At 36.8% G+C, this 115,343-nt stretch carries 116 protein-coding genes, 2 pseudogenes and 1 riboswitch (1 of these 119 running past the window's edge); of the genes and pseudogenes, 38 read left to right on the forward strand and 80 right to left on the reverse strand.

Annotated elements, in window-relative coordinates; all coding sequences use genetic code 11:
* Positions 1–95 precede the first annotated feature (95 nt).
* The 4 genes from N0O92_RS15150 to cls all read right to left on the reverse strand — a co-directional run bounded on the left by N0O92_RS15150 (position 96) and on the right by cls (position 4,465).
* Positions 96–587 carry a CBO0543 family protein gene (locus tag N0O92_RS15150; protein ID WP_315615618.1) on the reverse strand — a complete coding sequence of 164 codons (492 nt, stop codon included), beginning with the start codon at positions 585–587 and terminating at the stop codon, positions 96–98.
* 125 nt (positions 588–712) lie between these two features.
* Entirely contained in the window at positions 713–1,573 is an 861-nt protein-coding gene (gene ablB / locus N0O92_RS15155) for a putative beta-lysine N-acetyltransferase (RefSeq protein ID WP_315615504.1), read from the reverse strand.
* Between the two features lie 14 nt (positions 1,574–1,587).
* Entirely contained in the window at positions 1,588–2,976 is a 1,389-nt protein-coding gene (locus N0O92_RS15160) for a sigma-54 interaction domain-containing protein (RefSeq protein ID WP_396334528.1), read from the reverse strand.
* Between the two features lie 43 nt (positions 2,977–3,019).
* Positions 3,020–4,465: a cardiolipin synthase gene (gene cls / locus N0O92_RS15165; RefSeq protein WP_315615506.1), complete on the reverse strand. Its 1,446-nt coding sequence runs from the start codon at positions 4,463–4,465 to the stop codon at positions 3,020–3,022.
* A gap of 164 nt (positions 4,466–4,629) precedes the next feature.
* Between cls and N0O92_RS15170 the strand changes: the two genes are divergently transcribed.
* On the forward strand, positions 4,630–5,277 hold the full coding sequence (locus N0O92_RS15170; RefSeq protein WP_315615507.1) for a M50 family metallopeptidase: 648 nt from the start codon (positions 4,630–4,632) through the stop codon (positions 5,275–5,277).
* Between the two features lie 50 nt (positions 5,278–5,327).
* Here N0O92_RS15170 and N0O92_RS15175 read toward each other — a convergent pair whose 3' ends face one another.
* Positions 5,328–5,897, reverse strand: a complete 570-nt coding sequence (locus N0O92_RS15175; protein ID WP_315615508.1) for a nitroreductase family protein — start codon at positions 5,895–5,897, stop codon at positions 5,328–5,330.
* A gap of 174 nt (positions 5,898–6,071) precedes the next feature.
* Between N0O92_RS15175 and N0O92_RS15180 the strand changes: the two genes are divergently transcribed.
* The 3 genes from N0O92_RS15180 to N0O92_RS15190 are packed head-to-tail and all read left to right on the forward strand — an operon-like array spanning position 6,072 to position 8,485.
* On the forward strand, positions 6,072–7,451 hold the full coding sequence (locus N0O92_RS15180) for a hypothetical protein (protein ID WP_315615509.1): 1,380 nt from the start codon (positions 6,072–6,074) through the stop codon (positions 7,449–7,451).
* 22 nt (positions 7,452–7,473) lie between these two features.
* Positions 7,474–8,169 (forward strand): hypothetical protein, encoded by a 696-nt coding sequence (locus N0O92_RS15185; protein WP_315615510.1) that lies wholly within the window; start codon positions 7,474–7,476, stop codon positions 8,167–8,169.
* A gap of 13 nt (positions 8,170–8,182) precedes the next feature.
* On the forward strand, positions 8,183–8,485 hold the full coding sequence (locus N0O92_RS15190) for a hypothetical protein (protein ID WP_315615511.1): 303 nt from the start codon (positions 8,183–8,185) through the stop codon (positions 8,483–8,485).
* A 47-nt stretch (positions 8,486–8,532) separates the two neighbouring features.
* Here the strand turns inward: N0O92_RS15190 and N0O92_RS15195 are convergent, their stop codons facing one another.
* Positions 8,533–8,709 carry a hypothetical protein gene (locus tag N0O92_RS15195; RefSeq protein WP_315615512.1) on the reverse strand — a complete coding sequence of 59 codons (177 nt, stop codon included), beginning with the start codon at positions 8,707–8,709 and terminating at the stop codon, positions 8,533–8,535.
* 138 nt (positions 8,710–8,847) lie between these two features.
* Here N0O92_RS15195 and N0O92_RS15200 point away from each other — a divergent pair, with 138 nt between their 5' ends.
* Positions 8,848–9,486 carry a CBS domain-containing protein gene (locus N0O92_RS15200; protein ID WP_315615513.1) on the forward strand — a complete coding sequence of 213 codons (639 nt, stop codon included), beginning with the start codon at positions 8,848–8,850 and terminating at the stop codon, positions 9,484–9,486.
* A 107-nt stretch (positions 9,487–9,593) separates the two neighbouring features.
* Here the strand turns inward: N0O92_RS15200 and N0O92_RS15205 are convergent, their stop codons facing one another.
* Complete coding sequence (locus N0O92_RS15205) at positions 9,594–12,176, reverse strand: helicase-related protein (protein ID WP_315615514.1); 2,583 nt, start codon at positions 12,174–12,176, stop codon at positions 9,594–9,596.
* Positions 12,177–12,438: 262 nt separating this feature from the next.
* Positions 12,439–14,061 carry a Na/Pi cotransporter family protein gene (locus N0O92_RS15210; protein ID WP_315615515.1) on the reverse strand — a complete coding sequence of 541 codons (1,623 nt, stop codon included), beginning with the start codon at positions 14,059–14,061 and terminating at the stop codon, positions 12,439–12,441.
* Between the two features lie 260 nt (positions 14,062–14,321).
* Here N0O92_RS15210 and N0O92_RS15215 point away from each other — a divergent pair, with 260 nt between their 5' ends.
* Both N0O92_RS15215 and N0O92_RS15220 read left to right on the forward strand, forming a co-directional pair.
* Positions 14,322–14,639 carry a DUF3892 domain-containing protein gene (locus tag N0O92_RS15215; protein WP_315615516.1) on the forward strand — a complete coding sequence of 106 codons (318 nt, stop codon included), beginning with the start codon at positions 14,322–14,324 and terminating at the stop codon, positions 14,637–14,639.
* Positions 14,640–14,851: 212 nt separating this feature from the next.
* Positions 14,852–15,612 (forward strand): annotated as a pseudogene (locus tag N0O92_RS15220) (YqcI/YcgG family protein).
* Between the two features lie 110 nt (positions 15,613–15,722).
* Here the strand turns inward: N0O92_RS15220 and N0O92_RS15225 are convergent.
* From N0O92_RS15225 to N0O92_RS15255, 7 genes are all read right to left on the reverse strand, one after another.
* Complete coding sequence (locus N0O92_RS15225; RefSeq protein ID WP_315615517.1) at positions 15,723–16,379, reverse strand: hypothetical protein; 657 nt, start codon at positions 16,377–16,379, stop codon at positions 15,723–15,725.
* A gap of 133 nt (positions 16,380–16,512) precedes the next feature.
* Positions 16,513–17,445: an acetamidase/formamidase family protein gene (locus N0O92_RS15230; protein ID WP_315615518.1), complete on the reverse strand. Its 933-nt coding sequence runs from the start codon at positions 17,443–17,445 to the stop codon at positions 16,513–16,515.
* A 14-nt stretch (positions 17,446–17,459) separates the two neighbouring features.
* Positions 17,460–20,936 (reverse strand): BREX-1 system adenine-specific DNA-methyltransferase PglX, encoded by a 3,477-nt coding sequence (pglX, locus tag N0O92_RS15235; RefSeq protein ID WP_315615519.1) that lies wholly within the window; start codon positions 20,934–20,936, stop codon positions 17,460–17,462.
* Positions 20,937–21,143: 207 nt separating this feature from the next.
* Entirely contained in the window at positions 21,144–22,922 is a 1,779-nt protein-coding gene (locus N0O92_RS15240; protein ID WP_315615520.1) for a sensor histidine kinase, read from the reverse strand.
* 20 nt (positions 22,923–22,942) lie between these two features.
* Complete coding sequence (locus N0O92_RS15245; RefSeq protein ID WP_315615521.1) at positions 22,943–23,941, reverse strand: BMP family ABC transporter substrate-binding protein; 999 nt, start codon at positions 23,939–23,941, stop codon at positions 22,943–22,945.
* A gap of 209 nt (positions 23,942–24,150) precedes the next feature.
* A complete protein-coding gene (locus N0O92_RS15250) occupies positions 24,151–25,923 on the reverse strand; it encodes an SLC13 family permease (protein ID WP_315615522.1) in 1,773 nt (590 codons plus the stop codon).
* Positions 25,924–26,279: 356 nt separating this feature from the next.
* Entirely contained in the window at positions 26,280–26,660 is a 381-nt protein-coding gene (locus tag N0O92_RS15255) for a hypothetical protein (protein WP_315615523.1), read from the reverse strand.
* Between the two features lie 256 nt (positions 26,661–26,916).
* Between N0O92_RS15255 and N0O92_RS15260 the strand changes: the two genes are divergently transcribed.
* Both N0O92_RS15260 and N0O92_RS15265 read left to right on the forward strand, forming a co-directional pair.
* On the forward strand, positions 26,917–27,093 hold the full coding sequence (locus tag N0O92_RS15260) for a hypothetical protein (RefSeq protein WP_315615524.1): 177 nt from the start codon (positions 26,917–26,919) through the stop codon (positions 27,091–27,093).
* Between the two features lie 185 nt (positions 27,094–27,278).
* Complete coding sequence (locus tag N0O92_RS15265) at positions 27,279–27,476, forward strand: cold-shock protein (RefSeq protein ID WP_315615525.1); 198 nt, start codon at positions 27,279–27,281, stop codon at positions 27,474–27,476.
* A gap of 95 nt (positions 27,477–27,571) precedes the next feature.
* On the opposite strand, the gene N0O92_RS15270 is transcribed toward N0O92_RS15265, so the two are convergent.
* From N0O92_RS15270 to N0O92_RS15290, 5 genes are all read right to left on the reverse strand, one after another.
* Positions 27,572–27,868 (reverse strand): hypothetical protein, encoded by a 297-nt coding sequence (locus N0O92_RS15270; RefSeq protein ID WP_315615526.1) that lies wholly within the window; start codon positions 27,866–27,868, stop codon positions 27,572–27,574.
* A 101-nt stretch (positions 27,869–27,969) separates the two neighbouring features.
* On the reverse strand, positions 27,970–28,497 hold the full coding sequence (locus N0O92_RS15275) for a YceI family protein (protein WP_315615527.1): 528 nt from the start codon (positions 28,495–28,497) through the stop codon (positions 27,970–27,972).
* A 167-nt stretch (positions 28,498–28,664) separates the two neighbouring features.
* Entirely contained in the window at positions 28,665–30,224 is a 1,560-nt protein-coding gene (locus tag N0O92_RS15280; RefSeq protein ID WP_315615528.1) for a histidine kinase N-terminal 7TM domain-containing diguanylate cyclase, read from the reverse strand.
* Positions 30,225–30,400: 176 nt separating this feature from the next.
* Positions 30,401–30,679 carry a hypothetical protein gene (locus N0O92_RS15285; RefSeq protein ID WP_315615529.1) on the reverse strand — a complete coding sequence of 93 codons (279 nt, stop codon included), beginning with the start codon at positions 30,677–30,679 and terminating at the stop codon, positions 30,401–30,403.
* 245 nt (positions 30,680–30,924) lie between these two features.
* Positions 30,925–31,143: a YdbC family protein gene (locus N0O92_RS15290; protein WP_315615530.1), complete on the reverse strand. Its 219-nt coding sequence runs from the start codon at positions 31,141–31,143 to the stop codon at positions 30,925–30,927.
* A 199-nt stretch (positions 31,144–31,342) separates the two neighbouring features.
* Between N0O92_RS15290 and N0O92_RS15295 the strand changes: the two genes are divergently transcribed.
* Complete coding sequence (locus N0O92_RS15295; RefSeq protein WP_315615531.1) at positions 31,343–31,795, forward strand: GNAT family N-acetyltransferase; 453 nt, start codon at positions 31,343–31,345, stop codon at positions 31,793–31,795.
* Between the two features lie 75 nt (positions 31,796–31,870).
* On the opposite strand, the gene N0O92_RS15300 is transcribed toward N0O92_RS15295, so the two are convergent.
* The 5 genes from N0O92_RS15300 to N0O92_RS15320 all read right to left on the reverse strand — a co-directional run bounded on the left by N0O92_RS15300 (position 31,871) and on the right by N0O92_RS15320 (position 35,068).
* Positions 31,871–32,305 carry a hypothetical protein gene (locus tag N0O92_RS15300; protein WP_315615532.1) on the reverse strand — a complete coding sequence of 145 codons (435 nt, stop codon included), beginning with the start codon at positions 32,303–32,305 and terminating at the stop codon, positions 31,871–31,873.
* Positions 32,306–32,454: 149 nt separating this feature from the next.
* Positions 32,455–32,793 carry a nuclear transport factor 2 family protein gene (locus N0O92_RS15305; RefSeq protein WP_315615533.1) on the reverse strand — a complete coding sequence of 113 codons (339 nt, stop codon included), beginning with the start codon at positions 32,791–32,793 and terminating at the stop codon, positions 32,455–32,457.
* 369 nt (positions 32,794–33,162) lie between these two features.
* On the reverse strand, positions 33,163–33,303 hold the full coding sequence (locus N0O92_RS15310; RefSeq protein ID WP_315615534.1) for a YfhD family protein: 141 nt from the start codon (positions 33,301–33,303) through the stop codon (positions 33,163–33,165).
* A 274-nt stretch (positions 33,304–33,577) separates the two neighbouring features.
* Positions 33,578–34,615 (reverse strand): alpha/beta fold hydrolase, encoded by a 1,038-nt coding sequence (locus N0O92_RS15315; RefSeq protein ID WP_315615535.1) that lies wholly within the window; start codon positions 34,613–34,615, stop codon positions 33,578–33,580.
* 30 nt (positions 34,616–34,645) lie between these two features.
* Positions 34,646–35,068, reverse strand: a complete 423-nt coding sequence (locus tag N0O92_RS15320) for a hypothetical protein (RefSeq protein WP_315615536.1) — start codon at positions 35,066–35,068, stop codon at positions 34,646–34,648.
* Positions 35,069–35,264: 196 nt separating this feature from the next.
* Between N0O92_RS15320 and N0O92_RS15325 the strand changes: the two genes are divergently transcribed.
* Positions 35,265–36,617, forward strand: a complete 1,353-nt coding sequence (locus tag N0O92_RS15325; protein ID WP_315615537.1) for a cytochrome P450 — start codon at positions 35,265–35,267, stop codon at positions 36,615–36,617.
* A 66-nt stretch (positions 36,618–36,683) separates the two neighbouring features.
* Here the strand turns inward: N0O92_RS15325 and N0O92_RS15330 are convergent, their stop codons facing one another.
* The 9 genes from N0O92_RS15330 to N0O92_RS15370 form a co-directional block, all read right to left on the reverse strand.
* The gene (locus tag N0O92_RS15330) at positions 36,684–37,409 is read right to left on the reverse strand and encodes a hypothetical protein (protein ID WP_315615538.1); all 726 of its coding nucleotides are present in this window, start codon (positions 37,407–37,409) and stop codon (positions 36,684–36,686) included.
* Positions 37,406–38,158: a hypothetical protein gene (locus N0O92_RS15335; protein ID WP_315615539.1), complete on the reverse strand. Its 753-nt coding sequence runs from the start codon at positions 38,156–38,158 to the stop codon at positions 37,406–37,408. The genes N0O92_RS15330 and N0O92_RS15335 overlap by 4 nt, the downstream gene beginning before the upstream one ends.
* Positions 38,142–39,038, reverse strand: coding sequence for an ATP-binding cassette domain-containing protein (locus N0O92_RS15340; protein WP_315615540.1), 897 nt, complete (start codon positions 39,036–39,038; stop codon positions 38,142–38,144). The genes N0O92_RS15335 and N0O92_RS15340 overlap by 17 nt, the downstream gene beginning before the upstream one ends.
* Positions 39,035–39,418, reverse strand: coding sequence for a GntR family transcriptional regulator (locus N0O92_RS15345; RefSeq protein WP_315615541.1), 384 nt, complete (start codon positions 39,416–39,418; stop codon positions 39,035–39,037). The genes N0O92_RS15340 and N0O92_RS15345 overlap by 4 nt, the downstream gene beginning before the upstream one ends.
* Positions 39,419–40,038: 620 nt before the next feature.
* The gene (locus N0O92_RS15350; RefSeq protein WP_315615619.1) at positions 40,039–40,380 is read right to left on the reverse strand and encodes a hypothetical protein; all 342 of its coding nucleotides are present in this window, start codon (positions 40,378–40,380) and stop codon (positions 40,039–40,041) included.
* Between the two features lie 204 nt (positions 40,381–40,584).
* Positions 40,585–41,478, reverse strand: a complete 894-nt coding sequence (locus N0O92_RS15355; RefSeq protein ID WP_315615542.1) for a F510_1955 family glycosylhydrolase — start codon at positions 41,476–41,478, stop codon at positions 40,585–40,587.
* Positions 41,475–42,812: a sensor histidine kinase gene (locus N0O92_RS15360; protein ID WP_315615543.1), complete on the reverse strand. Its 1,338-nt coding sequence runs from the start codon at positions 42,810–42,812 to the stop codon at positions 41,475–41,477. Before N0O92_RS15360 ends, N0O92_RS15355 begins: the two co-directional genes overlap by 4 nt.
* Positions 42,813–42,871: 59 nt before the next feature.
* Positions 42,872–43,567 carry a response regulator transcription factor gene (locus N0O92_RS15365; RefSeq protein WP_315615544.1) on the reverse strand — a complete coding sequence of 232 codons (696 nt, stop codon included), beginning with the start codon at positions 43,565–43,567 and terminating at the stop codon, positions 42,872–42,874.
* Between the two features lie 60 nt (positions 43,568–43,627).
* Positions 43,628–44,923 (reverse strand): cell wall-binding repeat-containing protein, encoded by a 1,296-nt coding sequence (locus N0O92_RS15370; RefSeq protein ID WP_315615545.1) that lies wholly within the window; start codon positions 44,921–44,923, stop codon positions 43,628–43,630.
* 235 nt (positions 44,924–45,158) lie between these two features.
* On the opposite strand from N0O92_RS15370, the gene N0O92_RS15375 reads away from it, so the two are divergent.
* Together N0O92_RS15375 and N0O92_RS15380 are read left to right on the forward strand one after the other, a co-directional pair.
* Positions 45,159–46,418, forward strand: coding sequence for a hemolysin family protein (locus tag N0O92_RS15375; protein ID WP_315615546.1), 1,260 nt, complete (start codon positions 45,159–45,161; stop codon positions 46,416–46,418).
* Positions 46,419–46,803: 385 nt separating this feature from the next.
* On the forward strand, positions 46,804–47,250 hold the full coding sequence (locus tag N0O92_RS15380) for an Rrf2 family transcriptional regulator (protein ID WP_315615547.1): 447 nt from the start codon (positions 46,804–46,806) through the stop codon (positions 47,248–47,250).
* A 75-nt stretch (positions 47,251–47,325) separates the two neighbouring features.
* On the opposite strand, the gene N0O92_RS15385 is transcribed toward N0O92_RS15380, so the two are convergent.
* The 3 genes from N0O92_RS15385 to N0O92_RS15395 form a co-directional block, all read right to left on the reverse strand.
* The gene (locus N0O92_RS15385; protein WP_315615548.1) at positions 47,326–47,931 is read right to left on the reverse strand and encodes a pyridoxamine 5'-phosphate oxidase family protein; all 606 of its coding nucleotides are present in this window, start codon (positions 47,929–47,931) and stop codon (positions 47,326–47,328) included.
* A gap of 235 nt (positions 47,932–48,166) precedes the next feature.
* The gene (locus tag N0O92_RS15390) at positions 48,167–48,397 is read right to left on the reverse strand and encodes a DUF1450 domain-containing protein (protein WP_315615549.1); all 231 of its coding nucleotides are present in this window, start codon (positions 48,395–48,397) and stop codon (positions 48,167–48,169) included.
* 127 nt (positions 48,398–48,524) lie between these two features.
* Positions 48,525–49,256 carry an ATP-dependent DNA ligase gene (locus tag N0O92_RS15395; RefSeq protein WP_315615550.1) on the reverse strand — a complete coding sequence of 244 codons (732 nt, stop codon included), beginning with the start codon at positions 49,254–49,256 and terminating at the stop codon, positions 48,525–48,527.
* Positions 49,257–49,400: 144 nt separating this feature from the next.
* Between N0O92_RS15395 and N0O92_RS15400 the strand changes: the two genes are divergently transcribed.
* Entirely contained in the window at positions 49,401–49,664 is a 264-nt protein-coding gene (locus N0O92_RS15400; protein WP_315615551.1) for a DUF6154 family protein, read from the forward strand.
* Positions 49,665–49,804: 140 nt separating this feature from the next.
* Here the strand turns inward: N0O92_RS15400 and N0O92_RS15405 are convergent, their stop codons facing one another.
* Positions 49,805–50,701 carry an EamA family transporter gene (locus tag N0O92_RS15405; RefSeq protein ID WP_315615552.1) on the reverse strand — a complete coding sequence of 299 codons (897 nt, stop codon included), beginning with the start codon at positions 50,699–50,701 and terminating at the stop codon, positions 49,805–49,807.
* A gap of 80 nt (positions 50,702–50,781) precedes the next feature.
* Positions 50,782–51,498 carry a helix-turn-helix transcriptional regulator gene (locus tag N0O92_RS15410; protein WP_315615553.1) on the reverse strand — a complete coding sequence of 239 codons (717 nt, stop codon included), beginning with the start codon at positions 51,496–51,498 and terminating at the stop codon, positions 50,782–50,784.
* Between the two features lie 213 nt (positions 51,499–51,711).
* Between N0O92_RS15410 and N0O92_RS15415 the strand changes: the two genes are divergently transcribed.
* Together N0O92_RS15415 and N0O92_RS15420 are read left to right on the forward strand one after the other, a co-directional pair.
* A complete protein-coding gene (locus N0O92_RS15415; RefSeq protein ID WP_315615554.1) occupies positions 51,712–52,995 on the forward strand; it encodes a glycoside hydrolase domain-containing protein in 1,284 nt (427 codons plus the stop codon).
* 434 nt (positions 52,996–53,429) lie between these two features.
* Entirely contained in the window at positions 53,430–53,564 is a 135-nt protein-coding gene (locus tag N0O92_RS15420) for a YrzI family small protein (RefSeq protein WP_315615555.1), read from the forward strand.
* Positions 53,565–53,621: 57 nt separating this feature from the next.
* On the opposite strand, the gene N0O92_RS15425 is transcribed toward N0O92_RS15420, so the two are convergent.
* The gene (locus N0O92_RS15425) at positions 53,622–54,224 is read right to left on the reverse strand and encodes a restriction endonuclease (protein ID WP_315615556.1); all 603 of its coding nucleotides are present in this window, start codon (positions 54,222–54,224) and stop codon (positions 53,622–53,624) included.
* 179 nt (positions 54,225–54,403) lie between these two features.
* Between N0O92_RS15425 and asnB the strand changes: the two genes are divergently transcribed.
* Positions 54,404–56,293 (forward strand): asparagine synthase (glutamine-hydrolyzing), encoded by a 1,890-nt coding sequence (asnB, locus tag N0O92_RS15430; protein ID WP_315615557.1) that lies wholly within the window; start codon positions 54,404–54,406, stop codon positions 56,291–56,293.
* Positions 56,294–56,318: 25 nt separating this feature from the next.
* Here asnB and N0O92_RS15435 read toward each other — a convergent pair whose 3' ends face one another.
* From N0O92_RS15435 to N0O92_RS15455, 5 genes are all read right to left on the reverse strand, one after another.
* A complete protein-coding gene (locus tag N0O92_RS15435) occupies positions 56,319–57,413 on the reverse strand; it encodes a PRK06851 family protein (protein WP_315615558.1) in 1,095 nt (364 codons plus the stop codon).
* An 82-nt stretch (positions 57,414–57,495) separates the two neighbouring features.
* Positions 57,496–58,446, reverse strand: a complete 951-nt coding sequence (locus tag N0O92_RS15440; RefSeq protein ID WP_315615559.1) for a glycerophosphodiester phosphodiesterase family protein — start codon at positions 58,444–58,446, stop codon at positions 57,496–57,498.
* Between the two features lie 131 nt (positions 58,447–58,577).
* A complete protein-coding gene (locus N0O92_RS15445; RefSeq protein ID WP_315615560.1) occupies positions 58,578–59,648 on the reverse strand; it encodes a polysaccharide deacetylase family protein in 1,071 nt (356 codons plus the stop codon).
* Positions 59,649–59,771: 123 nt separating this feature from the next.
* A complete protein-coding gene (locus tag N0O92_RS15450; protein ID WP_315615561.1) occupies positions 59,772–60,380 on the reverse strand; it encodes a polysaccharide deacetylase family protein in 609 nt (202 codons plus the stop codon).
* A gap of 37 nt (positions 60,381–60,417) precedes the next feature.
* Entirely contained in the window at positions 60,418–60,678 is a 261-nt protein-coding gene (locus tag N0O92_RS15455) for a metal-sensitive transcriptional regulator (RefSeq protein WP_315615562.1), read from the reverse strand.
* A gap of 182 nt (positions 60,679–60,860) precedes the next feature.
* Here N0O92_RS15455 and N0O92_RS15460 point away from each other — a divergent pair, with 182 nt between their 5' ends.
* The 3 genes from N0O92_RS15460 to N0O92_RS15470 all read left to right on the forward strand — a co-directional run bounded on the left by N0O92_RS15460 (position 60,861) and on the right by N0O92_RS15470 (position 62,721).
* Positions 60,861–62,096: a DNA polymerase IV gene (locus N0O92_RS15460; protein ID WP_315615563.1), complete on the forward strand. Its 1,236-nt coding sequence runs from the start codon at positions 60,861–60,863 to the stop codon at positions 62,094–62,096.
* A complete protein-coding gene (locus tag N0O92_RS15465; RefSeq protein WP_315615564.1) occupies positions 62,093–62,431 on the forward strand; it encodes a YolD-like family protein in 339 nt (112 codons plus the stop codon). The genes N0O92_RS15460 and N0O92_RS15465 overlap by 4 nt, the downstream gene beginning before the upstream one ends.
* An 86-nt stretch (positions 62,432–62,517) precedes the next feature.
* Entirely contained in the window at positions 62,518–62,721 is a 204-nt protein-coding gene (locus N0O92_RS15470) for an alpha/beta-type small acid-soluble spore protein (RefSeq protein WP_315615565.1), read from the forward strand.
* A gap of 130 nt (positions 62,722–62,851) precedes the next feature.
* Here the strand turns inward: N0O92_RS15470 and N0O92_RS15475 are convergent, their stop codons facing one another.
* The 3 genes from N0O92_RS15475 to N0O92_RS15485 all read right to left on the reverse strand — a co-directional run bounded on the left by N0O92_RS15475 (position 62,852) and on the right by N0O92_RS15485 (position 66,024).
* Positions 62,852–64,531, reverse strand: a complete 1,680-nt coding sequence (locus N0O92_RS15475) for a GGDEF domain-containing protein (protein WP_315615566.1) — start codon at positions 64,529–64,531, stop codon at positions 62,852–62,854.
* A gap of 66 nt (positions 64,532–64,597) precedes the next feature.
* Positions 64,598–65,104: a cupin domain-containing protein gene (locus tag N0O92_RS15480; RefSeq protein ID WP_315615567.1), complete on the reverse strand. Its 507-nt coding sequence runs from the start codon at positions 65,102–65,104 to the stop codon at positions 64,598–64,600.
* A 131-nt stretch (positions 65,105–65,235) separates the two neighbouring features.
* Positions 65,236–66,024 carry an ABC transporter ATP-binding protein gene (locus tag N0O92_RS15485; protein WP_315615568.1) on the reverse strand — a complete coding sequence of 263 codons (789 nt, stop codon included), beginning with the start codon at positions 66,022–66,024 and terminating at the stop codon, positions 65,236–65,238.
* Between the two features lie 162 nt (positions 66,025–66,186).
* Between N0O92_RS15485 and N0O92_RS15490 the strand changes: the two genes are divergently transcribed.
* Entirely contained in the window at positions 66,187–66,756 is a 570-nt protein-coding gene (locus tag N0O92_RS15490) for an LOG family protein (RefSeq protein ID WP_315615569.1), read from the forward strand.
* 115 nt (positions 66,757–66,871) lie between these two features.
* On the opposite strand, the gene N0O92_RS15495 is transcribed toward N0O92_RS15490, so the two are convergent.
* The 7 genes from N0O92_RS15495 to N0O92_RS15520 all read right to left on the reverse strand — a co-directional run bounded on the left by N0O92_RS15495 (position 66,872) and on the right by N0O92_RS15520 (position 74,688).
* Positions 66,872–68,998: a peptidoglycan D,D-transpeptidase FtsI family protein gene (locus N0O92_RS15495; RefSeq protein WP_315615570.1), complete on the reverse strand. Its 2,127-nt coding sequence runs from the start codon at positions 68,996–68,998 to the stop codon at positions 66,872–66,874.
* A 176-nt stretch (positions 68,999–69,174) separates the two neighbouring features.
* Positions 69,175–70,020, reverse strand: a complete 846-nt coding sequence (locus N0O92_RS15500) for a hypothetical protein (RefSeq protein WP_315615571.1) — start codon at positions 70,018–70,020, stop codon at positions 69,175–69,177.
* 93 nt (positions 70,021–70,113) lie between these two features.
* A complete protein-coding gene (locus N0O92_RS23845) occupies positions 70,114–70,704 on the reverse strand; it encodes a CBO0543 family protein (protein WP_396334531.1) in 591 nt (196 codons plus the stop codon).
* A 160-nt stretch (positions 70,705–70,864) separates the two neighbouring features.
* On the reverse strand, positions 70,865–71,257 hold the full coding sequence (locus N0O92_RS15505) for a thiol-disulfide oxidoreductase DCC family protein (protein ID WP_315615572.1): 393 nt from the start codon (positions 71,255–71,257) through the stop codon (positions 70,865–70,867).
* Positions 71,258–71,320: 63 nt separating this feature from the next.
* Positions 71,321–72,319 (reverse strand): biotin synthase BioB, encoded by a 999-nt coding sequence (bioB, locus tag N0O92_RS15510; RefSeq protein WP_315615573.1) that lies wholly within the window; start codon positions 72,317–72,319, stop codon positions 71,321–71,323.
* Positions 72,320–72,485: 166 nt separating this feature from the next.
* Positions 72,486–73,775, reverse strand: a complete 1,290-nt coding sequence (locus N0O92_RS15515; protein WP_315615574.1) for a glycosyl hydrolase family 18 protein — start codon at positions 73,773–73,775, stop codon at positions 72,486–72,488.
* A 130-nt stretch (positions 73,776–73,905) separates the two neighbouring features.
* On the reverse strand, positions 73,906–74,688 hold the full coding sequence (locus N0O92_RS15520; protein ID WP_315615575.1) for a Cof-type HAD-IIB family hydrolase: 783 nt from the start codon (positions 74,686–74,688) through the stop codon (positions 73,906–73,908).
* A 199-nt stretch (positions 74,689–74,887) separates the two neighbouring features.
* Between N0O92_RS15520 and N0O92_RS15525 the strand changes: the two genes are divergently transcribed.
* Positions 74,888–75,847, forward strand: coding sequence for a LacI family DNA-binding transcriptional regulator (locus N0O92_RS15525; protein WP_315615576.1), 960 nt, complete (start codon positions 74,888–74,890; stop codon positions 75,845–75,847).
* A 141-nt stretch (positions 75,848–75,988) separates the two neighbouring features.
* Here N0O92_RS15525 and N0O92_RS15530 read toward each other — a convergent pair whose 3' ends face one another.
* Positions 75,989–76,618 (reverse strand): MOSC domain-containing protein, encoded by a 630-nt coding sequence (locus tag N0O92_RS15530; protein WP_315615577.1) that lies wholly within the window; start codon positions 76,616–76,618, stop codon positions 75,989–75,991.
* A gap of 144 nt (positions 76,619–76,762) precedes the next feature.
* Between N0O92_RS15530 and N0O92_RS15535 the strand changes: the two genes are divergently transcribed.
* A complete protein-coding gene (locus N0O92_RS15535; protein ID WP_315615578.1) occupies positions 76,763–76,933 on the forward strand; it encodes a hypothetical protein in 171 nt (56 codons plus the stop codon).
* A gap of 357 nt (positions 76,934–77,290) precedes the next feature.
* The gene (locus N0O92_RS15540; RefSeq protein WP_315615579.1) at positions 77,291–78,109 is read left to right on the forward strand and encodes a Cof-type HAD-IIB family hydrolase; all 819 of its coding nucleotides are present in this window, start codon (positions 77,291–77,293) and stop codon (positions 78,107–78,109) included.
* Between the two features lie 55 nt (positions 78,110–78,164).
* Here N0O92_RS15540 and N0O92_RS15545 read toward each other — a convergent pair whose 3' ends face one another.
* Both N0O92_RS15545 and N0O92_RS15550 read right to left on the reverse strand, forming a co-directional pair.
* Entirely contained in the window at positions 78,165–78,920 is a 756-nt protein-coding gene (locus N0O92_RS15545) for an exodeoxyribonuclease III (RefSeq protein ID WP_315615620.1), read from the reverse strand.
* Positions 78,921–79,164: 244 nt separating this feature from the next.
* Positions 79,165–79,536 (reverse strand): hypothetical protein, encoded by a 372-nt coding sequence (locus N0O92_RS15550; protein WP_315615580.1) that lies wholly within the window; start codon positions 79,534–79,536, stop codon positions 79,165–79,167.
* A gap of 157 nt (positions 79,537–79,693) precedes the next feature.
* On the opposite strand from N0O92_RS15550, the gene N0O92_RS15555 reads away from it, so the two are divergent.
* From N0O92_RS15555 to N0O92_RS15565, 3 genes are all read left to right on the forward strand, one after another.
* A complete protein-coding gene (locus tag N0O92_RS15555; RefSeq protein WP_315615581.1) occupies positions 79,694–80,563 on the forward strand; it encodes a dimethylarginine dimethylaminohydrolase family protein in 870 nt (289 codons plus the stop codon).
* A gap of 65 nt (positions 80,564–80,628) precedes the next feature.
* A complete protein-coding gene (locus N0O92_RS15560; RefSeq protein ID WP_315615582.1) occupies positions 80,629–81,555 on the forward strand; it encodes an MBL fold metallo-hydrolase in 927 nt (308 codons plus the stop codon).
* A 224-nt stretch (positions 81,556–81,779) separates the two neighbouring features.
* A complete protein-coding gene (locus N0O92_RS15565) occupies positions 81,780–81,965 on the forward strand; it encodes a hypothetical protein (protein WP_315615583.1) in 186 nt (61 codons plus the stop codon).
* A 16-nt stretch (positions 81,966–81,981) separates the two neighbouring features.
* On the opposite strand, the gene N0O92_RS15570 is transcribed toward N0O92_RS15565, so the two are convergent.
* Positions 81,982–82,857: a metal-dependent hydrolase gene (locus N0O92_RS15570; protein ID WP_315615584.1), complete on the reverse strand. Its 876-nt coding sequence runs from the start codon at positions 82,855–82,857 to the stop codon at positions 81,982–81,984.
* 162 nt (positions 82,858–83,019) lie between these two features.
* Here N0O92_RS15570 and N0O92_RS15575 point away from each other — a divergent pair, with 162 nt between their 5' ends.
* Positions 83,020–84,387 (forward strand): amino acid permease, encoded by a 1,368-nt coding sequence (locus N0O92_RS15575; RefSeq protein ID WP_315615585.1) that lies wholly within the window; start codon positions 83,020–83,022, stop codon positions 84,385–84,387.
* On the opposite strand, the gene N0O92_RS15580 is transcribed toward N0O92_RS15575, so the two are convergent.
* Together N0O92_RS15580 and N0O92_RS15585 are read right to left on the reverse strand one after the other, a co-directional pair.
* On the reverse strand, positions 84,371–85,000 hold the full coding sequence (locus N0O92_RS15580) for a LysE family transporter (RefSeq protein WP_315615586.1): 630 nt from the start codon (positions 84,998–85,000) through the stop codon (positions 84,371–84,373). The two genes, N0O92_RS15575 and N0O92_RS15580, sit on opposite strands and share 17 nt — an antisense overlap.
* Positions 85,001–85,161: 161 nt before the next feature.
* A complete protein-coding gene (locus N0O92_RS15585; RefSeq protein ID WP_315615587.1) occupies positions 85,162–85,278 on the reverse strand; it encodes a YjcZ family sporulation protein in 117 nt (38 codons plus the stop codon).
* Positions 85,279–85,490: 212 nt separating this feature from the next.
* Between N0O92_RS15585 and N0O92_RS15590 the strand changes: the two genes are divergently transcribed.
* Positions 85,491–86,132, forward strand: coding sequence for a YitT family protein (locus tag N0O92_RS15590; RefSeq protein WP_315615588.1), 642 nt, complete (start codon positions 85,491–85,493; stop codon positions 86,130–86,132).
* Positions 86,133–86,226: 94 nt separating this feature from the next.
* A complete protein-coding gene (locus N0O92_RS15595; RefSeq protein WP_315615589.1) occupies positions 86,227–87,195 on the forward strand; it encodes a tripartite tricarboxylate transporter substrate binding protein in 969 nt (322 codons plus the stop codon).
* Positions 87,196–87,261: 66 nt separating this feature from the next.
* Here the strand turns inward: N0O92_RS15595 and N0O92_RS15600 are convergent, their stop codons facing one another.
* From N0O92_RS15600 to N0O92_RS15625, 6 genes are all read right to left on the reverse strand, one after another.
* Positions 87,262–89,223 (reverse strand): tripartite tricarboxylate transporter permease, encoded by a 1,962-nt coding sequence (locus N0O92_RS15600; protein ID WP_315615590.1) that lies wholly within the window; start codon positions 89,221–89,223, stop codon positions 87,262–87,264.
* A gap of 70 nt (positions 89,224–89,293) precedes the next feature.
* Positions 89,294–89,587 carry a hypothetical protein gene (locus tag N0O92_RS15605; RefSeq protein WP_315615591.1) on the reverse strand — a complete coding sequence of 98 codons (294 nt, stop codon included), beginning with the start codon at positions 89,585–89,587 and terminating at the stop codon, positions 89,294–89,296.
* A gap of 18 nt (positions 89,588–89,605) precedes the next feature.
* A complete protein-coding gene (locus N0O92_RS15610; RefSeq protein WP_396334533.1) occupies positions 89,606–90,805 on the reverse strand; it encodes an MFS transporter in 1,200 nt (399 codons plus the stop codon).
* Between the two features lie 260 nt (positions 90,806–91,065).
* Positions 91,066–92,853, reverse strand: a complete 1,788-nt coding sequence (pepF, locus tag N0O92_RS15615; RefSeq protein ID WP_315615593.1) for an oligoendopeptidase F — start codon at positions 92,851–92,853, stop codon at positions 91,066–91,068.
* Between the two features lie 231 nt (positions 92,854–93,084).
* Positions 93,085–93,966, reverse strand: coding sequence for a hypothetical protein (locus tag N0O92_RS15620; protein ID WP_315615594.1), 882 nt, complete (start codon positions 93,964–93,966; stop codon positions 93,085–93,087).
* On the reverse strand, positions 93,963–94,493 hold the full coding sequence (locus N0O92_RS15625; RefSeq protein ID WP_315615595.1) for an RNA polymerase sigma factor: 531 nt from the start codon (positions 94,491–94,493) through the stop codon (positions 93,963–93,965). The genes N0O92_RS15620 and N0O92_RS15625 overlap by 4 nt, the downstream gene beginning before the upstream one ends.
* A 488-nt stretch (positions 94,494–94,981) precedes the next feature.
* Between N0O92_RS15625 and adhP the strand changes: the two genes are divergently transcribed.
* The 3 genes from adhP to N0O92_RS15640 all read left to right on the forward strand — a co-directional run bounded on the left by adhP (position 94,982) and on the right by N0O92_RS15640 (position 98,230).
* Positions 94,982–95,992, forward strand: a complete 1,011-nt coding sequence (gene adhP, locus N0O92_RS15630; protein WP_315615596.1) for an alcohol dehydrogenase AdhP — start codon at positions 94,982–94,984, stop codon at positions 95,990–95,992.
* A gap of 94 nt (positions 95,993–96,086) precedes the next feature.
* A complete protein-coding gene (adh, locus tag N0O92_RS15635) occupies positions 96,087–97,604 on the forward strand; it encodes an aldehyde dehydrogenase (RefSeq protein ID WP_315615597.1) in 1,518 nt (505 codons plus the stop codon).
* A 260-nt stretch (positions 97,605–97,864) separates the two neighbouring features.
* Positions 97,865–98,230: a DUF779 domain-containing protein gene (locus N0O92_RS15640; RefSeq protein ID WP_315615598.1), complete on the forward strand. Its 366-nt coding sequence runs from the start codon at positions 97,865–97,867 to the stop codon at positions 98,228–98,230.
* Positions 98,231–98,300: 70 nt separating this feature from the next.
* Here the strand turns inward: N0O92_RS15640 and N0O92_RS15645 are convergent, their stop codons facing one another.
* From N0O92_RS15645 to thiC, 5 genes are all read right to left on the reverse strand, one after another.
* Positions 98,301–99,740: a sigma-54-dependent transcriptional regulator gene (locus tag N0O92_RS15645; RefSeq protein WP_315615621.1), complete on the reverse strand. Its 1,440-nt coding sequence runs from the start codon at positions 99,738–99,740 to the stop codon at positions 98,301–98,303.
* A gap of 8 nt (positions 99,741–99,748) precedes the next feature.
* A complete protein-coding gene (locus N0O92_RS15650; protein WP_315615599.1) occupies positions 99,749–101,401 on the reverse strand; it encodes a GAF domain-containing sensor histidine kinase in 1,653 nt (550 codons plus the stop codon).
* 8 nt (positions 101,402–101,409) lie between these two features.
* The gene (locus tag N0O92_RS15655; RefSeq protein WP_315615600.1) at positions 101,410–102,555 is read right to left on the reverse strand and encodes an iron-containing alcohol dehydrogenase; all 1,146 of its coding nucleotides are present in this window, start codon (positions 102,553–102,555) and stop codon (positions 101,410–101,412) included.
* A 170-nt stretch (positions 102,556–102,725) separates the two neighbouring features.
* A complete protein-coding gene (locus tag N0O92_RS15660; protein ID WP_315615601.1) occupies positions 102,726–102,893 on the reverse strand; it encodes a serine protease in 168 nt (55 codons plus the stop codon).
* A 21-nt stretch (positions 102,894–102,914) separates the two neighbouring features.
* Complete coding sequence (gene thiC / locus N0O92_RS15665; RefSeq protein WP_315615602.1) at positions 102,915–104,699, reverse strand: phosphomethylpyrimidine synthase ThiC; 1,785 nt, start codon at positions 104,697–104,699, stop codon at positions 102,915–102,917.
* Positions 104,700–104,833: 134 nt separating this feature from the next.
* Positions 104,834–104,948: riboswitch (TPP riboswitch) on the reverse strand.
* Between the two features lie 163 nt (positions 104,949–105,111).
* On the opposite strand from thiC, the gene N0O92_RS15670 reads away from it, so the two are divergent.
* Positions 105,112–106,080, forward strand: coding sequence for a 2-hydroxyacid dehydrogenase (locus tag N0O92_RS15670; RefSeq protein WP_315615603.1), 969 nt, complete (start codon positions 105,112–105,114; stop codon positions 106,078–106,080).
* Here the strand turns inward: N0O92_RS15670 and N0O92_RS23900 are convergent.
* From N0O92_RS23900 to N0O92_RS15690, 4 genes and pseudogenes are all read right to left on the reverse strand, one after another.
* A pseudogene (locus tag N0O92_RS23900) lies at positions 106,077–106,455 on the reverse strand (transposase); the annotation flags it as partial. The gene N0O92_RS15670 and the pseudogene N0O92_RS23900 overlap by 4 nt on opposite strands.
* Before the next feature lie 603 nt (positions 106,456–107,058).
* On the reverse strand, positions 107,059–107,373 hold the full coding sequence (locus N0O92_RS15680; protein WP_315615604.1) for a hypothetical protein: 315 nt from the start codon (positions 107,371–107,373) through the stop codon (positions 107,059–107,061).
* A gap of 125 nt (positions 107,374–107,498) precedes the next feature.
* Complete coding sequence (gene ssuE / locus N0O92_RS15685; protein WP_315615605.1) at positions 107,499–108,041, reverse strand: NADPH-dependent FMN reductase; 543 nt, start codon at positions 108,039–108,041, stop codon at positions 107,499–107,501.
* Positions 108,042–108,147: 106 nt separating this feature from the next.
* Entirely contained in the window at positions 108,148–109,206 is a 1,059-nt protein-coding gene (locus tag N0O92_RS15690; protein WP_315615606.1) for a DUF3900 domain-containing protein, read from the reverse strand.
* A gap of 146 nt (positions 109,207–109,352) precedes the next feature.
* Here N0O92_RS15690 and N0O92_RS15695 point away from each other — a divergent pair, with 146 nt between their 5' ends.
* Positions 109,353–110,780: a hypothetical protein gene (locus tag N0O92_RS15695; RefSeq protein ID WP_315615607.1), complete on the forward strand. Its 1,428-nt coding sequence runs from the start codon at positions 109,353–109,355 to the stop codon at positions 110,778–110,780.
* A gap of 58 nt (positions 110,781–110,838) precedes the next feature.
* Here the strand turns inward: N0O92_RS15695 and N0O92_RS15700 are convergent, their stop codons facing one another.
* Both N0O92_RS15700 and N0O92_RS15705 read right to left on the reverse strand, forming a co-directional pair.
* Positions 110,839–111,501, reverse strand: a complete 663-nt coding sequence (locus N0O92_RS15700; RefSeq protein WP_315615608.1) for a potassium channel family protein — start codon at positions 111,499–111,501, stop codon at positions 110,839–110,841.
* A gap of 116 nt (positions 111,502–111,617) precedes the next feature.
* Positions 111,618–112,844 (reverse strand): alanyl-tRNA editing protein, encoded by a 1,227-nt coding sequence (locus N0O92_RS15705; RefSeq protein ID WP_315615622.1) that lies wholly within the window; start codon positions 112,842–112,844, stop codon positions 111,618–111,620.
* A gap of 116 nt (positions 112,845–112,960) precedes the next feature.
* Here N0O92_RS15705 and N0O92_RS15710 point away from each other — a divergent pair, with 116 nt between their 5' ends.
* Positions 112,961–113,392 carry a CBS domain-containing protein gene (locus tag N0O92_RS15710; protein WP_315615609.1) on the forward strand — a complete coding sequence of 144 codons (432 nt, stop codon included), beginning with the start codon at positions 112,961–112,963 and terminating at the stop codon, positions 113,390–113,392.
* A 125-nt stretch (positions 113,393–113,517) separates the two neighbouring features.
* Here the strand turns inward: N0O92_RS15710 and N0O92_RS15715 are convergent, their stop codons facing one another.
* Both N0O92_RS15715 and N0O92_RS15720 read right to left on the reverse strand, forming a co-directional pair.
* Entirely contained in the window at positions 113,518–113,718 is a 201-nt protein-coding gene (locus N0O92_RS15715) for an alpha/beta-type small acid-soluble spore protein (RefSeq protein ID WP_315615610.1), read from the reverse strand.
* A 166-nt stretch (positions 113,719–113,884) separates the two neighbouring features.
* Entirely contained in the window at positions 113,885–114,025 is a 141-nt protein-coding gene (locus N0O92_RS15720; protein WP_315615611.1) for a hypothetical protein, read from the reverse strand.
* Between the two features lie 157 nt (positions 114,026–114,182).
* Here N0O92_RS15720 and N0O92_RS15725 point away from each other — a divergent pair, with 157 nt between their 5' ends.
* Entirely contained in the window at positions 114,183–114,587 is a 405-nt protein-coding gene (locus N0O92_RS15725; protein ID WP_315615612.1) for a DUF4395 domain-containing protein, read from the forward strand.
* A 113-nt stretch (positions 114,588–114,700) separates the two neighbouring features.
* A protein-coding gene (locus tag N0O92_RS15730; protein ID WP_315615613.1) for an MFS transporter crosses the window boundary here: on the forward strand, positions 114,701–115,343 show its 5' portion. It continues 593 nt past the right edge of the window; the window shows 643 of its 1,236 coding nt (coding positions 1–643); the start codon lies at positions 114,701–114,703; the stop codon falls past the right edge of the window.

Consider the following 115,343-nt stretch of genomic DNA (forward strand, 5'->3'; position numbering starts at 1 on the left):
CCTGAAGGTGTGCTCAATAATTATACAGAAGGTATAGCGGTAAACAGCTTGTCATTTGCTGGTACATTTCTTGTCACTAGGTGGTAAATAGAATGTCATTGGTGGTACATTTCACTGGCCGTAATCACAGACACATACAATCCTAACCATTTCATAAAGGGTTCCCCAACAAATGAATTGAACAACGAAAATACCAGGGCTTTTAACCAGGGGTTCAGCTCTGGTTTAAATTGTATGAACAACATAATAAGTACAGGAAAAATACTAACGTCCCAAGGAAGAAACGATGGTAATGTTGGGATAACATCGGTTGTATAAAACCACCTCCCCGATACTACGCCGAGAAAATCTAATGATGATGCAAATAGCATCATGAGCAAACCAGCCATCAATAATCTCCCTTGACTCTGTTTATTTCTTACAAGAAACCATATAATCCAAGGGGAAATAGTAAGCAAAACAACAATCCAATAATCCCAATGACCGTAAATATTTTCAAACCAGTACTTCACATATTCACTATTTGTATTAGTAATGGCTTCATAATAACGAGCCACCTCTTCCGTTCTTTCTTGTTTATTAATCATAATCAATGAATAACCTCTATTCATTTTGTCCGTTTTGATTATTTTTAACATGAGCGTTTGAATTATTCGAATTTTGCTAAACAGCAAAAAAAATCCCCGCCGCCATAATGGAGACGAGACAACTGTTAATTATTAAAATCACTTAAATCTTTAACCCAAACATTCATATCCTCTAATTTATCATAAATATAGCAATTTTTTCTTAGTCTTCCTGTGTAATCAAATCCAAGTTGATAAAAAACAGCGTTCATTCCAAATGATAAGGAGCGGGCGATGGAGAAAGCACAAAAGATCTGTTCTTTTTTTAATTCTTCTTCTAGCTTTTGTAATATTTTTTTCATAAGTCCATATTTTCGGTGTTCAGGTACTGTTGCACAGTCCGTTAATTCTGCATTATGATAAGTACGGTTAACGTCCGCCGATGCAGCACTAACAATCTCTCCTTTGCATTCTACAATATAAAATATGGAGCCTGTTTGGATGACTTTTTGAACATAGTGAGCTTCGTTCATAGGGGTTGGGTAAATATCAAAAACCTTGTTGTATAACTCAGCCAACTTCGTACTGTCTTTTTCTATCGCTCTTCTAAACGTATATTCTTCAGGCAGTTCTTTTGCTTTTACATCCCTGCCTTTTTGATAAACATCTAATAAGATATCATCTTCCTTCACCCAATGCTCACTTGTTCGACGGTCATTTGTCTTATACTTCGCCATCGCGTATTGATCAGATCCATTGCTATATCCTTTAAAAACAGCTTCAAGTTCAAATCCAAACGAAAGCAACTGCGTCCACTGTTCAGGCTTTGCATGAAAGATGATTTTTGTGAACTGATGGTCGTCTACTAGTTGATCCAAGACAATCATTATTTGTTTGATATTTCCTCTATAATTTTCGACGCGTACCCGTTGATTAAAATAATCTAAGAAGACATCTGCAACATAGCTTGGTGTCTGGAACCTTTTTTGTTCAGATTGCACACGCATTCTCCTTTCTTGTTTCAGAGACCATGCTTTTTCATTTTGTATTGTAATGTTTGCCTCGGAATACCTAGTTGACTCGCCGCATGTAAAACGTTCTGATTGCATTCGTTTAATGCACGTATAATCATCTCTTTCTCGGTTTGTTCTAATGTCATACGTAAAGATAAAGGGGGTATTTCTTTCGCCATTGATCCCCTTTTTCCTTGTAAATATACCGGTAAATGTTCTTCATGAATTGTGTCACCATCAACGACATTCATCGCATACTCAATGGCATGCTCTAATTCACGTACATTTCCAGGCCAGTCATGGTTATTTAATATCTGAAGCACTTCTTCATCTATAGAGACAACCAATTTATGAAAAGAATAATTAAATTTCTTGACAAAATGTCGTGCTAGCAACACGATGTCATCCTTTCGCTTACGAAGAGGGGGAATCTCAAGAAAAAAAACATTTAAACGATAATATAGGTCAGATCGCAACTGTTTTTTCTCAATACAAGTTAATGGATGCTCATTCATAGCTACGACCATCCTTACATCTACTAAGAAAGACTCCATTCCACCTACGCGACGAATAACTCCGTCTTCTATAATACGTAGAAGTTTTGTTTGAAAATCCAAAGACATTGTGTTGATTTCATCTAAAAAAAGGGTTCCTTTATGAGAAAGTTCAAAAAGACCCATTCGATCCACTGCACCTGTATAACTTCCCTTTTTCGTGCCAAATAACGTGCTTTCTAATAAAGATGCAGGTAAAGACGCACAGTTTTGAGCGATAAAAGAACTGTCTTTTCTACTAGAAGCATTATGAATCGCTTGCACTAACAACTCTTTACCCGTTCCCGTTTCTCCGTAAATTAACACAGGGGATGATGTTTTTGCTGCTTTTCTAGCTAGTTCCTTTATCCTCAACATCTCTGTATTGGTTGTAATAATATGATTGAAATCATATTTGGCCCCTGTAAAAGGAAGAGGCTTGGAAAGATCAGTGTTCACTTTTTCTTGAAGAGCAAGCAACGCCTGAGAGAGATTTTTGACAGTCGTTATATCTTTGGCAATTTCCACTGCACCAATGATCGTTTTGCCCGCTCTTATGGGTAGAGTTGTATTAACTGTATCAATCAATTGTCCTTTTCGATTTTTATATGTTTGTGTTTGTTGGTAGATAGGCTTGCCATGTTCAAGTACTTTCAACAACGTACTAGATTGTTTATTTAACGATGGAAACACATCAAGAACATGCTTTCCAAGTACATCGGCAATCTTCGTCCCATCATTGTTAGCTGCAACTTCATTATAATAAATTGTCATTCCTTCAGAGTTGACAACATGGATGGCTTCATCAATACTCCCTAATATCGCCTCAAGCATTTGTTTTGTTTCAAATGGTTTTAAAAACAAAAAAACCACCCCTAACTTCAAGGATGCGCCTACTTTCATCTCCTTAAAGGATTGGAGATAAAAGTCTAGAAACGGACTCCTTGAATCGAATCTTGATTGATCGTTGTTCATATTGTTCTAAAGTTAATTCTCTAGAATGGTCCATATCATGTTGAAAGATTTCCGATAGCTTTTTCACTTCTTTTTCTGAATACAAAAAGGCGTTCACCTCAAAATTCAATCGGAAACTTCTGACGTCTATATTTGCTGTACCGATAGAAGCAATTGCATCATCAGAGATAATTGTTTTACAATGCAGAAATCCATTCTCATAAATATAAATTTTTGCTCCTAACTTTAGAAGCTCACCTATATTAGAAAATGTAGCCCAATAAACAAACGGGTGATCGGGTTTATTCGGAATCATGATTCGAACGTCCAACCCAGAAAAACAGGCTATTTTCAAAGCGTCAAGAAGACTTTCATCTGGGATAAAATAAGGTGATTGGATATACACATAATTTTTTGCAGATAAAATCATCTTAATATAAGCTTTTTTTATTTGTTCCAGTTGAGAATCAGGTCCACTTGATACAATTTGAATGCCACATTGCCCGTAAGGATGATGAAAAGGAAGGCGAAAGTCTTTTATTAATAACTCCTTTCTTGCAGCTTGATTCCAATCTTGTATGAAACGAGTTTGAATGTTATTAACAGCTTCTCCCATAATACGTAAGTGCGTATCTCGCCAATAACCAAATTTTTCATTTAAGCCTAAATATTCATCCCCAACATTAAAACCACCAATGTATCCAATTTTCCCATCAATCACCACGAGCTTACGGTGATTTCTAAAATTGATGGTTAAATTAATAAAAGGTATTTTAGAAGGAAAAAATGCTTCAACCTCTCCACCAGATGCTTTGATTTTTTGAACAAATGCTTTGCTTAGGCTTCGAGAACCTAAATCATCATATAGTAGTCTTACTTCAACCCCTTCATCTGCCTTTTTTGCTAAAGCATCAGCTAGCTTATTCCCAAGGTCATCATCACGAATAATGTAATATAAAATATGTATATGTTTCTTTGCTTGGTCAATATCCGTTAATAATGACTGAAACTTTTCTTCTCCATCTATGTACACATCTAATTTATTATTTTGAGTTAGCAGTGAAGCATTATTGGTTAAATTCATAATAATAAAATCTTTATATTTTATGATGGCCTTGTCTTCAGCTTCTAATCGGCCTTCACGAAATGAAGTCAATTGAGAAGCAACTAAACGTTTTAATAAATGATAACTTTTTTCATCCCATCTGAATAATTTCGATTTACTAAGGTTTCGACCAAAAATAATATATAGAAAGAAGCCTGCTAGTGGCAGCAAGGTTAATACTAGTACCCACATCCAAATCGAACTTACATTTCTCCGTTCTAAAAAAATAATCATAATCGCCAAAACTGTATTTAAGAGGAAAATGATCGGGACGATTACTGACATATAATTCATTAAACTGCCTCCAAGTATTTAATGTACCAAACATAGTATAAGGATAACATGTTTCCTATTTTTGTCTAATGCTAGTAAGTTGCGTCTGATCCATAACCTTAAAAGAGATTACTTTTATATCCTGTTCAATTAGGGTAGGATGAAGAAAATAGGAGGATATTATTATGAACCAAATATTTGTTTATATACTTGTTGCTGTAATCATTTCGTTCATTCCTATCATCCGATCATTGTTTGGTACAATCCATACGCTCATTCACGAAAGTGGTCATGCAATTGCAACCTTACTAACAAGTGGTAAGGTTTATTCGATTTCCTTGTTTTCAACAACAGACGGCGTTGCCTATACAGCATCCACATCACGGTTTCGCTCCATTATTGTCGCATATGCAGGTTATACATTTGCTTCTTTTATGGCATTAATTAGCTTTTATCTTATTACATCTGGTAATGTCATGCTTTTATTTTATGTATTTCTCAGCTTTGCCATTATTAATTTATGTTTATGGGTTCGGAACTTCTTTGGGATTTTATGGCTTCTCTTTTATGTAATAGGATGTTCGTTTATGATTTATTTTCAATTAGATTCTATAAAAGAAATGGTCGTTCATTTACTAGCTAGTATTATCTTAGTACAGTCTGTGTTAGCTTCCATTGCGATTTTTCTTTTAAGCATTACTCATTCAAAAAGCGCTGGAGATGCTACAAATCTTCAAAAGCTCACTTATATCCCTGCCTTTATTTGGGGGTTGCTCTTTTTATCACAATCGATTTTTAGTTCATATTATATTTTTCGTTATTTTCTTACCTAACGCCTTCAATATTAATAAGAATGAGAGAAGAAAGGGTCTTCTCTCATTGATCATTGAAGCCATGTTGTCACTTCTTGATAAGAACTCTTTATCACTTGAGGTGTTTCCATATTAGGATAGCCTAAGTAAATAAAGGCAACTACCTCACCTCTTTCTGATAAACCCAAAAAATCTCGCACTTGATCTGCATAACATAACGCTCCTGTCCTCCAAATAGCACCTAAACCTAAGCTGTGTGCCGTTAGAAGCATATTTTGAACAGCACTATGGACAGCAGCATACTCTTCTTTTAATAAGACATTCTTTTTTGTACTTGGTTCTACCCCGACTGCAATAATAACAGGTGCCCGTAATGGATTGCTTTTGCTTCTCTCTAATTTCTTTTTACTATCATCTGATGTTGGATCTTCTAGAGTAGTTTTTGTTACTTCAGCAAACACATCCCCTAAGCGATTTCTAGCCTTTTCTTGTAATACAAAAAACCTCCATGGTTCTGTTCGATAATGATTCGGGGCAAATGTTCCGGCATGAAGAATTTCTTTGATCCACTCAGTAGGAATAGGATCGTCTTTTACTAAACCAATCGTTCTTCTAGTTAAAATGGCTTGCTTAATATCCAAATAAAACAACCCCTCTCACATAATGACAAGAAAACAAAATCTTATTCATTCATATAATGAAAACTTTGTAATTAGTACGATTTCGTCTTTAATCCTACAACCTTTTCCTTTACCAAGCTCCTCTTTCATTTTAGAATAGAATGGGATGTTTAAATGATTTACTAGGAAAAGGAGATGAGTATTACGCAACATCATCTAACACGAGTCTTAGGAGTTATCTGTTATGTAACATCAACTCTTTACCTCATTGAAGCTTTTTTCCCGAGTAACATACTTAAAATTACATATAGCATTCTCTGCGCTCTCTTACTTTTTAGTTCCATTTTTTATTTAACGACAATAAATCGGTTGATTGTAACTCTCCTTCTTACTGTTGGTACGATTGGTTTCATTTTGGAAAGTGGTGGATTTTATGTTGCGACCCTAGCGTTTGGTGAAAATGTAAATTTGCTTTCCTTATTTTTGTTAATTCCAATAATCGGTACATTCATGTCAACAGCTGGTTATTTGTCAGCTTTAAAAGATCAAGTTCAATCAAGACAAAAAAAGGCCGGTCAGCACCCTTATCGTCTAAGTTTCATATTAACAGCAACGATGAGTACTTTACTCAACTTTGGTTCTATGGCCATAGTTAAACGAATCGCTGATGAGAGCTTTACTAGTTATCGAAATCAGGCATTGACTTTAACGATTATGAGAGCATTTGCTACTTCTATGCTTTGGTCACCTTATTTTGTAAATGTAGGACTGGTCCTCGTATTGTTTGATGTAGCATGGTTTAGTATTGGTGGGTATGGTTTACTCCTTGCCACGATTTATATAGCAATATGCATCATAATGTTTAAACAAATTCATTTTGCCGATGACCCTGTTATCGAAACGAAGACAGCTGATCAGATCCCAACGAATTCATCGTCGATTAAAGCCTTTCTAGCTTTTTGCTTTGTCCTTATTTCGTTCTCATTTTTATTAGACTATCTTTTACCTGTAAAGATGTTAACGGTTGTTACGATGTTAGCTGTTGTTCTTCCTCTTTTCTGGGCGATTTTCACCAAAATATTGCGTCCATTTATTCATGATGTTGTTGAACAAGTGGAGTCTTCTTTCATTCGTCTCAAAAATGAACTGGCTATTTTTATTAGTGCTGGTTATTTAGGAATGGCTATGGCTCTTACAGATGTAGGTAGTTACTTATCAGCCATGTTATTTCAAGTCTCATTTGGCTCTGTTTTTATCATTAGTTTGCTTCTTGTCATATTAGCAACACTGCTTGCCCAAATAGGCATTCATCCTGTCATTATCGTAATTGGAATAGGGAGTGCCTTATCTCCTGATCAGTTTGGTGTTAGCCCTGAATACCTAGCATTGCTTATATTGATTGCTTGGACGGTTTCAACTCAAATTTCACCATTTTCTGGCCAAGTCCTTATGGCAGCAAAACTTATGAACCAACCCGCACGTGTGATCATAAAACAAAACGTATGGTTTATTTCTATTATTGGGGTAACGTTAACAACATGCATTTATCTTTTGCATTTATTAAATTGGTTATAGTCACTAGAGGAAGGATTGAATTATGGAAAGTAAGATTCACAAGCATCTTAAGACGCAATCACTATACTGGTTAAAAGAAAAAATGACAGATTTATGTGCAAACGAAGTAAAATTATTTGTACATAGGAAACGGTTTAAAGCAGATGCTTTAGGAATTAACTTAAAAAGAAAAGAAGCACGAATTATTGAGGTAAAAGCGACACGTTCTGATTTTTTACGAGATGACGTGTTACACTCTGATTATGGATATCATCAAATTGCTGATTATGCTTACTTATTAACACCTGTCGATTTGTTAACAATAGAAGAGATCCCTAAAGGATATGGATTATTAGAAATGGATGAGTACGATAACATTACAGTCAAGAAAAAGCCCGTGAGAAATCCGAAACCCTTGCTAACCCTTGAAACATTAATTAAACGAACAGGAAGAGCTGCAACAAATGCTGTGCTATTTCAAGAGTTATCGAAGGAAACGAAAGACAAAACACAAGGAGCATTTTCTAAAGGAGCATCGGTTCAATTAATTAGTGCTACTTGCCCAGTATGTAAAAAGAGGAAAAAGTATTTAATTCAAGTAGATCAAGAATTGGTCCCTTGCCAAGGTCGTGGTTGCAAAACAGAAATTCCACTTGCTAAAGCAAGAACCCACATTATCACTTCTTATAATAAGCAATTTTTAAAACAATTAAACACATTGATGAAGGACATGGAATAACGGAGGAATTAAAATGAACCAAAAAGAACTAGAAGAAAAAATTATTACTAATTACCAGCAAGATGAACATATGATGATTCTTGTATTTGCCCAGTGGTGCGTCAATAACGATTTAAATCCAGAAGAGCTGTATAAAAAAGCGTACCCAAATCAATTATCAAATCCCGCATTACAACATGCAATTGATCTAACCGTACCAAAACACGAGTCAGAACACATTGCGGATACAACTCTACTCGGCGTATTATCCCTTTATGGCAATGAAGATCTTGCTTTTATCGTATCTGAAGAAATTGCTAAACGAAAAAACAAATAGTCGAAAGAGCAGAACGATTTTCGTTTTGCTCTTTCGACTATCCTTTATTACGTGTCCGTCCCTAGTTTTCTTAAATAGAAAAGTAAGGCTACGAACAATCCATTTGCAATTGCTGTAAAGATCAGTATCTCCATAATATATTCTCTCCCTGTAAATAAACTCCCAATTAACAGGCCATTTACAAAGAAAAATCCTATTAGTATTAACACATTTTCCTTACTCATTTCTTTCACTCCTATCGATTAAATCCATTATAAAGGGTGCCTCCTAAATGCCCTTTTTAAGAAAAGAATTCTAAATTACTCAATTCTTATTATAATAAAAAAGAAGCAAAACAATTTTATATGAATGGGGTGGTTCGCTTGTTTATTCGAAATTGTTTAACGCCTTTAAAAGAACTTGTCTTACTTAAGCCTAAAATGACAATCCGTGAAGCGTTGGATGTTTTTGGGCAATCTCATTACAGCCTGCCTGTTATATCAGAGGATGGTTCTTCTTTTCTAGGAATTTTAAGTAAGCGTTCTATCCTAGAATATTATGAATCAAAACCCGCTCAAACTTCGTTAGAAGAACTACATAAGGATCCCATTGATCACTGCATAGAGAAAACAACTTCAAATGAGTTTGTTGATTTAAGGAAAGGTCATTTTGAAGATTGTTTGCCTATTATTGTAAGGTACCCATTTGTTCCCGTTCTTGACGGTGATCAATTTGTTGGCATTATAAAGCGCTCAATCGTTGAACAGACACTTGAATCCTGTTTTGGTACGAACGTTAAAGGAATTCGTATCCTTTTAGGTGTGCATAATCAAGTTGGTACATTACTTGGTGTATCCAAAATTATAACCAAGTACAACGTTAATATTATTTCTGATATTGGATTTGAAGCTGATTCAAATTACCTTAGAAGACTCCTTATCAAAATTGAAGAAACACCGAATCTCGCAAAAATCCTTCACGATTTGAACAAACATGGCTACCGTGTTTTAGAAGTTGAATAACTTGTTCTAAGACAAGGCCTGCCCCTCTTATCGAGGCCACTGAAAAAGGTGCGATTTTTGTCTTTTATAGTGGCCTCCTCTTATCCTTAGGGTCCAACCTGCTTACATCACCTATAATACTTTCGGTTGCGATATCCACCTCGTTCTCTTTGCTTATATCTTGTTTTATGACACTCATCACACATCGTAAATTCATGTTCCCATGACATGTTTTTCCCACAGTATTTGCATGTTTTGGCGAGAGTTCTAACATCATTTTTCAATACTTCATGAACTCCGTCACTAATTTCTTCTCGGATTCGCTCCCAATAAATTGCTTCTGTTCTTCGTTCCAGTCTGTACAAAAACAGGAGGTGTAAACCAATGGATTTATAGGAAAGTTCAAGTTCTTCAAGTGACCCTTTTACAATTTGGGGTTCTGGTAAATCATTGCCTCTAACAATGGCAATCATTTTTTCTTGCCATTGTTCGGTTAAACCTGGTTCCTTTGAAGAAAACGGCAAATGCAAAAATCCATAAAGATCCATCATGGAAAGACGAGCTTCAATTTCCGTGTTTCGAATGGTCTCATATAACTCGCGTTCTTCTGATAGACTTGCTTTTTTGGTCCCCTTTGGACTTTCAAATTTATCCCAAAGTTCAAAAAAGGTACCCAAGTCACGATAATATTTTTGAAATCGTTCAAAAACAGCATTCGTCGGTGCAATAGCGAACGTTTGAATTGACTCATCCTCTTGCTGTAATAAATGTTTCATTAATTTAATTTCACTTGTAAAAGCTACTTTTCCAATATCGTAAATGCCTTTTCGACCTGCTCGACCAGCAATTTGTTTAATTTCTTGTGAAGTGAGTCTTCTCCTTCTCGTTCCATCAAATTTTTCATTTTCTAAAAATGCAATTCTTCGTATTGGCAAATTTAAGCCCATGCCAATAGCATCAGTTGAAACAATAACAGTTGTTTCACCATCTATAAAGCGTTGCATTTGTTTTTTACGAGTTTCAGGAGGCATACTTCCATAAATCATACTTACAGAGTGGCCATTTTTTTGTAGCTGCGAAGCTGTTTCGAGCACTCGCCTTCTTGAAAAGCATACTAAGGCATCACCTTTTTTCGTATGACTTATTTTAAATTCTTTCCGTTCAACCTTTAAAGGAATATCACGTGTATAATCATGGATTTCTATATCTTCAGAGTCACCTAAGAGTTGCAAAACCATGGTTTCTGCATTTCGACTGCCGATAATATGAACTTCATTTGCATGTGCTTTTGTAACAGCCTTATACCATGAAAAGCCTCGATCTTTATCTGCAATCATTTGTGCTTCATCGATGACAACAACATCATAAAATTCCTTTTCGTGAAACATTTCAACAGTACAGGAATTATGGTGAGCTCCTTCTACTATTTTTTCTTCTTCCCCTGTTTTTAATATGCATGGAACACCCTCAGCATTTAACTTGTCGTATACTTCTAGAGCCAGTAAACGAAGTGGCGCAAGATACAATCCACTTTTTGCAGCTTTCATTCTTTCTAACGCATGATGGGTTTTCCCTGTATTTGTTTCTCCGATATGCAAAACATAGCGAATGTTTCTACCAGCTGATGGCCTATATTCACGTCCAAAAATATCATCTAGAATTCGAGCTTCTTCTTCCCGCTTTCTTTTTGCTTCAGCCTCTTCTTCGGCCTTTTTTCGTTCCCGTTCAATTAAATCTTGCTGATACTTTTTTCGATGCACATCTAAATCAAATGGAATGTCAGCAAGATGTAAGAGGTCTTCTAATAATTCTAATTGAATATTTGAAAAGAACCTCTTCTCCCAGTAAGAAAGATACGGTTTAACAATTAGACGAATGGCCACTTCTGATAAAGGCTGATTGTAGGCCTCTTCATATTGCCTATACAATTGTTCTGAAAGCCTCTCTAGTACAAGCCTACTTACATACAACCTTAATTTTTCATTAATAAACCGTTGATAGGCAAAAAGATACCTTTCATATTCCCAATAGTACGCCTTTTGGACAGCACCAGTTAATTCATCAAAGAACTTAGAGACAGTAAAATAATCGCTTGGGGAAAAGGACCCTATCTCTTCTAGTTCTTCTTCAATTTTAAATGTTTCTATTTTACGGTATTTTGGCTTCGTTTTAAAATCGGAAGCAAGTTGTTGGCTTACACGATGTCGAATATACAAGTATAGTTCTTCTTGGTCTTTTTCTAAAACTTGCTGCAAAACAGACTCAATGGTCCCACTAATTTCCTTTTGTTTCTGTACTATTTGTTCCTCCTCTTTTCGCTTAATCAAATTGACCTTTGCCTGCTCATAAAGTTCTTGCCACTCTTTTTCATGTCCTGTAAAAGTGGTTGTAATCCACTCTACTACAGCAAAAGGACGATAATCCCTCATTTCATTTCGGAATAGTCGATTTATTATTTTCCTGTCCACACCATCAACTTCATAATTTCTCTCTGAAAGAAAGGACTTTTTTTCCCTTTTTGAAACATCATTGGTTATTTTATTCAACCAAACATTCACCCAAATTTGTTCTACATAATTTTGACGTTCCTCAAGGTACTTCTCAAAAGAGGGCATGGTTTCTTTCTCTTCTAAATAACGCTGAATATCCTCCATTACTTTCTTTTTTGTATGCTCAACGGCTAGTGGATACACGGCAGTAAGTTTATTCATACTGTTACTCCTTTAACAGGTGTGACATGACATATCTTCAAATTTTTTTGTGAATGTATTCTCTTTCTTATATTATGCCGTAAACTCCATTGTAATCAAATCATAACCTTTGCAGTTTTTAGTAGCATTGGCAATTTTTATTGAGCTATCTTTTTTCTAGTACTTTTTTTAGTATTAAAAGAAAAACGACTGGTTTTATATGAGGAACTGAGAAGGTCGTTTTTGGCCTTCTCTCTCTCATAACCAGTCGTTTTCCATTTTATTAATCTTCTCCAATTACAACTTCTGCAATATTAACGGCATGATCCCCAACACGTTCTAAATTACTAACGATATCAACGTAAATAATTCCCGCCGAACCCGTGCATCGATTTTCATTTAAGCGAGTAATATGTTTCTTCCTCAAATCACGTTCCATTTTATCAATCTTATCTTCCTTTTCTAAGACAGACCTGGCCTCGTCAATGTCATGTAATTCTAAAGCTTTAATTGACTGTCTTAGTGTAGATAGTGTCAAATCGAACATTTCATCTAAATCAGCAATCGCTGACTCAGAGAACCTTACTTTGTTTGTAATTTGATTGTCTACTAATTCCATAATGTTTTCCATATGATCCCCAATACGCTCTATATCACGTACAGTATTTAAGAGTGTTTGATGAAGTTTTGAATCGTCAACTGTAAAGGAATGAGATGCCAATTGAACTAAATAATCGGTAATTTTACGGTCTAAATTGTTAATTGCATCTTCAAATTGTGGAACTAATTCACCATGCTTCTTTTCATGTGTCTTCATATATTTTCCAACTTCTTCAAGACCCTTTTCAGAAAGCTCTGCCATTCTCAATACTTCTTTTTGTGCTTGTCCTAATGCAATAGAAGGAGATTCACGAATAAATCGCTCGTCTAAATGTTGAGCCTTATATTCAATAGCTGAATCTTGACCTGGAATGATCTTTGTAACAATTAATGCAAGTATTGCAATAAAAGGTAATTGAATTAAAGTGTTTGAGACATTGAAAATTCCGTGCGCAAATGCAATGGTCATCTCAGGATTCAGAAGAAGCATTTCTTGAATGTAAGAGATTAAAACTACAAATGGTCTAAACAATATTAACACGATCGCTGTACCAATTAAGTTAAAGATAACATGAGTTAATGCTGCTCTTTTTGCAGCAATGGAAGCACCTAAAGATGCTAAGACAGCTGTAATCGTAGTACCAATATTGTCACCAAATAATACTGGTAATGCTGCATTTAAGTCCATCAATCCTTGTGAGAATAATGTTTGTAATAAACCAATTGATGCAGAAGAACTTTGTACGATTACAGTAAAGATCGTACCAATTAATACCCCTAATAGTGGATTGTCACTCATGCTAACCGTTAAATCAGCAAAAGCTTGAACCTCACGTAGTGGTTTCATGGCATCTCCCATGAAATTTAACCCTAGAAAAAGCGCACCGAAGCCAAACACTACTTGTCCGTAGTTGTTTACTTTTTGATTTTTAAAGAAGAAAATTAAAAATGTCCCTACAGCAATAATAGGCAAGGCGTAGGTTGAAATTTTAATACCGATAATAAATGCTGTTACTGTCGTTCCAATATTTGCCCCCATTATTACACCAATGGCTTGTTTTAATGTCATAAATCCAGCATTTACAAGTCCGATGGTAAGAACCGTGGTTCCCGTACTCGTTTGAAGCAAAATGGTTACGACTAAACCTGCAAGTACCCCCATAATTGGGTTGGTTGTAAATTTATCTAGTAAATCTCTTAATCGATCTCCTGCTACTTTTTGAAGGCCATCTCCCATATACTTGATACCGAATAAGAAGATTCCTAATCCTCCTAAAAACATAAACAGAATTGTTTGTAAATCCATTTTATCAGCCCTTCTCTATATCGTGTCGACAAAGTTCTACAACCATTGCCCCCTTTCACATATTAAGAAATTGTAACGATAATGTAAATAACGTTACTGTAAAGATATTGTAAAGAAATTGTAAAGCCCAATAATTCCCATTTTTCACTCCTTCTGAAACCTTTTATGGGTTCTCTTCTTCTATTTTTAGACATTCGCTTATTTTGTATTCAAAAACAAAAAAAACATACACTAAACAAAAGATGAAGGAGTGGGAACCTATGACATCTAACGATCGTTTTGAGCAAATATATGAACAATACCGCAATAATGGTGAAGTCGAAGCAAAAGACCAAGAATTTGTCTCAATTGATCAAAGTAAAGAGAGTATTATTGCTGTACGAAAGAATGATGACGGAGATTTAATTGCATTTAAAACAAATGCTGGACGAGAGCTTGATTATATAACCGCTTTACAAGAAGCGAAGGATGGAAAATTAGCACATGTGGATGTTTTTCATAAGTACGGCCGTGATATATTAAGAAGCGAACCGGATGGAATTAAAGAAAATAATCTTGATCAAATGCCATCTTTTTAATGTAAGTATAGAGGCTGGGGCATGATTAGAGTGTTTAAATGAGAATACGAACGATGCACAACTTTAGCGAAGTGTAGTTCCGAAGCAATTGCTATGCTTTAACTAACGTAACAATCGGATTTCTTATTCATAAAAACGCTTCTGTCCCAGCCTCTTTTAGAAACACCAATCATCCACTTCCTAAATATAGTAAGTGTTAGGAGGGGTGGAGTATGATCTTACATTCAAATAATGACGAACAATCAACATCGTTTTTACCTTGGCAAGAAGATGCCTTACATCAATTTAAAAAGAAAATGACCAACAAAAAGCATCCATTTCCTTGTATTCCCGCAATACAAGGCTTTTTATCTAATCATTTACGCTTTGCATTTATTGGAGATCCGAGAGAAGATGCAACTGCCTTAGAATTAGCAAACGTTTTAACCTATTATACGAACCATTCAAAATCATTTGGTCAAAATACCTCTCTTATTATCTTCTTTTACACTCCCGAAAACATGAAAACTCTTGATATTTACTCTCTTGAACATTTATTTTGGAAGCTACTCAATGAACTTCATCAATTAGATCCCAAAAAATGGCCTGTTTCCATTTCTAATGACCTGGAGGATCGAAGCTGGGAATTTTGCTTTCATGAGGAACGCTACTTTATGTACTGTGCAACTCCTGCTCACCATTTGAGAAAGAGTAGATCATTTCCTTACTTTATGCTAGCTATCACGCCAAGGTGGGTCCTTGATCAATTTCAGCGTTCACCACCTACGCAAAGAAAATGAAGGCGGAAATTCGTAAGAGACTTGAACATTATGATCAAATTTCTCCTCATCCTGAATTAAAAGAATATGGTTCTGTAAATAACCAAGAGTGGAAACAGTATTTTTTACGTGATGATCAAACAGTCAGGTCAAAATGTCCATTTTTGCAAGCAATACGAGATAGCAAAACGCAAAATAAAAATAACTTCATTTGATTCATAAACGTTGCATTCCTTTTTCTCTACTACCCGCTTTTCATCAATCCAAAAAGAACTCCCATATAGAAGTACTAAAAAGTAACTTCCATAATAGGAGTTCTCTCAACTTACTCGATATCTAGACTCTGTATTGAATCCATGTGACTAGCGATCATCGCTATGATTGTACTTGCTTCATCCTTACTGAAAATGAAATTAAACTCATCTTTGATTAATTCATCATCGGATGTTTTGACTCGGTTCGTTCGCTGAAGAATTCCGTCTCCAGTCTCCGGAATCACACCAAACTTGTAAGTAATCTCAACATCTTCATCTTCATCAATGTAAGCTGTTACTTCTGGAGTTTCCCAGTCCACATCTAGCGTTTCATATTCATATTCTTCTTCATCACTATCAAGATAAACTTCATCTTCATCTTCATAATCATATTCATAAGCTTCTTCATAGTCTTCATCATTCATAAAATCATGGAAGCTTTCATGAACCGCATCAATAATATCTTCAATATCTTCAAGTATCGTTCTTGAACTTAGATCTAGATCTAAATCATACGATTCAATATAAAATTCATTGTTAAAGGGGTCAAAAAAGAGTGTACAAAAATATTCACGATCCAGATCTTCTGTCTCAACAAAAAATTCAATGCGTGGATGCTTGGCTCCTTTGTCAATTGACATATGACCAACTTGATCATATTTCTCACAAATGGATTCAAGATCGTCTTGTAACTCTGCAGATACTCTATCAAACCAATCTAATGTCATGAACGATCACCTCTTTGAATGGATTATCATGTAAATGTTTCACTCATTCTAGTTTGATCAAAAGCGACCTGTTTCAATCCATACTTCAACAATTTTTCCTAACAAATAATAACCTAATATCTACAGTCGGAAGTCACCTTAAGGCCCCATGAGGCAAAATGGCATGTACCCCTTTAACTTGGTTTACGATTTGTGTAATTCGTAAATCAACTACAACACTTGCCAATGCTGTTGCTTCTGATTTACTTACAGCGTATCGATGTTGAATGACGGATATCATGCCATTTAAAGCAGCAATTGTTGCCTTATTTAAATCTTCATCGAAACCAAAGGTTATCCAAGCGGAAGAAGTGTTGGCATAAGGCATAGCTAATTGCATATCCTCCCTAATAGTAAGAGTAACGTCAACAAGGTCCATAGGACATTCAATAGCCTGACCAGACACCTCTCCGTCTCCTTGTGCAGCATGTCCATCACCTATCGAAAACAAAGCCCCTCGAACAGAAATCGGTAAATACAATGTGCTTCCTTTGGTTAGCTCTTTACAATCAATATTCCCACCACAATAACGAGGGGGAATGGTCGAGTGAATACCTGATTCTTTTGGAGCAGTTGCCAGTACCCCCATAAAAGGGCGAATAGGTACAGAAAACTCTCGGTGCCCTCTTTTTGCTGTTGCTATTTGTTTGTCATTATCAATTGTCCAATCAAATCGTATCTGCTCTGAATTTGATAATTGCAATTGATCATTGTGCCAGTTTGATTTTCCAGCTGCACAATTCCAGCCATACCAACTTGGAACAATATCATTAATTTTCACTTCAAGTACATGACCCGGTTTTGCGTGTTCAATCGAAACAGGACCTACAATTGGATGTCCCCACATCTCCTCTCGTTCTCTAGACGAATATTCCTTTCTATTGCCATTTTTATCGTTATATCCCCATCCAATATCAACTGTTGAGTATTGGATTGAATCACCTGATTGAACCGTTAAAATGGGTTGATAATCTTTACTAAATGATCCGTGTAAAGTTTCGTCATTTGCTTTTATGACATGTCTCATATAGTTGTCCCTTCCTATATATTAGCTAATATATGTGAAAAATTATCGTAATTTTTGCCTATCCCTTCATCTAAATCTAAATTGTGAACATTGGTTTTTTCCAATACTTCTTGGAACGTTTTGACTTCTTTCACACGTGCCTCAAGTTGTTTCTTTCTTCTCAGATACGCTTCAATCTGTCGTTTAGAGCTGCTGTTGTCACACATAGTATCAAGCTGTAGCAATTCACTTACGTACTGATGCATACCTGCTACGACCGTTGATTTAATATGGTCCATCGTATTCATTTGCATTCTGTGCATATAAACTAGCCCACGAAATCCTTTTTCAATTCCTGATTCGATTAACCAATAAATAGGTCGCTTTTGATAAAGTTTTACATGATCTTTGTAAAATTCATCAGAGAAATATCGCTTCAAACGTTCCGTAACAGACTCTTCCCTCTTCATTTTTAACGATTGAGCTAACCATAACAAATTATCCTCAACAGTCGTTTCATCAAAACAAATTTTCAAAAATTCACGTAAACGAAAAAGAAGGTCGTCACTTTCCAACTGAACTACACCTAAACGTGTAGGTGAAAATGTTACATAGTTTGAAGCGTCCCAATCATCCCCAGCAAACACGATTCCATCCATATCTAGACTATATCGCCCTAATAAACAGCCTATAAAATAAGAAAGAAATAATTTCGTTTCGCGCATTCTATCTGGAATCGTTATCGTAATATCTTTTTCTTGCACGTCTGCTGTTAATTCTTCTTGCAAACCATAGAGATTAATAAAAATACGATTGAGTTCTTCTTCATTTGTTTTTACTGTTTGATGAACAAACTCTTTCTTTTCTTTCCATTTTTCGTAAATCGCAGACAAGTGTTTCTCACCTAAAAAAGTACGAAATGGATGTCGTAGAAAGTTCCATGACGTTTCTTCCGAATCCCAATCATGTTTAGCTAAATCCACATTCATTCGAGCTAACTTGTTGATTTGATCATTTTGACTAGCACGAATAACGGGAAGCTTCGCAATAACTCCGGAACTATAATTAATTGTTGGATTTAACGTTTGCAAAAGAGTACTTGCCACTTTCGAATTCAAAAAACTAGCAAAAAAATAATAATCCTCTTGCTCACAAAAAAAGGCGTGTGAACCAACATCAAAAATCATTCCCTCAGGATAACATCGAACACCGAATTTACTTGAACTTATTAAAGACCAAGTAATTCCCTCACGAAAGTAATATGGAACATTTTTGGGCTTGGAATTACTTTTCAAACATTTACCAATTGATAGCTTATGAAGTTTGTCATCTCGTATCTCTTTACCATCATGCTGCCAATTTACAACCTTGTAATTATTTCCATACCATTTCCGCAGAGGACCGCCCTTATTTAAAGGAAACCATTTTTTCTCACTTGCTTCAGCAGATGCTCGACTATGTGAAAATCCAATATCAGAAAATCGTACCTCATACCAATATCTATGAAACCGCTCATTATCAGCCGTAGCAAGACCTTGTCTTGGTTCGGCAATCTCTTTTAATGGGGTTCCTTTAATAAACACATTTGACATAGTTTCTGTTAGCCAATACACTACCGGTGATTCTGGAATAATGGAAAACCGTTCTTTCTTACAAGAATACTTATTTTCACCTGCTAGAAAAGCCTCTTTTTTTAATTTTGATTGTTTATAATCGACTAATCGATAATAAATAGACATATAATCTTTTTTGTGTAATCGACTACAAACAAACGCCGTACTTTGCACGATTTCCCCACTTATGTCTTCAAAAGCATGAGCACCTAAGTGAAGCATCGACAAAATGGTGCTCTCACGAAAAAGTTGTAACCGCAATTTTTCATAACTTGATAAAAACATCCACGATTGCTGATTGATTAATGAAAAGAATCCATCTTCTTTCGTAAAATGAAATGCTCTCTCCATAAAAACGGCGGACAAATCATATTTGCTATAAGGAAAACTTGTTTTTATATAATCACTTGTTGCTTGGTTTAATCCTCTTATTCCTATGTAAGGTGGATTCGTAACGGTTACATCGTATGTATTAGCTAACAATTCTCCCTGTTGTAACAATTGAAGAACTTCTTCTAATTGCTGAAATACTTGATAATTTTCAAGTGTAATTTCAAGATGCTGAGATTTGTGAATTCGATCAATGTATTTTTGCAAGTTAATAGGATCTGGCTGTAAAATGGATCCAAATTGTTTCGCATCTACAAAAGATGATAAAAATTGATTTAACTCAGAAGCTTCATATTCATCGTGAGCAAGCAATCTAACAATTCCTTCAATGTCTACCTCATTTGACTCCTGAATGGATATAACGTTGATTTTCAAAGGTTCCTGTAATAAAAATCGTGATTTTTGACTTGCTTTCATAAGCAAAGCAAACGTTGCTAACTGTGCAGCACGGTCATCAATATCGATACCATATAAATTCTTTTCTAAAATAAGTTGAGGAATCCGCTCTTGTTCATAACCAGCTTCCATATACATGTCATAAAAAAGATCAAATGCATAAACAAGTATATGACCTGAACCGACACAAGGATCAAGAAAAGTAATCTCTTCTACATTTACTCCCTCTCTTTGCACGCTATGCTTCTCGTTAGTTTCACTTGAATCGATAAAGTAGTGCATAGTTTGTTTAAGTGATGTTGAAGGGTTACCTTCTATCCAAAGCTTTCCTAATGAATTCTCAGTCATGTATTTTACGATCCATTTGGGTGTAAAAAGTTGTGTTGCAGCAGGTATTTCGTTTTTATCCATTTTTTGGTTTTTCTTTAAGTTAGCAAACACCTGATCTTTTGGTTCACTATTATAAAACTGATACATCCAACCAATTACTTCTACCTCACTGAAACTTTCTGTTAAGCTTTTCTTTCGTAGAAATTGATAGACAGTTGACTGTGGGTTTAACAATAGGTCTGGCATCAATAATTGTGTATAGTCTTCAATTCTAGCGAAAGATGCAGGCAATATTGTGTGCAGTAATTGACATTGTGCGAGGAAAAGCTCCCTATTAACAAGTTGATCTTCTCCCTTACGATAATTCAATAAGATTGATTCCTCATCTATTTCGACATTCATTGCAGCAAGTGAAGAGACAAATGAAGTTAACTTCGATTCTGACAAACCAGACATTGTTTGATTTCGGTCTGGAATGTAATGATTTACTTCCATATAGCGAATGGCTACCATTCGGTTAAACCACGTATAAGCTACTTCCTCTATTAGTTGATCAAAGCCATTATGATCAAATTTTTCCTGAAGAGAGAAAAAAGCGGATTCCATGTTCTTTGGATAAACCAATCCATTCATTATAAATTGGCCATTTTTCTTTTCAATTTGCAGACGACTATTCTTTTCTATGCCAAATAATTCAGCTCGTAACGACACATCGTAAATGAGCTCACGCCTAGTTTGAATCGCAAACGTTTTTAATTCTGATCGATTTCCATTATTGTTCATTTATGTTCTCCTTAAAACCGCGAAACTTTTGGTCTGAAAAACGTTGATAATTGCTTCTTCTTCATTTTCGCCATATTTTCCTGCAAAGGATTTACGCATTATTTTCTCCTACTAAAAAGTAATCTTAATAATCCACTATACTCTTTTATTTTTCCTGTTCAACTATCTCTTTCATAACGAAAAGGATAGTGCTTTGAGCACTATCCTTTAGTTTAATGGCAAAGTAATCTTAAAAATCGTTCCACTCTCCGTTGATGATAGCAACTTAATCTTCCCATGGTGATTTTCTATGATTTTTTGTACAATCGTCAAACCTAATCCAGTTCCTTCTTCTTTCGATGTTAAAAAAGGATCAAAAATACTTTCCTGCAAATTTTCTGGTATTCCAGAACCATTATCTTCTACAAAAATATGATACTCATCTTTTGTAAGACGAGAATAGATTGATACTGTCCCTTTATAGGACATAGCTTCAATACTATTTCTAATCAAATTATGAAAAACTTGTTTCATTTGTTTTGCGTCAAGTAATAACGAATTCGCGTGTAATTCAATCGAAAAATCAACCTCTTCACTCGTGACTGATCGTTCAATTAAAGGAAGAATTTCGTTTATTACATCTTCCAACCGTATAGAATTTAATAATGGAGCACTTGGTTTTGTTAGTAGCAACATTTCCTCTACGATTGAATTTATTCGATCAAGTTCCTTTAATAGTAGGGGGACCTGATACTTTTGAATCTCTAATTCAGATAATGATTGATTCATTATAGAAAGAAAACCATCAATGACTGCTAATGGGTTGCGAATTTCATGAGCAGCTCCTGCAGCCAATTCGCCAATTAAAGCTAATTTCTCAGATTGATGCATTCTTTTTTCTAATTTCTCTGTTTCAGTTATATCAACAAAATAAAATATTCTACCGATCATAACCTCATGTTGGTCTTTTAACTCCGATTGAGAAACCAACAATGCATGTTCCCCCTTAGAGGAGTGAAAAGTAACTTTTATGTTCTGAATAATCTCTTTTGAATGTAACACATTCCAAAACATGGAGTTTTTTGGGGCGTGTATTGGTGTTTCATCTTTAAGTAGGAAGTTTGCCGCATGATTATATGACATCTCATTTGATTGTTCATCAATCGTAATAATCCCCACAGGTAATGAATTTAAGATTTGCTCTCTATATATTTTATCCATGAGAATGGTGTGAAAAGAATCTTTTAACCTCGTCGACATCTTGTTAATAGAAGACGTTAATTGTTGAAGTTCCACTTGATCATTGGATTGAACGGTTAAGCCATATTGACCACTAGCAATCCTGTCCACTTTTTGAACCATTTGCTCTAACGGTTTTGTCACATTGCCACTAATTCTATACGCTGCTACAAACGAAATAACAATGGATCCAACTGTTAAAAAGAGCAACAGATAAAGAGACTTATGAATGATTGATGAAAAGTTTTCAGATTGGTCTGTTAGCGACTCTAGAGCGGTTTCTTTAGCTTCTTTTAAAGCATAATTAATGTCAGCATGATGTGGAAAGTATTGACTTTCAATAAAATTGACTACAGCCTCTTTGTCACCGAACGTAAGTAACCCTTGAATCTCATTCTCGATTTTAAAATCAAGTAAATCAATTTCCGATTTTAATGGTTCAAGAGCAGCTGGAATTGCGTCATAGTTTACTAATAATGTGTCTACATACTCCCTTGAGATTGAGTTATACGATTCAACTAACTCACAGCATAAATCGTTTACTACAAACTGTTTTACTGTGTAATGCTTCGTATGTAATTCATCTTCCCAGTGAGATATCCAAACTAACTCTGGAATATGATGTTTATTAATCTCATTCAGTCCTTTGTTAATTTGCTCTATGGATTGAATAAGAACAAATGAAAAACTACTTAAAAGAAGCGTTGTTAATAGGAGGACTGTTAAAATTTTGCTTCGAAAACTTATATGTTTTAAATACTGTCTCATTAGTCCTCCTATTTATGTTTTTAATAAAACTGATTTTGAAGAATCTTTTCCTTCTCTGTTTGAATATATTGTTTTTCTTTCTCTGTAAACATTGGTCCAAATGGAGCTAGTTTATAGACCTTATCTTTTTCTGTTAACATTACTGTCCCAGATGGCATTCCGTCTGATGAAAAGTAATCTTTCATCATCGAGACATACGCTTGAGACACATCGTTCATTACACTCGTTAATATTAAATCTTCAGCAATATAGGACTGGTCATCCAAATAGCCTATTACATAAATATCGTGATTTTTTGCATACTCAATTACATCACGATTATACGCATTTCCTCTTGAATAAATCACATCTACTCCCTCTTCAATTAGTTCTTTTACTAATTGAACAGCTCGCTTTCCATCCTCTCGACTATTGACCACTTTATAATAAAATGAAGAATCTGGTAAATATTCCTTTAAAGCATTTTCAAATTGTGGTTTTCTGTCTCTTGCTTCAAACGCATCGATTAGCCCCACTTTGTTCGAAGTCGTTTTCAAAGCTGCTGCTATTCCAGCTATATATTCGATTTCTCCTTGATTAAATGTATAGACTGTTTGATTGTTATGTTCGGTCGTTCCGTGTAACGTAACGAACTGAATATCAGCATATCGCGGGGCGAATGCTGTGAAAATATCTGAAAATTCTCTTCCGTGACCTATAATAACTTTTGCTTCATTTTCTATTGATTCAATAACAGATTGAGTAATAGAATCATCCGTTTCTAGTTCGCTGTATAGAGTTACCTCTACTGGGAACAATTCCTCAATTTTTAGTTGGCCCTTGTAAGCCAAACTCCCCCAACTTTGATCAATAACTTGATCTGAAGTTAGAATGGTTACTTTTACTGTATCATCATTTGCAGTCGCCTGTTCTGATTGAAAAAGTAAACCACTAATTCTAAAAATAAATAATAAGATAAATAGAATTGCAACAACCATCGTTATTATAAACAGCATTGTAGGTTGTTTGGTTTGCTGCATAAAAAACTCCCCTTTTTGCTTAGATCAAATTAATTTTACTGAAAAAAAGAAACACGGTCTACCTTTTTCTTCTCTTTTCGACAAATATCGCAAAACAATGAATATATCAAACCGTTTTTTTGTTTACATAATATCGTTATCGAAAACTTAAAAAAGAAGAGGATCCCACAGCAGAAACTTCGGCCCCCGTTGTGTGTCCTCTTCTTTGTTTACAACCATACTATATAAACAATACTTACCGTAACAATTAGATACAGGATGTTAAGGGGAATTCCTACTTTTAAATAATCAGAGAACCGATATCCTCCTGGTCCATAAACAATTAAGTTCGTTTGATAACCAATTGGTGTAGCAAAACTGGCCGAAGCTGCAATAGCAATTGTTACAAAAAATGCCATTGGGTCCACGCTCAGTTGATTAGCAATATGAAGAGATATAGGAAACATTAGAACTGCAGCTGCGTTATTCGTAATAATTTCAGTAAAGAAACTAGTTAAAAAATAGACAACGAATACTGCTCCAATGATTCCAAATCCTTTTGTTATCTCAACAAAATGATTGGCAATAAATGCAGCTGCTCCTGACGTCTCAAGTGCCAATCCTATACCAATGGCACAAGCTATAACAATCAAGACATCAAATTGTATAAACTTTCTCGCCCCTTCAAACGATACGGTTTTGGTCAAAAACAGTGTTAATACAGCTAGAACAGCCGCTTTAAACATCGGTAAAATTTCAAATGCTGCTAGTGAAATCATCAAAATTAACGTAATAATAGCAACATAAGACTTCTTTGAATCAATGATTTCTGGCTCCTCAATTGGAGAAAGTAAGTAAAAGTCGCTAGAACTAGAATATCGATTAAGGAAATCTCTGTTCGCTAATAAAAGTAACGTATCTCCAGGTTTTAATTTAATTTCCCCGACTTTGTTGTTGATTCGTTCGTCATTTCGATGAACAGCCACAACCCCTGCATCATATTTACTACGAAATTTTGATTCTTTCACTGTTTTTTGGATTAAGGAAGATTGATGAGAAACAACTGCCTCTACCAATGACGCACTCCCATTTTGAAGATCCTCTAAACGAAGGTTAATGCCTGTTTCCACCTTTAACCCACGTATATTTTGCAATTCAACAATAGTTGAAAATAGTCCAGTAAAGATTAAACGATCGCCTTCTCTAATCTTCTTATAGGAAGGGACAGGTGCAGTGCGACTTCCATTACTAATCACCTCAATTAAATATAGACCTTTTAAATTTCGTAAACCTGCTTCTTCGATCGTTTTACCAATTAACGGAGATTGAGGTTCTACTGTAGCCTCTGACAAATACTCCTTTGAACTTTCTTCAAATGTTTCTTCAGAAGTTTTCCTATCTGGCAAAAGTTTATATCCAATCGTTACCATGTATATAATTCCAATAATACTAGCTGGTATACTTACAATCGCTAATTGGAACATCGAAAAGCCACTCATTCCTTTTTCTAACATAAATCCGTGAATGACTAAATTGGTTGAAGTCCCAATCAAAGTCCAAGTACCTCCAAATATAGTTGCGTAAGATAGTGGCAATAAAAATTTTGAAGGTGATATATTTCGATCCTTACACCATTTACGTACAACTGGCGTAAACATCACTACCATTGGTGTATTATTTAGAAAAGCTGATAATCCGGAAACCGGCAGCATCATTTGTATCAAAGAACGTTTTGGACCCTTACCTGAACCAAGAGCTTTTTGAACTAAGTGGTTTAGGATTCCACTCTGCTTAATCGCACCAGCTACAATAAATAATAATGCGACAGTTAGCATTCCTTCGTTCGAGAATCCTTTCAAAGCATCTGCTGGAGACAATACCCCTGATAATAACAAGGTTGCAAGCGCACAAAACAAAATAAAATCTGGTCGTGCTACTTCCTTCATTAGACAGATAAGCATCGCTAGTACTACCGCAATTACAAATATAATCTCAAAGTTCATCTTACCCATCTCCTATCCTTCATCAGCAAATAAATCCCATAAGTTTAGTATGTTTTATATAAAAAAAGAAGGCTCATACTAAAATAAGTATAAGCCTTCGGTCATCCAATCAGCTTTAACGATTTATTTTCTTTATGTTTACCATGTTTTATTCTTATCATTATATTATTCTGTCAATTCATATCTGTCAAGTCGGTTTTATAATTATTTTCTTAAAAATAAAAAAGAGATTGTCTCTTTAATCAAGATTTTACTCTTTAGCACACATCAATCGCTACTACGTGCTAAACCATGAGCTTATACTTCAGAAAGCTTTGCTCATTTTGGAGTCAGATCATGATTAGAGACAACCTCTTCTATTTAATGGTCGACTTAAACAACTGTAAAACCTTATTAAAAACTTTTTTTTCTTTTGGCTGTAACTTTTCATCCTTACTAAAAGAATGTTCAGTAGCCTTTTCTTTTGAATCTAAAGATACAATTTGTAAATAAAATGGATTCGTATGTTTGTCTCCCCGTAAGTAACCTCTCAAAAAATTCATTTTCTTATAGGAACCAGTAACCTTCCCATTATAATCCCATTCTATTTCATTGTTATATTGTGTATCCATTCTTTTCTTAAGTGCTAAAGCTTCAACAATAGCTTCTTGAGGTGTATTAAAAAAAGAATCCGTTCTTTTTACCCCTGTTTTCTTAATTCCGTCGCCAGCTTTTGCTTGATAAATTGTTATAGTCATATTGGTCATCCTTTCGTGATTGGTCTCACCTTCTGTTAGTGAGTTTCAACATTAGAAGACCAAAGAATTTATTCTTATTACTAAGTATAACCTATTTATCCATTTATTACTACAGATAGCTAAGTTTATGTTTTTTTTGAGAAATATTGAAAACTTCAACATAAGATTAAGAAGTATGAGATAATATATAAATTAAGTAGCTCGTCATAACCACTGAATAGGAAAAACTGATTACTAATATGAAAGTTGGGTATTAATGAAAAGCAAAAATAAATTTCAAACAAACGAAAAAGTAATTTTGAAATCAACTGGAGAAATTATTACGATTAATAAATTTTCTTACGTTCCGAATATGAAACGCTATTCCTATACTTGTTTAGAACATCCAAGTACTTTTTTCTTTGAAGAAGAAATGCGTTCCATTCAATCGTAAACGACTTTTGATCAAGACAGAAGAGTATTGCATACAAATACAATCAATGATACAATTAGATTAATTATTTTTGTTCGGATAAACTAATAAGATTAAGACTTTCTTCATAGTGGTTTTCTCTTGATGGATTATGTATGAGCAAGGATAGTAATATTTAGTGGATAATCCACAATGGAGGCAATATTATGACACAAGGTACAGTAAAATGGTTTAATGCAGAAAAAGGTTTCGGATTCATCGAAGTTGAAGGTAGTGACGATGTTTTCGTACACTTCTCAGCTATCCAAGGTGAAGGTTTCAAATCTTTAGAAGAAGGTCAAACTGTATCATTCGAAATCGAACAAGGCGCTCGTGGACCACAAGCTGCTAACGTTCAAAAGTAATAAAAAAAGACTCCTACACAGGGGTCTTTTTTTTTATTCTATAGAAGTAGCTTTCTCATCATGTCGAACATGCCATTTATATTTCCCTGCTCAGGTTAAGTAATTAGGGCGTAAAGAAAACTAATTACTAGAAGGAGCAACGAACTAAGCAATAAAGGGTTAAATGTAAGTAATTTGCTTCCTTCTTTTGGAACATGACTTCCTAACGTCTTCATTGCCAAATGCGCTTCCGTTGAAAGTCCGCTTGTAGAAATCAATAAAGCAATGGCTCCTATAATAAAAGCTACATTTACAATCCTATATCCGAGATACCAGCCAATTAAGCTACTGATGAGTAATAACGATAAAAAGAAAATGCTTGTATAAATCATGTATTGTCTAATGTTACGCAACTCCTTTCAACCTTATTATTTTAGTCATGTCTGTTACAAATGTAAAGCTTTAAATAAAGACAAAAAGTACAGCTCCAAATCGCTGTACTTTTTCATTTCTATTATTCGATTACGAACTCGAAGTTCCCTTGTAACTTAACGTCTTTGCCCACTAAGACGCCTCCAGTTTCTAACGCAGCGTTCCATGTTAAGCCATATGCTTCTCTATTAATTTTCCCTTCCACATCGAAGCCTGTAACCATACTTCCATCCATTGGATTTTTCGATGTTCCGTTGAATTCAACTTGGAATTTTTCTGTTTTTTCCACATCTTTTATCTTTACTAATGCCGTCATCTCATATTCATCATCTGAAAGTTTCTTAATTGATTGACTTTGAATCGTTATTGTTGGAAATTTTTCTGCATCAAAGAAATCGGCTGAACGTAAATGACCATCACGATCCTCATTGTTTGTATTAATAGATGATGGATCGACCGTTACTTTTACTTGCAGACCTTCTAAGTTGTTTATATCCCCCTCGACTTCCACATCAAAGCTTTGGAACTCCCCTTTTGCTTTCGAAACCATCATATGTTTTACTGAGAATGCAACCCCACTGTGTACTTTGTCTAATTTAAAAGTTGTCATCATAATCCTCCGTTGTTTGTATTTAAAGTCATAACTAGCTTTTATTCATTTACTTACTTTATGTAATTAACTTTATAATAGTGAATTTGTTTCGTCAAGCAATATTTTCTAAGCCCCTTTTTTGTTTACTTTCTAGAATAATAAAAAACCACAATCATTTGTGGTTTTCAAACAGCTATGATAGATTGATAGAACTCAACGCAGTTTCTACCATTCTTTTTGGACTGATACAACGCTTCATCAGCTTCTAGTAGAAGTTCGTTGATCATCTTTGTCCCCTCTATTTTCGTTTTCTTTTTGGAAGAAACTCCAAAACTAGAGGTTACATTAATTTTATTTTCATTCGCAAAAATAAAGCTTTCTTCAATTTTCAAGCGAATAGCTTGAGCAATTACCATGGCCTCTTTCTCTGATGTTTTTGGCAAACACACTACAAATTCCTCTCCCCCGTATCGGCCAAATATATCTGTAGGACGAATGAACTCTTTGGTAATATTAACAACAAAGGTTAACACAGTATCACCCGCAGCATGCCCGTATGTATCATTTACCTTTTTAAAATGATCTATGTCAAACATGATTAAGGATATGACCTCTTCTTCACTAAGCAAACTTACAGATGTTTCACTCGCTTGCAAAAAGAATCTTCTATTAAACACTTGAGTTAAGCCATCAATGTTCGCTAACTTCTGAAGTTCCTCTTGCATTTGAACACGCTCCGTTACATCAACTAAGGTCATGATCGTTCCTATGTAATCACCCTTTTTACTTTGCACAGGTGAAAAACGAATATGAAAATGTTTCACTTTTCCATGTATAAGAAGGTTATAATCACTTTCTTGCTTCTGACGTATAATATCCGTAAGGTGATCATTGTTTACTAAATCAAAGATAGACTTCCCAACTGCGCGCGAACGTACTTCTGGAATTACAGACAAAACAGCATTATTATAGTCAACAATCACATGATTAAGATTAAGAACAATGACACCTTCTGTTAAACTTTCAAAAACACTATCTCTTGCAATAGGAGCAACATTGAACATTTGAAAGGAGACAAGAGCAGCTGCATGAAACAATAACGAGATACTCATAGAAAGTGGTCCAAGATCTAATCCATAAGGACTTAATCCAGTCAAATAGAAGACACTTCCAATAACCGGAATGATCAAACCTGTAATCATCATTAGCAACTGTAAGCGAAAACGACTCGTCACTTTTCTTAATTGCATTAAAAGAATCCCAACACTTAGGATAATACATACATAAAGAAAAATAGAATGAATATGAAAAAAAGGACCTCCTTCAAGCACAATTACAGGAAACGGACCATCTTTACTCAGCTCCATTGCTGTATAGTAAAGCGAATGAAAATCATTTGTATAATGTGTTGTAAGAGTCAATATTGGAATTCCGTAAAGTAAACCGTACATCCATCGTTTCATCTTATAACCCACATATTCCATACACATGCATAAAATAAAGACAGGCAAAAAAGGCAAAGCGATGTACTCTATACGTAACCAAAATTTCACTTGTTCTATTGTCGTACTTGTCATTTCGAGTGTGTAGGAGAAAGTAAAGATCGCAATCATAAATGTAGCTAATATAAAATAAAATCCACCTGGGGCATACTTGATTTTAACAATGGCATACACGCATAAAAATAGACTTAATATTCCTCCGCATATTCCTACTATCATATAAATCATTAATTCTTGCGCCATCTCATCTTCTCCATATAGTAAAAAAGCATTAGTTTTCATTTATTATATAGTGGAAATCGTCTGAAAACTAGCGTTATTTTTAGCAATCTCAAAGATAAAATGGTATAAAAAAGTGGGTATAGTGTAATTTTGTACATAAAAACCCCGTAGAGGAAATACGGGGTACAGACGGCTAATTAGGATGCATGACATGTTTCTTTAAAGATGTGTTTGCATTCTTTTCTAATTTTATTTAAAGTTTCTTCAATAGCCCCTGGCTTCTCAATCAAATATGAGTAAAGTGGCACTAATGAACTATTATTATTTTGCTCAAACATTACTTTTAAAAATTCTTCCGTTAAGATTGATTCCGTTTCATCAGAACAAATTTCAACCTGTTCCCAAACAACGTAGTAATCCTGCTTCACTTCATCTCTCAATAACTCTTTCATGTTCACTAATTCTTTTGTCATCATAATTATCATCTCTTCCGATTTAGCATATTGTTGCATGATTGCCGATCATTATTATACAAGTGATATCAACAAAAATTCAATTAGATTTTTCTGGATACACTTATTATAGTTTTATAGAGCATTTTAAACTGTGCTTTTTCTCACTTTTAAAAATTTATTTACGTTTCTTTCTCTATTTAGGCAAAATAATATGAAAAAAGTGCCTCAAAAGGGAGACACTTTTCAACATCACAATATACATATAGTTATCTGCGTTTGCTTACCGCTTCAACAAGGATCGTAATCTCTTCCTCTGATAATGTTACTCCCTTTCCCATTTTCGAATGATCCGGGGCCCAATCTCGGATATCATATTTAGGGGCACGTCCGTTCCAACTAATAAGATTCAATTCCTTGTTCCAGCCTTTTGACCCTTCTGACAATACAGCAACTGTTTCTATAATCTCAAATTTGAGCTCTGACACAGTAACAACCTCCAAAAAATAAATTCCTTTTTACCCTAGCTTATTTTCTCCATAATTACAATTGTAAATGAATTCAACTTTAGTTTAAAAATAAAACTGGACATATTTGGTTTTGTGAATAAAATAGAGTTTGTAATGAAGCACCGCTTTTAGAGTTGGAGTATTGCTTAGACAAATTGAACCAAAAAGGAGAACGAGAATGCTATTACAAACAGATAGACTACTGTTAATTCCTTGTACGAGCGAGTCTATTGCGCTAGCTCAAGACCAGTCATATGAAATAGGTCCTCATACTCAAGCGTATGTAGAAGAGCTTAAGGAAGATTCAAGCTTATTAGGCTGGGGTGTTTGGTTTGTCATTCATAAAGATTCAAATACCATTGTTGGTGATATAGGATTCAAAGGAAAGGCAGATAAGGAACAATCTGTTGAAGTGGGGTATGGCATTATGCCGACTGCCCAAAATCAAGGATACGCAACCGAAGCAGTAAACGAACTCCTCAAATGGGCATTTACGTGGGAACAAGTTAAAAAAGTTGTAGCTGAGTGCCTTGTCGATAATGGGCCTTCGATTAAAGTTCTAGAAAAACTGAATATGTCGAGAGTAAAGACAGTAGATAATATGATTAAGTGGGAATTAAATAAAAACTAATCATCTGGTCATAGCATATAAGAAGTGCTTCAATTACAGTCAATTGAAACACTTCTTTGTAACAAATAAAAGAATCTATTTGTTTTCGTGCATCCATTTTCTATCACTCACTTTGTACAAACTCTTCGATAAGGTATATCCACACAAAATGAAGATTAGGATAGACATTGTATAACTATCAATCCTATCAAGGTTAGTAAACATACTTAATTGCTTATAAAATGTTTCTACAAGTAATAATAAGAGAACAGGAAAGAGACCTACCCAAATAAATTTAGAATAATGTAAATGCCACTTTCCATAAATTCTGTGTTGGAGAATTAAATATTTCGTTCCAAGTAAGAAACCGAATAAAAACAAAACCTTCACTGGTATGAAAATCGATAAAACATGCTTGACTGGTGAAGTTGGAAAGCTTTCTGACTGTTGCCACGAGTTCGCTACTTCAAATAAATAACCTGATAATAGTAGAATCATACACCATACGATCAATTTAAAGATATGCCTCATCCGTTCTCCCCCTAAAGTTGAAATGAGTCATTCAATGTAACGCAGTTAGATAATCTAACATTCTTTCTAGTCAGTAATGGATATATGTAAAGTTGTCCTACTTATTATGTATGTCGCAGTTAAAGAATTCATGTAAAGAAATCACGCTTCTATCGCAAAAATCGAACATGTTGAATGATACCGTTTACTACTCGATAAACAGCAACAACATGATTTACTTCTTCCCTTCCTCTAGAACCAGTTACTTTTTCTTCATCTAAAACATATTGACCGACAACTGTTCGAGACACTAACTGACAATGTAAATTGGGGCTTGTTTGAAATAGATCTGTATATCTTTTACGCATTTCTTCTGCATTTTTCATAAGGATCTGTCCGGCCCCATCTTCAACAATACAATTCTCTGCGTAGCAATTCATAAAAGACTCAATGTCTCTATTGTTGTAAGCAACTAATTGCTTTTGGGCTGGTATGGTTACATCTATCATTTGGTACCCTCCGTTTTTTAGACATAAGGAAAACTTCCCATCAATTTTTACAAACAATGAGAAGTGATCTTATGTTTTATAAAATTAACTATTTTTCAACTTTCATCTTGAGTAGATGCAGCAAAGAAGGTTCTTGCTGATATTGTTTCTTTCATTAAATTAAGTACTTGTTGAGCTGTTTCATCAAACTTCTTCATAGTGCGTCCCATAAGATAAAAAACCTCATTCTGAAAATAGTCACTTTCAACTATAATGGATCTGTGATCAAAAATATATAGGATAGAGTCAATATCTTATATACCTTTCAAAAAAACAAAAAAATGAGGCTTCTGAATAAAGCAAAGTCTTTATCAGTAGCCTCATGTCTTATTATTTCTTAGTATTGCCTTTTTGCTGTGCTCGCTTATCAGCTTGCTCCATTCTCTCCATCGCTTCTTTATCCTCAGCGTCAGCTAATTCTTCTGAATACTCTACTTCATCAAATTGTCCTTGTGGATTTTTTTTACTCATAACCAGATCCCCCTAGATTATTTTTTCAGGATAAAAGTGACAGCTTTTATCTAATATTAGTATTTACGATCATGTTTCTGACATGTCTGGTACTTTCTGGTTTTTTTAGAACTCGGATACGAAGCATGGAACAAAAATTAATAAGCATGATTGAAGAGCAGGAACTCTTCTGCTTTATTATTTCTTATGAATTTCGTAAGTTTAAAGGAGGATACTTATTATAAGGAATGAAAAAAGACGTACTAAGGCATGCTCCCACTAATAGTACGTCTGATTACTTTTCAACTAATTCTGACCTTGCTGCTAACCATGTTTGTAGAAATTTTGGTATTTTTCCCGTCATAGCTAGTGTCACATGCCCACCTTTTTCGCGTTTATACGTTTTATCTAGACTCCCTAATTGCTCAAGTAAAGGCAATGTTAAGATTTCTGGTACGAGTTGATCTCCCTCTGTTGAGATAACTAATGCATTCGCTTCAATATTCGATAACAACACTGGTTCACCTTTAATCACCAACTTATTATTTATGAGTTTATTATCTCGAACAACCTCATTTATTAATTGTTTTAATGTGACTCCAGCGAAAGGGACATGACTTTTTACCCAGCGATGAAACAACCTCCACTTTTTTACCGCTTCTCGGTCATTTGCATGATGAAGCAGCGACAAATAGGAGCTGAACGTTACTGGTGATATTGCTAAGCGTAACACTAACTCCACCATTCTTGCTGGAACAACTGTATGCTGGTCAAATAAGTCTTCTATGTTTATCTCTTTATTCTTCAAGGAGGCAAACCATTTTTTCATAATCGGAGTTTCACTAAAATTAATCGGAGGTGCAAAAAGAATCAGGTTTTTCACAGGTTCTTGCGCTATTGCTGCATAGATTACAGCCAATGTTCCACCAAGACAATATCCAACCAAGCTAATATCTTTACTGTCTGCATGAATTAAAGCTCTTTTGACTCCTTTTTGGATGATACTAATATAATCATCAAGCGAGACATCACCATCTTCATACCCTAATTTTCCAAAATCAAGTAAATATACGTCGTAGCCTTCTTTTACATATGATTCAATCATGCTTATTCCCGGTGACAAATCAAGAATATAAGATTCATTAATAAGGGAATAAATTAAAAATAGAGGTGTATTATACTTTTTATGTGGAGATGGGTAGTACCATAAAGTAGCTTTATTTATTTTCCAAACCTCTTTTTTCGGTGTTTGCCCTCTTTTCGGCTGAGGGTCGGTCAAAAGAGATTGAATTCCACTCCATCTGTTCTCTTTCTTTTTTTGTTTTCTTTTCAATTTTTACACCTCCTCCTTTCTCATAATTCCTTATTTTTTAAAATTTTGTTGATTAATCGAATTGATTAAGTTCTTTAATAACCTTTCTCTTATCTCTTCCTTCGTCAATCGTTTCTTACAACTTTTTTTCTTTTCAACATACGGTAATGGTGTGATTCGTTCCTCTAGACTATCAAGTTTTTCCTCAATCTGTTTCGCTAATTTCCCTACATTTGCTACGTCATCTTTTGTAGGGATATTTAAATAAACCGTTAAGAGATTCATATACTCTCGTAAATCTTTTACCCATTTCCCATGAATTTTCGCCCCACATTTTAACAGATTTATCATTTTACCGTCCTCTAACAAATGATGAATTGCCTTATTTACTTTCCTTTCTGATTTATATCCTAGTAGTTTTGCTAGTTCATAATAATCAATCTTTATCTCTTTTCTTTTTTTCTTTTTACCCATTTCAACTCTCCTTTGTTCTACGTCTTTCGTATTCATAGCTATTATTTTTATATTCATGATCTCTACATGTGGTTTGCAGCTTCGTCTATTTTTCCAGCTATCTCGGTGCCCTTTTCTAATTCCGCTAGCGTACAAGCCAAAATATGGAGCAGGCATACACTAAAACGTAGCTCAGTTTTTTAGGAGGTAAAGACTAGTGACTGAACAAAGTAGAAACAGAATAAAAGTCCCGAGTGGAAAATGGTTAACCGGCCATCTAACAGATTTCCAAAAAGATCCACTGACCTTTCTTACCATGCTCTCTCGTGAATATAAGGATATGGCACAAATACGTTTTGGCCCATTTACGCGAGTATATGTGGTGTCAAACCCTAACTTAATTAAAAAAATACTCGTTACCAAACAGACCAATTTTAGAAAATCGCAAGACTTACAAATTTTAAAAGATGTTGTTGGAGAAGGATTACTTACCAGTGAGAAAGACGTCCATCTAAGGCAGAGACGTCTGATTCAACCTTCTTTTCGACATTCACACATCAATCGTTATGCTAATGATATGATTAAAACAACAAGTGATTATATTGAAAAGTGGGAAGATAAGAAAGAGTATAATATGTCCGATGAGATGATGAATATTACTCTCGGAATTATTAGCAAAACGATGTTTAGTATGGATTTTGATGAAGGTGTCTCTAAAATTGGCGAACCAATGGAAACCTATATGAGGTTAGCGATAAAGAGGATGAGATCGATTTCTCCACTTCCTTTATGGGTTCCAACAAAGGCAAATAAGAAGTATAAACAATCAATTCATTCTCTTAATGAAGTAATTGCCTCCATTATCAATAATAGAAGGCAGGACGATCGTACGTACGAAGATCTTCTCGGTGTATTACTACAAGCTCGTGATGAACGTGATGGGCTAGGAATGACAGACGACCAATTAAAAGATGAGCTAATGACCATTTTTTTAGCAGGACATGAAACAACGGCTAATGCACTAACTTGGACCATGTATTTGTTAGCAGAAAACCCTGGTATTGCAGAGAAATTGAGTGACGAAATCGATAGAGTAATTGGGAACAATCCAGTTGAACCCAAACATTTTAAAGATTTGTCTTATACACAAAATATCATTTCAGAATCCCTTCGCCTCTATCCACCTGCCTACCTTATCGGTCGCCAAGTGATAAAAGATGTAAGAATAGGAACGTATTCTTTAAAAAAAGGTGACATGGTTATTATGAGTCAATACGCTATGCATCGAAACGATCAATATTTTGATGAACCAGATACCTTTAAACCAGAACGCTTCGAGAACAATTTCGTCAAGACCATTCCCACATACGCTTATTTTCCTTTTGGCGGAGGCCCTCGAGTTTGTATTGGTAACCATTTTGCCATGATGGAATCTGTCCTCGTCTTAGCGTGTATTGCGCAACGCTTCCGTTGGAAGCTCGCGCCCAATCATCATCGAGTGAAGCCTCAACCTCTTATTACATTAAGACCGAAACATGGATTACGTATGGTTCTAGAAGAGAGAAACTAATATTACAAACTAGAAGGCGCAAATTTTTTAGGATTTGCGCCTTCTCTTTCACTCTAATAGTTCGATTTAGTTCCCACTGCCTACAAACTGAATATATAGATCAGATCGATCAACTAGCTTTAAATCGTTTGGAATTCGTAAAAATAAAATAGACGGTCCTACTTGTACTGACGTATATTCATGGTTCATTAACCCTGTATCTTTACCAACAAACTGAGTTATTGTAAAATCTTTTGCAAACTTTGTGACATGTACATTCACGTCTTCTCCTTGTTGAAGGAATAACGTATTACCTTCTTGTTTAATTACTGTTGGATTAATTAGATGTGTAATATCAAAACCTTCAACCATAGGCCTTGTTGTATAATAAGCAATTTCTACTTCTCCATCACTTTCTTCTTTTCTCTGGGCAAAGACAGACACCCCTAAATAATCCGTATTTCTTGTTTCTAGATAAAGGGCATCATCTTCCACACTAAATGTCCATTTTTCAGCTACATGAGCAGAATCAAACGTATCCAGGCTTCCTTGATGAGCGGCATCATAGAAATCCTGATGCTTCTTATCAAGTTCTTCTTGACTAATGATGTAATTATTAGACGTAGATTCTACTGGAATAAAAAAAGAAAAGACAAGTACTACAAGTAAAAATACACTATATCCAATTAACAAACTTCTTGTTTTTGCTCCTGAAATAGGGAATTTTCTTTTTGTTCTTGATTGTTTCATTGAAAATATTACTATCAAACCTATGACGATAATAATTGGAAGAAAAGTAGCTAATAACATCATTGTTTTACCTCCAATTTGTTTGATAAAAAGAGTGAACTGCCAAATAGTAAACTACTAAGGCACACAACTTTTATGATAAATAGTAAAAAGGACGACTCTGTAAAAATAAACGTTCCCATAGTAATGAGTAGATTGCTTTGCCCCGCTCTAGCTTCAACAAAGAGTGTACCAAAGAAAATGACAGGAAGAAGAATCCCAAACAATTTACTTAACTGAATAAGTGTACCAACAAAATAACCTAGCGCACTAAAAAGAAAAATGTATAAAGTCGTCGCAGCGAAACCTAGCAATAATTCCGTTGGTGAATAAAATATCCCAGTTTCTAAAAGAACTTCATGATCTAATAGAAAATAGGCAATGACTTTTAGAAGTGGACTTGTAAACATAGCGAAGAGCGCTGCAATCAAACTAGCGGTTGCAAGAAAAACCATATTTGATAGATTGCTAGCTATTCGATTACTAACAAACGTAAAATCATCATAACGAAACGTTTTCGTTGTAAGAAAAATAGAGTGAATAAATGCCCACAACATCGTGAACGCAATGACTAACGTAGACGAGTAATAATAAACATTGATTGAAAAACCGTTTCCTCCCGTCCCCATTTGTCCGACTCCATTTAACGAAAAAAGAACAGCAATAAGTTGTAAAAAAACGAGCGAATTCAATAGACCTATATTGGCTTTTAATTTATATTTATATAATTTTTTGGTTGCAGTTGCCAGCGTTACATTATTTAAAGACATCATCAATCCCTCCCTTAGATGTATTTGTCAAATAAACACATAGGTCGTTTGATGCTACTTGTGAAATCGTTATTCCTGTAGCGGTTAGTTTCGCTAATTCTTCTTTAGTAAATGTATTTTCCACAACAACGTAGTTATCGTTTATCCCTACACGACTCTCATAATATACTTCTTTATTAGAAATCCATTTTTGAATTTCGTCTTTTTTTCCTGTTAAGCCAACAGCTAGCTCTTTCAATTCCATTAAGGACATGTGCAAATAAACTTGACCATCTTTTAATAACAGGATATCTTCTAGCAATTCTTCAATTTCATTTAAGTGGTGACTCGACAAAAGAATGGTACGTGGATGTGCTAAATAATCCTTCAGTAACGCACGGTAAAAATCACTTCTTACAGCCGCGTCCATTCCCGTTGTTGGTTCGTCAAATATGGTTAACGCACATCGTGATGCTAATCCTATTATCATATTAAACGTGCTTTTCTTGCCTTTTGATAATTGATCATGTGTTTGTTTCGGATGAAATGAGAAATACGAAAAAAGTCGTTCTGCGAGTTCGCAGTCCCAGTTTTCATAAAACATCTCTGCGTTATTTAAAATTTCAGCTAGATTTAAAGAAGATGGCAAATTCATTTGATCATCTACAAAAATGGTATTTGCTGAAACCATTAAACTATTAAATGGGTGCTCTGAAAACACTTTTACATCTCCAGAGCTCTCTTGTATATAGCCAGCTAAAATTTTTAACGTCGTCGTTTTTCCTGCTCCATTTCTACCAATGATTCCAGTAATTTTATTTTTTTCAATCGAAAAAGTGAGGTTTTCTAAGGCAGTTTCTCTTCCGTACCTTTTTGTTACATTAATACAGTCAATAACACTCACGATCCATCCTCCTTTATTTCGTTATATACGTTATGAATCATTTCTACTAACACGGTTTCACTCACCTGCAAGTATTTGGCTTCCATGACTACGTTGACGACTAATTGTTTTAAAGTTTCATTTTTCCTACGATTTACTATCCTCTCTCTTGCGTCGCTAGCAACAAATAAACCGAGACCTCTTTTTTTATATAAAATCATTTCATTTGCTAAAACATTTAACCCTTTAGCTGCCGTTGCAGGATTAATATTAAACATTTCTGCCAATTGATATTGCGAATACACTTTTTGATCAGGTTCAAAATTCCCGCGTAATATCTCTGTTTCTATCCAATCAGATATTTGCACATAAATAGGCTTAGATCCGTCATGATGAATCATTCTGCTACAACACCCCCTACTAATATAGTGCATTACTGATGTAATGTAGTATATTCTCATATAATAAAAAATTCAACTACTTTTTTCAAATTTATCCATATTTCCTTTCACAATTTGAATTGTTTTCTTATGCTGATAATAAGGACTACTTCACTCTGAGAGTATAGAAGGATTTTAGGGGGAATTGGGCTAATAGAAAGAAAAACTAACGTCTTCATGGTCACAACCTTGAAAGTACAGCCTAATCTTTCGTTATGATGGATTTGCTGTGTTTCATAACAGCTTTTTGATAAATAGTAATGGAGAGTTCAAAAAAGAGTGGGGAATTTCACTGGAAAAAATCGCCTATCAATATAATATAAATCCCTTAATCGTATATGAATTGCTCAGAACAGAAAACTGGGATAACATTTTTCCGAACTTGTTGGTTGAAAGACCCACTTTGGCACACCGATATTAGAGAGTAAAGGAAGATCTCTTATAGACTTTCTAATTCCATACTTGTATGTTTCATGTTTTAGTGTACAGAAGCTAAGCTGGCTTATAACAATCTACCTCTCCCTTTTTAATAAGTACAAATGACAACATTCTATTAATGATGCAAAAGAAAAAAACTTTTACTACCGAACATATTCAGCTTCATATGAGTTTTCACCTGCATGAACAGATAGAAGTGTATTGGCATATCCAACGAGACGATTGACTAATTCATCAGATATAGCATATACAAGTGGATCTAACTCTCCTTTAAAGAGCTTTGGGTCATCAAAGATAATCGTTGTATGAATGTAAATGTCGTGATTACCTTGTAGATCATAATGAATAATCACCTTTCCTGCTGCTCCTCCTGTTTTAGGATCTTTGTAGTTGCTAAGAAACACAAACCATTCTTCTGCTGTTGCGGACCTGAAATTCTTTGTAAAAGACAAGGCCTTTAATTCAGAGTTTATCTTTTCCTCCATCTCTGGACTCGTTAAATTCACAATTTTCCTTGGCACGTTTATCACCACTTTTTATGTTTATCTATAGCTATTTTCCCCAGAATCTAATTAAAAACACTATCGTCTATTCATATAGCTTGGTCCCAGTCTAACCATTTTTACAATTCGCTTACCTGTTTTACATATAATAGAGGACTAGCAACTGCTAGCCCTCTTCATTTTATATTAATGATGAATAACTCCTTCAGTTGCGAGCCTTTCCCAACTCTCCCCAAAATCTTCTGTCTGATAGATGCTCTGCCCAGCAGTTCCAACAATTAGTTTCCTTTCATCTTTTGGATGAACAGCTATATAGGTAACGACATCTTCATGTAACTTCAGGTGAAGTGGTTTCCAAGAGTGGCCGAAGTCTTCACTTACGTGTAACCCTTCTTTTTCCCCTAAAAGGTACGCGAATAGCTTCTCTGATTCATTTACTGTTTGGAAAGATGTTACCATAAGCCGATTGTCGTATTCTGTCCAAGTTTCTCCTCCATTCTCCGAAGTATATATACCAACCTCCGTACTAGCTAAAAGATATTCAGGATTTTGTGGATGTGACGCAAGCGCATATATGTCTCCTGCCGTAACGGGTAAACCATCTATTTCAACTTGTTCCCAATCGTAACCACCATTTTTCGTTTTATAAAGCATTGAGTTGTAAGAATCAATGCCATACATCATGTTCTCATTCCCCAAGTTGACGTGCAGAACATGAAAATCTACATCCCCATGTAAAGCAATTGGTTCCCATGATTGACCTTTATTCTCACTAATCATTACACCAAGTGGATTTTCTAGTTTTGAACGAATACTCGGATGGCCACTTGAGATCATTGTTCCATCCTCCAACATCGTAAATCCCATAAAATCGTGATGTTCTGCTTCTTCCCCTACTTGATTCCAACCTGATTCATCAACCTGTATCAACCCGTGGTGGGTAGCCAAATAAAAACCGCTCCCTTCTTGATCATATTCCAAGCCGTGAACATGCATGAATGTCTCTACTTCCTCGGCATATCCACAAGCTGATAAAGTTGCAATAAAGATAACTATTAGCCCTAATCCTAACCTTTTCATAAATTTTCCTTTACTCCTCCCTCGTCCATCGGCAAATAAATTGTAAATACTGTCCCTTCATTTCTTACACTAGAGACATGTATGTTGCCACCATGTAAGACAACAAGTTGTTTGGTGATCGCTAATCCTAAACCACTTCCTCCATGCTTTGTAGAGCGCGATTGGTCTACCCGATAAAATCTTTCCCAAATATGTTTCAGATCTTTTTCAGGAATTCCCTCCCCATTATCTTGTACGGTAATTGAAATTCTTGCATCTTTTCTCTCGATTATAAGTTTAATTTCCCCACCAGTACGAGTGTGACGGATTGCATTACTGAGTAGATTTAAGATCACTTGTTCCATTCTTATCGGATCGACATTAGCGATAATTTCACTAGGGTCATAAGAGAAATGAAGATTTATCTCTTTTTGAGAAGCTGCAACCTTAGCTTTTTGGACCGTTCTCATTCCCAACTCAACTAGATCTTCTTTTTCCTTCACAATAGCAAACTTTCCTTCATCTAATCTCACTAATTGAAAAATGTCATTCACTAAACGCTCCATCCGAACAGCCTCTTGGTGAATTACGGTCGATTGTTCTTGCACGTCGCTCTCCGTACTTTTCTCTTTTAGAATGGCTGCATAGGCCTTAATATAGGTTAACGGAGTGCGTAGATCATGAGAAACATTGGATAAAAATTGTTGCCGTGTATCACGGTATTTTTTTAATTGTTCTGCCATAGACGATATATCCTTTTTTAAATCTGCTATTTCATCTTTTCCATTTGCCGTCAAAACTATATCGAAATTCCCCTTTGCAATGGCTCTAGTTGAATGTCGAACTTCAACTAGGGGAGCCGTCCACCTTTTGGATAGATAAATGGTGATACTCCCAGATAATAGAAGCGAAAATAATGTCATGATGAGGGAAATAAGTAATAAATTCAATTTGGATTGCTCAAATTCACCCGTATCTTGATCAATGAATAAATAGCCAAGAACGGCTTGGTTTTGCATAATTGGAACCGCCGACCATACATGTGGAATGTGATTGGCCATTATCTCAACAAACTCGGTCTTACTTGTCATGCCTAGATGACTTATCCACTCCCGGTAAAAAATAAGACGTTCAGAGTCAATGGGATATGAATGATCTATCACACCAAATTGAGAGTCGAAAATAATGAAGGAACTTTCCTGTCCCCTTCTTTCCATTAATACGACATGATGAAGGGTATGCTCCGAAAAATCATCCTCAAGTACTTCCTTGTGTGCTTGTAATCGATACTCTATATCTTGCTGTAACTGATTTTTATAAAATTGTTTCGATACTTGATAAAACGAGATACTCATTGCGACAATTCCTATAAATGTTGAAACAAAGATAATTAGAATTAGTTTTGTTGAGAGTTTCATTTTACGTATTCAGGTTGCGATAACTTGTAACCAACTCCCCATACAGTCTCGATGATCCTCCTGTTTTGTCCGGCGCTATTTAGTTTCTCTCGAATATTTTTTATGTGTGTATCGATGTTTCGGTCATATCTTTCACCAAGGTCATCCCATTCTAACTCAAGCAATTGTTCTCTTGTAAAGACTTGTCCAGGATGAAAGAACAACCTTAGAAAGATTTGATATTCCTTTCTTGTAAAAGGGATTGTTTTCCCTTCACACATAAACTCTTTTTCATTTTCATGTAATGTAATGCCATAAAGCTGTGTCACTTTTTCACTTTTGTTCGCTTTTTCAAACCTTCTTAATACGGATTTGACCCGCGCTTTTAATTCACTTGGCTCAAATGGCTTCGTAATGTAATCATCGGCGCCTAAATTTAATCCTTTTACAATCTCATCCGTTTCTCCTAATGCCGTTAACAAAATAACTGGTACTGTTACTTTTGTTTGTTGCATCTTTGTTAACACCTCATACCCTGTCATTTCCGGCATCATGATATCTAATAAAAGTCCATCATAATGTTTTTCAGTTAACAACTGAATAGCCTCTTCACCTGAAGAGGCTGTATCAATCATATAATTTTCACCGCTCAAACAAACAGCAATTAACTTCTGCATCTGTATTTCATCGTCTACTAGTAAGAGCTTCGTCATTTGGATCTCCTTCTTAAAAATAGGAAGGTATTTAATCAATTTATACCTTCCTCATTTTCATTAATGATGTGCGTGATCATTTCCATGCGCTGAGACTATTTCTAATATCTCATCTATCATACCTTGTGTTTGAAACGAAATCAGATCAAATGATCCCATTACATATCCATGATTGTAAGGTCCCTCCGTTGGGTCTTCTTCAAATTTTGGCTTTGCTGTTGCTAAATATTGATATAAAGAATCGGTCATGTTGCCATGATCCAACCAGAGCATCGGGGCATGTTTTCCCAAATGGGCAAATGGTGCTGCAGCAATTGCTAATTCAGGCACAGCAGTTGAAGCAAATACGAAACCATGTCCAGCCTCCGTTATTCCCCAGCCAAAGTTATTATCATCTTTAAACGATGAAAAAGCAATGGATTGCTCAACTGGGTTATCCCCCGAAATTCGTGTAACTGTTCCAAATTCACGTAGTTGATCTTCGGTGTCTTTCGATATAATTTCCTCTGGGCCTACAAGGTAGATCACTGCGTTCCCATTGCGTTTTTCTAGCGCTCGAATCGTTTCCTCAGGTATACCATCTTCTTCTACATAGAGAAGAGATTCGTTCATATGTGCAATCCAATTCCCAACAGGTACCGTGTATCCAATTGCTTTCTCATCCGACGAACCGATTATTACTGTTGTTTGAACATGATCAATCGTATCGAAAAAAGTTTGTTCGATCTTCTCGGCAAAATCGGCCGGGTTATCTCCGTTAATTTGTTCAACCGTATAATCAGCTAGTTTGTTCAATTCTTCATTCGTAAACTCGCCTATTACTAACACCTGAGTTCCTTTATCATTTCCTTTCGGTTGAAGACGATTAATTTCTGTTAATACGTTATCTGAAATCACTTCATCGACAAAAAGCAATGGACCATCATTAGGGTGATGAACTAAGGTCAAAGCCGCTAATGAATATTGCCAATTTCCCATCGGAGCTAAAATAACCGTACCTGGTTGGTTTTGTTCATGTGTGGCAGGCCAAACTGTTTGTGATACATGAATGGATGCCAAGACAGGGTCTTCTTCATTGATCCTTGTCACATTTTTTGTATTTTCTATTAATAATCCATTCAAGACTTGCTCGTTGAAAGAAGTAGGTGTTGTGGCAGGCTCCCCTTCTGCTGATTCATGAGCCTCATCTGAATGATCGTTTTCGTGTTCATTGTGTTCATTATGCTCATCTTGTACACTTTCAGATTCCTGTTGATGTTCATGATGTTCAGTCGTTTCATCATTCGCACAGCCAACCATAAAAATGGATACTCCTAGTAAGATCGTTAGTAGTGCACTTTTGTTACTCTTTTTCATAATAAAACCCTCTTTCTCATGTACTCTTTTAGACGTTGTTGATCATACCGAAAATTTATGTAGAAAAAATGAAGATTGTAGGTGTTCGAAAAATGTTCAATAAATATCTTTTCACTATCATTCCAGCGTCTTCATATCTTTATTACTAATTAACCTTAAATTGGGCATGCTTTTATAAAGACTGGACTGTTATCAAATAAAAAACCTTCTTTATTGTGTTGGGAGGCGTGACAAATTGTCTGAAATACCCATTAGCCTTATCTTTCTTTTATTCTTTTTGTTATTTTTATCAGCATTTTTCTCGTCAGCAGAAACAGCTTTTTCAAGTGTAAATAAAATTCGTTTAAAAAACTATGCAGATGAAGGGCTTAAAGGAGCCAAAAGTGCTTTAGTCATCTCAAACAAATTTGATGAAACATTAACGACCATTCTAGTCGGGAATAACTTAGTAAACATCGCCGCGGCTACCTTATCTTCTCAGTTAGCGATTTTTTTGTTTGGTCCTAACTTAGGAGTCTTTATTAGTACAGTTGTTTTAACGATACTTGTGCTAATCTTCGGGGAAATTCTACCAAAATCTTTTGCAAAAGAATACGCGGAAATCTACACATTAAAAATTGCTGGTATTTTAGCCATTTTAATTGCTCTTTTTAAACCAATCACGTGGGCTTTTAATCATATTAGAAAAGGAGTCTCAAGATTTTTACGTAAAAAAGAGAATCACCCTTCCATGACAGAGGATGAAATCAAAGTCATGATTGATATTAGCGAAGAAGAAGGGGTTATTGAAACTCACGAAAAAGAGCTTGTTCACCGGTCGCTCGAATTTAATGACATCATCGTTGCTGAAATTCTAAAACCACGAACAGACATTGTCGCCATCAATATGAAGAGCTCGATTGATGACATTAAAAAAGTCTTTTTTCGGGAGCATTATTCACGTATTCCTGTTTATGAAGAGAGTATTGATAATATTGTTGGGATCCTCTCTGAAAAAGACTTCTTGAAGTTTTTAATTGTCCAAAAAGAATCCACGATTAAGGAGCTCTTACGAACGCCATTATTTGTGGTCGAATCAATGAAGTTGTCGACTTTACTGCCAGAGTTACAAAAACAAAAAACTCATATGGCAATTGTTATTGATGAATATGGTGGAACCGCAGGACTTGTCACTCTAGAAGACATACTCGAAGAAATTGTCGGTGAAATTTGGGACGAACATGATGAAAAAGTGAAGTTGTTTAATCAAATTGATTCAACCACTTATATTATTTCCGCTGATTATTCACTTGATGATTTCGCAAGGTTAACGAATGTTGAATTGCCCAATTCTTTGTACCATACATTAGGTGGGTGGTTAACAGAAAAATTTCAACGAATTCCCCGTAGAGGTGAACAATTCACATATGAACATGTAATTCTTGAGGTAGAGTCAACAGAAGAAAAAAGGCTACGTGAAATTAAAGTTTCCATTCTAGAGTTAACTCCTAAGTAGAGTTAATCACTTTTGGCTATTCAATTATGCTGAGCGTTACTCTTTGTAGGAGGATCAAGCAAATTGATACACTTTCTGATCCTCCTTCTTTTACACTTCCCCTTCCCAAGCTCTAGCACTTTTATCTAGATCCATTCACAGGTGATTTGCCATTCATTTCCCTTATTACTATATCGATGTTATTTTATCTTACACAGTTTTTGCGTTTTCCGATGACTATTTTTTACATAATTACAGACAAACTTCTCCATTTCATGTACGATAGTGTTATTAGGTAAGCGAAATTCTTTTTTTAAGGTTTCTCCGAATTTTCACTGTCGCAATACGTGTTATAACATTTTATTAATATAGATTTCTTTACTTGATGATGATTGGAGTGAGTTGAATGCATTTAACTAGTTATACAGATTATTCTCTTCGAACCCTTTTATATTTAGGTACAAAGCCAGATTCAGAACTTGCTAAGATTAAGGATATTGCTACTATATATAATATTTCTACAAACCATATGAGCAAAGTCGTTTATGAACTAGGACAATTAGGTCTAATAAAAACGATTCGAGGTAAAAATGGCGGAATAAAACTTGCTCTACATCCTAAGGATATCAATATTGGTGCTGTTGTTAGAAAAACGGAGAACTTGCATATTGTCGAATGCTTTGATCGTAAAAACAATACTTGTATTATTAGTTCTGCTTGCCGTCTTAAATTTGCCTTAAACGAAGCACTTCAAGCATATTTAAGTGTACTTGATAGATATACATTGGCTGATGTAATGTCTAATCATGGAGAATTGCTTGAAATCTTCACATTTCATGAACAAAATGCATAAATTAAGAAAAGAAAAGGCTGAAGCGAAAGCTGACTATTTTCACCTAGTCAGTTTTTGCTTCAGCCTTTTTCAAATTTATTTCAAATTCACTTCTTTTTTTGTTTGTTTGACGTTAAAGAAGTCACCACCTTTCTCATTTTTTTCGCTTATTACATTCTTTACTTTTTTCAATGTAGGAACATGTTTTGAGCAATGAATAAAAGCTTCTTCTACTTCAATCACGACCCATCTTTCTACTTTTGACCCTTCCCTTATTTTGATTTCCTGTTTCATTTCTTTCGTTAGTTTCAATGTATCTAATTCTTTATTTTCACATATAAAGGCCGTTCCATTTACATGTAACCCAATGCGACTTTCAGAAAAATCAATAAACATTAATCCAATATGAGGGTTTTCCATTATATTTCCCATGCTTGCCATTACGCCATTTCCTCGAAATTCTGGGTACATGATCATTTTCTCACTTAGAATTCTAACAAACCCTTGTTCCCCTGCCCGAAAGGAAGAGTCACAGTTCCCTTTGCTATCAGAAGTAGAAATAAACATCATTTCTTGAGTTTGGATGAACTTCTGCATCGTTTCATTTAGATGTGTTAATACCTGGTTTTTATAAAATGCGGCTGCACGTTTTTCTGTATTGTATTTTTCTTGCAATATCTCTTCTCCACTTTGTTTACCCATTTGTTCAACCCCTTTTTCACTACTGAAATAGGTGAAATGTACTCACATATATTCTACCTGAATATTCGCACATAAAAAGGGATGATGTTAGATTACCTAACATCGGTTTTCTTTGTATAGCAAAAAAGACTGTCTTCAGTCAAAGTTTCTCCCCAAAAAAACAGTGGAGGCACACCTATACTTCCCCCTCTTTTAAGGGAATGAAACCTCGTGAGACAGTCTTTTTACACATCTATTATACGGATTGTTTAAGAATACGTTTATTCAATTTTTTATAAAGTTCTTTTCCTGTTTCACTTTCAAGTACCTTTCCATCCACAACGGAAAATGGACAGCTTTTGCATGTTTTACATTTTCCAAGGCACCCTTTTCGCTTTATTATAAGGTTTGGATATTTCTCTTTAAGCGTTTTGTATGCTTTTTTAGTTTTAAATTCATTTTCTTTGCAAAAGTATACTTTATGCATGTCCTTACCCCTGTCCAATAATGATAATCATTTTCATTATCATATCATAGGTTCCTACAGATGTATAGTTCAAACAATCAGATTATTTAATATAAAAAAATTGACTTCATGTTATTCGAAGTCAATTTTAACCCAAGTTGTGTTTCATAAACTGTCGGTACTTTTCATATAGTTTTTCTCTATTTTTTTTGGTTTTAAATTCCATCAGTCGTAACGGATATCCTCTCTCTTTATAAAAGAGAAATCCAGAATCTTTGCCAATGATTTCCGATCTTTTTCCTTTGCCATACTTATAGTTAATAATCTTCAACCAGTCATTTGTTCGTTTGCCAATGTGATATTTCGAATGTGGTTTTTTGACTATAATTCCTTCTAGATCGTATTCTTTTACTACTTCAAAATATGTTTGAGAATTTCCTTCAACCCACTGAGATGTGACTAGGGCAATCGTATCAGTCGGAACCACTTGATTTAATAACTGTTTCCGTTTGAGTAAAGGAAGTTGTGTTATATTTTTTCCTTTGTAAAATAAAATATCAAATGCGACAAATTGAACGGGTATCGTTGTATTGTGTTCTTTTGATCTAAACCTTTCCATTAAACGAGTAAAATCAGGTTTGCTATCTACATCTACAGAAATCAGCTCTCCATCAAGTACGAGTCCTTTTGGAAGTGTGAGATCTGTAATTTCTGGAAACATATGTGTCACATCAAGATGATGCCTAGTATACAACTTTGGTTCTCCGTGCAGATTGCTATATAGCAAGCGTATTCCATCTAATTTAAGTTCGGTTATGACATTAGCATAATCTTCTGGTGGAGAAGCAGATTCTTGTAACAGCATTGGGGAAATAAACATTTGACCACCTCACTTCTTATCATACATGGGGGGTTTCTTGATTTCATTAGTGATCAACTGGAAATGTTTAAAAATCCAAGAATAATTACTAAACCTTCAACTCACTCTAATACTAACTTTTCTGCTTAACGGGAGTGACGTATATTGAAATTTGTCGATGAATTGTACGAGCTATATAAAAATCATTTAACAGGCGATGAGGAAGATGCCCTGATCATTATTAACGGGATTTTGCATGATTTTGATGATCGAGATATAAAAAAATTAGTTGATGACATGCCTGATCAAGAACGCTTTGAAATGCTTGCTTTGTATTTATATGAAAAATTCAGGATCAAAGTAGCAGAAGAAGGAATTGGTCAAACCAAAAATCGAGATGATCAAGGAGGTGTTAAATTTTACCATTAAATCTTGTTGAATGTTCTACTTTTTTTTTAGGGGAATCTCACCATCCCCCTTCTTGTAGCACAAAAAAATGCCTCTACTAGTTAGGAGGGCACATCAGTCTGTTTTCCTATTTCAGTGCCCTCATTAGTTAGACGCATCTTTTAAGAGACATGTTTATTCCATTCTGGTTGCTTATTTTTTTTCGGCGTATAAGATAGAATTCCTAATCCAACAAACAATAACATCACACCGATCCATGACAATAATGGCAAATGTTCTCCTACTAGAAAGACCCCAAGCATTGCCGCAGTTAGCGGTTCCGCGAGTGATAAAGTGACGGCAGAAGAAGCTGGAATGCCAGAAAGCCCCTTTACAAAGAGGAGATAAGCGACGGCTGTAGCAATTAGTCCTAAATGTAGGGCAACTCCTATCCCATTTGATTGAAAAAGCCATGATAAATCATACACAAAAAGAATCGGAGTTAGCATGATAGCACTAAGTGTAAATACGACAGCTACTACCGCTTCAGAAGCTTGACGCTCGAGTAACTGCTTGCTAACAAGAGTATAAATAGCGAATGATAACCCTGCCCCTAGAGCCATGATAATTCCGACTAGACTAATACTCACTTCCCCTTGATTAGCATGAGTAAAAAGGAGCAAACTTCCGGTAATGGCGACTGCTGTTGCGGTCCACCACTTCATTTCAGGCCTCTTTCGTTTCATAATCCACTCTAATATCCCAGCTAGTATTGGTGCACTACCGATCGCAACAACCGTTCCAACCGCTACTCCGGTTACAGAAACAGCCTGAAAAAATAATGGTTGATACGCTGCCATACTTAAAGCCGCACCAATTGTCGCTGCTATTGGCCAATTTTGAAGCTTCAATTTCCCTTGAATCGTTACAAATAATAAGAGTGCCATTCCGCCAACAGCTAAGCGGACCGCTCCTATAACGACAGGGTTGGCTTGTTCAGGTGCAAAAGTTTGAGCCGTACCCGTTGTTCCCCATAGCATGGCTGCAAGTAAGACAAAAAATATGGAAAGATTCTTCAACTTCCGTTTCCCCCTTAAGAAAATACCTACTCTTATATTGTAGCTCTTCATAAAAGGTCTACATTACATTTTCTACTGTTCTATTTATCTTTTTTATAGGTTTTTCGATACATTTGCGGAGAAACTCCCTCCACTCGTATAAACGATCTCGTAAAAGACGAAGGATAGTCGAAACCGACTTCGCTACTTATTGTGGTGATAGGGATGCTTGTTTGTACTAATAACCTCTTTGCTTCCATTAACCTAACTTTTTGTATATAAGCACCTGGGCTCATCCCCGTCACTTTTTTAAACCAATTCGTGTAGTAAGTAGGATGATAGTGTTCTAATTCAGATAACTCCTCAATCGTTATTTTTTCCGCAAAGTGGTCATGTATATGTTGAATGGATCTCTCTGTTTGTTTCTGAAGCTTTTCACTTATATATCGACCTAAATAAGTTAATGCAGAAGAAGAAGTCCCTCTCTTCACAAGATCATCGAGCAACAAATAACGTATGGAACGCCACTGTTCATCTAACTTCATGTATTGTCCATACGGTTGACTTTGCTCTCCTACCAATAAGTGCGCAGGAAGATCGACGATTAAAAACTCATTGCTATCCATTGCACGAAATGTATGTTCACACCCTGGTGGTAAATAAAAGAAAAATTTATCAGTCAGCTGGAAATCTTGCTCTTGCATCTTGATTTCCATTGCCCCTTGAAGAGGAAATAATAACTGGCCATATGGATGATCATGTGTATCAAATTGTTTCGAATACGTTCTTTTTTCACATATCACTCTTTCTAGCTGCAATCATAACTCCCCCTACTCCGGTTTCATGTGGTTTCCGTTCTTTTTCATCCTTTCATTATACTCTTCTTTTCTTACAACCGGAAGACTGAAACAGCGTCTTTCAAATGGCCAATTTCGAACTGTCCCCCTTCTCTACTAAACGCCCATTTCCTGCACCGATGTCTGTCCTAGCACGTAACATAATTTTGAGATTAAACAGAAGGTGGTGACAATGTGAATAGGAGAAAAAACGTTTCATTTATCGTTCTCGGAGTTGTATCTCTTTTGTTTTTGTTCTCTCTTACTTTTTTAAGTGATGCAAATACGTCTGAACCAGTAACAGCTTCGACAGCCGAATTACTAGAAGAACAAGAAGAAGAAGCCAACAATGAACAGTCACAGTCTTCCTCGTCGAATACAAATGGATCTGGGGATAGTCAAATTTCAAATGAAGTCAATAATACGGTCGATGCGAATGATGGCGATGTGACAAACACCGTTGAGAACGAAGTCAACTCTACCCAATCTCAAGTAGATAACCAGATTACGAATGAAATCAACTCCGATCACACTTCAATAAACAATACAATTGACAATCATATTTCTGCAGATGGTGGAAATGTAGATAATGCAATAGACAATTCCGTTGATAGCAGTGAACACTCAGATATTCAAAATAGCATCAATAATGATATTCACGTTACGGTTGATGTGAACGTAACCAATCAAATTAACAATCAGGTTACCGGTGAACAGCGAGCTGATAGCAATGGAAACGGAGAAAATGGCGGAAATAACGAAAATGGCGAGGATCAAAACGGAGACGACTCCTCTAATGGAGAAAACGGAAACGGAAATGGCGAAGAAACTCCGGAAACTGTATGGGGAGTTGATTCAGCAAGTATTACAACTGAAGAAATGCTAGCTTGCGTCCGAAATAATTTTGGTGACCCAGAAATATGGGGACGTTATTTAGGTACGAATGAGGGTGCTTCATATGGGTTAACAGCTGAAGAAGTTGAATTGCTTCATGCCGAGGATATTCAAATCCTTGTCATTTACAATCACTTTAACGACGGAACTGGATACGAACACGGTCAAGACCATGCACAAGCTGCCATTGAAATGGCTCGGGATTTCGGCATTCCAGAAGGAGTAGCTTTATTTGCTAATGTTGAACCAATATATCCTATTGACTCTGATTTTATTCTAGGTTGGCATGATGCAGTAACAGAGTCAGAGTACAATTCAGGTATTTACGGGGTTTTTGATCCAAGTCAAGAAGTTTATATAGCTTTTGAGGCCGCAGCCGATGCCAACCCAAACATTCTCGATGAGATGCATGTTTGGACCGCAGCTCCTAATGAGGGCATTACGACTGAAGATAATGCACCTGTCTATAACCCAAGTTACCCTGATGGTGCTTTAATTGGCGGATGGCAATATGGACTTGATGCAGAAACATGTAATATTGATACAAACATTTTTGATGGCAACGTACTGGACGTTTTATGGTAATGAATTAGTTTCGGAGGTATGCTAAAAAGGCAAAATGTCCTTTTTGAGCATACCTTCTCTTCTTATTTAAAATAATTATAAATAGATATTGATTTTTATATAGAAAGTGTTATTATAACTATACGAAGAACGTTTGTTTCATACGTTTCAAACCTATAAGAATGAAGGTGAATGGAATGTCAGCTAAGAAAAAGATTTGTTCGCATTGCCAATCAGAAATTAAACAACTAAAACATAGCATCTTATGTCAGTGTGGCATTAAATTTAAAACCATTAAATCAACATACGCCGTCTAACAATTTACACATTTATAAAGTTGAAGATGCGCTTCTCCGTCTTAAGTCGTATAGAAGTTCAGTTTGTGGTTCGAAGACAAATTCTCCCTTGCGTTATATCCTTTGTTTATAAGAGGAAAACGTAAAGGAGGAAGCAAAATGTCCTTTCATTTTTTGTTATTTACAATCACGATTAAGAAAAGAATATACACTGAAGATCAGCTTCAAAAATTGCTTCATAATAAAAAAGCACAAGAGCGGCTAAACTACTACAAATCCAAATACTGGATTTAAAACCTTATAGAGTCTGAGCATTAAGACCGCTGCCTCAGACTCCAAACTCTTTGTTATTTACGTGTCTGTTGGATTTAATTGTTTGATATAGGCCGTATCACTTTCCATCGTCTCAAGCCATAATGTAACGAACTCTACACCGTTTATTAATTCAATGTTCAAACCATCTGCATATTTTTTTGCCTTTTCTGTAAAATCAGCAGTCGTAATAACATATCCTCCAACAGCTCCCCATTTTTGCATATTTGAATGTACTAGTGCAATCGCTTCAAATCCAACGTCCGTTTTCTCGCACTTTACCTGACCTAAATAAAGCCCCTCTTCCCGCCGATCCTCAAAATCGACACCATAATCTCCGCTTGCTTTACTGACAAACATCTCGCCTCCATATTTGGCTTCGATGATATCTGCGACAAAATGTTCAAAGGAAACAGGGTCCTCTTTTAAAAAAGTAGAGCTGTATGTATCATTTTGATCTTCCTTCCTGAAGCGCAAATACAATCCCATCGCAAGCGTCTTCCTCAATTCTAAATCGTGTTCAATTTGATCAACGAGCAGATCAGCAAAATCATTATGCTTACTTTTTAAACGAATCCAATTCATAACCGCTATAAGAGTCATCATTATTGCTCCAATGATGATAATCATTTGTGTGTTCACATGTACCACCTCCAATTAGTAAGTTTGTACAAGAAAAGCTTAATTCAAACGATAAATTACTTGAAGATCTTTCTAGCAAGTTACCCCTTTTAGGCGAGACTAAAAATAGTTCTGGTATTTTTTGAAAAATGAAGTATATTTTATTTAGCTATTATTTTCTTATTATTGGAGGGGTATGAATGTGTGGGTTCATAGGTGAATGTAGAAAGAAGAATATACCCGCAATTGATTCACATACATGGTCAAAAGCAATCGAAGCGATTCATCATCGTGGTCCAGATTCAACTGGTCATTTTCTAGATGAATACGTACAATTTGGCTTTAAACGCTTAAGTATTATTGACCTTGAACATGGTACTCAGCCTATGTCATTGCAAAACAGGTACCATATTGTATTTAATGGTGAAATTTATAATTATATTGAATTACGAGAGGGTCTCAAAGCGGAAGGGTTTGTGTTTCAGACTGATTCTGACACAGAAGTATTGCTTGCGTTGTATATCTCAAAAGGAAAAGAATGTGTAAAGGAGCTTCGTGGCATGTTCGCCTTTGCCATTTGGGACAGGGTTGAACTTACTCTTTTTGCTGCTAGAGACCCTTTTGGGATTAAGCCTTTTTACTATACTGAAACTGAAGATCGGCTTTTTTTCGCATCTGAACAAAAATCGATTCATTCCTATATCTCGTTAGAAGAACTATCAAAAGAAGCGTTGCAACATTATTTAACTTATCAATATGTCCCTGAACCGTTGTGTTTATCAAACAAAATAACAAAACTTCTTCCTGGGCACTGCTTTACAGTAACACCTGGACAAGAGCTTTCGGTTGAATGCTATTACAAGAAATCATTTAGTCCAGCTAAAAGTAAGATGAGTCATTATGCAAACAAAACAAAAAAAGTCCTCCTTGATTCTGTAGAAAAGCATATGAGAAGTGACGTTCCTGTTGGAGCCTTCTTGTCATCAGGAATTGATTCAACTAGCATTGTAGCACTTGCTAAACAACACAATACGAATTTAAAAACATTTACGGTCGGCTTTGAACAACAAGGGTTTAGTGAGATTGACATTGCCAAAGATACTGCTGAAAAATTACAAGTCGAAAACATTCATAAGCTGATTACACCAGAAGAGTTTATCCAAGAACTTCCTGCTATTATTTGGCATATGGATGATCCTGTTGCTGATCCGGCTGCGGTTCCGCTTTATTTTGTAGCCAAGGAAGCTAGCAAACATGTAAAAGTTGTTCTTTCTGGTGAAGGAGCTGATGAACTTTTCGGTGGATATAATATTTATCGAGAGCCTTTAGCACTTAACTGGTTCAACTATATGCCTGGCTCTATGAAGTCCCTTCTTCATAAAGTCGCTCTTGGCTTACCTGAGGGCATTAAAGGAAAAAGCTATTTCATTCGAGGCACTACCCCATTATCTGAACGTTATATTGGGAATGCGAATATTTTAAGTGAACTGGAAAAACAACATTTGCTGACAATGTATGATGCGAATAACCCTTTTATCAAGGTGACAAGAAATCTATTTGATGAGGCTTCGTTGTTTGATGACTCATTAAAAATGCAGTACATTGACCTTCATACGTGGCTTCCTGGTGATATTCTTGTGAAGGCAGATCGTATGACCATGGCGCATTCCATTGAATTACGAGTTCCCTTTTTGGATAAAGAAGTTTTTGCTGTTGCAAGCGAGATTCCTACTTATGCTAAAATCTCTCATGGTACGACAAAATACGTATTAAGAGAAGCAATGAAAGAGTTTATTCCTGAATCTGTTTTACATCGTAAAAAACTTGGGTTTCCTGTCCCTATCCGTCACTGGTTAAAAGACGAGCTTTATGACTTTGCTCGAAATTTGCTAGTAACTAGTCCAACGGATTATTTATTTAAGAAGGAAGAAACTATTAAATTATTAGACGAACATGTACAGGGGAAAAAGGATAATAGCCGTAAGCTTTGGGTCATTTTATGCTTTATGATATGGCACTCTCTCTATATTGAAAACAATCCTTGGAATCATAGTTTACTTGAGCACCCAAAAGTTCCTGTCACTATGTAAAGAAGAAGAGGCTAGCCTCTTCTTCTCATTTCCCAACTAACTGCTCGATCTCTTCGATTAATTCCTTTTTCATTTCTTCCACCTTTGTAAAATCCATTGCTTTAATATAGTAATCTTCTAATTCATCACGAAGTGCTTTCGCTTTTTCTAAATAGGAGATTCCTTCTTTCATTTTATCTTTATAAGGCTTCGTCGCTTCCTCAATTTCAGTTGCAAACTTCTCATCCGTCCCAGTCGCAATACATCTCGTATACATGTCAACAATTTCATCTGACGCTCGGTCCGGAAAGTATTCGTGTGGAGCTGTGCTATCGAATATGGCAAAGTCCTTTTCTCTTACAATGACCATATCCACACTATGAGGATCGAATCCGCAATGATAGACTTCCACATCAAAGCCTCTTTCTTCACCGGCCGCAGCTATTTTTTTAAGCATCGTTGATTTTCCAGATCCAGCTCTTCCTTTAATAAAATACCGTTTGCCAATGTCTGCGGTTAAGTTTTGGATAAAATCAACAGCCCCATTCGGAGTCGCAGCTCCTAAAAAACGGTGTTTTACTTTTGCTTGTTTTTCACTAGACTCTTCTCCATATAAATTCTCAATTAATTCATTTGTTAGCTCGTTTGCTTCGTTAAAATCCATGTTTGAAATATAGATGTCCTCAAGATCATCATGAGCTTTTAATGATTGCGCAAATGTGTCATAAGCTGTTTGAAAAGCAGTTGAAATCTGTTGATTCAATGTCAGGATTTCACTTTTATGTTTTTGTAATTTTTCTGAATCCCAGGCGACTCCTAAGTTAACATACTCTTCAATAACTCCTGGTGCTTTCGGTTCGATTACATGAGGAGCCGTACCATCAACAATTCCAACTCGGTATTTAGGAAGGATCACTCCGTCAATGGATTCGTTATCGGAGGAGCAATGTAAGTATTCAATATCAATTCCCTTGCTTACCATTTTTTGTCCGACTGCTTTCATTAAGGACGATTTCCCAGTTCCAGGTCCCCCTTTTAAAATAAAAAGACGATCTAAACCTTCTAGTGCAGAGTCGTATAAACTATAAAATCCCTTCGCTGTGTTCCCACCTGCATAATAGTTTTGAATGGTTCCTCTCATCGAATCACCCTTTCCTCTTTTACCACAACATATGTAAGTATTGTTACAAGGGTGATTGCCTAATCGCATGAATTTTTAACAATTATTCCCTTTCGGTTGTATGATTACTTAACACCATCTCTTCCATTATTTGTAGTAACAAATCAGGGCGATCCGTTATAATCCCATTTGCTCCTTGCTCTAGCAGATATCGCATGGTTTCTGGATCATTAATCGTCCAATAATGAACCCCTAGGCCTCGTTTGTTTGCTGCGCGAATTAACCTGGCGCTTGTAAGATCTAACACACTCTGTTCTGTCGGAATTTGAATAGCATCCACTTGTGGCCTGTACAGTCCATTTAAATACAATGTATTGAATGCAACAAACTTGATTACCTCCTGCTTTCCTGCTCCGGTCGCAACTGTTCCATTAGTGGCTTCTTGAAATTTGTCTATAATTGTTTGGTCAAAAGACCCGATAAGGACACGATCTTCGAGCCCATATGCTTGAATAAACGTCCAAAGCTTATCAATGATGATAGGAATGTCCTCAGCTGCGTTCGTGTCTTTTATTTCAATTATCATTCTCATATCAGAAAAGGTTTCAAAGATTTCTTCAACGGTAGGGATTTTTACTCCTTGCCCGCGAAAGCGATATTTCCCTTCTAAGTCTTGAAAGTAATAACCTGCATCAAGCTCTTTAATTTTTTCTAAGGATAACTCATCCACCCTGCCTATCCCATCTGTCGTACGATCAACAGTAGGGTCATGGATGGCGACTAAATGTTCATCTTGAGTTATATGAATGTCAAACTCTAGTACATCGACTCCTAATTCTCTTGCATGTTCAAAGGCTAGTAGTGTGTTTGACGGGGCTAAGTGTTCTCCACCTTGATGGGCGATTACCATCGGCCGATCATTTTCAAAAAAAGGCTTTTTTTCTCGTTCTTGAATAGGTAGAAAGTTTATAACGACCCATGCGATTACAAAAGTAATAAGAATCATTCCTAGTCGCTTCTTTTTATTTGTTTTTTTTCCAACGTTTCTTTTCAAATGCTCTCCTCCTATCATTCTTTTTCTTATTTTTATTTCGAGTATCCACGGAATTATTCCTTTTTTCACACTATGCAGAAGAACAAAAAAGCAGAGATGACTGATCATCTCTGCTTTTTTGAAAATTATTTTCATTCATGTTCTAATAAAGTTTGTACAGTGACAAATTGATATCCTTGTGCTCTCAATTCATCAATAATCTGTGGAAGCGCCTCCACCGTTCCATCTAACAGACGAGCCTCGGACTGGAAATTATGTTGAAGAATAATTCCTCCTGGCGAAATATCCCGCCGGACAATGCTTAGTATTTCTTCTGCAGATTGACCACTCCAATCAATGGTATCTACCGACCACATGACTGTTCTTAGTCCCATTTCACTTAGCACTATTCGATCCGATTTTGTCAACGCACCATATGGAGGTCGAAATAAGTCCGGCATTCGACCGACGGTTCTGATCATTTCTTTTTGAGTTGATCGGACCTCTTCCACTAACGTTTCGGACATTACCGTTGGCAAAGCTGGATGATTATAGGTGTGATTGGCTATTCCATGCCCTTCTTTTACAATGCGTTTCATCATCTCAGGAAATTGCTCTATTTGTTTGCCCATGACAAAAAAAGTAGCCGGGGCGTTTTTTTGTTTAAGAATGTCCAGTATTTTCGCTGTATAGTATTCATCTGGTCCATCATCAAATGTTAAAGCGACTTGTTTTTTTGATTCATCCCCTTTAGAAACTGGATTTGGAGCAGGCGGAATATTTGTTTTAATAAAGGTTTTCTCTCTTTTGCTATCATAAACAACATCCATTCCGAATTTCTTTACGACATCTATGAGTGGAACAAACGTTTCCCCATTAAACTCAAGTGTTTTCGTCGAAAGACTTTTACGTCTCCACATTCCTGTTGCACGACCATAATCCTCTAAGTAATCCTTGCCTACCGGGAGAGCAAATTGGATGTCCTTATGAGTAAAAACTACGGATTGGTAAGTTTCATTCCAATTCATCTTTACTCCCGTATGTTTTAAAAATAGAGCAGGGACAAGCAAATGGCCATCCCTCATTATGTATTTTGTTATAAAAGGTTCATTGTCGATATAAATAGGTACTTCTAGCAGTTTTGATTCCTGTGCCCATACCGGTGAAGAACATGTGACAGCTAACAAACAAAAAAAGATAAGTATGGAATTTCGATTCAACATAACCATTCCTCCTAACTTCATTGTTTCTTAGCTTCTCCCATCCGTATAGGTTTATGACAAAGAAAGAGGAATCCACCCTGGCATAATCGCCTTTCTTTGGATCCCTCTTTCTTAAAGTAATAGTTAGAGCGTAGAGAAATGATACCCGCTTGCTTTTAACTTTTGAATCAAGATTGGTAAAACAATTAAGGTTTGCTCTAGCTCATGAAGAAGAAGTATGGAACCTTCTTGCACATGATTCATGATATTTTCTACAATTTGATCAGGATGTTGTTTGAGTTCCCAGTCAAACGAGGCAATATCCCACATAACGGTTTCTAACTGTAATTGTTTCGTAATCGCCAATGTTTCCTCATTATATTGCCCAAATGGAGGTCTAAAATATTGGACTGCTTTTCCTGTAACCTGTTCAATCGTTTCTTTGCTCGTTTGAATTTCATGCAGCTGATCGTCAAATCGCAACAGGCTAAGGTTAGGGTGCCGATGAGTGTGGGCGCCAATCTGATGTCCGTTTGCAACGACTCGGTTCCATGGTCTTTTATGATGTAACAATCGAGTTTGCCAAAAGAACATCGCCTCTACATTCTCTTCTTCTAGGACGTCTAGAAACTCATTCAAATATTTACTTGGTCCATCATCAAACGTCAAAATAATCCCTGTTTCGTTTCGATTTCTTACATTGGTTAAAATATTTTCTTCTTCTAAGTTGTACACAACTTCAGTCGTTACCACTCATGGACTTTTTTGCATCTTCACACTTCCTTTTCATCTATCTACTTTTTACTAACAAATTAACAGCTTCTTGAATCATCTCTTCCGTATCTTCACCTTTGTTAATTTGTTCCCTCACACATTGCTCCAAATTTGTGCTCACAACAAGACCAATCGTTCGATCTAGTGCATTTCTTGCAGCTGACATTTGAGCAACTAGCTCCTTACAATCTTTCTCCTCTTCCATCATGCGTAGCAACGCCTTCACTTGGCCTTCTACACGTTTTACTCTATTTTTCATTTGATCATTATATTTCATTTCCATTCCCCTTCCTATAGACGAAACCGAACCTATTATACGCCCATCATATCCTACGTCTTTCTCACTTTCAACAATTCCCTCTTTTCATTATACACTTGGCACAAAATGTATGTTGAATATCGAACATACTTTCGCATATAATAAATATACAAACACTTGTTCTTACGTCCGGAGCGTGAATGTTGATGAAAACGATTTTTCTAGTTGATATGCAATCTTTCTATGCATCTATTGAAAAAGCAAGGTACCCTCACTTAGAGCATAAGCCACTCGTTGTTTCTGGAGATCCTAAACGGCGCTCAGGAGTCATTTTAGCAGCCTGTCCTCTTGCAAAGAAAAGTGGCATCAAAAATGGAGAGCGCTTATGGGAAGCTGAGCAAAAGTGCCTTAATTTAATTGTTGTACCTCCAAAGATGCAAGACTATATCACAATTTCAGTTGAGATTACAAATATATTAGAACAATATACCGATTTGGTCGAACCCTTTTCCATTGATGAGCAATTCATGGATGTAACAGGTAGCCAGACATTATTTGGGCCACCACTAGAAATGGCTCAAGAAATCCAACGACAAATCTGGGAAAAAACAAAAGTTCGAGCACGAATTGGGATTGGTGAAAATAAAGTACTGGCAAAAATGGCTTGTGATCATTTTTCTAAAAAAAACGATTCTGGAATCTTTTGGCTTAAAAAGGAAGAATTAGATCAAACATTGTGGCAGCTTCCAGTTGAGAAGATGTTTGGTGTGGGTGGAAAAATGGCTAGTCACTTACGAAATATGGGAATCCGAACGATTGGACAGCTTGCTACCGTCCCCTTAAAACGATTAAAAGATAAATGGGGTATTAACGGTCATGTTCTTTCCATGACCGCCAACGGAGAAGACTTTTCTCCTGTGACAACAGCGTCTCATGATCGGCAAAAAGCAATCGGACATGGAATGACCCTTCCTCGTGATTACATAGGGCTTGCTGAAATTCGTGTTGTCTTGCTTGAGCTTTGTGAAGAAGTTTGTATGCGAGCACGTAAATCAAACGTAATGGGTCAAACGGTAACTGTAAGTGTCAGTGGAGCTAGCTATGAAATTCGAAGTGGTTTCCATCGTCAAGCCACCTTGCATGAGCCAACGAACTATGCGCTAGATGTCTTTCATATGGCTGAACAGCTCTTTCTGAAATTTTGGGATCATCTTCCAATACGACGACTAGCTGTTAGTTTAACAAAGTTATGTCGTGACGATGAACGGCAACTTAGTTTGTTTGACACAGGCAAAGACAAAAAACTCGATCTTGGCTATGTAATGGATGGCATCAAAGAAAGATATGGCACCACCGCTCTTATTCGAGCTTCATCTTTGACGACAGCCGGCCAGGCTTTTGAACGGGCCAAAAAGATAGGAGGACATTATAGATGAATGAGCAGCCTTTGCAACGTGCAAATGTATTATGGGAAAGTAGCAGAATGTTTTTACCTGAGCATAAAGAAGCACTCATGCAACAAAAACAACAAAAAAGAAAGGTGGCAAAGCCTGAATTAGATGAACAAGAATTAGAAGAGATAGGAACGGTTGTCCTTGATTCACTTAAGCATGAGTTAGCCGTTCAAATTACTTATTGGGAAGATGGTCAATTTCACGAACTGATTGGAACGATCGACCGGATTGACTGGCATTCTAAAAAAGTGAAAGTAAGAGCTCAAAGTGATCATTATATTGCCATTGAGTACTTGAAATCAGTTGATCGTCTCTAATTGGAAAGCATTTCTTTCCACTCTCGTGCATAGCACACTTTCAAACTCACATACTACAACCATATCAACGAAAGAGGTGATTAATCATGGCAAGCAACAACAATTCAAATCAACTACTAGTTCCTGGAGTAGAACAAGCTTTGGACAACATGAAGTACGAGATTGCGCAAGAATTTGGTGTTCAACTTGGCGCTGATTCAACCTCTCGCGCCAACGGTTCAGTTGGTGGCGAAATTACAAAACGCCTTGTTCAAATGGCTGAACAACAATTAGGCGGTTCACAATTCTAAAGTAAATAAGATCACACCCTTAGCCCACACATGGTAAAATAGCAGAGGTTAGTCAGCTAGGTGTCCAAATTGGAACCCTATGCTGTCCCTCTGCTTCTTTATATTAAAAAATCTGTCCATAAACGAGAAGCTACCCTATATGAAAGATCTCTTTTTCAAGAGATTCTACCGATAAAGGTTTGCTAAAATAATAGCCCTGTGCTTCATCACAGTGATGCTGTTTCAAAAACTCAACTTGCTCTTTTGTTTCCACTCCTTCAGCAACAACCCCCATCCCTAAATGATGCACCATGGAAATAATCGCTTGAGGAATGGCCAATGGTTTATCAGTTTCGATAAACGATTTGTCAATCTTCACTTTATCAATTGGAAAGTTATAAAGATAGCTAAACGAGCTATAGCCCTTTCCAAAGTCATCAATGCTAATCATAACTCCTAGCTGTTTCAACGCGTTTAATTGTTCCATTGCATGATGAACATCCATTGCCATACTCTCTGTTATTTCAAGATTTAAATAGGTTGGAGGGAGACTTGTTTCCTGCAAAATCCATTTCACTTTGTTAATTAACTGTTTGTCCAAAAACTGTTTCGACGAAAGATTCACTGAGATCATTCCACACTCAACACCGTGGTCAAGCCATTCCTTTGCCTGAGTACATGCCGTAAAAAGCACCCACTCTCCAATTTGATGAATAACCTCGGATTCTTCTGCCATCGGAATAAATTGATCTGGAGGAACAAGTCCCTTAACTGGATGAAACCAACGAATCAGCGCTTCTAACCCTACTAAATTCTCTGATAGAAGATCATACTGAGGTTGATAAAATAAAGTCAATTCACTACGCTGCAACGCTTTTCTTAACTCCGCTTCCATTTTAAAATGTTCAAAACTATCTAGCGTAGAAGACGAAGAAAAAAGAGATCTACCTCTTTGGCTCACTCTTGCTAACGCATCATAGGACTTCAGCAAGACAGAATCTATATCGTTTCCATCCTCAGGAAAACGGCCAACCCCAACGTTAATTCCTATATAAATATCACTTTCATTTAAATAGAAAGCTTTATCAAAAGTCATATAAATATCTTCGACCAATTGAGCTACATGTAGTCCTTTTTCACTCCGAACGAGAAAAGCAAATTCGTCTCCTTCTAACTTAAATAGTTCAGCTCCATCAGGAGCTAACTGTAACAGACGCTTTGATACTTGTAATAACAAATCCTCACTAGCCTGATACCCAAGTAATTCATGCAATTCCTTGACGCGCTTAACGTTCATAACTAGAACCGAATACGATTGCTTCTCCCTTTTGGCCTCAAGATGCCACTCTGTTAAACATTCCGAAAACCTAACTTTATTAGGCAAATGCGTTAACATATCAACACGTATACTCTGTTCAAGTTGTTCTTCTAGCGTATTCCGATCTAGCATATAACTCACAAAAAAAGCCATCGTTTTCATTAACGAAACATCTTCATCCGAAAAAGAGTAAGGTACTTTATCAAGTGCGCACAACGTACCGTAAACAGATCCATCTTGTAAAACGACTGGTACTCCAATAAAGCTAATAAATCCATCAGCAAGGTGAATCTTGATATCTCTAGACGTACTATCAATAATCACAGGGTCCTCACCTTTACATAGAACCTCTCTTGGCAAAGGAAGGCCATCTCCCATTTTTACATACTCATCTTTCCGATTATACACTTCTTGAACAGATGTGCGAGAGTTACTGTTTAATGCTAATGCAAATGAATTTAAACGAATATATTGACTAGCAAGTGAAAACACCTGCTTCAGCACAATTTCCACTCGATCTTCATGTAATACTTGATGCTCGATTGCGCTCCCTCCCTTCTTACATAGTGTCAGAAACGATTAATCCATTTCTGGCAATGTAACATATGCAAGTTTTTTTATCATTTCCTGATGCTGTGGGTATAGCTCGAGCAACTCTTTCTGTGTGAAAAGTTCAAAGTCTTCATACTCAAAACCTGGTGAGACCATACAACCAACAAGAGAAAAGGATCCGCCTTCTGATAAAGAAGATCCAAAAATTGCATTTTTTGGAACGACTACTTGTGGCACTTCTCCTTTCTCTAAATTCAAACCAAGACGAGCTTCTTCATACTCCCCATTTTCGTGAATAATATGAACCGTCAATGAACTACCTGCATGAAAATACCATAGTTCATCTGACTTCAAACGGTGAAGATGAGAAACTTCGCCAGAACGAAGCAAAAAGTATATGCTTGTATAAAGAACCCGATCTTTTCCAGGTACTTTTTCCGTTGAACGAAACGAACGTTTAAAATAACCACCTTCTGGATGCGCTTCTAGCTCAAGATATGTAATCCAATCATCTGCTTGATAATCTTTTGTCATAGTAATCCCTCTTTTCTACATCACTATAAACAGTAAACCAAATGAAAGAAAAAGAATCAATAAAAATAGGTCACCACAAGATCTCTGCACCATAAATGAATACTTGAGAAAAATCCTACAATCAACGTTAATTATGATTTCACTCTTACCCATAAACGCTCATTCTCCCAGATCAGAGACACAGGAAGTTGAAAGGTCTTCTCAAAATATTCCTCTGTTAAGGTGGAACGCTTATCCCCTTTGGCAACGATTGAACCGTTGTTAAGCAATAACGCATGTGAAATAGCCGGAACGACTTCTTCAATATGATGAGTAACATATAGAAGAGTCGGCCCTCCTTCCGATGTAGCTAATGCCTGAATGGTCTCTAGCAATTGTTCTCTAGAAAGCAAGTCTAAACCGTTACAAGGTTCGTCTAAAATTAAAATTTTCGGATCTGACATCAATGCTCGAGCAATGATCACTTTCCGTTTTTCTCCTTGTGAAAGACTTCGAAATGCCCGCTCCGCTAAATTCCCCATTTTCAGTTCATCTAATAATTGTTGTGCCCTTGCTAAATCCATTTCTGTCATTTCTTCATACAATCCAATTGAAGCATGTTTGCCACTTAGCACCACTTCAATTGCTGAATCTGTTCCTCTTGCCGCAAATTGCTCATCTACCGCTGCACTAACCCAACCAATTGATTTTCTTAACTCTGGCAAATTCGTCTGCCCAAATTTTTGATTCAGCACGTGAATTTGACCTTTTGACGCCCACTGATAACCCGTTAGTAGCCGCAATATTGAAGTCTTACCTGACCCATTGAGCCCTAAAATAACCCAATGCTCTCCAGGAGACACATCCCAAGAAAGATTATGTAAAATCATGTTTCCTTCTCTTTGCCAAGAAACATTTTTTAAAGAAACAACTCGTCCCATCTTCATATTCCTCCTACTCTGAATAACTGTATATATTTATTCGACCTTTTACGCCTAATTTCCCCCTACATATAAATTGCAACAGTTTGTTTGGCATAATGTACAAATTCTCTTCTATCTATTAGTATTCATATGTAGACTAAACAGATAGGTGGAATGTGGATGTTTAAAAATATTTGTGTATTTTGTGGTTCAAGCTTTGGGACAAGTCCTACTTACGTTCAGGAAGTACATAATTTTGCCCAAACATTGGTAGAAAAACAAATAAACCTTGTATACGGAGGTGGCAATAATGGACTAATGGGCGAATTGGCTCGTTATGTACTTGAGCGAAACGGAGAGGTTGTTGGAGTCATTCCGAAGAAAATTCATGAAAACGTCCAACATTTAGAGCTTACAGATTTACTCATCGTTGATGATATGCACCAACGAAAAGCGAAAATGTATGAATTGGCAGATGGCTTTATTGCCTTACCGGGAGGCATTGGGACGATTGAAGAATTAGCAGAATCTTTAACTTGGCAGCAAATTGGTTATCACCAAAAGCCAATTGGCATATTGAACCCAAATGGGTTTTATAACAAGCTTCTCTCTTTGCTTGAACACATGGCACAAGAAGGTTTTTTAAAAGCTGATTTCTTACAAAATCTAATAATTTCAGATTGTCCAAAAGAATTATTGAGAAAGATGGAACAATTTAAACCCGTACATCTAAATAAATGGCATTCGTAAATGGAAAGAAAGAGGGTGACTTAAAAAGCTTTTGACCCCAATAGCATTCGGATGAGTCTTTGATAGACATACAACCGTGACTGGGATCAACTCTTTATAAGTCAACCTCTTTTCCTTAATCGATATGAATTTCTTCTAATACTGGTTCATCAACCGGAGTAGCTCCATTACGTTTATCTTTTAGCTCAAAGTAGGCTTCTAACGCCGATTTTGAGATTTCTTGCGCAATTCCTTGTCGTCCACCATTGCTTCCAAGCTTAACGTCGGGAACAACGACAGCAAAGGCAATTTCAGGATTATTGAATGGCGCATATCCGACTAACGATTGTGTATTTCCATCTACCACACGCCTGTTATCTCCTTGACCTACGGCAACTTTCACCTGAGCCGTTCCCGTTTTTCCTGCCGGCTGGTAAGAAGCATTAGCAAAGAGTCCACGTGCCGTCCCACGAGTCATTACATCACGAAGACCTTGTTGTACCCTACTTATATGAGCATCACTCATCTCAACTCGGTTCAAGATCGTCGGTTCAAATTTCTGGATTACTACACCTTGCTCATCTTCGCTTGTAGATGGTTCGCGAATTTCTCTAACAACGCGCGGCTCCATTCTGTACCCATCATTAGCAATAGTGGCAATGTATTGTGCTAATTGAAGTGTCGTATAGTTATCATATTGACCAATCATTAAATCAAGAAGGTTTCCTCCACTTTCACTTCCTCCAATCAAACCAGATGAATATCTAGGAAGATCAATTCCCGTTTCAGAGCCTAAACCAAACTGACTAAAATTATTTCGAACTTCTTGATAAGCACGCTCAATGGAACCACCTGGTCCTGTCGACCAACCACAACTTGCATTTGGAGCTCGGTAATAACAATTGGCCATTCTCATTCCAATCTCAAACATGTACACATTGGAGGATTGTTCTAAAGCACGTCGATCATCAATCCAACCAAAGCCACTAGTATTCCAAGATCGCTTCGGAGGAGTATTCGGCAAATAAATAGGGCGATCATTAAACCGAGTACCCGGAGAAGCAACCCCTGAATGGAACCCAGTTAAAACAGATGCTGCTTTTACTGATGACCCCATTTCAAATGCCTTGTTCACTGTTCCGGTATGGTCAGCATAGGAATCCTCGTCCTTTCCAGCTTCATCCAAGAATCCGGCCATAGCTAATATATCCCCTGTCCGCGGGTCCATTAGCACTGCATAAGCAGAACGATCCAAAATAAAAGAATTTCCTGATTTTCGCATTTCATTATCAATAATGTCTTCAAGCCTTTGCTGAAGCTCCATATCTAACGTTAGTACTAAGTCATTCCCTCGTTGACCTAACCGTTCATTCACTTCACTTTCAACCATTTGTGAACCTTGACGCTTCGTAATACTTTCTACTACAGCTTTTTGGCCGCGTAACACTTCTTCATATTGCTGTTCTATAAAGCTAGTACCTACGATATCTGAACGGTCATAGCCACGCGATAAATAATAATCTACTCGTTCACTTGGTATTTGTCTTGTTGTACCGAAAAAGCTACGAAACGCATCTCCATACGGAAACGTTCTAGTAGAATCTCGTAAAATATCAATGCCAGGCAACATGTCTAGATTCTCACTAATAACATGAGATTCTTCTACTGAAATACGCTGCTTAATTCGCTGGGGAGAATTGGCATATCCACGTGACATTTCTCGAAAGATGGCCGCAACTTGAAGTTGTTGATCCGTTAAAGAATCAATTTGCTCATCTGTAATACGTTCGAGTTCTACTTGATATTCAGCAGAAACGCCATCAAGCTCGCGTCTCTCTTCTCTTGTCACAAGCTCATAACGTTCTTCCTCTGTCATAGTTAGAAGAATATAATCTCTTTTATCCCTAGCTGTGACTCGATCTGACTCCATTTCAATCATCGGCTCTAAATTTTCTGCAATTCCAAGCATTGTTTGTGCACTCGTTGTCCTTGATGGATTCGTATAAGTGACCGATAGCTCTAATTGATTATCGACTACGACCTGACCATACCGATCATACATAAGGCCCCTTGGCGCATCAATCCTTGCTGTCGTATTGGTTGAAGAAGCAAGTTCATTAACAAACGTCTCTCCCTCAACAATTTGCACAAAACCTAAACGAAGAATTAAAGCAGAAAACATAATAAAAACGACAAAAAAGAGAACGTTCAATCGAAACGTAAGATGATTCTTTTTCTTTTTTTGCTTATTCTTATTTTTCATAAACCCTCACCTTTTCCTTTTACCAGAGAAAAAGCTTATTTCTAAAAAGATCTAAAAAGCTATTAAAATGGCAAGCATATGGTTTTCTTCTAGGACCATATTAACATATTTACCCATATAATATGACAATATTCTACCTTTTTAACTAATCTTCCATAAAAAAGAAGCTAGCTAGACTATTTGTCCTTACTAGCTGCCTCTACGTCAGTCACTATGCGCTTATAAACCGTCGCCAAACAAATGGCGAAAATATGGAAGAAGATAGGGGAAACGCGGTATTTAAAATTGACTTTCACAACATGAAAACGCCTCAAAAGAAAATCTAGACCTTGTAAGAAAACCAGAACTTTCACCTTAGAAAACGTATCGCCTAATTTTAACGTCTTCACGGTGAAAACGCTAAACACGATGGAGTATAAAGGAGCAATAAGAAAATGCTCGTACCATGAATGAACTTTCCCAACCCCAAACTTGAATTTCCTAAAAACAACTAGTAAGAATAATAAATTTACACAAGTAACCAACATCATATTAAAAAGAGATACGCTTAAAACAAAGGAGGTACCCTTCTTAATGTGCTTGTACCATACATCACTTAGGTAAAAATGAACTGGGATAGCTAAACTGGTAAAAAGCGGGTTCCACCAATTTGTTTTGTATATTTTTAAGCGTAGGAAAAGCATCTCCACTCCAACAAAATAAAGAGTCACAAGAAATTTCATTGCCCACTTTTTTTGAAAAGCACTTAGGAATAAGGAAGTAAAAGGAATAAAGATCGCTTGCGACAAAATCGCACCAAAAATATTATCCAACCTTTTTGACTTTAGGAAATTAGGCCTATACGTGTAAGCATTAAACACATTTAAGACAACATATTCAAACCAGTACGCAAATGAGATGTTTGAAAATAATAACATGACTAACTCTTTCCGATTTCTTTTCTTCAAAAAAGTAAATATCAATAGTGAACAATGAACCACACTTAGCAAACCAAAAGCTAATTGATTCCTTTTCTTATTCATATTAGCACAACTCATTTCCATAGTAATTACGTCTAGTTTGTTACGTTTCATTGTAATTATGAATGAAATTTATGAACATAATTCCAACCTAAGTTATTCCCCTATCCTTAATAAAAAACACTTTTTTCTTTCCTTTCGCGGAAAAGCTCTTTTTATCGCTTTTAAAAGAGGGCCCTCCAAAAAACCTTTGCTCATAGGAGGCTTAAAGAGGTAAAGAAAACAAAGCGTTGACGTGATAGAAAGAGACATAATCATCCCTGGCTTCTTTAATAACAAATAACTAAAAAGATACATTTTTACATAAATACAAATCGACCAACCCATTGACCATTTATGATGGAAAGAAAGAGCCTTTGTTTTTTTAAACAAAAAGTATTCAATAGCTGAAGACAATGTAATCCACTTTACTAAATAGATGATTTGCTGAAGAAAACGACTTGGAAATTCAGACAAATACAAAAGAATTATATTGGGCAAAACAAAGAAAATATATAATGCTCTAAGGAATTTCACCTTCACAAAAGTGGATCTAACCTCCCATAGAAGAAAATGCTTAAAGAAATAATAATAAAGAGAGTTAAAGAACATGACATATAGTATACTTGGCAGAAACTTATTTAGATTTCTATAATGTTTTCTCCGTAGATTCATAAAAAAAAGGATGGATGAAAGAGCAAGATGCATAAGAAAACCTCATTTGCTATAAAGTGTATCTTTATAATAAGCAATGAGTAGTAAAAAAATGTAAGAGATCATAAAATAAATGTAAATGAATTGGAAAAGGATGTTCCGAAGATCTGCTCGACCTTTAGAACACCCCAATGTATTAAGTGAAGCGTCAAAATTAATCTAAAAACCTTCTTCTAATATGTGGTGGTGGAATCCTGCAGTGATCGTTTGTTCCAAACCAATGGTACCGGTTGTTCGCTATCACGTCATATGTTTTATTTCTCAAAAAAGCTGGAACCAAACGTAAGATAACGAACAAGTTCCAAGGCCAACGTAAGCGATGGGTTATTTTTAAAGCTGCTGTGGACTTCAAATAATAAAAATCATCCTGCAACAAAACCAAACTATTTACATGGTCCGATACACCATATTGTGCAAGCAATCGCTGGCCAATGTCACTTTGTAATGAGGCAAACTTAAAAACGCCCTTTTTATCTCTTTTAATAATAAATTGGACACTCCGATCACAAAAACGACAATCTCCATCAAATAAAATAATGGGCTCCATTTCTTCACCTGCTTTATAAATTGCAACCTATTAGAACTTATAGTATCACAAAATGATGGTTGCTTAGGCACCAAATACATTCATTTCTTCAACTGTTTCTATTTCAAACCCAAGATCTGTGATCATTTTATGATCGACTGTTTCCTCTTGACCAGCAGTCGTTAAATAGTCTCCAATAAAGATTGAATTTGCAGCATATAAGCCTAGCGGCTGCAATGAACGAAGGTTCACCTCTCTTCCCCCTGAAATACGAATTTCTTTTGTTGGATTAATAAAACGGAACAAGGCCAACACCTTTAAACAATAAAGTGGATGTAATTCATTCACCCCTTCTAGCGGAGTCCCTTCAATCGCGTGTAAGAAATTAACAGGAATTGAATCAGCGTCAAGTGCTTTTAAACTACGTGCCATTGTAATAACATCTTCTACAGATTCTCTCATGCCAATAATGACACCAGAACAAGGAGACATTCCAGAATCCTTTGCCATCTCAACCGTATTGACCCGATCTTCGTATGTATGAGAGGTAGTGATTTGTGAATGATTTGCTTCAGATGTATTAATATTATGATTATAACGATCGACACCAGCTTGCTTTAACCTAGCTGCTTGCTCTGGTTTTAATAAACCTAGACAGGCACAGATCTTTAATCCATACTTCTCTTTTATTTCAGCTACCGCATCAGCTACTTGATCTATTTCTCTATTCGCAGGTCCTCTCCCGCTCGCTACGATGCAATAGGTTCCGACATTAAGACCATATGCACGTTTCGCCCCTTTTAAAAGAGTCTCTTTATCAACCATACGATAGCTATCAATGGCAGCCTTGGAAATAGACGATTGTGAACAATACCCACAATTCTCTGGGCAAAGTCCTGACTTTGCATTCATAATCATGTTCAATTTGACTTTTTTACCATAGTAATGCTTTCTAATCTCAAAAGCAGCATGCATTAACAGTAGTATTTCATCATCTGGACAATCTAATATCGAAAACGCTTCATTATCCGTTACATCCTCGTTGTTTAACACTCGCTCCGCAATCTCCATCCACTGATTCATCGAAATCCCCCATTGTATCGATATTGTAAACCAAAATAATTATTAGGTTTACAATGAAAATAGTAAGGGGCTTGGTTATTTTTGTCAATTAAAAACATACTTAAGGAGTGCTAAAAGGAAACATTTAGAACCTTTTGGCACTCCTTCACATACTCAAAACTAATAGTTACACACGTTTGTTCACAACAAAATTATCTTCTATTAATACCCAATTTTGCGGAAACTCCCATCCTAGTACCCAGTAATAAAATCCACGTAAGCCAAATTCCTTCACCAGATCAAATTTGGCTTGCATGCTCCTAGCGTCTTCGAACCAAACTTCGTGCTCTACTCCATTTTCATCAACATAATTAAAAAATGGAGATTGGGCAACCTCATCGTATTCGATATTTGCGTTGTAAGTAGCCGCTAAAGAAATCGCTTCTTGGTGATCAATCGCTCTAGCTCTAGTCTCTCCTTCAACAAATGGCAGTGTCCAATCATAACCATAAAGAGGAATCCCCATCATAATTTTGTCATTCGGCATAACGGAAGCTGCATATTCAATGACTCTTCTCACCTGACTAATAGGTGCAACTGCCATAGGCGGTCCTCCCGTCCATCCCCATTCATATGTCATTAAGAAAACAAAGTCGGCAATCTCACCATGAGCAGCGTAATCATGTCCTTCATACAATACACCTGTCATTCCTGGTTCTACTTGAGGTGCTAATGCACTTGAAAGGAAATAACCTCTTTCATCAAGCCTCACTTTTGCCTTTCTCATTAGCTCATTATAAGCTTCTCTGTTTTGGGCACCCAAATATTCTAAATCAAAATCTAACCCTAGATACCCTTTCTCTTCCATAATCGCAATCGATTCATCTAATAATCGATTTTGTAACTCTTCGCTTTGAAGAACAGTTGTTACTAACTCCGTACTAAATGCCCCTTCTTCAAGATTCGTGATGACCATTAGTGGCACAACTCGATTTGCATAAGCGGTATTGATAATTGCTTGGTCATCAATAGGCGTTAATGTTCCATCTGCATTTAATTCGTAACTAAAAATTTGTACATACGTTAAATATTGTCCTACTTCATCTACATACTGAGGGGATTCGGCTCCAGTTATTCCTAAATCAACATACGCACCTACATCTACAGCTGGTCGTTGTCGGTAATCGGTTGGAATGAGCAACCTAAATCCAACAGGAATATTTTCTGGGTACTCAATTTGATTTGTATTGACTAACTCTTCTACCGAAACGTCGTATCTTTGGCTAATCGTCCATAAATTTTCTCCTGGCTCTACCCAGTGTAATCGCCCTGCTACGGGAATTAACAGAGCCTGCCCAATTACTAATTGATCCGGGTTTGGAAGTTGATTAACATCCGTAATACTTTGAAACGGTACACCATACGTTTGAGCTATACTCCAGAGCGATTCGCCAGCTGAGACAACATGAATTTGCACAATCTCGTCCTCCTAATCTAGACAATTCTTCTCTACAGAGTTATTCATTCTTCTAACTATAGGTGCCTGGCTATTTTTCTTGACAAGAAAAGAGCTGCCGAGATATCCATCCCGAGCAGCTCTAAACTAGTTATTTTAGTAAACCAACTTTCTTTAAGCCTTGTAAAATCCCATCTTCATCAACCGAACTCGTTACAAACGCAGCAGCTTGTTTAGCTGACGGATGAGCATTCCCCATTGCCACGCTATTGGTGATTTGCCTTAACATTTCGATATCGTTTAATCCATCTCCAAATGCATACTGATTTCCTTTATGGATACCAAGTTCTGTAGTGATTTTATCAATCCCAATTGCCTTCGATCCACCTGCTGGAATAACATCAATTGATAGTGGATGCCAACGAATGAAGTCAAATTGCTTATATTCTTCCTCGTAAATCGTCTCTTCTTGATCTTGAAGGAATAATAAAGACTGATAAATATCTCGGTCCTCATGATAAAGTGGGTCGTGACTTGGGAACTGTGCAATTTTTAACGACTCCATACTTTCAACAATATAATCATGATGAGCGACATTCGCTTTCATGTCTTCATGATCCATAAATACAATTGGGTGGTCATTTTTTAGTGCTAGCTCCGTTAATGAATGCAATGCTTCTTGATCCAATGGATTTTTGTACAGCACTTGTCCGTTCAAGACAACATATTGCCCGTTATAACTAACAAATGTATCAATCTCCAGTTCTTCACGCAAATCGGCAAACATAAATGGAGCACGACCAGTTGCAATCGCGACCTCATGCCCAAGGTCTTTTAATGAGAAAATCGCCTCTTTAGCTGTTAGTGGCAATTTTTTATCATGATCTAACAGTGTCCCATCAATATCGAAGAATATAATGCTTTTCTCTGTCATAGTTACAATCCAACTCCTACCCTTATAAGTTTCAAGTTCTACACTTACTTATCTTACACATAAAATCAAGGAATTTCACTTCTCCACTTTAAAAGATGAAACGCGTTTCATAGCAAGGTATATTTACGTTGACATGAAATGCGTTTCATCCTATACAATAAATGCAAGATTCACTTATCGAGAAATGAAGGTGAGAAAAATGGCCAATATTAAAGACCTTGCTAAAATGGCAAACGTGTCTGTTACTACCGTATCACGTGTATTAAATCATCACCCCTATGTAAGCAAGGAAAAGAGAGAAGCGGTTTGGGAAGCCGTGAAACAAAGCAATTATCAAAAAAACATAAATGCTGTTCATCTGAGTACAGGAAAAACCCATTTGATCGGAGTCGTTCTTCCTTATTCTAATCATCCTTATTTTGGTTTATTGCTTGACGGGATTGCTCAAGAAGCAGTTAAAAACAACTATTCCCTCGTCCTTATTCAAACGAACTACGAGGAGGAAAGAGAAATTAAGGCGTTAGACATGTTAAAACATAAGCAAATTGATGCACTCATTATTTGTTCTCGAATCTGTTCTTGGTCAACCACTTACAGCTACTTAGAGTATGGAAAAATAGTCTTTTGTGAAGATACAAGACAACACCCTTTTTCCTCTACCTTTGTTGATCATTATACAAGCTTCGAGACAGCATTAACTCATTTATATAATAAGGGTCATGAGAAAATTGGTTATTGTATAGGGAGAAAACAAGGGTCCAATAGTATAAACCGAGCAAATGCTTACCGAGATTTTCTAACCAAGAACCAGCTTCCCTATCGTCACGATTATATATTTGATCAATGCTTATTTTTGCAAGACGGGGAAAAAGTAATGAAACAAATGAAGGAGATGAAAGAGCCTCCGGCTGCTTTGCTTGTAACAAGTGATCAAGTAGCTGCCGGAATAGCAACCTATTGCCAAAATAATAATATTGTCATTCCACATGAACTAGCGATTATGGGCTTTGATAATGACCCCATCTCAAAGGTCATGGGCATTACAACAATGGAAATCCCTTTAGTGGAGATGGGCAAGCACCTTTTTATCCAATCCATTCAAGATGAGATTACCTATAAAGAGATGGGGGTTTCGCTAATAGAAAGGAACACTGTCTAATAATTATAGGTGTAACAAAAAGTACTTCTGTTACAAGTATTCAACTTCTCTCTTTATTACGGTACTTGAAATTAATAATAATTTAAAGAAAATGTAAGAGAAACCCTTACATTTTCTTTTTATTGAAAAGTAACTTCAAGTTTAAAGGGACTCTTTCCATGCCTTTGATAATTGCGGTAGTTGAAGTAGCATTTGAATTGCTAATGGATTATGTTTATCCTGATATGTAATTTTATTTACAGATTCAACGCTCACATCTGTACGGCGCTCTAATAATAAAAGCGAATCACAAGCAGAAACATTTCCTTCTTGTAGCACACGTAAATAATAGCCTGAATATCCAGTCTCTTGTATAAACAATGGAAATTTCTTAATTCCGTGTCGCTTCGCTACCTTAAAACAAGGCCTTCTTGGTTGACTAACTTGAACAACAGCTTCTCCCCATTGAAATGTATCTCCGATAAAAGCATCAGCTTCTGCTATACCTTCAATCGTAATGTTTTCGCCAAATGCACCAAACGGGAGATCCAGTCCGAGCTTTTCGTTCCAATACGAATAATGCTCATGCGGATAAACACAAACGGCTTTATCTTCCCCTCCATGATTAATTAAATCAGCTTGTTCATCTCCTCCAATGTGAGTAGATGATAAAAATAAGACTTCATCCCCAACAGATTGTTTGTTAATAGCAGACAATACTTCCTTTTCTCTTGTTTCTGCGAGATTCTTCGTTCGTCCCGTATTTAATGAAAGCACGATTCCTTTTTTCATCATTACTCCTCCAGTTCATGTAAATAGTAAGTTCTTACATACATAACCAATTTTGTCGTTATATGTAAAGAAGCAAAATAAACAAATGTATAAATTTTAATTATAAGGTGAATATTGTAATAAATCTATTTAGGAGGTTACGATATGGAAGTAAATATGAGTGCAGAACAAGTTCTTTCTGAAATTCAACAACTAAGTGCAGCTGGTGAGAGCCTTAACAAGAAAAAAGTAAAGAAATCTCATCCTGAGTTAATGAGAAGTGCTTTGCATTATTTCCCAAACTGGGATAACGCTTTAGAACGTAGTTCGATGTAATTTTTACTCGATTTCAATAATGAAGGACTCAGTCATGGGTCATGAGACATTCAACATATCGTAGCCTTGTTACCGACAGTGGGAGCTTGTACGAATACCTGCAACCTTGCTTGATAAGAAGCGGCGAGTAGGATCGTGCAACTCCTTTTTTAAATGAAAACACATGAGTTCATCTTAACTAACTCGACATTTACTAGTTCCTATAGAAATTAGCTTACATGTCCCTTCATCCACTGACAACCTCTAGCTTGAATATAAAACGTTTACATTAAGCGAATGTTCGAAATAGACTAGTCTCTTTCTTTCTTTTCATTTATAGTTACTTTATATCCTCTTACTAAAGAAAGGAAGCCACACATGACATACAAAATGATTGTTCTAGACTTAGATGACACATTGCTTCGTGATGACCACACCATTTCTGAGCGAACCAAACAAGCCCTAATGAATGCACAAAAACAAGGGGTAAAAGTGGTGCTAGCTTCTGGACGTCCCACTTACGGAATGAACGATGTTGCCGATGATTTACAATTGAAAGAATTCGGAAGCTATCTTCTTTCTTTTAATGGAGCAAAAATCATTAATTGCCAAACAAGAGAAGAATCTTTTAGTAGTACACTTTCTCCGGAGATAGCTCATCGCTTATATGAATTAAGTAAAAACGAAGGCGTTTTTATTCATACATACATTGGAGACGAAATTGTAACCGAAACAGAGAATCCATTTACACACAGAGAAGGTGAAATTACTGGATTACCTGTTCGAACCGTTTCGAGCTTTATAGAAACAGTCGCCGAACCTGTTGTGAAAATTTTGATGTGTGAAGACCCAGAAAAACTAGTAAAAGTAGAACAAAAGCTGAAAGAAGAATTTTCTGGATCATTAAGTATTATGCGTTCCAAGCCATACTTTTTAGAATTTTTGGAAGAAGGTGTAACAAAAGGCTCTAGCTTGGACTCTCTTATTAAGACTCTCGGCATTAAACAAGAAGAAGTCATTGCAATGGGTGATAGCTATAATGATCAAGCAATGATTGAATTTGCTGGGCTCGGAGTAGCAATGGGAAATGCACCTGATGACATTAAAGAAATTGCGGACTATGTTACGGACACGAATATGAACGATGGTGTCGCAAAAGTAATCGAAAAATTTGTCCTTGCCAAAGCATCTGTTTAAATGAAAAGGGTGTCCCTATGTTTTATTTTATGGGACACCCTTTTTTCCATTTTACTTACATGTTAAGCTCCAGACCAATCGGACAATGATCACTCCCAAAAACAGTATGATGGATCGTTGATTCCACTATCTTTTCCTTTAATTGATTGGACACAAGGAAATAATCAATTCTCCACCCAATGTTTCGCTCACGTACTTTATTCATATAGGACCACCATGTGTACGACTCGGTTTTGTCTGGATATTTAAAACGGAAAGAGTCAACAAATCCAGCTTGTAACAGTGCCGACATTTCTCCTCGTTCTTCGACTGTGAATCCTGAATTTTTTTGATTGGTTCTCGGATTTTTTAAATCGACCTCTTGATGAGCTACATTTAAATCTCCACACAAAATAACAGGTTTCTTCTCTTCTAGCGTTTGTAAATAAAGGCGAATTTGCTTCTCCCAATCAAGACGATAAGGAAGACGAGAAAGATCCCTTTTTGAATTAGGAGTATACACATTGACTATATAGAAATCTTCAAATTCTAATGTGATGACTCTCCCTTCTTTTTCTTCAAAGTGTTCATGTAATCCAAAATGAACAGAAAGCGGTTTGACTTTTGAAAAAATCGCTGTACCCGAATACCCTTTTCTTTCTGCCGAATTCCAATATTGATAGTACCCGTCGAGTTGCAACGTAATTTGGTCTGCCTGGCATTTCGTTTCTTGCAAACAAAAAATGTCAGCATTCACTGCATGAAAAAAATCCAAAAATCCTTTCGTGACGCAAGCCCGTATGCCATTTACATTCCATGAGACTAGTTTCAGTTTCATATATTTATAGTTTCTCCTTGTTCTTTTGTTTTAAATATTTATCTTACTATAGAGCACGATGTCCGTAAACGAAAAAGGATATCCTAAAAGGTGTGATTTTACCTTTAGAATACCCATACATAATGAACCGAATCGCTACATCTTCTTAAGACTTTCAGAGAAGCTGAATACCTCCTCTCAACCAGCGTACTGAACGACACCATTCCTTTTATAAGCAACCCTACTTTTAACACATGAATTATTTATCATCTTCAAGCATTTCTGCAATTGTCTCACGAACGCCCTCACCATCCGAATTAAATTGTTCAAGTAACTCATCGAATGACGGAGGTTCGTGAAAAAGTTCTCCTAAATACCCTTCAGAAAGCAATGGAATCATCGTTTCTTGGACAAATTCCGATCCTTTTTTGACAGAGGTTGTCCCAGTTTCTACTAATTCTTTTGGCGATAAATCGAATAACAGACTTGCCCCAATGCTTATTACGAGTAAAATAATCGCAAATGTAAACAATGTTTTAAGTAAGGAAAGGAGAAATAACACGACGATGACAATACCGATTAGAAGTAACCATGTGTGCTGAGTTTCCGTAAATTCATTGAACTGTTCCAACATGTTCCTCCTTACAATCCTGAAAATGAACCCTCTAGTTTCATTATGATCGAAACCACTTACTTTAAACATGTACAAACAAAACACGGTCATGATTTTAGCAACAGTGGGGATACTAAACTGTGATTTAACACGCTTAAAAATTGGGGGAACCTATATGTCAATATTTTCTAAGCAACAACGAAAACCTTTTGCTAGAAGTGAGTATGACGTTCTAAAACAAGTCGTTTTATGCAAACCAGAGTATATGACCATTCGCGATGTTATTAACGAAACCCAAAAGAAATTTAAAGATGAAGGCATTCATATCGAACTAGCAATGGCTCAGCATAAAAAATTTGTTAAAACGTTAGAAGAACATGGTGTCGATGTCGTTCTTTTGCCCGCACTAAAAATGTTTCCGGAGCAAGTATTCACAAGGGACATTGGATTTACGTTTGGACATATTCTGTTCGTCGCTGAAATGGCTCACAAAATAAGACAAGGTGAAGAAGAAGTGTTACGAGGCTGGATTAAACAAGAACGAATGTCTTATTTTAATTTAATTGGTGACATGATTGAAGGTGGAGACGTCATTGTTGACGGTGAATCGATTTACGTTGGTTTAAGCAATAGAACCAATCAAAATGCAATCGATCATTTGCAAAGCATTCTTCCTCACTATGAGATCGTGACTGTTCCTTTTACGGAAAAGTATTTACATTTAGATTGTGTGTTTAATATTGTGTCTCCTGCTGAAGCCCTTATTTATCCTGATGCCCTAAAACAAAAGGAAATCGATTTTCTTTCCTCTAGATTTGAATTAATTGAAGTATCAGAAGAGGAACAATTTACTTTAGGGACAAATGTTCTTTCTATCGGAAATAAAAGAGTGTTTAGCTTACCAGTTAATACAAAAGTCAACGAGCAATTACGTGCACGTGGGTTTGAAGTGATTGAAGTCGATATCACGGAAATTATTAAATCTGGTGGCTCATTCCGCTGCTGTACTCTCCCTGTTTTAAGAGAAGGAGATCATCACGAATAAACGGGTGTAGCAAAATAGCTACACCTTCCTTTTGTATGCCCGCTTTTACACAAGGAGTGAGACCTATGGCAATCTTTCGTAATTTGGATAATATTGATAAGAATAAAGTGACAGTGAAGAAATTATTTCATTACTTTCGCATCCGAAATCAAGGGAAAGACTTAACAAAAAAAATTCCTGTTTCAAATCACCTGCAAATCGACTATTTAAAAGAAAACCGCACACAGATAACCTATACGTGGATTGGACATTCTACTTTTTTAATCCAAATGTCAGGACTCAATATCTTAACTGATCCAGTATTCTCTAATCGAATGGGGTTGGAGAAACGATTAGTCCCTCCTGGTATTTTCCTCAAGGACTTACCACCAATCGACATCGTCTTAATTTCGCATGCACATTTTGACCATCTTGAATTTCAAAGTTTAAGAAAACTAAAAGGAAATCCACACATTTATGTACCGTATGGGTTAAAAAGATTATTTAAACAAAAAGGCTTCGCATCTATAATCGAAGCAAATTGGTGGGATCACTTTACACATGAAGATTTATCCATTCATTTTGTTCCTGCACAGCATTGGAGTAGGCGCAACCTCTTAGATAAAAACAGAGCTCATTGGGGTGGTTGGGTATTTCTTTCGACTGATCATACCTTTTACTTTGTCGGAGATACAGGGTATTTTAGAGGGTTTCAAGAGATAGGAACCCGCTTTTCTATTGATACGATTTTTGCTCCAATTGGAGACTACGAACCTGAATGGATGTCAGGACTTCAACATATGAATCCGGAACAGGCTATACAAGCTTTCGTAGATGTCGCCGCCGAATCATTTGTACCAATGCATTATGGAACATATCGACTTTCTATGGACACAGGGCCAGAAGCATTAGATCGCCTGCGAGCAGAATGGAATCGCAGAAAGCTATCTGAGAACAAGATAAACATCTTGAAAATAGGTGAGACGGTTATACTCCCGCAGTCCAATCACTAAACTATCACGTGTATCAAATAGTCGTTCATTCAGACTAATCACAAGCTGGTTTGTATGATAGTTATGAAAACAGACCAGCTTGATGATGAATCAATCTTTAACTATACTCTTTTCTACTCAGCATTTTTCACATTTTTCATATTATGATGTAATGTAAGGAAATATTTCTCAAGTGTTTGCATACAATATATAGGTTGACATTAGAAGGGAGATAGTTAGTACAGATGGATTTATCAGAAAAACAATTTTCTCGCTTAAACAAAAAGTCGATTGGGTACCTCGAAAAATTGCAACACAAATATTCTCAGGAATTTGGGGACTTCATTTCAAAGGCAGAATTAATGTCACTCATTGTGCGGTATGCTCGTGAACGTGATGATAATTCTTCATTTCAAACAAAGAAAGAGTGACCAGACCGTCACTCTATTATCGTTCATTTTTAATATATTCAAACAAAAAAGAAGAACCATTTCGGTAAAAGCGTGGATCAAACACCCCTAATTTCTCATGGTCTTTTACAATGACAACGAACGGAGACCATTCCATTAACACTTCCGCTTTAGGGTTCAATTGAAAAAGTGGCTCTAAATCAGCATCTTCATTCGAAACAAGTGTTTCATACCTATGTCGCCCACCCCAAACCGTTGCATTCGAAAGAGTAACTAAATGATTATTTTTTCCAATGACAGTAAAATGACCGGGGATAAAACTTGCCGATAGAGCCACTTCTTCATACTCTTCTTTCGCCTCACTATAAATTAGAAACCCTTGTATACATTGAACAGAAATATGAAGAAGAATTGCAATCCATACGTATCGCCATACTTTATACCGTGTGAGATGCTTTTTCCACCTACTTATAAGAAAACCAAATAAAATAATTCCCCAAATGAGAAAATCAACAATCGAAAGGACCCCAAATGTGACTCTTTCTTGTGAAATTGGTTCAAACACACCTGTTCCCCATGCATTCAAAGAATCTGTACTATTATGTATGAACACATTCACTAAAGCTAAATAGAAAATAATGCTATCCTTTCTCTTCCAAATCAAATAAGCGACACCATAAATCAAAGCAGCCCAAAATGGAGCTAGAAAAAAAGAATGAGTTAGGCCCCTGTGCCACATTTGTTCCATGATTCTCCCCGTCTCCGTCATATTAGCGACCACGTCAATATCAGGAATTTGACTCCCGACAATAGCGGAAAAAAGCAGGGCTTTTTTTGTCTGTTTATCCATCGTATCTTTATTGATTGCTCCATATGTTGTTAATCCAAATAAAGTATGCGTAATTGTATCCATATTTTTCCCTGCCCTATCCTATCTTTCTTGTCCCCATCATATATCTTTGATCCTCCATTTCCAAATCAAACAACTCTGCATTATTCCAGATATTGTGATTGTTTCATTACATAAACAATGCCTTTTTTTCGAACAATAACTTCGAAATGAGGAGTGATAATTTTGAAGACAAAAGCTGGTGAACAAGCTGAAAAACCATTAAGATGGTGGGAATTATCCTTACTTGGTATCGCTGGGACGATTGGAACAGGCTTTTTTCTAGGCTCGAGTATAGCTATTGATATGGCAGGGCCTTCTGTTTTGTTTGCGTTTGCTTTAGCTGCTGTTGGAACATATTTTGTGTATGAAGCGTTAGCCAAAATGACCATGGCCGATCCACAAAAAGGGTCATTTCGCTCTTATGCCAAAAATGCGTACGGACGCTGGGCAGGTTTTAGTAGTGGATGGGTATATTGGATATCAGAAATGCTCATAATGGGAAGTCAAATGACAGCCCTCTCGATTTTCACAAGATTTTGGTTTCCTAATGTACCGTTGTGGGTATTTGCATGCATATATGCTGCTCTTGGCATTTTAGTCATTTTAATTGGGACCAAGAGTTTTGATAGAGTGGAGAATTTATTAGCAGTCTTAAAAGTCGCGGCTATTCTTATGTTTATCATTTTAGCCATTTTAGCACTAGTCGGTGTGTTTGGACAAGGTGGAGAAGCTGTTGCCTTGCCGCGAACGTATGACACATTCTTACCGAATGGTATTACAGGATTACTTCCTGCATTTATCTATGGTTTTTACGGATTTGCAGGTATTGAAATTATGGGTCTTATTGCAATCCGTTTAAAAAATATGAAAGAAGCACCGAAGTCTGGGAAAGTGATGCTCACGGTCCTTGCTATTATTTATATCGCCTCTGTTGGCCTAGCTTTACTTATGGTTTCGTGGAACAACTTTACGACAGAACAAAGCCCTTTTGTTACAGCACTTAATGCGTTTAACATTCCGTATGTGAACCATTTTTTTAATGCTGTTTTCATAATCGCTGGCTTCTCAACCATGGTCGCTTCTTTATTTGCTGTAATACGAATTTTGGTAACATTGGCAGAAGACAAAGACGCTCCACCCGTTTTTTCAAAGAGAGTTGGTAAGAACATTGCATTACCAGCAATTGGACTGACCACAGCAGGGATGGTCGTCTCCATTATATTGGCGATAGTAATCCCAGGCCGCCTGTATGAGTACGTAACAACGGCAGCCGGAATTATGCTCTTGTATAATTGGATTTTTATTTTAGGATCGTATGGTCGCTTATTAGAACTAACAACCAAAGACAAAGTGAAACAATTTCTCGGTTTCGCCTTTGTCCTTTTGGCTGTCATTGGTACATTGTTTCACCAAACAAGTCGACCTGGCTTTTATATAAGTCTCGCTTTTATAGTAGTCGTTGCGATTGTTACATTAATTATGCGACACTTCTGGAAAAAGAACAAAGACGACAAACCTCCTAGTCCTTCTTTATTTACGAAGTTAGAATAAGAAATGCTTGAATTCCGAAATAGACACCAAATCCAATAAGGGAAAAACCTGATACGATCGAAATCACGGTTAATAGGCGATTGGTTAAAAATTTTCTTAGTGTACTTGCAAGTGCTGCCATTGTAATATCCCATACCGTAATTCCAATAAAAATGGCAGCACTATAAAGAATAACTTGACTTGTTCCATAAGTTGTTACAGTTTTAGCTAAAATAGATCCAAAAATCCCTAACCAGAAAAGGATGGTTAACGGATTAAAAAGAGACATGAAAAATCCAGAGAAAAACGATCTCATTCGTGAATCTTTAGAACTTCTTGACTGATATGAAGAAATTCTTCCTGCACTCGTAATACTTTCAATTCCCGTATACACTAAAACAAAAAAACCAAAAATCCATAAAAACGTTTGAATAATCGGAACTTCAATAAATTGAACGACTCCTACAAAAACGAGAAGCATATAAAAAGCGTCTGCAACGGTCGCTCCTAACCCAACTAACCATGCATGAAAAAAGCCACTTTTTATTCCTCGGTCTAATTGAGCAGCATTGACTGGCCCAATGGGTGCTGCCAAGCTTAATCCTAATAATATGTATCCAAAAAACACACTCATAAGAACCATCCTCCACGATAGAAATCAATTAGTCGGACAACCCAACCGCTTGTACAGTCTATGAGAAGGTATGAAAATATACGACAAGAGAATCAAATTTTTCAATCTCAACAGAAGAAAAGCTGATTCCAATATTCGGAATCAGCTTTTTTCATTAAATTTTAGTAGCCGTAGCCGCCTGCCCAGCTAGCTCCGATAATTACTAACAAAATGAATAGTACTACTAATAACGCGAAACCGCCACCGTATCCTGCTGCTGGAGTTGCTGCGTGTGTCATGTAAAATCATCTCCTTAATTCTTTTTGTTAACTTACAATGTCATCCTATGTTAGTTTTCTATTTTCGTTTGGGCTCTTAACAAATTTTCATATTTTTCTTAGGCGATAAAACCAACTCAAAAAATGAACAAGCTGACATAAATTAAATATTTACAAATACACTAGTAAGGACATAAATGACATGCTAGCTAAATACATTTACAGGAGCTAAAATGGTACATTCATTTCGATCATATTTTTTGATTACTTGTGGCGGTCTTATTCAAGGAATAGGTATGGCCCTCTTTCTCTTTCCTCATTCTATCCCCTCAGGCGGAGCAGGAGGTCTTGCAGTTTTACTCAATTATTGGATTAATATTCCGTTAAGCTTTGCTCTTTGGCTCGTTAACTTCTCCATGTTAGTTGCAGCCATTTATTGGCTTGGAAATGCAAGCGCCATTGGAACTATGTATGGCATTACTATTACTTCTTTAAGTGTGCATTTATTTAGTTTCGATTGGTACAGGCCTTATAACAATGTGTGGGTTGATTTAGTTATAGGCTCAATTATTTTAGGAATTGGAGTAGGCCTACTTTTACGTCAAGGAGTGTCTAATGGAGGAATGGGTGTAATTGCCTTAATCATTGCCAAAGTTAAAGAGATCGCTCCAGGAAAACCGTTGTTTTTATTAAATGGTTCGATTTTCATTGTAACAGGGTCTATTATCGCATGGCCCATTGTTGTTCAAGCCCTTATTTCCCAATGGTTGTCAACTAAGATGGTCGATATTGTCTTTCGACTAAAATCAATCTTCATTATTGAACAACCTCTTTTAGGCTTTAGAAAAAAGAAAAATAATCGGTTAAAAAAGTAAAAGGAGGTTGCATTTTTCCAAAAGACAACATTCCTTTTTCTTTTTTTTGCATATCCTTCCTATGTAGGAGATGAATAGGAAGGAAGTGTGTAGCGTGAGAAACAGTTTGGTTGTCTTATTTGGTTGTTTCCTCATTTTTCTGTTGGCTAGTTGTTCAAATAGTTCCGAGCCAGTCGATGAATTTCCAAGTAAGAGTATTGAATTAATTGTTGCCTTCTCACCGGGAGCGGCAACGGATACACAAGCAAGAATTATCTCGAAGTATGCTAGCAAGTACCTCGGACAGGAACTTATTATCGTCAATAAGCCAGGAGGCGGCGGACAAGTCGGCTGGAATTCCTTTTCTTCTGTTAATCCAGATGGATATACGTTAGCAGCTTATAACCTCCCCCATATCATAACGCAGCCTTTAGTTAATCAAACAAGTTTTGAAGTAGATACATTTGAACCACTTGTGAATTGGGGAGGCGATCCGACTGTATTTGCGGTTAAAAGTGATAGCGACATTACAAGTTTAGAAGAACTTGTTAGCGCAGCTCAGGCGGAACCAGGATCCATTACTGTCGGAAATGCTGGTTTGTATGTCGGGCAGCATTTGGCTACCCTTTTACTAGAGGATTCAGCGAATATTGACCTTGAAGATGTTCCTTTTCAAGGAGCTGCAGATGCCATCGCTTCGGTTCTTGGTGGTCATACCGATGTTGTAGCAGGAAACTTATCAGATATTTACCGGTTAGGTGATGAAGTTCTACCTTTGGCAATCGCAACAGAGGAGCGCCACCCTTTTTCACCTAATATCCCAACTTTTGCAGAATTAGGCTATCCTGAAGTTGTAATGAGTACCGACAGAGGAATTGCAGCGAGAAAAGATACTCCTATTGAAGTGATTGAGAAACTAGAAGAGGCCTTCTTAAACATTCTCGAGGATGAAGACTTTCTCGCTGAAATGGAACAGGCAGGAGCTGATATGCTTGTTATGAACCGTGAGGAAGTAATCGCTGATATGGAAGTTCGAACAGCAACATACGAAAACTTATTAAAGTCAATTGGAGTAATCGAATAACTCAATTTCAAAAAAGGCGGGTGTGCCAAAGGTGGAATCAAACCTTTGGCACACCCGCTTTTCTTATTAAATGTTTACGTTAAGTAACAAGGAAAAAACAACGTATAAAATAGCTGTGAATGTGACAGCTACCACCATAACCTTCATTATCGATAGTGTCCGTTCTTTAAACTTAAAGTAAACAAATAACGGGATGATCAGCATCAATAGTAACACTTGAAAGTAGAACCCGATTACATTCGTTAACAAACTAACTGCACAAACGATAAAAATGAGCCAATAAAGCGATAACGATATAACCTGTTTGTTATCTTCTTTTTTATAAGGCTTCGAAAAGACGACCTTTCCAAATTCAATCACAATTAAGATTAAGAGAAGTATGCTAGTAAGCAACGGAAATAGTTTTAGATCAAGTGGCATTTGCGAAATAAAGTAGATGGAACAAAGAGTTGCTCCTCCCATCAAGAGCCAAGTCCACGCTCGTCTTGACCATAATGCTTGAAGTGACAAGTGAGTACCCTTCGCATGCTCGATCTTTCCCTTTTCCCGATTCCGAAACGCTTGCTGCACGGCAATAACAATCGTTAGAATGACTAAACTATATAAAATGATATTCCATGTTCCTGTAAAAAAATAAGCAGAAGCAGAACCTCTTGCTCCACCGACTTGCATACCTTGTAACAATCCGCGTTCTGCTATCGGTCCTAAAATAAAACCTAACGCAATCGGGGCTGGAGCAAATCCATACTTTTGTATGACAAACATCGCCATTCCAATAATAACAACCGTATAAATGTCAAACAAATTGTTTTGAGTGGTATAGGCGCCAATGATGGAAAAAGATAAAATGATAGGTGCCATAAAGTAAGAAGGTATCGCCGTTAGTTTCGTCATATATTTGATGAGCACAAGCCCGATTATGAGTAGCAATAGCTGTGCAGCTATCATGCTATAAAGAAAAGTATAAGCGACTTCAGCATGGTCCACAAATAAGTTGTTCCCTGGCCAAATTCCGTGAATAAGCAACCCACCTAAGAAAATAGCTGCTGTTGGAGAACCTGGAATTCCAAGTGTAAGCAATGGAATGAGTGAGCCACCGACCATTGCGTTATTTGCACTTTCCGACGCAATGATTCCGTTTTTGTCTCCTTTTCCAAACTGATCTTTCTTTTTTGAAAATCGTTTTGCCTCATTATAAGCTAGTAAACTGGCAATGTTCCCGCCCGCTCCTGGAATCATCCCGATAAAAGCACCAAGGCCACTTCCTAACGTAACGTATTTCGGCTTCTTCATCACATCTTTGAACGACTCACGAATCGTTGATTTCGATTGATTGTCTCTTGATAGATGGGTAGATCGATTCTTTTTGCCAAATTCCTCAATTAAACGTAACGCTTGTGGAAAAGCAAACAACCCAATTAATACGGCTACCATATGGAGCCCTCCGACTAAACTGTCCATGCCAAACGTAAAGCGCGCTGTTCCGGTTATTGTACTAATGCCAATAAATGAGATGGCTATTCCGATACAACCTCCAATTAGGTTTTTAATGACCGAACCATCCGAGATTGCTGCAATGACCGTAATTCCAAAAATAGCAATCCAAAAGCTTTCCGTCGGACCAAACCGCAAAGAAAAGTCTGCGAAAACAGGCGCGAAAAACAACAACAAAAACATTCCGAACAATCCGCCTATGACAGAGGAAATTGTTGCTAATTCTAACGCCTTTCTAGATTTCCCTTGCTTTGTCATTGGGTACCCGTCAAACGTTGTCGCAACATTTGCTGGTGCCCCAGGTACATTAAATAAAATGGCTGGAATCGACCCACCAAACACACTACCACAGTAAATTCCACCAAGTAAAATTAACCCTTCCGTCGGCCCCAATGAAAAGGTAAATGGGATCATAAGAGCTACACCCATCGTCGGTGTAAGTCCTGGCAGTGCTCCTACAACCATTCCTAATACCAATCCAATTATTAGGACAAATACATGATGCAGTTCAAAAACCTGCCAAAAAAAATCCATATCCTAGCCTCCTTTCGTAAGCTAGGATATGATATTCACCTAATTTCAATAGAGTGTGTGTACACTCACTCTATTCTTCTTTTTTGCCTTCCTCCCCCAGTTCTACTTTCTTTCCACCTACCGATAAGTATGAATATACTTCTAATTCCGGTTTTAACTTTTTTAACCCGTCTAAGTATGGTGTCACTAAATCTTTAAAATCCTCGTACACTCCTTCTTCCTGTAGTTGACCATATACATACATTTTCTTTTTTTCTTCTTCCATTAAAAAGGCCATATAACCTACAGGTTTATTGTCGTCCGTTACGACATTTAGCACTTGAGCATCTTCTTTTAAAAATTCGGGTGAAAAATAAATTTGCAAGGTGAATCCTCCTCATTATTATTCAGTCGTTAGTTGAAGTTTTTTAAATAATGTAGTTGTTTCCTGATCTTCACTTGTCTCCTTTTGGTTTTTCACGTGTATAAGCAACAAACATAAAAGTCCGACAAGAAGAGTTAATCCTGCTGTTGATAAAAACATCCCTGTTCGTGACCAATTCATCAGTGCTTCAAATATAGGTGGGCCAGCTGCCACCCCCAGAAACCTAACTGATCCATAAAGAGACGTAACAAACCCTCTTCTCTCTGCCCCAACTGATCCAGTTATAAGACTATTTAAACAAGGTAAAACGAGTCCAGTTCCAATACTTGATATAGCTAATATGCCAATGAAAGGGACTAGCCTTGTAAAGAAAACTAACGTTGCAAAAGAAATCGTCATGAGTAAAAATCCGATAATGATCACTTTTTTCATGCGTTTTATATCTTTTCCAATTTTACTTCCTGTTGTAAGAGAAGTCATCATCATAAATAAAAGCGGAATCGCCAAAATAGCGCCTTTTAACACACCATCAATGTTATATTGTGTTTCGAGCGTATCGGATAAATAAAACAAAATTCCAAAAAGTGTAAACAAACACGTTGCACCTGCTAAATAAGCTGTAAATAACCATCTACCTTCATGCTTAAAAACAGAGAATAAGCCTTTTACATATTTTCCTAATGGTGGTGCTTCTTTCTTTTTCTTTTTTTCTTTCACAAAGAACGCTGTTAACAAGACAGAAATTAACACAAATACAGGAAATCCCCAAAATGGTCCATACCACACTAATAAAGCTAATAATGACCCTACAATAGGAGAAAGAACCTTTCCAAATCCATTAGAGGCTTCGACAATCCCAAGTACCTTACTTTGCTCTCCACCTTTAAATAAATCTCCTGTTAAAGCCATAGCAATTGGCGCTGTTCCGGCGGCTCCAATTCCTTGCAAAGCACGACCAACCATAATCCATAAATAGGCCCCGTTAAACCACGCTGCAGCAACACCCGCTAACAATCCACCAATACCATATAGAATTAACGCTGGCACAATTATTGATTTCCTCGAAAAGCGGTCAGACATATACCCAAGAATGGGAATGGAAATAGCCGCAGTAATCGAGAAAACGGTTATCGTTAAACTAGCTTGAAATGCGCTAATTCCTAATTCGGTTTCCATCCTTGGAAGAATCGGTATGAGCATCGAATTCCCCAACGTCATAATTAGTGGGATTGATCCGATTGCTAAAATGACTAACCCTTTCCCTTTTTTCTCAGCCAATAGCCATCACACATCCTTCATAATTCTAACGTACGAAAAGTTGCGACAGTTAGAAGTGAGACAGTAACCTCGTCAACTTCGCTACGCTTTCTTCTTTTAAGATGCGATTGATTGACAAATTCATACATGGGAAATCGATCAAAACAAAAAAGTGTGTGAAGAGGGTTATACCTCCTCACACACGTACGTTAAGCGACACACTATAATTTTGAAAATTCGTCAACTAATTCTCCGAAAATCGCTAACGCATTTTTAATCGGTTCCGCTCTTGTTAAATCCACACCTGTCGCCTTTAATAACTCAAGCGGATAGTCGGAGCTCCCACTTTTTAAGAACGTTATATATTTTTCAAGCGTTTCTGGCTTTCCTTCAAGAAGCTGATCAGCAATGTGAATCGCTGCTGCATAGCCTGTTGCGTATTTGTACACATAAAACGGACGATAAAAATGAGGAATTCGAGACCATCCATATTTCACTTCTTCATCAAAGACTATTTCATCTCCGTTAAACTCTCTGAAGATCGTTTCATACACTTCGTTAAAAACGTCCGCATTCAAAGGCTCCCCGTTTTCTGCCTTTTCGTGAGTGATTTTTTCAAATTCAGCAAACATCACTTGAGTAAACAATGTTCCCCTAAAACTGTCTATGAAATGATTGAGCAGATGCTTTTTCATTTTTTCATCTTCTGTTGTTTTTAAAAGATAACGGATTAGCAATACTTCATTTACTGTAGAAGCTACTTCTGCCACAAAAATAGAGTAGCCTGCTGTAATTTGTGGCTGATGATTGGATGAGTACCAAGAATGCATCGCGTGCCCGCATTCATGTACAAGAGTAAACAAACTATCTAAATCATCTTGATGGTTTAACAAAACAAATGGATGAACACCATAAAGGCCTAAATTGTAAGCACCTGATCTTTTTCCCGGCGTTTCCCTTACATCAAAATAACGTTTTTCTTTAAAACTCTTTAACGTGTCTACATACTCTTCACCAAGCGGAGCCAAACTCTTTAGCATCGTTTCATATGCTTCATCAAAAGGGATGTCTTCTTTTACATCTTTAACTAAAGGAACATTTAAATCATATTGACGCAATTCACCTAGTCCCAGTGTTTCCTTTCTAATTTTTGCATATTGATGCAGCGGCTTAATATTAGCTTTTGTTGCATCAATTAAATTGTTATACACTTCTTTTGGCACCATATCAGAGAAAAGTGACTTCTCAAGCGCTGATGGATATTCACGCATCTTTGACAAGGTCACATTTGTTTTAATAGCGGAAGATAATGTGGATGCAATTGTATTTTTCAACTGTACATATGGTTCATAGTACGCTTTATATGCCTCAAGACGAACATCACGATCTTCATCTTCAATTAACTTTGAATACATCCCTCTTGACAGTTCCACTTTTTCTCCATCTTTTGTCGTGACAGTTCCAAATTTAATGTCAGCATTGTTAATCATTCCAAACGTATTGCTAGATGCAGAAAGAGCTTCTCCAAGATCTGAGAGAACTTCTTCTTTTTCTTTTGACAATACATGTTTTTTGTAACGATACGATTCTAATAAATCTTCTTCAAAATATTTCAAACCATCAATTTCACTAATATACCCTTTCAATGTACTCTCTTCTAGACTTAACAAAAATGGCATGAAAAAAGACGTAGCCGAACTTAGTTTCACACCAAGAGATTTAGCCCTGTCAAGCAAAGACTGTGATTTGGAATCTCTCGTATCCAAATCCACTTGAAGCATCGCAAACACATACACTTTTTTAAAGGTATAACCTGTTTCCTCACTTAAAACTAAGTAGTTATATAATGACTCTGCATCTTTAATGTTCCCATCAAACGCTTTTAATTTTTTCGTTCTCTCTTCCACAGACTGCCAATCCTGATCCCATTGAGACTGGTCTTCATAAATATCGGCTAAATTCCATTTTTCCTGTTCAGGAACATCTTTTCTTGATTTATAATGTGGCATGCAACCAAGCTCCCTTCAGCGGTATCGTATGTAGTTCATTTCAGTTATATGTTACTACATTTCCGATTAGTAACAAAGTAAAGGGGTTGATCAGATTTATTACGAGTAAAAATGACTTTAAAAAAAGAAGAGGTTGTCTTAAATGAAGATTCTGACCAAAACAGATAGCGTCCGCTTTGAACAGATCCTCGTAAGACAACCTTGTACTAAAAACCGTTATTCACATCTCTCTTATTCATATATCCAGTTAAACTGTTCAAAGATAATCCTTACTTCTCGACCAAACCCTTCGTTAAATTCAATCATTTCTACATTCTCTATACTATAAGAGCTTGCCCTCATAAAGTAATACCCATCTGTATGTTCAACTGGGATTACATGAACATACACACCATCTTGATGAAACATAAATTCTTCCACCACTTGACCTGGCACATCAAAACTTGTCATATAATTGGACGTTTCCACTTCCGTATACCCAGCATCACTCATCATAGCTTTATACGATGCAACCTGTTGGTCATAATTTAATGATTCAGTAAATTTATACACTTCAAATAAAACAGGCTCCACACGTCCGTCTCCGTAGTTCGCATATATTTGTACAGAATGGCCTTGCTCATTTGAAACTTGTTCCATCTCAAAATTCGCGTCATAAAACGTTGTAAATGAAAAACCTTCAACTTCTAATTTATTTACGACTTTCTCGTCTTCCATTCCTTCTTCATCTACAATCGAAATCGTTTTTAATTCATCTTCATTTCCAAACGATTCAAGGATTCGACTTTCCTCCATTGCCTCTTCTTGATCGTGCTCTTCATCAGCCATTGTTATACTCATGCTTTCCATTGGAGCATCGGCTGTTGATTCCAAAGGCATGGCTGATTCGTTTTCACCAGAAAGTTGACTAGCACCTAACACATACCCAATTCCTAACGTAAATACGACCAATGCAGCTACTTGCCAGCGCTTGTAAGATCTCGCCCAAGACCAATTTCGTTTCTTTTTTTTCTTAATATTTGCCATGATATTAGCTGAAGAGGATTTTGTTGGCATCTCATTGTAATATTTATTTAAACGCTCCATTGATTCTTCAAAATTATTCCTACTCATAGTTGCTCACCTACTTTTTCATACTCTGCTTTAAGTTTTTGCTTCGCTCGCAAAATTCTCGTCTTAATAGCCCCTTCTGTAACTCCTAACACCTTAGCAATCTCTTGATAGTTTTGGCCGTGAAAGTAATGAAGGACGATCGGAATTTTGTATTTGTCGTCTAATCGATGAATCATTTGATGCAGTTCCGATGCATCATCATCAAAGTGATCATTTATAAAAGTTTGCGAAGAAGCATATTTCTGTAATTCAACAGTCTTTCTTTTCATTTGTTTTTCTTTTCGGTAGAAATCTCGAATGACATTTAATGTAATCGAATAAAGCCAAGTAGTAAATTTCCCCCGATTGTGTTTATGAATAAAACGATATACCTTTAAAAAAACTTCTTGAGTTACATCTTCTATATGAGTTGGTGAAACACCAATTTGAAAAGCAAATTTCTCCACCGTTTTTAAATGTTGTTCAATTAATTGCTGGAAGGCGTCATCATCGCCTTTTTTCGCCCGCTCGATTAATTGTTCTTCCATCGTTTGTACCCTCCGTCTATTCGAACTTTGCTAATAAAACGACACCTCATAACAAAAGGTTTCAATTCATATCGATTTTCTAATGCTCTTAATGCAATTAATTCTTTCGGCACAAATGGATTGACTCTATGATTGGTCCATACATTCATAAGAGAGATCAATCACAAGAGCAAGCATCTGCCCTCAAATAATCTTTGAAACATTTTTAATGAAGTCCCTCTCATGTTCCCTCTTAACTAGATATAGTCTACATGATGATAAATAGTTTGTTAATAGAATATACGTAGTAGACTAACCCACCTGTCCCTCTTATACGTAAAAAAACGAGGCAAAATTCAGGCTATACGAGCCAAACTTTTGGCACTTTTTTTCAAAATATCGGCAAATATTTCAATAATCCAATCAATTTTCTCTTTCTGCAAAGGTTTACATTATTGGCACAGTACTTGCATTTCTATTCATGAATCTATTAAACAGGGGGTTTGAACATGAAAGCAGCTGTTGTAAATCAATATAAACAAAAGCTCGAAATCAAAGAAGTAGATATACCGAAGATTGGGCGTGGCGAAGTGCTAGTTAAAATGGAAGCGTGTGGGGTTTGTCATACCGATCTCCATGCAGCCCACGGTGATTGGCCTGTAAAACCAAAACTACCTTTAATTCCAGGACATGAAGGAGTCGGCATCGTTACCCAAGTCGGCGAAGGCGTTACTTCCATTAAAGTCGGCGATCGTGTTGGAGTTCCTTGGCTATTCTCAGCATGCGGAGAATGTGAATATTGTTTAACAGGAAGAGAAACTCTTTGTCCTGACCAAGAAAATGGTGGATATTCAGTCGATGGCGGTTATGCTGAATATTGCAAAGCTCCAGCAAACTATGTTGCAAAAATTCCTGATCATGTTGATCCTATTGAAATCGCTCCAATCTTATGCGCTGGTGTTACAACGTACAAAGCTTTAAAAGTTTCTGAAGCTAAGCCTGGTGATTGGGTCGCAATTTACGGAATTGGTGGATTAGGTCATGTAGCCTTACAATATGCAAAGGCAATGGGGTTCAAAGTTATTGCAGTTGACATACAAGATGAAAAGTTAGAATTAGCAACTAAATTAGGAGCGGACAAAACCATTAACGGTCTACGTGTTAACCCAGCAGAAGCCATCTCAGAGCAAGTTGGTGGAGTTCAAGCCGCTATTAGTGTTGCCGTTACGAAAAAAGCATTCGAGCAAGCTTATCAATCTGTTAAACGTGGTGGAACCCTCGTTGTTGTTGGGCTGCCACATGATGATTTGCCAATTCCAATATTCAATACAGTCCTAAATGGTGTAACCGTTCGCGGTTCGATCGTTGGTACACGTAAGGATATGCAGGAAGCACTTCAATTTGCTGCAGATGGAAAAGTAAAAACGAACATTGAAACAGCTCCTCTTGATAGCATTAATGAAGTGTTTGAGAAAATGGAAAAAGGTCAAATTAATGGACGAATTGTATTAACGATGTAATAAATAGAGTTACAAAAGAATAGATTTTGTTGTAAGCGCTTTTTTATATTGGAAGGGGAGCTCGCCTCCCCTATTTATAAGGAGGAATTGGTAGATGATTTATGGCCAACCAGGAACAGCGAATGCAAAGGTGAAATTTAAGAAACGGTACGAAAATTTTATTAACGGAGAATGGACAGCCCCTGTTAAAGGGCAATATTTCGAGAATATCACACCTGTTACTGGTGAAGTATTTTGTGAAGTTGCACGCTCTTCTTCGGAAGACATAGAACTTGCACTTGATGCTGCACATCGTACGAAAGCTGCATGGGGGAAAACATCAGCTGCAGAACGTGCAAATATACTTAACAAAATTGCAGATCGAATCGAAGAAAACCTTGAAATGCTAGCTGTTGCAGAAACCTGGGATAATGGTAAAGCGGTACGCGAAACATTAAATGCCGATATTCCACTTGCAGTTGACCACTTCCGCTATTTTGCAGGTATCGTTCGGTCTCAAGAAGGTACGATTAGCCAAATTGATGATGATACGGTTGCTTATCATTTTCATGAGCCGCTAGGAGTGGTTGGTCAAATTATTCCATGGAACTTCCCTATATTAATGGCAGTTTGGAAGGTTGCACCTGCTCTCGCAGCTGGAAACTGCATTGTACTAAAACCAGCTGAGCAAACACCGGCTTCTATAATGGTATTGCTTGAATTAATTGAAGACCTTCTTCCTCCAGGAGTTCTCAACGTTGTTAACGGGTTTGGTGTAGAAGCCGGAAAACCTTTAGCAACAAGCTCAAGAATTGCTAAAATTGCCTTCACAGGAGAAACGACAACAGGACGTCTCATTATGCAATACGCTTCTCAGAACATTATTCCTGTAACACTAGAACTCGGCGGAAAATCCCCTAATATTTTCTTTGAAGATGTTATGGCAAAAGATGATGCCTTTTTAAATAAAGCGATTGAAGGATTCGTTCTTTTTGCTTTAAATCAAGGTGAAGTGTGTACATGCCCTTCTCGCGCTCTCATCCCAGAATCAATTTATGACGATTTTATGGAAAGAGCCCTTGCTAGAGTAAAAGAAATCAAAACAGGTAATCCATTAGATGTATCGACAATGATGGGAGCTCAAGCATCAAATGAACAATTGGAGAAAATCCTTTCTTATCTAGATATTGGAAAACAAGAAGGAGCTCAATGTTTAACAGGTGGTGAAAGAAATGTAATACAAGGATTCGAAAACGGTTACTACGTTCAACCAACTGTGTTCAAAGGCAACAACAAAATGCGAATTTTCCAGGAAGAAATTTTCGGCCCAGTTGTATCTGTCACAACGTACAAAAATCCAGAAGAAGCATTACAAATCGCCAATGATACTCTTTACGGTCTAGGAGCAGGCGTGTGGACTCGAGACATCAATAACGCTTATCGCTTCGGACGCAACATCGAAGCCGGCCGTGTTTGGACCAATTGCTATCATGCTTACCCAGCACATGCAGCCTTTGGCGGCTACAAAGCATCCGGAGTAGGGCGCGAAAATCACAAAATGATGCTTTCACATTACCAACAAACGAAAAATATGCTCGTCAGCTATAGCCCCGACGCACTAGGCTTTTTTTAAGATCTAAAGAAAAAAGACGACTTTCCTTTTTTCTTTAGATCGAAGCGATGAGCGCAGCCGCTGCCTTCTTTTAAGCCTAAAGGAGCGCTCTTCTCCTTTAGGCGCGCAGCGTGCGGAGCCATCGCACATGTTCGCACTCTTGTTGATTAATCATCAACTTGCTCTTTTCTTTTTTCAATCGATGATCTAGACGCTACCTTCTCTTAAGCCCTAGGAGCGCTCTTTTCTTAAACATCCATGTCTAATAAAAGGAGGTCGGTATGGTAAAGAAGGTAACTGCAACAAACGAAGCGATTGAATTTATTTCATTACTGAAAGAAAAACATGGACCACTCATGTTTCATCAATCAGGTGGGTGTTGTGACGGAAGCTCACCAATGTGTTATGTCAATCATGAATTTCTCGTTGGTGACAGCGATACACTTCTTGGTGAAATAGCAGGCTGCCCGTTCTATATTAGTTCTGCCCAGTATGAGTACTGGAAGCATACTCAGTTAATAATAGACGTTGTTGAAGGGCGCGGAGGCATGTTTTCACTAGAAGGACCAGAAGGAAAACGATTTCTGACAAGATCTAGAGTTTTTACACCCGAGGAACGAACTCTATTAAATCATTCTTCTCAATAATAAGAGATGGCACTGAATAAGGTATTTTCCTTTTCTGTGCCATCTAGTAAAAGATAAAGATTGAAATCACCTAGCTGCCTTTTTCATTAAGCAAATAACGAAGTTTTCTCATACTTATATTCAAACGTTCAGCTGCTATCTTCCTATCTCCTATAGTATCTTTCAGTACTTTCTTCACAAAAGATTTTCCCACAACTGTTTCGAGGTCCTTTATTTGCTGTAAAACAACCTCTAAATTCACATCATTTTCTGTTTTCCACAGTACAAGGAGTTGTTTCGTCCACTTGTTTACGTACTCTTCAAAACTTTCTTCCATCAAGTTATCTGGTTGCATGTTTTCAGATTTAACGATACAGTCTTGCTTTTGTAATTTATCCGGTAAAAATTCCGGTGTAATGGTGGCAACTTCCTCATCTGCTAAGGCGACTGCTCGTTTTATAACATTACTTAACTCCCGGATATTCCCTGGCCAATGATAATGCGCTAACAAACTCTTGGATTCCTCTGAGAATGTTAAAGTAGGACACTGTTTATTCAATAAATAAGAAAGCAATAGAGGAATGTCTTCTATCCTTTCTCGTAACGGGGGAATCGTTAACTTAACAACATCCAGCCGGTATAATAAGTCTTCTCGAAACTTTTTTTCTTCTACTGCTTTTGCTAGATTAACGTGTGAAGCAGCAATGATTCTTGTATTCGTTTTACGGACTGTTTCATCCCCCACTTTCATATATTCGCCTGTTTCTAACACTCGCAACAGCTTTACTTGTGTTGATAACGACGCTTCTGCTACCTCGTCTAAAAATAACGTTCCATTGCTAGCGATTTCAAAAATTCCTTTCTTTTCCTTAATGGCACCAGTAAATGCTCCTTTTACATGACCAAAAAGTTCGCTCTCTAACAATGCCTCTGAAATCGCACCACAATTAACAGCAACAAATGGTTGTTCTTTGCGTTTACTCGCTAAATGAATATACTCCGAAAGAACTTCTTTTCCCGTACCCGTTTCTCCTTCTATTAGCACATTCACGTTTTTATTCGCAATTTTATAGGCCATTGTTACGACATGCATCATAGAGTGACTTTCTCCAAAAACAAGCCCGGACCGCTCAGCTAGCTCACGCATAGAACTCTGCTCAGTCGTTACCGTATCATATAGCAATTGATCAATAAGTTGTTCTAAAATATCAATATCATCAAATGGCTTTTCAATATAATCATTTGCCCCTATTTTTATTGCATCGACTGCTGTTTTCACTGTGCTATATCCTGTCATGATAATGGTTTTGCATTGAGGTTGACTCGACTTAATTTTAGCCAACAAAGAGAGTCCACTAGTATCTGGCAATTTCACATCAAGCAAGGCTAACTGGTAGCTTCTAGTATCCAGTAATTGCTGACACTGAGCTCCATTATGACCTACATAAACGTCATAACCTTTATTAGTGAGCAAATGCTCTAAAAAATTACCAACCTCGATTTCATCATCAATGATTATTATTTTTGGTATCTTGCTATTCATCTATCGGCCTCTTCCTTTTTAGGGATAAACAATGTAAACATACTCCCCTTTCCTTTCTCACTTTTTACTTCAATGGTTCCACCATGCGACCTCGCAATCCCTAAACTTACGGAAAGTCCTAATCCTGATCCTTTAATGGCATTTTTCGTTGTGAAAAAGGGATTGAAAATCTCTTGCATCATAGTTTCCTCTATACCTGAACCATTATCGGTAATGCGAAGGCAAACATGGCCATTCTCTTCATATGTGTTGATTTGAATCATTTTCTGTTCAATGTCTATTTCCTCAAGCGCTTGTTTCGCATTGATTAATAAATTAATGGCGATTTGTTCCAACTGTTGTAAACTACCATTAATGTTTGGTACATTCGGATCTAATTGAAGCAAAATAGTAATATTCTGATGTTCAATCTGATAGCGAATTAAATGTAACACCTGTTCTACTACTTTATTAATAGAACAATTTTGAAATTCATACTCATCTTGCCTCGAAAAAGTAAGCAGACTTCGAATAATATGTTTGCAACGTATACCGCACTGATGAATATCCTCAAGAAGCTTATATTCCTTTTTTTCTTTGCTGGACGTTCGAAGCAATAACTGAGCGTTTCCTAGTACAGCCGTAAGTGGATTATTCAATTCATGCGCAACGCCCGCTGCCATTTCACCTATAGCAGCTAATTTACCAGATTGAATTAATTGTGCCTCAATTTGACGTTTTTCCGTTACATCATTCATATAAACAATTACTTCCGTCAATTCACTATTTGCATTGATTGAAGGATAACACTCAAGTTCACATATACGGTTGCGAACCGTTAGTTGCTTAGCGGAATTTTGTTTTGTCTGAAAGGTTTCCATTAGCGGATTTTCTTGTCCCTCTATATTCAGCAATTGATGAAACGATTGCTCGTATATCGTATCATCGTCTAACTTAAAAAATTCTCTAACTGCATGGTTAAACAACGTAACCTTTTCATCCGCATTAACAACAAAAATCATACTAGGAACCGAACGGAATGTTTCTTCCCATTCCTTTTTACTCTTTAGCACCTTATTATAAAGTCCTACGTTCTCAATACAAACAGCAAGTTGATCGGAAAGTTGTTGAAGGAATACGTAATCAGCTTCCTCAAGCATAATTTCTTCCTTACTTTCAAGGCAAAAGACACCTTCTACTTTTCCTTTGCAAATAAGAGGATAGAGAAACATCGATTGCGCACCGACCTTCTTCAATGTCCCCTTCTCAAAAAAGTCCTCCTCCTCCTCATGTAGCAAATTCTTAAAAACAGGTTCCTTATCCTCAAGAACCGATCTAAATAATGAATGTACATGAGGAAAACACAATGGAGGTTGCATAGTAAGTGAACAAGTCGGATAAACATTCGTTAAAATAAGCTCATTCTCATCAACCATAGAAACGTATAACCTGTGGATCGGAAACATTTGCGTCAGTTTATCTAAGATACTCGTAAGCATCTCATCCATTGACGTGTCTATATTAAAGCTTTTTGTCACTTCATTAATAATTTCTAACTGCATATTTTTCTTTTGAAGTTCCACAACTGTTTTCTTTAACTCTGTATAATAACTTCTTTTTGAAGATTTCACTCCTGTTAATAAGTCGATCATTTCTAGTTTATTATTCATGCTTCCTCCTAAAGCGACTGTCGGAATAATCGTTCCACGTCTGAAAGAGAAATATCTCGTGGGTTCGTAATCATACAAGCATCTTCTAGGGCGGTGATGCTCATTTCGGTTATATTCTCTTCATCTAATCCCATCTGAGACAAACTTTGAGGCGCTCCTATGTCTAGTGATAATTTTTTTATATGCTCAATCCCTTTCCTAGCGGCCTCTATGTTCGACAACCCTCTGCTATCTTCCCCGAGTAAGGTAGCTATTGTTGCAAACTTTTTTGGACAAGCCAGTAAGTTAAACTCCATAACATGAGGTAACAATACAGCATTCACATCTCCATGAGAGAAAGGAAATCTACCACCAACAGCATGAGACATCGCATGAACAGCACCTAGAATAGCATTAGAAAAAGCCAAGCCTGCTTGCACACTTGCCATCGCCATTTTTGTCTTTGCTTCTAGATTTGCTTTTGAGGCAACAGAAGGGCGCAAATGATTTGCAACAAGTGCAATGGCATTTTGAGCTTGAACGTCTGTTAAAGGTGTTGCGGCTACACTGACATACGCTTCAATAGCATGTGTTAATACATCTAACCCAGTTGCTGCTGTTAATGATGGCGGTTTTGACGAAAGAGTTTGTGGGTCAATAATGGCAATATCGGGAATGAGTGATTTAGAAACAATCGTCATTTTTTTCTTTCGAACAGAATCGATAATGATGGAGAACTGTGACACCTCAGACCCTGAACCAGCAGTTGTGGGAATCATTACTTGCGGAGGCAACGGTGCTTGAATTTGATCTATTCCTTCATACAATTGAATGTTCCCTTTGTTCGTAGACAACAAGGCAATTGCTTTAGCTACATCAATTGCACTGCCCCCTCCTAATCCGATAACAGAGTCGCATTCGTGGTCAAGGTAAAGTCTCCGTCCTTCTTCTACTTCATAATCTTTCGGGTTAACTGTCAAATTAGAAAAGACCACATAATCTAAATCTACTTCCTTACAACTTCGAATGATCATTTCTAACCAATCTTCATTTACAATTCCTGGATCACAGACAATAAACACCTTTCTAGCACCTAAGCGGATGCTACATTCCCCTACTTGATTTATGGAACCGCTTCCAAAAATGACTTCAGGCATTACAAATTTGTTTATCATACAACACCTCACCTAGGTCTATCCTACTTTTACATCTATCTTTCGACAAGATCAGAGCAGATTCCTGCCGTTTGAATGTAAAAATTATCCTAAAAAGACCTGCTACGATGGAAAACATAGCAGGTCTAATAACTAGGAATTTGAAGATCAATGTAGTTTTAAACTTTTTTTTAATAATATAAAGCTTCTATCTTCTCACAGTGCAAACATTTTTTGTAGAGATGCTCTCCTTCAAAAGAATGATCACAATATCGCTGAATTTCTTTTAAGTGGTTTTCCCAGAATATAAGATCCTCTTTTAATTGATTAATTTTCTTTTGAATGTCAGATACTTGCACCTCGTATCCCCCTTTTCGTTACTACTGATAAATCTTTCCACCAGCTTGTTTGAACTGTTCTGCTTTTTCTTGCAGTCCTTTTTCAATTGCTTCGCTCGTCTCTAATTTATTTTCCTTTGCATACTGCCGGATATCATGTGAAATTCTCATGCTGCAAAACTTTGGACCACACATGGAACAGAAATGAGCTGTCTTTGCTCCTTCAGCTGGCAACGTTTCATCATGATATTCCACTGCTCGCTCTGGATCCAATGCCAAATTAAATTGATCTTTCCAACGAAATTCAAAACGAGCCTTTGACAAAGCATCATCACGAACACGTGCACCAGGGTGCCCTTTCGCTAAATCCGCTGCATGTGCAGCAATCTTATACGTTATAACCCCTTCTCGAACATCTTCACGGTTTGGCAATCCAAGATGCTCTTTCGGTGTGACATAACATAGCATAGCCGTACCAAACCAACCAATCATTGCAGCACCAATGGCAGAAGTAATGTGATCATAACCTGGAGCGATATCTGTCGTTAATGGGCCCAATGTGTAAAATGGTGCTTCATGACACATTTCTAATTGCTTATCCATGTTCTCTTTAATTAAGTGCATAGGAACGTGTCCTGGTCCTTCTACCATTACTTGTACGTCGTGTTCCCAGGCTATTTTTGTTAATTCCCCAAGCGTTTCTAATTCGGCAAACTGGGCCTCATCATTCGCATCAGCAATCGATCCCGGACGTAGACCGTCTCCTAACGAAAAAGCAATATCATATGTTTTCATAATTTCGCAAATTTCTTCAAAATGAGTATAGAGGAAGTTCTCTTCATGGTGATATAAACACCACTGAGCCATAATCGATCCTCCTCGTGATACAATTCCCGTTAAACGCTTAGCTGTTAATGGAACATATCGAAGAAGGACGCCTGCATGAATCGTAAAATAATCTACACCTTGCTCGGCTTGTTCAATTAAGGTATCACGGTAAACTTCCCACGTAAGATCTTCTGCAATTCCTTTTACTTTCTCAAGCGCTTGGTAAAGCGGAACCGTCCCGACCGGAACTGCCGAATTACGTATAATCCACTCTCGTGTTGTATGAATATTCTTCCCAGTAGATAAGTCCATCATCGTATCTGCACCCCAACGAGTGGCCCATGTCATTTTTTCCACTTCTTCTTCAATCGAAGAAGTTACCGCAGAATTGCCAATATTCGCATTTATTTTCACGTGAAAGTTCCGTCCGATAATCATTGGCTCGGTTTCTGGATGATTAATGTTGGCTGGAATAATCGCTCTTCCTTTTGCCACTTCTTCACGAACAAAATCAGGATCAAGATTTTCTCTAATCGCAATAAACTCCATTTCTGGTGTAATGATGCCTTTTTTCGCGTAATGAAGCTGCGTAACATTTCGACCTTGTTTCGCTCGCAATGGCTTCCGCTTTAACCCAGGAAATTCATAATCATTTGCACGAGGATCATCTGCTTTTACATAACCGTTATCTTCTGGTTTCACTTTTCGGCCATCATATTCTTCTACGTCATTACGTTCGTGAATCCATTTGCTCCGTAAAGAAGGTAGTCCTCTTGTAATATCTACTTTGAAGTTATGATCCGTATAGGGACCGCTTGTATCATAGACACGTACAGGTGGATTTTCCTCTTCTCCGACCGTTCCTGTTGTGGGACTTAACTCAATTTCCCTCATTGGTACTTGTAAATCAGGCCTTGACCCTCGAACGTACACTTTCTTGCTACCTGAAAAGCTTGACATAATGGAAATGTTTTTTTCGTTTAATGATGGGGTGGACATTGATATCTCTCCTTTTTAAATAGAAAGGGCAGAATCTAGACCATAAAAGATAGGAAGAATAAGATACACATATGAAAAAGCCGGGAACCAAATATAATGGTTTGGACCCGGCTAATTGATAGAAGTATAAATTACGAAACATTCTTAAACTTCCCCACGCTGGTATGAGCCAGATCAGGTCCAAAGGGTCAACAATCTTTATCGCTCTTGTTTCTCAGCCCAACTCATTGGACTCCCCTAGTTCTTTCTATTAAATTAGTTTACATTGCCATTATATAACAAATTAGTCATGTGTCAACTATATTTTTAGATATGATTTTTCACTTTATTTCCTCTTTCCGCCTGCATTGGTACAACTAGACATTTTATGTTACAGTTTTTTATACCATTGTTATACAAGAAAGGAGTCACCATGAAACCGAATGTTTTAGTCTATATGCGAGTAGATAGCCGTGTTGTTAAAGAATTAGAGAAAGACTATGAGGTTACTATTTTTCAAAACCATGAGTACTTAGGAGATCCTCATTTTGACGATGCTTTGCAAAAAGCTGATGGAATTATCGGTCTTGCACTAAAAGTAACAAAAGAGTTATTAGATAAAGCACCTCATTTAAAAATTGTATCAAATGTTTCTGTTGGCTATGACAACTTAGATGTAGATGAACTATCAAATCGCGGAATTATGGCTACAAATACACCAGGTGTCCTAAACGACACAACAGCTGATGCTATTTTTGGATTGATGCTTGCTACAGCGCGTAGAATACCAGAATTAGATTTGTTTGTAAAATCAGGAAAGTGGGATATTTCTCTTCAACCGAATCAGTATGGAGTCGATGTTCATCACAAAACTCTTGGAATTATCGGTATGGGCAATATCGGTTGTGCCATCGCTAAGCGAGCTCACTTAGGGTTTGGAATGACTATCTTGTATCATAATCGCACTAGAAATGAGGAAGCAGAAACGTTGTACGAGGCAACTTACTGTGAATTAGACACTCTTCTTCAGCAATCTGACTTTGTTTGTTTAATGGTACCAGCAACAAAAGAAACAGAAAAAATGATTGGGACAAATGAATTTAAAAAAATGAAATCAAGCGCTATTTTTATTAACGGATCTCGAGGCAAAAATGTTGATGAAGAAGCTCTTTACAAAGCGTTAGTGAATTCTGACATTCTTGCTGCAGGAATTGATGTTTTTACACAAGAGCCAACAAGTCCTACGAATCCACTGTTGAAACTAAAAAATATTGTTACCTTGCCTCATATTGGTTCGTCCACTACTGAGTGTGAGTTTAATATGTCAAAATTAGCAGCGCTCAACTTAAAAAAAGGTCTAAACGGAGAAACACCACCTAACTTACTTACGAAGAAATTTTAACTTGCCTTATTTGTGTTAAAAAAAGGCTGGGACAAAACTAAGGTGTTTAACTGAAATATCGTGGTTGCAACCTTAATGTGCATACCAAACAGACCCGAGGATGTTGCAATTTTGAACCCGTGTCGATATTTTAATTCGCTATTTTTTGCTTCTATTTTATAACGTGACCTCACCATTTCTTTAAACTCTTCCGTTTGTTGAAATGCTTCTTGTTCAGAGTATTCTTCTGATTTAATGGTCACATAATAAGACTTTTTTTACTCCTTCTTTGTAACACCCTGCTTGAAACGGACAGACTTTGCATTTTTCAACATCAAATTGATATCGGACTCTAGCTTTATTATCTTTCCCCTTTCTTCCATCATATTTTTTTGTGAGTAGCCATAAGTTCATAAATTCCCATATATGGACTGAGTGTTATTGTTTCTTCATTTGATGTCATTAGATTCACCTACATCTATGTAATATCTAAATTATTAAATAAAATGAAAGTGAAATGTTTGATGAAAATTAAACTTCAGACTGTAGACAAAAGGCCTTTGAGTTTCATTTCTCAAAGGCCTTTTTTACGCTATTTCTCCTATTATTTTTGATTGTTGAAGAGTAGGGAATTTCTACCATTTCTACCTTTCCTCTCAACAAAGCGGACGGGATGGGAGGGCCGACTCCTGCAGGAGGGAAGGGCAGGTTGAAATCCACCGGCGCAGCCGGTTAGTTCAACGCCCGCCTGCGGAAAGCGTGCCCCCCATCCCGGGAGCGGGTCGAAGCTCCTCAAGTCCGAAATAAACGAGCACTTTTTCAGTGGCTTCATCGAAGGCAAGGGTGAGACCCCACAGTGCGTAAGCACGAGGAGGCTCACCAGCCGCCCACGGAAAGCGAAGTATATTTCCGGAGCGATTACGTGTATTAACTATCGTAGCGTCCGGATTCTCATCACCCAAAACTCTTTTGTACCGGCCTCTTTTCAGGTTAAAAGAGTTATCGATTATTTAAGTACGTCTCAAGAATCTGTTTTACATGCTCTGAATCATCTGCTTGAATTGTATAATGATCTCCTTCTAGTTTTCCTGAAATTTGTTGCACCCCTTCTTTTTTCAAGAAGTCTGTCACATCATCTACGGATTCCGACTCTGTGATAAGCACTTTTTTGCCTACAAATTCATTATTCACATAAATGTCGTACGCATCGTGAGCTTCTTTTATTGCCGTTGTGTCAGCACCTGAATGAAAAAAACCTAGAAGCGGAAACGCTTGAGCTCCACTTCCTCCACCCGTATTTGTTGTATTAAACATGAAATCACTCCTTTAATCATAAGTTTTCACATTTTTAACCGATCTATGTAAAAAACGAAACCTAGACAATAAGAGGGCTGAAAAAGGTAGGATTCACCTTTTTCAGCCCTCTTCATTCTTACCTTTTACGATTGTTTGTTTATTTCTGTAACTAAAGCAGCAAATGACCTCTCTAACCGCTCTTTAGCTTCTTGTTCAATTGATGTACTTCCGTCTTCTCCACGAACAACACATGTATCTAACGTATAGACACCTTTGACCATATTTTGAGCACCTAATGAAGCTAAGACAGGCTTCAAGCTATAATCAATGGCTAATAAGTGAGAGATAGTACCACCAAGCATTAATGGTAAAACGATTTTATTTTCTAGTCCTTTTTGTGGAAGTAAATCCAAATATGTTTTTAATATTCCAGTAAAAGAAGCTTTGTATACTTGGCTAGCCACAATAACAGCGTCTGCTTCTTCTACTTTTTTATTTGCAGCTACAACCGCCTCACTATCAAACTTAGCTAAAATTAAATCCTCAGCTGGAATATCGATCACATGCAATTCTTCCACATCTAACCCTTTTTCTGTTAGATAACTACTTGCATAATCCACAATTCCTTTTAATCTGGTTGTTTTAGAAGGTCCTCCTGAAATAATTACGATTTTTGCCAATGTCATCACACTCCTACCGTTATCTTGTCAACTATTTGAAATTTCATAAAGGAAATAACTACCTTTAACTCTAGGTACTCCCTGCCAAAATGTCAAACTATATGGTTTGTCTTCACTCTTTTCCAATTTTCCTCAATACCTCATCTAAAGGCTCTGGCTTTAAAAACTCTACCGGTGATACCCCTTTTTCAAATGTAAATGAGTCGCCTTCTATCACAATCACATATCGTCCATTCACTTTCGCAATATGAAGAGATTCTCCAAAATCGGATAACATCGCCTTCACATCAATATGGTCAAGCTTCAGTTTTAGAGGAATCTCTGGCTGGTGCTCAATAATAGGAGCAGACGCTTCCACGACCTGCTCTGGTGTCCACTTCTCCTGCATTTCACGAACTGGTGTGTTCGACCAAGCTTCGATGTACTCTTCTTCTTGCTGACGCTCAGGACTCTCTTCTTGGTATGTTTCGGCAATATGCTGTTGGGCCATTTGAATGACTTGTGTCTTCACAATTTCAGGCATGGATTGATGATACTCCACGAACTTTAAGAAATCCTCAAAATACCTCGCATGAGAGGATTGATGAATTTTTAGCTCCCATTCTTCAAGCATCCCCTCTTCCGGCATGTAGGGGTATTGGATCGATTTCATATTTTTCGTTGTAATCGCTCGTTCCACGTTTCGAATCATTGTTTTTTCATCGGTAATAGTAGCAACTTTTTGTTCGAAGTCACATTTTAAGATGAACACGAATGGTTCATCAAAATATTTATTAAATTTAGCTCGAATGACAAGCAATGCTCCCCCTCTTATCGCACTTGTATCCATATAGGCACGCACTAACTCTTCACTGCTATTTTTAAAGTCATCGGGCGAATCAGCTGAACGAATTCGGTGAAACAAATTATAATTTGGATTCGTTTCTAAATCATACCCTGGCTCAACAATAAACCGGCCAATTTTAGTAGGAACGGATTCCGATTTCGGATTTCGTTCAACTTTTCTTTTTGTCACTTTCATAAGTTCACCGTCAAGGAAATCCTTTAACGCGCTTTCTATGTACATCGCTTCATCTAACGTTTGATAATGCTTATATTTTTTATCTGCTTGTTCACCTTGTCCTTCAACTTGAACAACAAAAAAAGATAAATAATTTATTGAGAAATCCATTCAATCACCCTTGTCTTCTAGTCAACGTTCGTTATTATATCATTGTTTCGTTTCTCTGTCTTTCCATCGTTTTATTCACAGTATTCTGGGCTTTCGCATAGGATGATATCGTTTCTTCTAAAATCCGTAAAAAGGAGATTAGAACTATGGAATTAACATTCGCACATTGGTTGTATTTAGTCGGAACGTGTCTCATTATTATAACAATGTTAGTTAGACAAAATGTTGTTGTACCTGCAATTGTAATGAGTTTCCTTATAGGATGGGTGTATAACGATTCTTTCTTAAGCGGTCTTCAAGCTATTTTCCAAGCCAGTTTGACAGCCGCTGGTGAGCTGTTTCATATTTTCTTAATCATTGCCATTATGACCGCGTTGCTTCGCTCTTTAAAATCGATAGGCTCTGATGAACAAATGGTGATTCCCTTTCAGAAAGTCATGAAAAATGGCCATCTTTCTTTCTGGATTTTAGTGATTGTAACGTATTCACTATCACTGTTTTTCTGGCCAGCACCAGCCGTCCCGCTTATAGGGGCTTTGCTCATCCCGGTTGCTATTAAAGCGGGGCTACCTCCTATCGGGGCTGCGTTAGCGATCTCATTAGCTGGTCACGGAATGGCATTGTCGTCTGATTATGTCTTACAAGTAGCACCTGGCCTAACCGCTTCCACTTCAGGAATAGAAGCTTCGGCTGTCGCTGATCAGGCGTTACTTTTATCCATTCTTTCAGGAATGATCGCCTTAACGATTGCATATTTTATGATACGAAAATCAATCGTGTCTCCCGCAAAAGAAAATGTTACAAATTGGGAAAATAGTGGTGACAAAGATAGCAACATACAGGTTGATGAAATTGAAGTAAAAAAGGGAAAGCATAGCAAAGTTTTCGCTGCTCTCGTACCATCAACATTTTTGATTATTGTTTTGTATGTTGTTCTTGCTACATTTTCAACTGCCATTCCAGCCATTGAAGACGGGGCAGGTGCATCTATTATTGGCGGGGCTGCTATCCTGCTCTTAATAGCCATTGCTCTATTCCGCGATTATAGAAAAACATTAAAGGAAGTAAGTGATCACATCGTCAATGGCTTTGTATTTGCATTTAAAGTGATGGGCCTCGTTATCCCAATTGCTGGTTTTTTCTTTATGGGAAGTGGAGATTTCTCTGCCAGCATTTTAGGGGTAGATGATCCGACTCATGCTCCTGCTTTTTTATTTGATTTAGTAGAAGCAAGTCAACACGCCATTCCGGATAATGTGTTTATTACTGGTTTTGGAATACTCTTGCTTGGGATGATCTCTGGCCTTGATGGTTCTGGTTTTTCAGGACTTCCATTAATTGGTTCTTTATCCGATGCATTCGCAGGTTCTCTAGGGATAGATCCCGCCACATTGGCTGCGATTGGTCAAATGGGCGCCATTTGGGTTGGTGGCGGAACATTAGTTGCTTGGTCTCCTATTATTGCCATTGCTGGCTTTGCCAAGATCAATGTCATTGATTTAGTCCGTAAAAGCTTCATTCCTGTTTTCATAGCACTAACAATTACAACGGTAGTCGCTTTGCTTTTCCTATAATGCATAAACAAAACGAGAGCACTGGAAAGGTAAATTCTTACCTTTCCAGTGCTCCTAGTTACATCCCCTCATCTTCAAACCGCTTTAAGTCGTTTTTATGCCCTATTACAACAAGCATATCCTTCTCTTGAATAATCTCATTAGGTAATGGAGACACATTGATTTGTTCTCCTCGTTTGATGGCTAAAATGGTACATCCGTACCTAGCTCGGATGTGTAAATCAACAAGTGATTTATTATTAATTTTTTTCGTAGCTAATAGCTCAACAATGCTATACTCATCAGATAATTCAATATAGTCTACAATTTTTTCAGAATGTAAATGTTGAGCAGTTCTAATGCCCATATCATGTTCGGGATGAATAATGCGGTCTGCGCCAATTTTTTCTAAAACTTTGTGATGATAAGCATTTTGCGCTTTGACCCAAACATTCGGAACATCCATCTCCTTTAACAATAAAGTCGTTAAAATGCTTGTTTGAATATCATCGCCAATGGCTACTATAACATATTCAAAATTGCGGATCCCAAGAGTCTTTAATGCTTTTTCATCCGTTGAATCAGCAATAACTGCATGTGTCGCAAACGTAGCAAACTCATTTACTTTTTGTTCTCGATTATCTATGGCCAAAACTTGATGCCCCATGTTATATAGTTCCTTACAAATACTACCCCCAAAGCGACCGAGCCCAATTACTGCGAACTGCTTTTTTACAGCCATAACTCCCCACTCCTTTTTTAAGCCCCGATAAAACTATCTCAAATAAGAATCGCTAACGAGGAGATCTGCAAATCCTCCCCTCACCGTTCTACCTAGATGCCAAAGACGGTCCGGGATCATTTTTCTAAATGATATGCCAATGAATCTTTAGTGTGATCAGCTTGACTCGCGGTTTTTACAAGTCGTTCTAAAAAGTCAGACGCTGTTAATGTAGCTTCTCCTCCTCCTTGAACAAGACATTCGTTTCCTCCGCCTTTTCCCGAAATGGTTGGAAGTTCTTTTAAAATCGGGTCTTTACAAGGATAAGCAGATTTTCCCCCTCTCGCTCCAACTATCTGCAACCGGTTTTCATTTTCTGACACAAAGAATACCGTACAAGTTGCTCTCTGCTTCGTAACCATTTGCGCTAGTTTTTGTAACTCTTTTATCGTTCGTTCTTGATACACTCGACCGATAAGCAATTCATCTACTTCGAGGATTTCTTTTGCCTCGTAAGTTAACAATTCCTCTTTCAGAATTTCAATAGACTTTGCCAAATCCTTTTCTTTTGCCATTCGTTTTTCAATCACCTGTGGAAGGTCTTGTTCAGGTGCGCTCACTAAACCAGTTAAAGTAAGCAAAATTTGTTGCTTTTGATCAAATTGAGTTAAAACTCGATTTCCGCAAATAAAATACACTCGAATGCCGTTTTTTTGTCTTTCCCAGTACAAAACTTTAATAGAACCTACTTCATTTGTCGAAGTAGGATGTGTTCCACCACAAGCGTTATCATCAAAATTAGTAATCATAACAAGCCGAATGTTCTCTGTTACAGATGGATCTTTCCTTAATTGATACTGAGAAAGCTCTTCTTTTTGAACCCATCTAGTTTCAATTGGACGGTTCTCTAAGATAATCTCATTTGACAGTGTAACGGCTTCTTTGACTTGATCTGTTGTCAGTTCCTGTGTATGTAAATCAATAGTTGAAATCTCCGTTCCAAGATGAAAGCTTACTGTTTCTAATTGAAATAACTGAGCAAAGGCAGCTGATAAAATATGTTGTCCAGTATGTTGTTGCATATGATCAAACCGTCTTTCCCAATTTATCTTTGCTTGTACGATTTCTCTTGTTTCTAGCGGACTTGATACAAAGTGACGAATCTCCCCTTCTATTTCCTCTACTTTTTGTACAGTAAGATGTTGGATGGTGCCCGTATCAAAAGGTTGGCCCCCACCTGTTGGATAAAAAGCAGTCTCATTTAAGACAACATACCAGTTTCCCTCATGATCTTGTTCTTGTTTTACTACTTTCGCGTAAAATTCCTTCTGATATACATCTTGGTAATACAATTTATGAACCATTTTCACGCTTGATTCCTCCTCTAACCTTCCTTTTTCATGTGTATATCTTATCATTTTAGAACATCGGTATAAATAATGTAAGGCAAGAGATACTCTACTTGAAAGGAGTGTTTAACATGTCACAAAACTTACAAGACATTATGTCAAAAGACGTTATTACGGTTCAAGCGGATCAAACGATTCAAGAAGCTGCTGAAATGATGAAATCAAACGATATTGGTTCAATTCCGGTAGTAAGAAACGGTGAACTTGTTGGTATTATAACTGACAGAGACATTACCATTCGTGCTACGGCAAGCGGAGAAGATTCTCATGCCTCTGTTGAGGAATGTATGTCCACTAACTTAACGGTTGCCTCTCCTTCAACTGATCCTCATGAAGCTGCAAACATGATGGCACAACATCAAATTCGTCGTTTGCCTGTTGTAGAGAATGGGAAAATTATTGGGATGGTAGCAATAGGAGACTTAGCTACGGTGAACATTTATGAAAACGAAGCTGGAGAAGCTCTTTCTGACATTTCAGAGCATCACCACGATTTATCGTAAGGGTTGATCATGCCTGCTAGTATTTCTAGCAGGTTTTTTTGTTGTCACAGCATGAAGAACTTCCTCTTTTATTCGACCTAAAAAGCAGCTTAAACTCGTTGTTTAAGCTGCTTGGCCATCTTTATTTATTTTTCATATCCACGAAACTGTTGTTCAGCTTGTTGAACAAGGCGCTTAGTGATCTCACCACCAACAGACCCGTTAGAACGAGACGTTTCATCAGAGCCTAATTTCACACCAAACTCTTGGGCAATCTCGTACTTCATTTGATCTAACGCTTGTTCCACTCCAGGAACTAATAGCTTGTTGCTACTGTTGTTTGCCATTTTGTATCACCTCGCTTTTTTCTTTGTACTAACTATCGTGTGTAATGATTCATAAGTTATGTACATCAATGACTGGCAATGTTTTCAATGGACTAAAAAAGAAAAGACCCTTTCGGACAAGGGTCTTTTCTGAGTCAAACTATGTGTAAGCCGAATTTCAATTATGTTATTTATTGTTCTTACGATTCTTACGATTGTTACGGTTGTTTAGATCTTGTGCATCATTTTCTTCTGCAAATTCAACATTTGCATTTTCTACTTCTGCATTATTGTTGTTGTTTTTATTGTTTTTATTACGCTTAGCCATTGATATCACCTCCTTAGCCAAGATTATTATTACCGAACGTGAAGAAAAGCATTCCTCATTTTTTTGTAATTTTCCCCATATTATAATTAGGTAATCGAAATAAATGCATGATTGTCACAGTTGTTATATAATATACATAAGTAAGGAGGTTGTTTTTATGGGTATTCCAAAACCACTCGTACAAACGAATCAATTGTTTATCGTACTTAGCGTTGTGCTTGCTCTATTAGTTTCTAATTGGATTTTGCTTATTCCTTTTTTAATAGGTGTTATCACACTAATAACAAGGCGTAATCCAATAATGGTACTTGGATATACATTCCTTAACAAAGATAAAGAGCATTATGTTTTAGAGGACCCAGATCAACAAATCTTTAATCAATGGATTGCAACGATTTGTTTAGGTTTGTCTTTTTTGTTCTTTCGATTAGGTTATGTAGGTGGCGGTTATTTCTTTAGTATCATGGTTATGGCGGCTGCAGGTATTGCTTTGCTCGGATATTGTATCGGTTGTACGATTCGATACCGATATATGATGTGGAAGCATAAACGTCTTAATTAAATACGAAGAAGACTATCTTAAGAAATAACAGATAGTCTTTTTTTCAACCACATAACTGCGCAGCATGATATAATTTATGTAAATATTTCGTATATAGAAAGAAGGATGCTAGCATGCAAGCTCAGCAAAAACAACTTAATGAGGGTGTTCCAGAACAAAAAACAGCATATCGAATTCTACTTATTATTGGCTTTGTTCACCTTCTTAACGACGCAATTCAATCCCTCGTGCCTGCCATGTTTCCGATATTGCAACAATCAATGGGGTTAACGTTTACCCAACTTGGACTCATTGCCTTCGCATTAAATCTTACCTCTTCTCTCATCCAACCACTAGTTGGAACGTTTACAGATCGAAAGCCTTCTCCATACGCATTACCGATTGGGCTTTGCTTTACTTTCATCGGAGTTCTTGGAATCGCCTTTGCCCCTTCGTTTTTGTTTGTCGTTTTATCGGTTATTTTTATCGGATTAGGCTCTGCTACCTTTCATCCAGAAGGCTCTCGTGTAGCTTATATGGCTGCTGGAGGGCGTCGAGGATTAGCGCAGTCCATTTATCAAGTAGGAGGGAACGCCGGGCAAGCCCTTGCACCGTTAATAACAGCACTCATTCTCGTTCCACTTGGACAGTTCGGCTCAATTTGGTTTACCATTTTAGCAGCGATCGCGATTGGACTCTTATTCTATATAGCAAGATGGTATTCTGAACAAATATCATCTAACACATTGTCAACTAAACCAAAAAAGACTATAGCTC

Source organism: Alkalihalobacillus sp. MEB130 (genome assembly GCF_032335535.1).
In the GTDB taxonomy this organism is placed as follows: domain Bacteria; phylum Bacillota; class Bacilli; order Bacillales; family Bacillaceae_D; genus Halalkalibacter.

Coding starts and splice junctions, on each gene's coding strand:
- N0O92_RS15150 (WP_315615618.1), bottom strand. CDS start 587: ATGATTAATAAACAAGAAAGAACGGAAGAGGTGGCTCGTTATTATGAA.
- ablB (WP_315615504.1), bottom strand. CDS start 1,573: ATGCGTGTGCAATCTGAACAAAAAAGGTTCCAGACACCAAGCTATGTT.
- cls (WP_315615506.1), bottom strand. CDS start 4,465: ATGAATTATATGTCAGTAATCGTCCCGATCATTTTCCTCTTAAATACA.
- N0O92_RS15170 (WP_315615507.1), top strand. CDS start 4,630: ATGAACCAAATATTTGTTTATATACTTGTTGCTGTAATCATTTCGTTC.
- N0O92_RS15180 (WP_315615509.1), top strand. CDS start 6,072: ATGAGTATTACGCAACATCATCTAACACGAGTCTTAGGAGTTATCTGT.
- N0O92_RS15185 (WP_315615510.1), top strand. CDS start 7,474: ATGGAAAGTAAGATTCACAAGCATCTTAAGACGCAATCACTATACTGG.
- N0O92_RS15190 (WP_315615511.1), top strand. CDS start 8,183: ATGAACCAAAAAGAACTAGAAGAAAAAATTATTACTAATTACCAGCAA.
- N0O92_RS15195 (WP_315615512.1), bottom strand. CDS start 8,709: ATGAGTAAGGAAAATGTGTTAATACTAATAGGATTTTTCTTTGTAAAT.
- N0O92_RS15205 (WP_315615514.1), bottom strand. CDS start 12,176: ATGAATAAACTTACTGCCGTGTATCCACTAGCCGTTGAGCATACAAAA.
- N0O92_RS15210 (WP_315615515.1), bottom strand. CDS start 14,061: ATGGATTTACAAACAATTCTGTTTATGTTTTTAGGAGGATTAGGAATC.
- N0O92_RS15215 (WP_315615516.1), top strand. CDS start 14,322: ATGACATCTAACGATCGTTTTGAGCAAATATATGAACAATACCGCAAT.
- N0O92_RS15225 (WP_315615517.1), bottom strand. CDS start 16,379: ATGACATTAGATTGGTTTGATAGAGTATCTGCAGAGTTACAAGACGAT.
- N0O92_RS15230 (WP_315615518.1), bottom strand. CDS start 17,445: ATGAGACATGTCATAAAAGCAAATGACGAAACTTTACACGGATCATTT.
- pglX (WP_315615519.1), bottom strand. CDS start 20,936: ATGAACAATAATGGAAATCGATCAGAATTAAAAACGTTTGCGATTCAA.
- N0O92_RS15240 (WP_315615520.1), bottom strand. CDS start 22,922: ATGAGACAGTATTTAAAACATATAAGTTTTCGAAGCAAAATTTTAACA.
- N0O92_RS15245 (WP_315615521.1), bottom strand. CDS start 23,941: ATGCAGCAAACCAAACAACCTACAATGCTGTTTATAATAACGATGGTT.
- N0O92_RS15250 (WP_315615522.1), bottom strand. CDS start 25,923: ATGAACTTTGAGATTATATTTGTAATTGCGGTAGTACTAGCGATGCTT.
- N0O92_RS15255 (WP_315615523.1), bottom strand. CDS start 26,660: ATGACTATAACAATTTATCAAGCAAAAGCTGGCGACGGAATTAAGAAA.
- N0O92_RS15260 (WP_315615524.1), top strand. CDS start 26,917: ATGAAAAGCAAAAATAAATTTCAAACAAACGAAAAAGTAATTTTGAAA.
- N0O92_RS15265 (WP_315615525.1), top strand. CDS start 27,279: ATGACACAAGGTACAGTAAAATGGTTTAATGCAGAAAAAGGTTTCGGA.
- N0O92_RS15275 (WP_315615527.1), bottom strand. CDS start 28,497: ATGACAACTTTTAAATTAGACAAAGTACACAGTGGGGTTGCATTCTCA.
- N0O92_RS15280 (WP_315615528.1), bottom strand. CDS start 30,224: ATGGCGCAAGAATTAATGATTTATATGATAGTAGGAATATGCGGAGGA.
- N0O92_RS15285 (WP_315615529.1), bottom strand. CDS start 30,679: ATGATGACAAAAGAATTAGTGAACATGAAAGAGTTATTGAGAGATGAA.
- N0O92_RS15295 (WP_315615531.1), top strand. CDS start 31,343: ATGCTATTACAAACAGATAGACTACTGTTAATTCCTTGTACGAGCGAG.
- N0O92_RS15300 (WP_315615532.1), bottom strand. CDS start 32,305: ATGAGGCATATCTTTAAATTGATCGTATGGTGTATGATTCTACTATTA.
- N0O92_RS15305 (WP_315615533.1), bottom strand. CDS start 32,793: ATGATAGATGTAACCATACCAGCCCAAAAGCAATTAGTTGCTTACAAC.
- N0O92_RS15310 (WP_315615534.1), bottom strand. CDS start 33,303: ATGAGTAAAAAAAATCCACAAGGACAATTTGATGAAGTAGAGTATTCA.
- N0O92_RS15320 (WP_315615536.1), bottom strand. CDS start 35,068: ATGGGTAAAAAGAAAAAAAGAAAAGAGATAAAGATTGATTATTATGAA.
- N0O92_RS15330 (WP_315615538.1), bottom strand. CDS start 37,409: ATGATGTTATTAGCTACTTTTCTTCCAATTATTATCGTCATAGGTTTG.
- N0O92_RS15335 (WP_315615539.1), bottom strand. CDS start 38,158: ATGATGTCTTTAAATAATGTAACGCTGGCAACTGCAACCAAAAAATTA.
- N0O92_RS15345 (WP_315615541.1), bottom strand. CDS start 39,418: ATGATTCATCATGACGGATCTAAGCCTATTTATGTGCAAATATCTGAT.
- N0O92_RS15350 (WP_315615619.1), bottom strand. CDS start 40,380: ATGGAGGAAAAGATAAACTCTGAATTAAAGGCCTTGTCTTTTACAAAG.
- N0O92_RS15355 (WP_315615542.1), bottom strand. CDS start 41,478: ATGAAAAGGTTAGGATTAGGGCTAATAGTTATCTTTATTGCAACTTTA.
- N0O92_RS15360 (WP_315615543.1), bottom strand. CDS start 42,812: ATGAGTATCTCGTTTTATCAAGTATCGAAACAATTTTATAAAAATCAG.
- N0O92_RS15365 (WP_315615544.1), bottom strand. CDS start 43,567: ATGACGAAGCTCTTACTAGTAGACGATGAAATACAGATGCAGAAGTTA.
- N0O92_RS15370 (WP_315615545.1), bottom strand. CDS start 44,923: ATGAAAAAGAGTAACAAAAGTGCACTACTAACGATCTTACTAGGAGTA.
- N0O92_RS15380 (WP_315615547.1), top strand. CDS start 46,804: ATGCATTTAACTAGTTATACAGATTATTCTCTTCGAACCCTTTTATAT.
- N0O92_RS15385 (WP_315615548.1), bottom strand. CDS start 47,931: ATGGGTAAACAAAGTGGAGAAGAGATATTGCAAGAAAAATACAATACA.
- N0O92_RS15390 (WP_315615549.1), bottom strand. CDS start 48,397: ATGCATAAAGTATACTTTTGCAAAGAAAATGAATTTAAAACTAAAAAA.
- N0O92_RS15395 (WP_315615550.1), bottom strand. CDS start 49,256: ATGTTTATTTCCCCAATGCTGTTACAAGAATCTGCTTCTCCACCAGAA.
- N0O92_RS15420 (WP_315615555.1), top strand. CDS start 53,430: ATGTCCTTTCATTTTTTGTTATTTACAATCACGATTAAGAAAAGAATA.
- asnB (WP_315615557.1), top strand. CDS start 54,404: ATGTGTGGGTTCATAGGTGAATGTAGAAAGAAGAATATACCCGCAATT.
- N0O92_RS15435 (WP_315615558.1), bottom strand. CDS start 57,413: ATGAGAGGAACCATTCAAAACTATTATGCAGGTGGGAACACAGCGAAG.
- N0O92_RS15445 (WP_315615560.1), bottom strand. CDS start 59,648: ATGTTGAATCGAAATTCCATACTTATCTTTTTTTGTTTGTTAGCTGTC.
- N0O92_RS15455 (WP_315615562.1), bottom strand. CDS start 60,678: ATGAAATATAATGATCAAATGAAAAATAGAGTAAAACGTGTAGAAGGC.
- N0O92_RS15460 (WP_315615563.1), top strand. CDS start 60,861: ATGTTGATGAAAACGATTTTTCTAGTTGATATGCAATCTTTCTATGCA.
- N0O92_RS15465 (WP_315615564.1), top strand. CDS start 62,093: ATGAATGAGCAGCCTTTGCAACGTGCAAATGTATTATGGGAAAGTAGC.
- N0O92_RS15470 (WP_315615565.1), top strand. CDS start 62,518: ATGGCAAGCAACAACAATTCAAATCAACTACTAGTTCCTGGAGTAGAA.
- N0O92_RS15480 (WP_315615567.1), bottom strand. CDS start 65,104: ATGACAAAAGATTATCAAGCAGATGATTGGATTACATATCTTGAGCTA.
- N0O92_RS15485 (WP_315615568.1), bottom strand. CDS start 66,024: ATGGGACGAGTTGTTTCTTTAAAAAATGTTTCTTGGCAAAGAGAAGGA.
- N0O92_RS15490 (WP_315615569.1), top strand. CDS start 66,187: ATGTTTAAAAATATTTGTGTATTTTGTGGTTCAAGCTTTGGGACAAGT.
- N0O92_RS15495 (WP_315615570.1), bottom strand. CDS start 68,998: ATGAAAAATAAGAATAAGCAAAAAAAGAAAAAGAATCATCTTACGTTT.
- N0O92_RS15500 (WP_315615571.1), bottom strand. CDS start 70,020: ATGAATAAGAAAAGGAATCAATTAGCTTTTGGTTTGCTAAGTGTGGTT.
- N0O92_RS23845 (WP_396334531.1), bottom strand. CDS start 70,704: ATGCATCTTGCTCTTTCATCCATCCTTTTTTTTATGAATCTACGGAGA.
- N0O92_RS15505 (WP_315615572.1), bottom strand. CDS start 71,257: ATGGAGCCCATTATTTTATTTGATGGAGATTGTCGTTTTTGTGATCGG.
- bioB (WP_315615573.1), bottom strand. CDS start 72,319: ATGAATCAGTGGATGGAGATTGCGGAGCGAGTGTTAAACAACGAGGAT.
- N0O92_RS15520 (WP_315615575.1), bottom strand. CDS start 74,688: ATGACAGAGAAAAGCATTATATTCTTCGATATTGATGGGACACTGTTA.
- N0O92_RS15525 (WP_315615576.1), top strand. CDS start 74,888: ATGGCCAATATTAAAGACCTTGCTAAAATGGCAAACGTGTCTGTTACT.
- N0O92_RS15530 (WP_315615577.1), bottom strand. CDS start 76,618: ATGAAAAAAGGAATCGTGCTTTCATTAAATACGGGACGAACGAAGAAT.
- N0O92_RS15535 (WP_315615578.1), top strand. CDS start 76,763: ATGGAAGTAAATATGAGTGCAGAACAAGTTCTTTCTGAAATTCAACAA.
- N0O92_RS15540 (WP_315615579.1), top strand. CDS start 77,291: ATGACATACAAAATGATTGTTCTAGACTTAGATGACACATTGCTTCGT.
- N0O92_RS15555 (WP_315615581.1), top strand. CDS start 79,694: ATGTCAATATTTTCTAAGCAACAACGAAAACCTTTTGCTAGAAGTGAG.
- N0O92_RS15560 (WP_315615582.1), top strand. CDS start 80,629: ATGGCAATCTTTCGTAATTTGGATAATATTGATAAGAATAAAGTGACA.
- N0O92_RS15565 (WP_315615583.1), top strand. CDS start 81,780: ATGGATTTATCAGAAAAACAATTTTCTCGCTTAAACAAAAAGTCGATT.
- N0O92_RS15570 (WP_315615584.1), bottom strand. CDS start 82,857: ATGGATACAATTACGCATACTTTATTTGGATTAACAACATATGGAGCA.
- N0O92_RS15580 (WP_315615586.1), bottom strand. CDS start 85,000: ATGAGTGTGTTTTTTGGATACATATTATTAGGATTAAGCTTGGCAGCA.
- N0O92_RS15585 (WP_315615587.1), bottom strand. CDS start 85,278: ATGACACACGCAGCAACTCCAGCAGCAGGATACGGTGGCGGTTTCGCG.
- N0O92_RS15590 (WP_315615588.1), top strand. CDS start 85,491: ATGGTACATTCATTTCGATCATATTTTTTGATTACTTGTGGCGGTCTT.
- N0O92_RS15600 (WP_315615590.1), bottom strand. CDS start 89,223: ATGGATTTTTTTTGGCAGGTTTTTGAACTGCATCATGTATTTGTCCTA.
- N0O92_RS15610 (WP_396334533.1), bottom strand. CDS start 90,805: ATGACGTTGGGGAATTCGATGCTCATACCGATTCTTCCAAGGATGGAA.
- pepF (WP_315615593.1), bottom strand. CDS start 92,853: ATGCCACATTATAAATCAAGAAAAGATGTTCCTGAACAGGAAAAATGG.
- N0O92_RS15620 (WP_315615594.1), bottom strand. CDS start 93,966: ATGAGTAGGAATAATTTTGAAGAATCAATGGAGCGTTTAAATAAATAT.
- N0O92_RS15625 (WP_315615595.1), bottom strand. CDS start 94,493: ATGGAAGAACAATTAATCGAGCGGGCGAAAAAAGGCGATGATGACGCC.
- adhP (WP_315615596.1), top strand. CDS start 94,982: ATGAAAGCAGCTGTTGTAAATCAATATAAACAAAAGCTCGAAATCAAA.
- adh (WP_315615597.1), top strand. CDS start 96,087: ATGATTTATGGCCAACCAGGAACAGCGAATGCAAAGGTGAAATTTAAG.
- N0O92_RS15640 (WP_315615598.1), top strand. CDS start 97,865: ATGGTAAAGAAGGTAACTGCAACAAACGAAGCGATTGAATTTATTTCA.
- N0O92_RS15650 (WP_315615599.1), bottom strand. CDS start 101,401: ATGAATAATAAACTAGAAATGATCGACTTATTAACAGGAGTGAAATCT.
- N0O92_RS15655 (WP_315615600.1), bottom strand. CDS start 102,555: ATGATAAACAAATTTGTAATGCCTGAAGTCATTTTTGGAAGCGGTTCC.
- thiC (WP_315615602.1), bottom strand. CDS start 104,699: ATGTCCACCCCATCATTAAACGAAAAAAACATTTCCATTATGTCAAGC.
- N0O92_RS15670 (WP_315615603.1), top strand. CDS start 105,112: ATGAAACCGAATGTTTTAGTCTATATGCGAGTAGATAGCCGTGTTGTT.
- N0O92_RS15680 (WP_315615604.1), bottom strand. CDS start 107,373: ATGTTTAATACAACAAATACGGGTGGAGGAAGTGGAGCTCAAGCGTTT.
- ssuE (WP_315615605.1), bottom strand. CDS start 108,041: ATGACATTGGCAAAAATCGTAATTATTTCAGGAGGACCTTCTAAAACA.
- N0O92_RS15690 (WP_315615606.1), bottom strand. CDS start 109,206: ATGGATTTCTCAATAAATTATTTATCTTTTTTTGTTGTTCAAGTTGAA.
- N0O92_RS15695 (WP_315615607.1), top strand. CDS start 109,353: ATGGAATTAACATTCGCACATTGGTTGTATTTAGTCGGAACGTGTCTC.
- N0O92_RS15700 (WP_315615608.1), bottom strand. CDS start 111,501: ATGGCTGTAAAAAAGCAGTTCGCAGTAATTGGGCTCGGTCGCTTTGGG.
- N0O92_RS15705 (WP_315615622.1), bottom strand. CDS start 112,844: ATGGTTCATAAATTGTATTACCAAGATGTATATCAGAAGGAATTTTAC.
- N0O92_RS15710 (WP_315615609.1), top strand. CDS start 112,961: ATGTCACAAAACTTACAAGACATTATGTCAAAAGACGTTATTACGGTT.
- N0O92_RS15715 (WP_315615610.1), bottom strand. CDS start 113,718: ATGGCAAACAACAGTAGCAACAAGCTATTAGTTCCTGGAGTGGAACAA.
- N0O92_RS15720 (WP_315615611.1), bottom strand. CDS start 114,025: ATGGCTAAGCGTAATAAAAACAATAAAAACAACAACAATAATGCAGAA.
- N0O92_RS15725 (WP_315615612.1), top strand. CDS start 114,183: ATGGGTATTCCAAAACCACTCGTACAAACGAATCAATTGTTTATCGTA.